The organism is Fredinandcohnia onubensis (assembly GCF_002734285.1).
GTDB classification, from domain to species: Bacteria; Bacillota; Bacilli; order Bacillales; family Bacillaceae_L; genus Ferdinandcohnia; species Ferdinandcohnia onubensis_A.
Genome location: NZ_NSEA01000021.1, coordinates 57672 through 147325 on the forward strand (window position 1 = coordinate 57672; position 89654 = coordinate 147325).

The following is an 89654-nucleotide window of genomic DNA, read 5'->3' on the forward strand; positions in this document are numbered from 1 at the left end:
GGGACTCTAGTAACAGATGAATCATTCGGAGTAGCCGCTAATAAGATTGCAAAAAGAGAAATGATTAATGCAAGTTGGATGAATGGGTTGAATCTAACAGCTTATATTTTCTGGATTTTGTCTTGTACATTAGGTGCCATTTTCGGAAAATGGATTTCCAATCCAGAAGTTTTAGGATTGGATTTTTCTTTAACGGCAATGTTTCTTGCATTACTTGTTTTGCAATTAGAAAGTATGGAACGTGGTAAATTGAAGTTTTACCTATCCCTAATTGCATATGTCATCCTATCGATGTTGATTCTATGTATGTTTGTTCCTTCATATATTGCGATTCTCTTATCAACCATGATTGTTGCAACGATTGGGGTGGTGAAAGACAAATGAGTTTGAATTTATCTATATTATTAATCATATTAGGGAGTGCTATTGTAACTTTTATTCCGAGAGTTATTCCATTTATTGTGATAAGAAAAATAGGGCTTCCGAAAATTGTAATTAAATGGCTTTCATTTATCCCCATTTGTATTTTTACCGCACTGATCGTTGATAGTTTTATCATACAAGATGAATCATTACTTTCAATAGACTGGAGAGTTCTTGCTGCTATTATTCCAACTCTTATTGTAGCCATTTGGACAAAGAGTTTGTCTGTTACAGTTATAGTAGGCATTGTCTGTATGGCTACTATTAGATTTTTGTTTTAATGAAGCTAAGAATTGTGAAATCAGGGTATTGCTGTAATAAATACAGCTTATTCTTAATTGTAGCTGCATTTTTTTATCCTTACTGAAAATAATAAGTTCGGAGGTGTTAAAATGGCGACTGCTAAAATCGGGGATAACATTTCATTTAAGCGTGATGGGGAAAACTATAAAGGAACAGTTACGGTTGTAAGAGAAAATTCTGTGATTGTTGAGTATGGATACAATAAAGAAAAAGACGAACCTATTTCAACTATAGTCAATCATAAAAATTATAAAATTACGAAAGCAACGTAGGTAACAATAATACTTAGGTAGCGATAGTCCAAGAGAAGGATTATCGCTTTTTTGTGTTCCAATTAGTACTCGATTATCTCAGATAGCGTATAAGTAATAGGTAATCACCTATGTTTACCTAGATGAATATCTTATTCGTAAAGCTTTTTTAGGGGGAATCGGTGTGGGTTACTACGTTACTGTTGAATCAGGTGTAAAATTATTAGTAGAAGATATTAATCCCGAGGGCAGTAAGACAATCGTATTTCTACATGGTTGGCCGTTAAGCCATAAACAGTTTGAGTATCAATTTGCTGTTCTGCCATTCATGGGTTACCGCTGTATCGGAATTGACTGGAGAGGATTCGGAAAGTCGGATAAGCCAATAAGTGGATACAATTTTGACAGATTGGCGGATGACATACGTGCAGTGGTTGATGTCCTTCAATTAGACAATTTCACTCTTGTGGGTCACTCTACAGGTGGAGCAATCGCGATTCGGTATATGTCCCGACATAATGGTAATGGTGTTTCTAAGCTTGTCCTAGTGGATGCTGCAGCTCCTGTAGGTTTTACCACAGAAACTGCGACTAGATTCCTTACTCAAGCATTAAATGACCGTCCTAAGATGATGAGAGAAGTGACTGAAAACTTTTTCTTTCAATATATAACAAGTCCATTCTCTGAGTGGTTTTTTCAAATGGGATTAGAAGCAGCAGGCTGGTCAACAGCAGCAATCATCATTACATTAAGAGACGAGAAACTTTATGCAGATTTGCAAAAGATACTTGTCCCTACCTTAATTGTTCATGGTGTTCACGACAAAGTGATTCCATTTGCACAAGCTCAGGAATTAAATCAAAAAATAAAAAACTCACAGCTGGTTCCGTTTCATTACAGTGGTCATGGTGCTTTTTGGGAAGAACGTGAAAAGTTTAATGAAGTATTAAGACAATTTATTGGTTGATTGTCCCTTAATTAACCGGAACAAATATTGAAGATCGAGCTGCCTTTTGGTGGCTTTTTTAATGGAAATAACTGAGAGTAGTGGAACAAGGAATAATTGATGTTGCAGTTGTTAAAGTGATAGGTACATGAGGAGCATTAATAGATAAGTAAAATGCCGGCTTTATTTGAATTAATTTTTTTCCAAATGGAAATCATAAGCCAAAGATTGGGAAAAGGAGATTGTTTATGACCACCGATAAAGATTTAAATCCAATGAATGTGTTGAAACCATTAAATATAGATCCAAAATCTTCAGATGAGACCAACCCTTTCACATCTTTTGAAATGGGTAAACTTTGGGCTACCTATATGGGAAACAGTATGTCTATACAAATCTTAAGTTATTTTCTTGAGCATTGTGAGGATGAAGATATTAAAAAGCTATTAGAAAATGGGTTAGCCCTATCAAGGGATTTTATAAAGAGAATAGAAGGGTTTTTTAAAATAGAAAATTTTCCTATCCCATGTGGATTTTCTAAGGATGATGTAAATCTAGGTGCCCCTCGTTTATACGAAGATGAATTTTATGTTCACTATTTAAAATATGCTGCTAAGGCAGGTATGAGTCTTTACGCCGTTGCAGTTCCATTGATGATGAGGGAGGATATAAGGGAGTTTTTTATTTATTGTAATCAATGTACCACTGTCTTTATAGGGCAAATTAATAATATTCTAGTGAAAAAAAGATTAATTGCAGATCCTCCCATGATCCCAACGCCAGAAAACGTTGAAAAAGTTAGTAAACAAAGTTACTTAAACGGTTTTTTTGGAGATCTCCGACCATTGCAGGCACTAGAGATTATACATCTATGGGACAATATTGAGAATAACGTAACAAGTAAGGCGTTATTATTAGGTTTTCACCAAAGCGTCCAAGATGAAAAGATAAAGTCATTGTTTAAACGTGGATTAGATATGACTGATAAAGCGGTAAAGCAGTATAAAGAAAAACTGCATGTTGAACATATTCAATCACCTGCGTACTTAGATCACCTGGTTAAACCATCAACATTTCCACCTTTTTCCGATAAGATAATGCTGTTTCATAAAGTGGACATGTTCGCAATGAAGATAAGGTCATTCGGAAACTCAATGGCAGTAACGGCTAGAAGAGATATAAATGCCTTATATGGAAGAACCCTTGTGAACATTGGTTTATTTGTTGACGACGGCATGAATATCTTAATTGATAAATCCTGGGTGGAATCACCACCAAAAGCGTATGACAGGGATTAAAATATTTGGGATTATGTGTAATCCGAGGAGTCGTTTCTGGATACCACTGAAAAAAATATAAAATATAATATTTAGGACTTTATTATTATCTGTTTTTCAAACTGGTGCGTTGATCCAAGCAGGATTAACGCACTATTTTGTTGAAGTTTTCGTCGGACATCTTGAACAAACCGGTGAGAGTTTAAAGAAGAAATATAAGCGATTTAGCAGGTGATTTATGGTATTAAGTGGAAATGTTGTTAATGGATAATACATCAAAAATAAATGGAGGAGTAATTATGAGCCAAGTTTGTGTTATTGGAATTTATGTACCAAATATTCAGGAGGCAATTGACTTTTATACCACAGTTTTAGGGTTCGAAGTAAATAAAAAATATGGTCCCAAAATTGTAACATTAGTCCACGGGGATGTACCTATCGTATTAGAAGAATCGGAAAATACATCATATATTGATACTACCAAAACTTCAGGAGTAGTCTTAGGATTAAAAACGGAAGACATTTATCACACAGTTGATCTATTAAAAGAACATAAAGTTGATTTCATTATTGAAGAACCAACAAAATGCCCTCCAGGAAAATTTATTAGCTTTAGAGACCCATTTGGTAATGTTTTAGAGTATCTGCAATTTGACTAATCGATTAAATGATAGAACATTCTTGACTGAGAAATATATAACATAAGGTCCTTGGAGGTGCAAAATGAAAATTTATAAGTTTAGTAAAGAAAGCGGTAAGCAGATCACAAAATTCAATTCAGATTTTGTGATGTCCCGTGTTATTCAAACTGAAAAGGAAACTCATATAGGTTGCATGTACTTAGAAGAAAACGGAATTATAGGTTTTCATCAAGCAGTAGTACCACAACTTTTATTAATCTTAAATGGAGAAGGTTATGTTCGAGGTGAAAAAGAAGAATATATCAGAGTTCAAGTGGGAGATGCTGTTTTTTGGGAGAAAGATGAATGGCATGAAACCAAAACGGATACAGGATTAACCGCTATTGTTATTGAAAGTGATGAATTAAATCCTTCGTCATTTATGCATTTTGAAAAATAAATGTTCTTATACTAATGGTTGCGATTGCTGAATAAGGCAATCGCTTTTTCTGTTACTTGCGCAGTAAGATTTTATATAGATTAAGAATATCAAGGTTAGGAGAGGTTTCAGAATATAGACGAGAAAATTCACCGTCCCTTTTTTGGCAATCCGACATGATTCCTATTGTCTTTGATTTTTTGATTTTTAAAGGAAAATCAGTTGACAAGTAAAATAAAATTATGATATTATTAAAAATTTGATAAAAAATATCAAGTGTGTTAAGGTTAAGAAGGTTACCATATATGGAGGTGGGTTATTTGTTTCAAATTGGCGATAACATTGTTTATCCAATGCACGGAGTAGGTATAATTAAAGCCATAGAAGAAAAAGAAATCTCAGGGGAAAAACAACAGTATTATGTCATAAAAATGTTAATCGGTAATATGCAAGTCATGATTCCTACAGGTAAAATATTGAATTTAAATATACGCCCTGTTACTGACATAATTGCATTAAAACACATCATACACATTTTTCAGCATGGAGAATCAGATAGATTTCTACTGTGGAAACAAAGGTATAAAGTGAACACGGACAAAATAAAAACGGGTAAAATACAAGAATGTGCCGAAGTTGTGCGTGATTTAATGCGTATGAAGAAAGAAAAAGAACTTAATACAAGCGAAAAAAAAATGTTAGTAAACGCACATGGATTTTTGATGAGTGAACTGGAGTTAATTAAAGGAATTACTGAAAACCAAATAAAAAGTTTCTGTTAATGATCATTTAAACTCATCTATTACATCTCCCGAAAATATCCTGTTTTTTTGGGAATATGTTTCTTTCTTAAAAATAAACCTTTTTAAAGACATTCAACTTCTCCAACTCACCTATAGAGCATTCACCTCTTTTGTTATTTCTACAATTTAATCCATTTTTATTATTTAAATTTCTTTTACGACATTGGAGTTTCAACAAATAAACTCGATAATACAGTCACTTGATTTTTTTGCGATCCTGATTCACACTGGCGCGGACAAGGAGCCGTAAGGATGAAAGAGAGGTAGGGCTTTCATTGTTTTAGGTATGTGAATAGTAATCGTTTCTCTTCTATCGTAAAAGAGAAAAACGAATTGGTAACACCGTATGGTCAACTACAAAAATGGTTTCCAGACTAGGAAACCATTTTTTTATTTTATTTACACCACAATTATGTATTTTATCTCCAAATTCATTATGAAGATTTTCAATTACACGAAGGGAGTTTTGACTTTTGAAGGATTACGGGTTTTTTTGTAGAAGTTATTAAATGAACAGCACGGTATTTCAAAAAACGATTAGAGCATTCATCCTTCATTAATACATAAACTAATATTTTTCCTGCAATGTCGAATAAAATAAATGAGGAGGGATTAAATGAGCAGCAAAGGTTATCTCAAGGCAATAAACTGGACGATTTTCATACTTGTTGTTTTGACAGCAATTATTACGGCATCTATCACTATGTATAATCTTCTAAATATACCGGCCTTTGGTGAGGATGCGCAGTCTCGTGCAGAGTTCCGATGGGGATCCATACAAATGTTCACCGCGATTGCTTTACTAATCAGTTCTGTTTTATTAGCAAGAGGGTGGAATCGTTTGTTTCCATTTAACGTTCCAATTGCAATCATCCTGGTTGGTTTTTGTTACGTATTATTTTTTCTGACATTTACAACTGGTTGGGTTGGTTTTCAAGGCATGTTTGGTTTCTTTATTGCTCTACTAATAGGGATGATTTTAAGTATTTCGTATTCGATTTTTAATCGGATTGAACGACGAAAGAGGTTAAATAAAAATTAAATGGTCTGTTTTCAGTAGTGGCGCGATAGTTCAAGAAGGATTATCGCTTATTTTTGTTCTAGAGATTAAAACGTAAACGATACCCTCATTATTGAGAGAACATAGGTAGCTTAAATTCAAACTGATCTCTTGCAGAGAAAAACAAATATTGAGTTCTATTATTTTTAAAAGCGGGGCAGTATCGTGTCCTAAGGTATTGGTTTTGCTATAATGAGCACGATGTAGTTTTCATTTTTATGAATAGAGGTGTCACAAATGGAACATAACGTTTTCGAAGAAATAGCAAAAAGATATGATACAGAGGAAAGAAAAGCATTAGCGAAGGTAATCGTGAAGGAAGTAAGAACGGCACTGGACAATAGCCAAGGAAAATCATTAATCGACTATGGGAGTGGCACGGGGTTAGTTAGTTTAGAACTATCAGACTTAGTGGATTCGATTTTGTTGGTTGATTCATCAAAACAAATGTTGGATGTGGCTGAAGCTAAAATTTTTCAACAAGGAATGTCCAATGCAAAAGTACAGTATGCTGATTTAACTCAAGAAACACTTGACCTGAAGGCAGACATCGTGTTAATGTCACTAGTCCTTCTTCATATTCCTGATACGAAAAAAATCTTACAAGAATTGTTCAACGTCCTAAACAAGGGTGGCAAGCTCATTATTATAGATTTTGACAAAAACGATCAAATCTCTCATCCGAAAGTACATAACGGCTTTTCACATGAAGAGCTGAATAGAATATTATCCGAGATTGGATTTACTTCAATTGAAATGAAGACATTCTATCACGGACAGGGTATTTTTATGAAACAAGATGCCTCCATGTTTATATCCAGTAGTATAAAGTGATTTCTTGAAACCACACGACTTTTAATATTCAAATTACACCCGTCAATTCCTATAGAGGATAACGGGTGTTTTCTATGTTTTTCGAAAATAAAAATGCATCATTTTATTAAAGGCGAGATGGAATAAACGACTATATATAGCAAAATACTATCAAAAAACAGGAGGCTTCTTTGTGAACAAAGACCAATTGGATTTGATAGAGAAAATAAGAAAAGCAGAAGTTCAACAAAGTGAAAGATGGCTCAATTATTGGAACGATTACTCCAATTTTCATACATGGCAGTTTTGGGTTGTTTTGGCAATGTTAATTATTCCACTCATTGCTTTACTTATTTTTATAGACCGAAGAAAAATCTTTCGTCTTGGTTTTTACGGATATGGGGTACATATCTTTTTTGCAATTTCGGATGTAATTGGAGTATCAAAAGGGTGGTGGATCTATCCATATAAATTACTACCGGGTCTTCCGTCTAACTTAGCGCTAGATTCATCTTTTGTTCCAGTAGCGTATATCCTTCTTTACCAATTTACCCTTAATCGAAATAAAAATTATTATCTTTGGTTACTTCTTCTTTGCCTTGTTTTTGCATTTTTCATTAAACCTCTATTGCTTGGGATTGGTTTGTTTCGTTTTGGAGGAAAGGAGAATTTTTTCCTTTTATTTATTTTTTACGTAATCGTGGGACTGATAGCAAAATGGTTAACAGATCTATTTACGTTCTTAAGTAAATCAAATAAGTGGAGTCTTTTTCATAAAAAATCAAATAGTTAATACCAAATCTTAGGGAAGATTGGTTTGAGGTTGAAGGTGCGTATGCTAGCTAAAATTAAGTGCTGAGATATTATTTAATCCTTTTAGCTATGAGTTCGGTTGCCTTTTTCGGATTAAGGCGATATAAAATGTCCATAATTTTCGAATCGTTTCCGGCTAAGACTCGATATTTTTTAGTTTCTATTCCTTCAATAATGATGGCAGCTGCAACGATGGGGCTAAGTAGCTTATAGGTAGAACTTTCAGCACCTTCTTTTTCCACTTTGGCTTTTTCCACGAGGTCTGTTTCGACCGCGCCAGGTATCACAAGGGTCACACCTACATTGGTTGTTCTAAGCTCGGAGTGAAGGGATTCGGTTAACATCTTAACAGCTGCTTTTGAAGCACAGTAGATTGTTTGTTTCGGTATCGGTAGGGACCCACCCATACTTGCTACATTTGCAATATGCGCTTCCTGTCTAGTTAACAGATGTGGTAAAAACGATTTACACATATAAAGCGTTCCATAGAAATTGACATCCATTACCCACTGAATTTGTTCGTACTCAAGATCATTTACACTTATAAAAGGTTGAATGATGCCTGCATTATTGATAATTCCGTCAACGCAACCGTGACTGACAATGACTTCATCAGGAAGCCTTTGCACATCCTCGTTGTTCGCGATATTTGCGGTGTGAATTGAAATTCTGTCGCCATAAACTTCTTTGAATGCCTGCATTTTATCGAGCCCATTTTTGTGAATGATTGCTGCGACTTTTGCTCCTTTTTCCAGCAGCTGTCGAACCAGCTCACGTCCAATCCCACCCCCTGCACCCGTAACAACAATGACCTTTTCGGATACTTTCATCAAATAACCCCCATCTAATAAAAATATGCACTCCACATCATATGTACGTAGCGATTCTTGATGACATAGTGAAAAAATAATAATTTATATAGTTTACTTGAGTTGTTAAGGAAATATTTGAAGAATGTTATAAAATATATAAAAGTAGGAATCTTCAATGGATTAGAGGGGAATTAGACAAGATGTTTACTATGAGGAATGTTCAGGCATCAGATTTAGATCAGTTGCTACATATTGAAAATGAAGGCTTTTCGGTTGAGGAGGCAGCAACTAAAGAAGCGTTTATAGAGAGAATTCAGTTGATAGCGGATAGCTTTATTGTGGCCGAAAAGGAAGGGGAGATACTTGGTTATATTAATGGACCTGTTATTAATCAACCGTACATAACCGATGATCTTTTTACGGAAATCAAGCCGAACCCAAAAAGAGGAGGATATCAGAGTGTTCTGGGATTAGCAGTATCCAAAAAGAATAGGAAGCAAGGGGTTGCAAGGAGTTTACTAGATAAAATGCAAGAGCTGGTAAAAGAAAATGAAAGAGAAGGAATCACCTTGACATGTAAACAGGAATTAGTTCCTTTCTATGAAAATCTAGGGTTTGTTAACCATGGCTTATCCGAATCAAAACATGGTGGAGTGAGCTGGTATAACATGGTGAAGTTAATATAGGGACGTTTAAGACTAGTCCTAGGTCTATTGTAAGCAACGATTCTTGAACATTTTGTGAAAACGATGAAATTATGATCTGCTTTTAGGACAAGGTATTATATTTGTAACTATTCATTTGAAACCCAGTCGTTACAATAAGCGTGAAGGATAACAATAATGACGAAATGGGGTATTCTTTTGAGTTTTCCACAATTAAAAATAGGTCATATGGCACCAAAGGTTCCAATCATGCAAGGAGGAATGGGAGTAGGTATTTCCTTAAGCGGACTTGCTTCCGCTGTGGCAAATGCTGGAGGTATCGGAATTATTTCAGGGACTGGAATTAGTTTTGATGAATTGCGATTTCACATCAGGAAGGCGAGAGAATCCATTCAGGATGGCAGCTATATAGGTGTTAATGTTCTTTTTGCGATGAATGATTTTGCTGAAAAAATGAAAGTAGCGATTGAGGAAAAAGTTGATTTCATTATTTCAGGGGCTGGCATTTCAAGAGATATGTATAGTTGGGGCAGAGAAGCTGGAATACCGGTGATTTCCATTGTGTCTTCAGCAAGGCTAGCAAAAATATCGGAACGTCTTGGTGCTTCTGCTGTTGTTGTAGAAGGAAATGAAGCCGGTGGGCACCTGGGTACCGAAAGACCATTGTTCGATATTTTGCCAGAAGTGGTGGAAGCGGTTAAGATTCCCGTAATTGCTGCTGGAGGGATTATGACTGGTGATGATCTCGCTCGTGCCATCCGAATAGGGGCTTCCGGAGTTCAGATGGGAACAAGATTTGTTGCAAGTAACGAATGTGACGCACCACTATCGTTTAAAGAAAAATATGTACAAGCGAAAAAGGAAGATACGGTTATGGTGAAAACAACCGTGGGATTAGAAGGTCGTGCAATAAAAAATCATTTTACTGAACTCATATCTGATGATAAAAAAGTAAAAATCAAAAAGTGTATTGATTGTTTGAAAGACTGCTCCTATCGCTTTTGTACAATGGATTCATTGATTACTTCAATGGAGGGCGATTGCGAGAATGGTCTTGTATTTGCGGGAGCAAGAGTGCATGAAATAAACGAAATCCTTCCCGTCCAAACAATCATTCATAATATTATGGATGAATACAAAGCTTGTATTTAATGATGTGTTTTTAGTAGTCGATCCATGCTTGATTTGAGAACGAAAAACAATCTTTGTTGCGCCCACAGATGGAATTTGATTTCCCACTGTGGGCTCTTTTTTGTATCAAAAAGAAGAAAAGTACTTAAAGGTCGGATTACGAATAGACTGGGACGCGGGACCTGTCCCTTCGTCCCTATTCTACGATAGTGATAATGGGTGGTTTGTGTAGGTAGTGGAAGAAGTTTGCACCGTCTTGTTCTGCTTGTTTTGCTTCCGGGCTATTAAAGGCCTCCATTAATTTTTCCATGTCTTCGAATTCTAGTATGGTAACCAGATAGAGGTTTAAGTCACTCCCTTGGGAATTCACTACACGATGAACAGAATCTTTAATGATATTTGGTATTTTCCGCCCGAGTGGAACATGAACTTTTAAATAATGCTGATCAAACTTTTCCTTATCCTTTGGTTCCTCATACATAATAATCATCTTCGCCATTAGCCATCACTCCTCCATCATTCTAGTAGACTATATTCTTTTTTATATTTTTATATGCCGATAGATTCATACACTTTCTTATGCTAACGGTGCAGGATAGTGGAAAGAAAACATCGAAGTAGGAGGAAAGAGCAAAATAAAAAAGGCTAAATCAATCCAGATAAGCCTAAAAGAGAGAATAAAGAAAAGGATCCCTGTTGAGACCCTATTCTTGTATTAGATATTAATAATAGCTCAATTTAAGCGTCAAAGGTGAAATGGATTATCTGTTATTTCCTTGGTTGTTGTCTTTTCTTCTTAATCCTAAAAGACCAGCTAACCCAAGTAATCCAATCCAGCCCCAATCCGTATCGTCGTCGTCATTATCAGCGTTAGCCGTGTCATTGCCATTTTGTGCAAAATGAGTGACTTCGCTACCAGCGTTATCGCTGAAATCTGTTGCTTGGACAGTTGACATACCTAACAGCATTGCGGTAATTAGAAAAGTACCAAATGAAAATAGAAATTTTTTAGACATGGTTTCCCTCCTTTCAAACTTATTTACAATAATGTTTGTAATCGCATGAATAATTATTCAAGAAGTATTTTATGTAATAAAATCTTGTGAAGCAGTGCACTTAGTAGGCAAAATTCAAACGTTTGTTATTTATGTAAGGAATACATACGATTAGTAATTTATGGGCAAGGTATTTTTTAGTATAACTTTTTTGGAGGTTACGTATGGAAGGAAAGGAAAGCCAGATCAGGCTAACAGCAGGCGAGATTGCTCAACTTTGGATGCAATACTTAAATGATAGCGCAAGTGTGTGTGTCCTTTCGTATTTTTTAGAAAAAGCTGAAGATGATGAGATTAAGCCAATCATTAAATTTGCTTTAGAGTTATCTCAATCACATATAAAAAAAATCACCGCCATTTTAACAGAGGAAAAAAATGTGGTTCCAAGTGGTTTTAGTCTAAAAGAAGATGTGGACGTAACCGCTCCTAGGCTTTATTCAGACAGTTTTGTACTAAATTTTATAAACCAAATGTCTAAGGTTGGACTTACATCCTATGCTGCTAGTGTGTCAGCTTCTGTTAGAGATGACATTAAAAACTATTACATGGAATGCCTTAGTGAAACCATGCAGTTATATAAAAAATCAACTGATTTATTATTGTCAAAAGGATTGTTTGTAAGGCCCCCAAGCTTGCCTAATTTGGAGAAAGTTGAATTCGTGAAAAAGCAATGGTTTATGTTAGATGTAGTTGGTGAGAAAAGACCATTAACCGCTGCCGAAGTAGCTAATTTATTCTCAAATCTCCAAAGAAACGCTTTGGGAGTCGCGACACTTACTGGATTTAGTCAGGTTGCACAGAATAAGGACGTAAAACAATTCTTCCTAAAAGGATTAGAAATTGGGAATAAGCATATTAAATTATTTAGAAGTAAGTTAGAGGAAAGTAAACTTCCTGCACCCATGGGGTGGGATTCTGAAATAACAAATAGTACAGCTCATACATTTTCTGATAAACTTATGATGTTTTTCACATCTGGGTTAATTACTTTGAGTGTAGGGTATTACGGTACAGCTGTAAGTCAAAGCCCTAGAGGTGATCTTAGTACCATGTATAACCGGCTTTCCTTAGAAGTTCAGATGTATGCTGAGGATGGAGCTAATATCATGATAAAAAAAGGGTGGTTAGAACAGCCCCCAATGGCTTACGATCGAGATGAATTAATTAGGAAAAAGAATCATTTATAAAAATACATGTAGCGTCCTTTTGCAAATAAGCATGAGGACTTTTTTATATCGTTGTACCAGTTGGTGGATAGGTTACATATGAAAGCATAGACATGTTTTTACCTAAGAAGGGCTATTTTTATCATAAGTCTCCGGAGGTAAAAGTCTAAGAAGGATTAAAAAAGGAACCAAGGAGGTTCCTGTAAAATTAATGATTATTTGGGTTTTTTAGTTTAGATTTACTTCCACGATTGGAGTTATATTCAGTACCTTTATTATTATCACCGCTAGCCATATCTTGGCCAAACTCTGTTTCTAATTTCCCGCCGTTTCTCGGTGAATTTTGATTTTGACTGCCTTTATTAACACGCTTTGTCATCATTTCCACCTCCATTTCAAATGCATTATTATCATGCCAAGCTTTGTATTTTTCATGTAATTATCGATAATATTTCTTAAAATTAAGTCTCTATACAAAAACGCTCAGATTTCTGAGCGTTTTGCTTTTCACTAAACAAGTGGATTACGACTACTTCCTAAACTCCTTTTGTAAGTTTTTTGGGGATACATTATATTCCTTTTTAAAAAGTCGATAAAAGCTAGAGTAGTCTTGAAAACCGCATTTGGTGGCAATTTCTTCGATTGAGAGCTGATTTTGTTTGATCAAGGCAACGGCCGTAGCAAGTCGTTTCAATAATACATAACGATAAAAGGGTACTTTCATGTTTTCTTTAAAATAATGAGAAAAATAATACTTGTTTAAATGAAAATGACTTGAGACGTTGTCTAAATTCATTTCTGAATCTGTCAAATGTTCTTCAATGTATTTGATAATGGCATGTAGACGTTGATCTGCCTCACTGTTTAGACTACTCATGGGCTCACTACTAGCAGGGTTTAAGATAATATCCATCGCGCGAAATAATAAATAATGGGATGCAAATGAATAAGGGGCAATATTCCCTTTTATACGATTACTGATTTCTTGGAATAGCGAGAGGATTTCCTTCAAATTTTTAGAGTGGAGATGGACAACATAAGAACCCTGCGTTTTATGATGGATGATGCTATCACTCATGAAGGGAGAAATCGATAAGAAATCAGCCAATAACGATTTGCTGATGGTCGATACGATTCTTTCATAATTGTCAAAATCACTTACTTCTGCTTTATGTACAGCATACGGGGGAATGATGACAACATCCCCTTTGGTAAGTGAGTAAATTTGCCCCTCACAAAAAAATTCACATTCACCCCCTAAAAATACGAGAATTTCCATTGCGTCATGACTATGCAAGCGGAATAAAGGCTCGATATCAGAATAATTTTCTAAAGATTTGTCAGGCTTTCTGCCCCAATCATGGGATTTATATTTATTACTCCAATAATAAACCTCAAAATTCTCATTTAAAACTGGCATAAATGTCGATTCTTTCATAATATGCTCCTTTTACAATAGCAAGATATACAATATTATCAGCAAAAATAACAATTTATTTCATGTAATTCCTTGTTATTATATCACTATAATCTAAGAAAAAAGAAGTCTTAGAGGAAATGAAAGCCTTATCTAGGCAGAATTTTTTTGTAAATGAAAGCCCTGTCTTTGGGAGATTTTAATAGAGGTATTATAAATCATGTTTAGTTAGTCTGAACTTATGTCTTTTTATTCCTCTATGATGAATTTGAAATAGTATTCAGCAAAGAAATCACAACTAGGAGGACATGACCTTGAAAAACAATGATACTACTGTAGAGAAAAAGGAAACAGTCGTAAATAAACTATTAGGCGCAATTAGTGGAAGTTTTGCACCCATTTTAGGAGTTCTTGCCGGATCTGGCTTAATCTCAGCTTTATTGTCCATCTTAAAGTCATTAGGTTGGGTTTCCGCTGAAAGCGGTACCTACGCGATTCTTTCTGCTGCTGGACATGCTGTTTTTTACTTTTTTCCTATCTTTCTCGGTTTTACCATGGCAAACAAACTTGGAGCCAATGGATTTGTAGGAGCAGCAATTGGGGCAGCATTATTAGAACCAAATTATGTGAGTTTAGTCACTTCACAGGCTCAGGATGTTTCATTCTTAGGAATTCCGGTTTTATTGGCAAGTTATTCATCGACCGTGTTTCCGATTTTAATCGCAGCATCGATTTATGCGTTTTTAGATAAGTTTTTGAAAAAAGTGATTTATAAAGAATTACAGATGTTTATCAATCCGATGATTTCTTTACTGATTATCGTACCATTGACAATCCTTATCTTTGGTCCATTTGGGACGTATGTGGGTCAAGGCTTAGCATTCATTATTCAGTTTTTAAGTAGTCAAAGTGGATTAGTTACTGGAGCTGTTTTAGGAGCGGCATGGTCTTTCCTTACGATATTAGGTCTTCATTGGGCAGTTATTCCAATCGCCATTGCTAATCTTGGTGCAACGGGACTTGATCCAATTATCGCGATGGCAGCCGCGGCACCATTTGCCCAAATCGGTATGGGGCTTGGCGTTTTCTTTAAAACGAAAGATAAAAAATTGAAAACACTTGCTGGGTCAGGGCTTCTACCAAGTGCCTTAGCAGGAACAACCGAAATTATCACATATGGTATTCTCGTCCGTTATAAACGAACTATGTTATACGTTGGGATCGCTGGAGCTGTTGGTGGAGCAATCAACGGAGCACTAGGAGTATCAGCAACCGCATTTGCACTCCCGAGTTTCTTGTCGATTCCTGTATTTTCACCAATCGGAATTTTCGCAATAGGTGTTTTCGCTTCCTTATTAATCGCAATGATGCTAACGATGGTATTTGGATATGAAGGCAAGCATGACCTAGCAGTTGTTGAAAAGACAAATAAAGTATTTGGGTTAAAAAATGTAAAAAAAGAAATCATTGCAAGTCCATTAACGGGTAAAATCGTTCCATTAAATCAATTAGCAGATCCACTTTTTTCAACAGAAGTTGTAGGAAAAGGGATTGCCATAGAACCAACAAAAGGGGCCATTATTTCTCCAGTGGATGGAGTCGTAACCACATTATTCGCAAGTAAACACGCGATTGGAATTACATCGAATGGTGGGGCTGAGATTTTAATCTATATTGGTGAAAATACGGTTCAGTTGAAAGGCAAATATTTCACTTCCCATGTAAAACAGTGGGATGAAGTGAAAAAAGGCGACATCCTTATTGAATTTGACATCGAAAAAATTAAAGCAGCTGGATATGATCTGAAAACACCAATCGTGATTACCAATACAGAAGAGTATGTAGAAGTGAAACCAACGAAATCGGGTAAGGTTGAGGCAAATGATGATGAAGTTATGAGACTTGATGCATAGCAAAAACCGATGGTTGAAACTTAATGAACCCTATGAGGAGGAAGTTACATGCAAAAGCAACCAGAATTACAAGTAAGAACGAAGAAACTGATTGAACATGAAGGTTTGAAATTTAAAGATTTAAATAATAATGGCAAGCTGGACCCTTATGAAGATTGGCGTTTAAGTCCGAAAGAACGTGCAGAAAATCTTGTTTCCTTGATGAATGTCGATGAAAAAATCGGTATGATGCTGATCAATTCCAGGAAAATGGGACTTGCACAGGAAGATAAAAGCAAGACAAGCCATGACGGTGTTCTAGATGAAAGTATTATCGAAAGAGGAGAAACGATTTTCGCTACAAGCAAGGTATACGGAACGACTCATACGATTGCAAACCGACATCTACGACACTTCATTTTAAGAGATAACTTTACTCCAGCTGAAATGGCGGAATGGGTTAATGCGATGAATGAAGTAGCGGAAGGAACACGCTTAGGGATTCCTGTACTTGTTGCGTCGAACTCGAGAAATGAGAATGGTGAAGCCGTATTCGGTATGAACGATGCAATCGGAATATTCTCTACTTGGCCAGGAACATTAGGGTTGGCGGCAGCCGCAAAGGGCGATATCCAAAATGGTGGCGATGCTTCTTTAATTAGTGAATTTGCGAGTATTGCCCGAAAAGAGTGGAATGCCACTGGCTTAAGAAAAGGCTATATGTATATGGCAGATGTGGTGACAGATCCAAGATGGCAGCGTACGTATGGAACGTTTGGAGAAGATCCAGAGTTTATCGCCGATGTAATCGGTCGTATCCTTGACGAGTTCCAAGGAGAAACATTAGGAAAAGATAGTATTGCGATGACAACGAAGCATTTCCCTGGTGGGGGAGCGAGAGAAAATGGCTTTGACCCTCACTATGAGGAAGGAAAATGGAATCTATACCCAACTCCGGGCAGCTTAGAAAAATACCATCTACCACCATTTAGAGCAGCTGCAGAACATGGAACATCATCTATCATGCCGTACTACTCAATTCCAAGTATCAAGAAGAGTGTGGTTCAGGAGTTTGAAGGGGAAGAAATCCCATTCGAAGAGGTTGGATTTACGTTTAATCGTTATTTCATCGACCATATCCTTCGTGGAAAGCTTGGATTTAAGGGCTATGTGAACAGTGATAGCGGCATTATTAATAACATGAGCTGGGGAATGGAAAAGAGCAGTGAAGGTGAACGCTTTGCAAAAGCGATCAATGCGGGTACCGATTTGATTGCGGATACGAATGATATTGAAAATCTGAAATTAGCGATTAGTAAAGGCTGGATCAGTGAAAAACGAATCAATGAGTCAAATGTACGTCTGTTAACAGAAATGTTCGCTTTAGGTCTATTTGATGACCGCACATACAATGACCCAGCAAATGCAACTGAGGTTGTTAGCACAAAGGCACATTGGGATGCTGCATACGAAGCACATAAAAAGTCAGTGACAGTATTGAAAAATACAAATGAAACCTTGCCACTTACAGCGGACAAGCTGGATGGCAAAAAAGTGTACATTGAAGTTTTCCATAAGGAACAAGAAAGAGCGACTTCTTTTACGGAAAAAGCAAGAAATGAAGCGAAAGAACTCGGCCTCTTTACGTTAACAGACAACCATGAGGAAGCTGATACAGCGATTCTGTTCCTACAACCAAAATCGGGTTCATACTTTAATGCAACACCAGGCTTACTTGAGCTTGATATTTGTGAGGATAAAGTAAACTCAGCGATCGATGGTACATTGTATCAAGAGACTACTTTAAGTGGCTTAGACCATCTAAAAGAAGTAGTGGACAGTGTGCATGGCCGCGGTGGTAAAGTTGTGATGAGTGTCAATATTATCCTTCCTTGGATTTTAGGGAATGTTGAACCAATGGCAGACGCATTAGTTGCAGGATACGATACATTCTACAATGCACAACTTGAAGTGATTGCAGGGAACCACAAGCCATCAGGTGTCTTACCATTAACCTTACCGGCTAGTGAAGAAGTCATTGCTGTTTACCAAAATGGCGATTGTGTATCTCCTAATGACGTACCAGGGTATGACAAAGACAAATACATGCCAGCCGGAATGACTTATGCGTATAAAGACAGTGACGGCAATGTTTATAAACTGGGGCACGGATTGAGATATTAAAAACTGTTAAAAAGCAAATTTGAAATTCAGGGTCTGTCCTTAATACGTAAAAATACATTTTGGACAGGCTCAATACTTGATAAAAATTAATAAGAGTAAAAAAAGTTCGTCATCAAATTATAGATGTGACTTGGAAAGAAAAGTTGATTTTTAATATATTATGAAAATGGAGTGGTACATAATGGCTAAATTAGATGGTAAAGTTGCAATCATTACAGGTGCAGCACAAGGTATGGGTGCTATGCATGCTCGTAAATTCGTGGAAGAAGGAGCAAAAGTAGCAATTACTGACCTTAACTTGGAGGGTGCTCAAAAACTTGCCGATGAATTAGGGGAAAACGCAATTGCTCTTAAACTAGATGTGGCAAGTGAAGAGAATTGGATTGAAGTTGTCGCAAAAACAGAAGAATCATTTGGTCCAATCAACGTGTTAGTAAACAACGCAGGTATTGGTATCTTCAAAACATTAGAAGAACTAACTGTAAAAGACTTTGAATTAACATTTAAAGTAGACGAGCTTGGTGTATTTTTAGGAATGCAAAAAGTTTTACCTTCAATGAAAAAAGCAGGCGTAGGTTCCATTGTTAATATTTCATCTGTCGATGGTTTAGTTAGTGCACCAACGGCTATTGCATATAGTGCTTCTAAACATGCTGTAACAGGTATGACAAAAGGTGCAGCTGCTGAGCTTGGCCAATATAACATCCGTGTAAATTCTGTACATCCAGGAATTATCAAAACACCTATGGCGGATCAACCAGATGTAGAAGAATATCTAAAGCAACTAGAACAAGATATTCCATTAAGACGAAGAGCAGAAGTAGTGGAAGTATCTAATTTAGTTGTATACCTTGCATCGGATGATTCCAGCTACTCAACAGGAGCTCAATTTGTAGTAGATGGTGGAATGATTTCTGACTTATAATTTGATTAGATTAGAGAAAAATCACAGGTGAGTGAGACCTGTGATTTTTTTTTGTGATTAGGAAATGGATGTGAGATTGCTTAATAAAACGCCTGGAGTATCATCAACCTCCTAAAAACAGGAAATCGACGTTACTCCAAAGCAGCTGGAGTATCATCAACCTCCTAAAAACAGGAAAGTGACGTTGTTCCAAAGCACCTGGAGTATCATCAACCTCCTAGAAACAGGAAAGTGATGTTATTCCAACGCATCTGGAGTACCACCAACCTCCTAAAAAGAGGAAGTGATGTTATTCCAAAGCATCTGGAGTATCATCAACCTACTAAAAACAGGAAAGTGACGTTATTCCAAAGCGTCTGGAGTATCACGAACCTCCTAATAACAGGAAAGTGACGTTATTCCAAAGCGTCTGGAGTATCACGAACCTCCTAATAACAGGAAAGTAGTAAGCTTTCGAGCCACCTGGACCACCATCACTTTCATTAGTTAGCACAGTTTCATTGAATAACAGTTTCATAAATCAGTATGAACTCGTTACTTCAATGCAGGAAGTAACGAGTTTTTATTGAATAAGTAAAATTAGAACAAATTGGAAATTAATTTGGGATAGGAGGGGCTAAGATGTCGTTTATGGTGGTTAAGAAAGAGTTTAAGCTTGTTGGATTAAAAGGTAGAGGGGAGTTTGCTAACTATGGTAATGAAGTACCCTTACTTGCAAAAAAACTATTGAGTCGATCAAACGAAATTCAAAATCGAACGGAGACAGAAATCGCATTATTTGAGCCTAAAAAGGATGAAGATCATAAGATAGGCCATTATTATGTAGGGTTAGTTGTGAGTGAGAAATCAAATGCCGTACCAACAAGAATGGATTATATAGAGACAACTAATCATTACATAACTACACGAGCGAATATCTCAAAATTGGGAGAACTTCATTTGAATTTATTAAATTGGGCAGCAGAACAAGGTTATCAAAGAGACCTCAATTCCTATATTATCGAGACATATCACCCTATGGGGGAAGGTGAAGAAGAAGTACAGATTTATTTACCAATTCATGTGTAAAAAGTACAATTCAAAAATCTACTAAAAAGACGGGCAAGTTTGTTGGTTTTATAAGGAATAAAAAAGTAATTTAAACGGAGGTAACAATGAGATTGGATAACGTTGAAGGTTTTACAATAAAAATTGCTACAAATGACGAAAGTAGTGAAATTATTAAAATGTTAAAGCAGATAGCTCAATGGATGAAAGAGAACGAAATAAACCAATGGAGGTATTTATTAGATGGTGGTGAAGATGAAGAGATTAAACAAGGTATTCATGATCAAGAAACATACATTGTATTGAAAAATAAGGAATTAGTGGCTACCTTCACACTATTATCTAAACAAAGCGAATGGGATAGGCATATCTGGGGAAGTGATAATTCTACAGAATCTCTTTATCTACATAGAATTGCAATTATACCTAATTATATGAAGAAAGGTGTAGGGAAAAGTATATTGACTTGGATACAAGACAGTGTAAACGATAAAAAATATCTTAAGTTAGACTGTGTTGCGGATAATAGTAAACTAAATAACTTTTATAAGAACAATGACTTTGAACTAGTTGGTATAACCGATGGACATAGTAAGTATCAAAAGATTCTAAAACAAAATTAAATATGCATTAACTACGGAGGAGAGAACAGTAAAAAATGAATAACTGTATAGGATTTTCTGGAAGTGTAATAATGACAGAAACCGAAAAATTCCCTATGTTATTTACGAATGAGAACGTAAGGCATATTGAGATTGGTGAGTTTCCGAGCGAAGAGTCTTTTCATCATTTCTTGGAACTTTTACATAAGAATAATGTTACATTTGGTCTACACTCCCCTTTGTATAGAAATCAAAGTAAATATGATTTGCTGGAAAAAGTTCATTATGAACCGGAACAGGCTTGGAAACAGTTTGAATCTGACGTTAAATATATGTCCCAATTAGAGGCTGAATATATTTTAGTTCACTTCCCTTATTTTAAAGAAGAAACAGACAAAGATACGACTGAAATGATCGAAAATGGATTAAAAAGATTACATATTCTTCAGGAAAGATATTCGATACCTATTGTTTGTGAACCGAAACTAGGTTTTAATAGATCAGCGTTTGGAATAAAAGCCCTTGATCATTTTCCGATTGAGGTTTGGGACAAATATGGAATCAAACTTTGCATAGATATAGGGGATTACTTACTAGCGACTGGTGATAAGGTGTTAGATTATATAGAGAAGTGGAGAAAGCATATAAAGGTCGTTCATTTACATAATGTAGAGTTTCATAATAATAAATACATATGGGTACCTGTTCACCCATCACATGAAACTGACAATACACATTTTAAGGTAGAGGATTTAATTTATAAGCTGTCGAAAAGTTCGGGTGTGTATTTTATATTTGAACATACACCACATACAAATCCTACAGAAGCATTTGTCAACGAGGGAATTATTTGGGTAAATGATATACTTAAAAAATCAATTTAAAAAGTAAATAAGGGGGCATAAGCCAATAGGTTAATTGAAGAGGTAACTTTTGATGGACCATTTCCGTCTACATAAAAAAGGGAGAGGTCATGAGTAAATCAGTTATATTTTTCTTATTTACGTTTGTGTCTTGCATTTTGCTTGTTAGTTGTAGTGCGGATGGTGGTAAAGTGACTTCTAGAGATGTTCTAAAACAGAATCATGATGCGGATGTCCTAAAATATAATGGTTTTATGTACAATAATATCACTGATCTTGAGTGGTTTAAGAAAGATAAGAGTAAATTTCAAAAAGGAAAAGAAATTGGGGAAATCAAAAAAGTAACAAATTTTTCGCTGTTCTTTACTAATTTCTCAGCAACCAAGTTACCTAAGGGAACAACCCTGTATGATTCGAATGACGGGGATACTGGAATTATAATAGTAGAAACGGAGAATGGTGAAATTTTATATTATATGCAATTACTTGAGGGCTAACTTCACTATAATCCTTACTTCGAAGCAGGAAGTAAGGATTATTTTTGCAGGTGGGTTAAATTTTCTAAAAAGAGTTTAATAGACATACCGTCTTACTTTGTTTTATTTTTATACGCTAAAGGCGTCATGTTCATCGCTTCTCTGAATTTCGTAATGAAATAACTTGTACTATTAAAACCAACTTGGTAAGCCACTTCGGTAATCGTAGAATCACCTTGATGGAGGAGATATAAGCTTTTATGAATACGATAATCGATCACATAATTTAAGGGGGTACATTTTAAATATCGCTTGAAAAATCGGCAGCATTCAGAACGGCTCAGCTGACCAGCTCTTGCAATATCCTCTAACAACATTTTTTCTACATAATGCTGATGAATCCAACTTAACATTTGCTTCATTCTTTGACTCTTTACGATTTCTGTCTGAACATATTCTAGACTAAAACCGCTATCAATTAGGTTTTTCCAAATGAATGCTAGTTGCGTGGTAATATCGATTTCATAGTATGGGGTCTTTTGCTCAATACTCTGATAGATTTTTAAAATGGCATCTAAAATGTTCTTCCCCCATTGCTTACTTGCACTTACGTATAAGTAATGTAAATTAGTCGCTTGAATATAAGGTTTTACATATGTCGTATAGAGTTCTTGTGATAAAACAAAAGAAGGAGAAACATTTAAGCAAATATAGACACAACCCGACTGATTTTTATCCTCTGCCATGTGCAGGCATCCGCTATTTATAAACAGTCCATCACCTTCTCGAACGACGATCAACTCTTCATTAATTTGAAAGTTTGCCTCTCCTTTTACAATCAACACAAATTGAATTTCATCATGCCAATGTAGTGGAATATAGCCATGTATATTTTGAGTAATGGTCGTTTGATAACATGCAATTGGCATAACGACTGTATGATGTTTGGTTAGTTCTTTTAAACTTTCATCAATCATGAAGTTTTTCACTTGCATACCGAACACCTCAATATAGTTATATTTTTTTATCCAATAATGGTATTTTTCTAGTAATTTTTTAATTATTATAACATTATACTTACATCTTTAAATGTGATTAGCCAAAAATCAACTGATTACTTTTATTCTACTAAACATATTGAAAGGGGAAATGAACATGATTACGAACATAAATCTGTCAATCAACACGGAACGCCTGCTTAACCAACTTCAAGAACTTAGCCAAATTGGTCTGGATAATGATAACAGACGAACAAGACTAGCTGCTTCAGATGCAGATAAGGCTGGACGTGATCAATTAGTGAATTGGATGAAGGAAGCAGGATTGGAAATTAAAATCGACAGAATCGGTAATATCTTTGGAATTTGGTGTGGTTCAGAAAATAGGGATGAAGCACCGATTTTGCTAGGGTCGCACATCGACACCGTTATTAATGTGGGTATGTACGACGGATGTTATGGAGTCCTATCAGGACTTGAAGTCATAAAAACGTTACAGGAGAATGGTTTTGTTCCGGCCCGTCCAATTGCAGTCGCAGCATTTACCAATGAGGAGGGAGTGCGCTATCAACCTGATATGATGGGATCCCTTGTCTATTCTGGTGGGCTGTCAATTGATGATGCGCTTAAATCGGTAGGTACGGATGGCACCCTTTTGGGAGAGGAGCTTGAACGTATTGGATATGCCGGTGCAGAGGAACCTGGCTTTTTGAAGCCGCACACATACATAGAGCTACATGTTGAACAAGGTCCAATTCTGGATAAAATGGGTATTCCAATTGGTGCGGTTGAGAATCTTCAAGGCATATCTTGGCAGCGAATTACGATTGAAGGTGTGGCAAATCACGCGGGTACTACACCAACAAATATGCGACGTGATGCAGGGCTTGCGGCAGCACGAGTAATAACCTATCTACGTGAGCGTGCGGACGCTTCTAATGGGCAAACGGTTGCCACTGTTGGAACCATTGAATTTAAGCCCAATGCTGTGAACGTTATTCCATCACTTGCGACATTCACTGTTGATTTACGTGATCCGAACAAACATAGACTGGAGGCGGAAGAGCAAGCACTTGCAAATTATCTTAAAGAACTAGCAGCATCTGAAGAAGTATCCATTACATCTGAACAACTAGTTCGTTTTCAGCCAGTTATTTTCGATGAAACAATTGTTAAACTGATTGAGGAGGCTTCGATAGGACGCGGACTCCAAGCAAAACGAATGACATCTGGAGCGGGGCACGATGCTCAAATGATGGCCAGTGTTTGTCCTGCTGCTATGATTTTCGTACCAAGTGTTGATGGTATTAGTCACAATCCAAATGAATATACAAAAGATACAGACTTGGCAGCGGGAGCCAATGTATTACTTGACGTAGTATGTAAACTTGCAACTAACAAGATAAAAGGAGATTAAAAATGGCCAATTTAACAGATCTAAAAACAGAAATTCAATATTTTTTAAATGACAATACAAGAAAGACAGATTCAGAGAAAGCATCTGCAGCATTTATGAACAGGGAAGTAGTTGAAAAGGTTAGAAATTTTCATAAAAGCTTTCCAGAATATAAAGTAACGCCACTTCACAGCTTAGCTGAGTTATCTAAACAATTTGGAGTTCGCAATATTTGGGTTAAAGATGAATCATATCGATTTGGACTGAATGCTTTTAAAGTATTGGGTGGTTCCTACGCTGTTGGTAAATATCTAGCAGAACGATTAAACGTCGATATTTCAGAACTATCTTTTGAACAATTAAGAAGTAAAGACGTAAAAGAGAAATTGGGCGATATTACTTTTGTTACAGCTACAGATGGAAATCATGGAAGAGGGATTGCATGGGCTGCAAACCAGCTAGGTCAAAAATCTGTTGTATATATGCCAAAAGGCTCTTCGGAAATCAGATTAACGAATATTCGCAAAGAAGGAGCAGAGGCTTCAATCACAGATTTAAACTATGATGATACGGTTAGGTTGGCAAGCCAAAGGGCTAAAGAAAATGGCTGGGTTTTGGTACAGGATACGGCCTGGGATGGATATGAAGAGATTCCTGCTTGGATTATGCAGGGTTATCTCACAATCATAGATGAAGCATTGGAGCAGATTACTGAAGTTGATGATCGACCGACACATGTATTTTTACAAGCTGGAGTAGGTTCTTTTGCAGGCAGTATGCTCGGATATCTAGTCGAGAAATTTGGAGAAGAACGTCCAATGACAATTATCGTAGAGCCAGATAAAGCGGATTGTTTATACCAATCTATGAGAGTTGGCGACGGGAAGCCACATGCCGTAACGGGTGCATTGGATACGATTATGGCAGGTTTAGCATGTGGAGAACCAAGTAAAACTTCTTGGGATATTTTAAAAGATTATGCTCAAGTTTTTGTTTCTTGCCCAGACTATGCGGCATCACGAGGTATGCGAATTCTTGCCAACCCATTAGGCTTTGACCCTCGTATTGTATCCGGAGAATCTGGTGCAGCAGTTGGTATAGGATTAGTAAGTTTAGTAGTTGAAAATAGTAGGCTTATTGACCTGAAAAATGCATTGAACCTTAATCAAGATTCGAAAATTCTTATTATCAGCACTGAAGGTGACACGGATCCCGATAATTATCGAAAAGTTGTATGGGACGGGGCCTATCCATCTGTCTAATAGATTTATAAAAGGAGTGCGATTACGATGAAAAGCGAGGATTTTGAAAAACAGCTTATGGAGTGGAGGCACTATCTTCATTCGCATCCAGAAAGTGCATTTGAAGAAAGAAATACTTCTGATTTTTTAGCTAAAGTCCTAACAGATATGGGATTAGAGGTTCACAGAAATATTGGTGGTACTGGAATCGTAGCTAATCTGACAGTGGGTGATGGGAAAGGAATCATTGGGATTCGATCAGACATAGATGCTATTAATCTAACAGAAGTGGGAGTACATCCATACGCCTCACAGAATCCAGGTAAAATGCATGCGTGTGGTCATGATGGACATATGGCTACAGTATTGGGGGCAGCAAAGCTATTAACGGAGCGCAAAAATTTTAATGGGACCGTTCGATTAATTTTTCAACCTGCAGAAGAAACAGGTAAAGGTGCTTTTGCCATGATGAAGGATGGACTATTCGATCGGTTTCCAGTAGATGAGATTTATGGCATGCATAATATGCCAGGAATGCCAGCGGGTTCCATCTCAACTCGAGCAGGAGGAATTATGGCATGTGAGGATAATTTTGTGATCCATATTAAGGGTCAAGGCTCACATGCATCAAGTCCTCATGTGGGGAAAGATCCCATTGTTATTGCATCTGAAATTGTTCTTGCTTTGCAAACGATTATATCCCGTAATATGAATCCAAATGTTCCGGCTGTCATTTCGTGTACTGAATTTATCACAGATGGGATACGCAATGCCATACCAACAAATGTAGTGATTAAAGGGGATACGAGAAGTTATACTCCAGAGGTACAAGAGTTACTAGAGGAACGAATGAGAACGATTAGTGAGGGAATTTGCAAAATAAATGGAGCGGAGTGTCAATTTGAATATACGCACGAATTCGCACCAACCGTGAACTGGGAAGAATGTGTTGAGATTGCAGTTCAAGTAGCCAAAAATGTCGTTGGCGAAAAGAATGTGGATGGAAATTGTCAACCGTGGATGGCTTCTGAAGACTTCGGAGCATTTTTAGAAAAGGTACCTGGTTGTTTTGTCTTTATTGGGAATGGTGATGATTCAGACGGAATCGGCAATATTCCACTTCATAATTCACGCTATGACTTTAATGATAAAATCCTAACCACTGGAGCGGAATATTTTGCCGAATTAATTAAGGTCCGTCTGCCAAAGGATTCCTCTGTTTTAGATGCTAAGCGGAAATGAAAGAGTGATTCCTGAAAAACATGTCATCGTAGCGATTTATGGCTGATAATGTAAAAATATGGCTGATAATCCAAAAATACGGCTAATAAATAAAATTTATGGCTAATAATTCGTGATTATGGCCGATAGCTAAAATTATTTCACACTTTGTCCACACAAATAGGAGAGGCAAATCCAAAAGTGTCTATACCCATAGCCGAAACTTAAGCCTAAGCACATAACTTGTTTAATATTGGATTGCAAAGACGCAATAAGAAAAAAATTAAATCAGTAAACCCGTTAACCCTTGTTGTTAACGGGTTTTTTAGGTACTGACAAGAAGTGGTTCGCTGTTCCGAGAAGGATTAATGCACCATTATGTTGAAGTTAATAAGCAAACGAAGGAGTTTAAAGAAGGGAGATAGTTTATATGATGATAAAGGGTTTCGGGGGAATCTTTTGGAGAACTAAAGATGTAGATGCAATCAAAAAATGGTACAGTGAGGTCTTGAATTTAGATTTTGAAGGTTGGAATGGGACAATTATAAAACCCCAATCAGGAAATGAAACGATTTTTTCTTTTTTTACTGAGGATGACCTTTACTTTCCAACAGAACAGCAAGTGATGTTAAATTTCCAAGTCGATAATATAGACGAGTCTATTAAGCATCTTGAACAAATGGGTGTCCCTCTTGAAAAGGATAAAGAGGCAAGTGATTATGGTACGTTTATTTGGATTAAAGATCCTGAAGGTAGATTGATTGAGCTATGGGAGAAATAGAGGGTTGTCATTATTATTGAACAAATGGAGTAGGTTAACGTAATTTAGTAACGTTTGTGAAAATTTCATTTAAGCATACCGGTGCGATGATCTAAGAAGGATTATCGCTTTTTTGGTTGCTGTTTTTTGATTAACGTTGCAAGTTAGTTGAACGAGAATGGAATCTCTAAAGGTATTTTTCTCCTTCATGTAGAACAAATAGTAAGTAACTTAAATAGAGGTGAACCAATGGGGAATTTGAATAAGTTAACCCATATAGATGCGGCACATAAATTTATCAATAAGCATTTTCCGAATTGTCAAGGAGCCTTATTAGCAGGGAGTGTGGTTAGAGGAGAGGCAACAGAAACATCTGACCTTGATATTGTTATTTTCGATAAAAACCTGAGTTCATCGTTCAGAGAATCTTTAATAGACAATGGCTGGGCTATTGAGGTGTTTGTACATAGCTTAACTTCTTATCAACACTTTTTTGAAATGGATTATATAAGAGCGAGACCCTCAATGCCAAGGATGGTTTCAGAAGGAATCGTCATAAAAGATGCTGGAATAATGGATTCTATAAAAAAAGAGGCTAATGATCTATTAAATAAAGGTCCAGAAGAATGGTCAGAAGAGACGATAAATACAAAGCGATATTTTATAACCGATGCACTAGATGATTTTATAGGTTGTTCGGATAGAGCAGAAGAGCTATTTATAGCCAATACACTTGCGGAATTAATAAGCGAATTCGTTCTGAGAACAAACCGTCAATGGATTGGTGCATCAAAATGGGTCATTCGTTCATTAAGAAACTATGATTCAGAGTTCGCCACTCATTTTGTAGAAGCTTTTGATATGTTTTATAAGGATGGTCAGAAAAATCAAGTGATCGAATTAGTTGATACTGTCTTGCAACCCTTTGGGGGTCGATTGTTCGATGGGTTTACTTTTGGGAAAAAGTGAAGAAACGGTGAATAGACTTATGATGCAGGTTTTGTTGATTACCTAAGGCCAAAAATAGATAGGGAGTTTTCTAGGTGAAAAGAAAAAGAAAAGTAACCACTTTTTTTATATCGATAACTCTGATCATTCTTCTACTTCTATTGTTTCCTACTTGGACACCTAAGATAGAGGGGGAAAACAGCATTGCTATATTAGAGAGCATAGAAATAAACGGAACAGAACTTGAAGTAATGATAAGAGGTGTAGACCGAAACAATCCAATTATCATTTTCGTACACGGTGGACCGGGGTGCTCTGAAATTCCTTATGTGAGAAAGTATCAAGATTTACTCGAAGAGCATTTTACGATTGTTCATTATGACCAAAGAGGGAGTGGAAAATCATATCGATTCTTTGAGGATTATTCTACTATTTCCTCGGATCAACATGTTGAAGATCTATTGGCTTTAACAGACTTTGTAAAAGATGAATTTTCTCAAGAAAAGGTTCTATTGATTGGTCATTCTTTCGGTACCTATATAGGGATGAAGGCTGTAGATAAAGCTCCTGATAAATATGCTGCTTATATCGGGATTGGTCAAGTTTCAAATTATATAAATAGCGAAGTAGATAGTTTCAACTATACAATGAGTGAAGCAAATAAAGCTGGAAATCATAAGGATGTAGATAAACTCAAGCTTCTTGAAGATTCTATTAAAAAAGGGGAAGCACATACCCCAAGAGATATCGTTCGGAAGTATGGAGGGGCATCGCGGTTAATTAACGATAATATGGATTATTACATCGGATTTCTAACGAATCCCGAATACAATTTACTAGATGTTATTCGTTATATAAAAGGGATCTCAGCCACGCAAGGGATATTACTTGCTGAAGAAAAGGAGAATGATATTACAGCAGTTGTTAATAGTCTAGATATCCCTATGTATTTTGTTATGGGAAAATATGATTATATGACATCTACGAAATCAGCAAAAGCATATTTTGATAACGTAAATGCTCCTTTTAAGGACTTTATCGTCTTTGAAAAATCTGCACATTATCCACAATTCGAAGAAAAAATCGTTTTTGAAGATTGGCTAGTTAAAACTTGGAAAAGCTTAGAGAAATAGTAAAGAAAATAGAAACAGAATGAATTAGTAAAAAGTCGAAAGGAAGATTGTTATGGTTTATATCGCACTTCTTCGTGGAATTAATGTGGGGGGAAACAATAAAATTGACATGAAGGTGCTTAAACAAACCTTTGAACGAGTCGGGATGAAGGATGTGGTGACCTACATCAATACAGGTAATATTATTTTTTCATCTAATGACCAATCAAAAACAGAGCTATCACGTATTTTGGAAGAAGCCATCCATGATGATTTCGGATTACGAATTAAAGTAGTCGTTCGAAGTATCGATGATGTCAGAGGAATCATTCAAGCAATTCCTGACACATGGAAAAATGACAAAGACATGAAAAGTGATGTCATGTTTTTATGGGATGAAATTGATGACGAAACTGTACTTGAGAATTTGGTCATGAAACCAACGATTGACACGGTGAAATATGTCCCAGGAGCGATTCTATGGTCCATTGAAAAGAAAAATGCAAACAAAAGTGGCATGTCAAAAATCATTGGAACAAAGATATACAAGCAAGTAACTGTAAGAAATGTCAACACTGCTCGTAAAATATATGAACTCATGGAAGCTCAAAACAGATAGACAGCCGATTTAAACGTACAATCGATTTTTATTGTTTTGGCAAGGAGAATCGAATCTATTAAAGACTACTACCGTGTAAAAAAACTTAATTTGTTAAACTAACAGGTGCGTTGATCCAAAAAGGATTAAGGCGCCTTTTTTTAGGCAGTTGTTTTATTTATAAGCATGAAAATCGTATGTTAATTTGGAATATTATGTTAATATGAACTATGAGCTGTGAAGAAAACAAATAATAAAAGGGGATCAATAGATGAATATTTTTGTTATGCTACCCGTAATTATTTCAATGATAGGTTTATATTTAATTACAATTGGCTTGTGGGAATTAAGAGAGGGTGTAAATAGAAAGAAATATGTGACTTATATGTTTACTGGTTTAGTTCTACTTTTGTTCGTTGCAACATTATTTCCCTCTCTTTTGATGATGTTTTTGAACTAACTAAACAGGTAAATTCTACTTGAGCCTCTTGATAGCAATCATACCCGATTGTCGACTGAGGCAGAGGAAAGGGAAACGCAAGTGTTCGAATCGTGCCCGATTGGCGGTAGGGGCAGGTAAAAGGGAAACGCGCAAGTGTTTGAATCATACCCGATTGGCGGTAGAGGCAGGTAAATGGGGAACGCAAGCGATCGAATCGTGCCCGATTGGCAGAAGAGGAAGGTAAAAAGGGAACGAAAGTAATCATAGAATTATACCTGATGTATGTTTTATAGAAAAGGAGGAATTAAACCATGAAAATTGGTCTGATAGGTGATAGTTTAACTGAAGGTCGACCTGGAGTATCTTTTGTGGAGATTTTAAAAGAAAACTATCCAAGTGTTTCATTTGATAATCTTGGCAAACCAGGTGAAACAGTTAAAAGTTTGCATGCCCGTTTAACCAAAACAAAATTAGAAACAAACTATGATCTTATTTTCCTTTGGATTGGAGTCAATGATGTTTATTCCAAATTGTTGAAAGTCCAAGCACAGCCTGTTGCAAAAGATATCGAGGAATTTAGGGAGTTTTATAACAAAGTATTAGAAATGGCTCTTTCATCTACTAAACAAGTAGTTACAGTTTCGCCAGCTTTAGTGGGTGAAACTACACAAAATGAAAATGAAATAAAAAACATATCTACCACCATCGAATCCCTCTCAAGAGACCATCCAAATGTAAGTTTCTTAGACTTGCATTCCGTATTCGCGAAACACCTTTCTAACGTCACTAGTTCAGATTACCTCAGTATCAACGTTATGAGAGTGATGGTGGATGTTCTCTTCTATAAAACTCCAACTAGTATTGACCGGTTATCAAAAAAACGAGGACTTCACTTAACATTAGACGGCATTCATTTAAATAGTACGGGTGCAGCACTCGTTGCGGCACAATATTCAACTATGTTAGATCAACTATTATTTAACGACGATAAGTCCATTAAGTAGTATTTACTTTTTATAGAATGGGAAGTAGTAATCGTTGGCCTTCTGTCCTTTAAAAAACTTAATTTTTTCAGAAGGTTATAAAAGTTGATTACTAGAATATATGAAAATAAACAAAATAACAAAATGTGACTTTAGTAGTAGGGTGGATGCCATTGCTTAATTTTAGGCTGTTATTTATACGCATTCGCCTTTTTTTATGGGAAAGAGATTAAATTGACTTAAGATAACAAGTTCTAACTAAATAGAACTATGGAGGTAATGTAGGTGAAAGCAGCTATATATAGTACTTTTGGCTCTCCTGAAGTTATAGGTATAAAAGAGGTCGAACAGCCATCTATCAAGGATCAAGATAGGGTGTTGATTCGTGTACACAGTGCTTCTGTTAATACTTTAGACTATCTATACCGAAAAGGTTATTATCCTACAAGGATAGATAATGGACTATCAAAACCAAAAAACCCGATACTCGGCATAGATGTTGCGGGTACGATTGAGGCAGTTGGTGATAGTGTTCGTAAATTTAAGGTGGGTGATCATGTTTTTGGGAGTTGCTTCGGTTCTCATTCTGAATATGTCTCTCCACGTGAAAGTTTCCTTAGTCATATGCCAAAAAACATAACTTTTGAAGAAGCAGCTGCTATACCGTGTGCTGCCCAAACTGCATTACAAGCGTTGCGGGATGTAGCAAAGGTAAAGCAAGGGCAAAGAGTCTTAATATATGGAGCATCTGGCGGAGTAGGGCATTTTGCAGTTCAACTTGCGAAATACTTTGGGGCTGAGGTCACAGCTGTTTGTAGTACATCCAATCTGGATTGGGTTAAAGATCTTGGGGCAGATTATGTTCTTGATTATACCAAGGAAGATTTCAAGAAAAATGGGATTCAGTACGATATTATTCTGGATGCAGTTGGTAAGCGATCTTATTTCAGTTGCATGAACTCTTTAACCGAGGATGGTATTTATATTACTGAACACTTATTTTCGCCTAGAACTCAACCTCTTCAATTGATGATTGGTTCAATATTATGTCGAAAGAAAGCAAAAACTCATTTTACGAAACCAAACGATAAAGATTTGGAATTCCTAAGTGGTCTTGTGGAAGAAGAAAAATTAAAACCTGTCATTGAGAAAAGTTTTTCTTTGGAACAGATTGTTGAGGCACACCGGCACATTGAAAGTGGACGTACAAAGGGGAAGATTGTTCTTAAGGTCAAATAGGATATTTGTTCGTATTATGTGGTGCATAGCAATCATTGCTTATTTATTTGAGGGCTTTGAGAAACTAAATGTTATTGAGTGTCATTTTTCAAGTAGGAAAAAGTAGCTTTGTTATAGATGGTAAACGCAGAAAGGGAGATTTTTATGTACAATGTATTATATTTTTATCCAGTCCTGAAACATAAAAAGGATAGATTTATAGAAATTAACAAACAGGCTGCACTTATTTATAAGGAATATGGTGCTATTGAAGATGAGACATTCCAGAGCACCTTTATTGATGCGATCTATGGTTGTAAAGGGATGGAGGCATCGGTAGAGTTGCATGAAAATGAAACGTTGATGTGCTCAGTTTCTACATTTAATAATAAACATCATCATGATATAGTAATGGAAAAAGTAGACTCGGATATGCGAATTGAAGAATTATATAATGAAATGATTCAAGTTATTGATATGAGCCGAGTGGTTCGTGGTGAATTTGAGAAGGTTTAATATAAATTACTTTTCTTATTTCATCAACGGGTGTTTTAACTTAACAACGGAAGGGAGCGGCACCTCCCTTATCAGACTCTGACAGAAAGGAATGACTTCGCAGGAAGAAACAGATACTATGATTAAATACATTTTTGTAAAAAGGGAGTGCTTTCCATGCGTGCGGTTATTATAAATGAATATGGTAGTAAAGATGTGCTAGTAGAGCAGGAGCTACCGAAACCAGAAATAAAAGCAAACCAGGTACTTGTTGAGGTTTATGCAACCTCCATTAATCCAATTGATTGGAAACTTCGTGCGGGGTATTTGAAGGGAATGCTTGATTGGACATTCCCTATAATCCTTGGCTGGGATGTGGCTGGTAAGATAGTTGAAGTTGGAGATGACGTGAACGATTTTCAGGTCGGGGATGAAGTTTTTGCGCGACCGGATACAACCCCTAGAGGTACATATGCGGAATTTACAGTTGTGGATGAAGAATTGCTTGCCAAAAAGCCTAGTAACCTAACCTTTGAAGAGGCTGCCTCTATTCCATTAGCAGGTCTAACCGCTTGGCAGTGTTTAGTGGATAAAACAAAAGTCAAGCAAGGAGATAAAGTACTCATACACGCTGGAGCGGGTGGTGTAGGTAGTTTGGCCATTCAAATGGCAAAACATCTTGGTGCCTATGTTGCTACAACAGCGAGTGAGAAAAATGAAGCATATGTAAAAAATCTAGGTGCGGATGAATTCATTAATTACCGTTCACAACAATTTGAAGAAGAATTAAGTGATTATGATGTGGTCATTGATACAATGGGTGGCGAAATATTAAATAAAAGCTTCAAAATATTAAAACCTGGTGGCAGACTAGTAACGATTGCCGGACAACCCGATCCAGCATTAATAGAAAAGCATCAAGTAACGGCAAGCTCCTATTGGTTAACGCCAAATGGTAAACAACTAGGTGAATTAGGGGAATTACTTGAGAATGGAATACTGAAGCCTCAAGTGGGGAGTGTATTTGGTTTTTCAGCAGAAGAGTTACAAAAAGCACATGAGTTAAGTGAAACAAATCATGCCAAAGGGAAAATTGTAATTAAAGTTAAATAATTGGTGGATAATTCGCACTCATTAAACAGATAAAAGTAAGAACGAAGAGAAAAAGTAAAGTGTTGCTGATGTTTAATGGAGGAACTATAAATAAAAAAGAAGATGAACACTACATGTTTGTAGTAGAGTTCATCTTCTTTTTCCTCTGAAGGGGTATAGTTTTTGTGTGTAACATCTTAAATCTTAATATCAATCTTTGCGTTTTTCTTTAACTCCTCAACATGCTGAGCGAGTTTTTCTTGCTGTTTTTGCTGTTGCAGAGATTTTTCGATTTGCGGTTTGACTTCTTCAAGCTTTGGAATTTCTTGTCCAGTAGTCTTTCCTTGTTCTGCATATTGATCATACGTTTTTTGAATTTCTTCATCGGTTATTTCACCAGCAGGAATTTCTTTCTCAACGTACTGGTTAAGTTTAAGTCCGTCGGCTATTTGAGTTTCAAGAGTTTTCATATCCATGCCTGATTTTTTAAGAGCAGATTCGAATTCTTTTTCTGTTTTAAACTGTTTTTTTACTTCGTCAAGCCGCTTCTGAATATCTGCCTCTGAAACTTTATAACTTTTTTTATCTGCCTCTTGAAGAAGAAGTGTTTGTCCGACTAAGCTGTCAATGGTTTGGTTTTTCACTTGATCTGCCGCTTCTTTAGAAGTCGGATCTTGTCCCATTTGCTGCATTTGTCCTTGTATAGATGATAAAATGCCATTATAGTCGCTTCCTAGAATTTTTGTATCATTAACGATGGCGACCGTTTTCTTTTCATCTATTTGTTGTGCTGCTAATTTCTTTTGCATTTCTTCCATTTGCTTCTGTTGTTCAGTTACCTCTGTCTTTGCTTTATCATTATTTTCATCAACTTTACTTTCTTCATTTCCTCCGCATGCTGCTAAAACAACAGCCATTAAACCGGTTACGAATGTAAACATCATTTTTTTCATTGTCAAACTCCTTCCTTAAGCAACAAGTATAATTTTTAACTAAAAAAATCATCTTGTCCGCCATTATAAAGTTAATCGTACGAAAAAGAAACCTATGTACTGTTTCTTAATTTTTATAACAAGATTGAAACATTTGGTAATAAATCCTTAAATCCTGTAATAAAGAATTTTGTGAAGGGAGTAAATGTAAAGCTTCTTAAAGGGGATTCCCGCATATAAGGTGTCATTTAAAGTTTTAATGGGATTCTTAATTATCATGTTGTAAAATGTAATTAATGGAAAATTTGTGAAATAAAAGGGTGTGACTTATGAGTAAAAAACGAATCATTTATTTTACTCTTGCTATTATTCTATTTTTTCTAATCTTTGTCTTCTCTGCTACTTAAATACCGATATTAAAAAGGGGGATAAACTTGAAAAAAACCAAGTCTTTTCTTGGGGTACTTACGTTATTAATGGTACTTTTAACAGGTTGTTCAAGCGATTTTGGAAAAGTGATTGTAAGTGAAAAGAACGAGCCTTCGGACATAAATGAGATTGGGAGCAGACCCAATGAATCCCCAAATATAAAATCTTTGGTTTATAGAGTCACTAATGAAACACAGTTAAAAAAGGCTTGGGATTACTTTAATATGGAAGAGAAACTCCCTAAAGTAGAATTCGATCGTTATGATTATTATTTTGTAAGTATATCAGAATCAGGAACCTGTCCTTTTAAATTAAAAGACACAACGGTAAATGATTATAAAAAAGAAATAAATTTTTATTTAAAAGAAAAGGGTGGTAACTGTACTGCTGATGCAACTCCCAAAACCTTTGTCATTGAAGTAGACAAAAACACCGCAAAAGGTTTAGAAAGTGCTTCAATTATCTATCTTACTGGAAACAGTGAGTTAAGAACCACAGAAAAAATAAGGGAATAACCCTACTTAAACAAACGGGGCAGATTCATTTAAGTTGAGAAGGGGGACTACATATGGAAATTAAAATACTCGAACCCAAAGATGCAGTAATTTATAGAGAAGTAAGATTAAACGCTTTAAAAGCAAACCCAGAAGCATTTAGTTCCAGTTATGAAGAGGAAAAGGAATATCCTCTTGAAAGTTTTATAAACCGATTGAATCAAGAACATATCTTTACGTTTGGAGCTTTTATCGAAAACAAACTTGTCGGGGTTGTCACTTTACTAGTAGAAACAAAAATCAAAACAAAACATAGAGCAAACATTGTCGCTATGTATGTGTATCCAGAGAATCGTAAATTTGGAATTGGGAAAAAATTAATGTCTGCAGCTATTACAAAAGCTCAAGAAATAAAAGAGGTTGAACAAATTTATTTAACCGTAACTTCAAGTAATGAACCTGCAAAAAATCTATATAAATCGTTAGGATTTAAAACCTATGGGATTGATAAAAACGGATTAAGAGTTGAAGATAAATACTTTGACGATGAACTAATGGTTTTAGTTTTATGAGGAGTTCGAAAACACTTTTGTCTTTAGACATGAGATGAATCGAACTGTTTTTTTTGTTTTCAAATCAGTACATATGTTCTATAATAAAGGTATATCTTTCCATGGGAGGTGCACTATCTTGAATCATCATAAAGCCTATCGATTTCGCATCTATCCAACCAAAGAGCAAGCTACGTTAATCAATAAAACGATTGGGTGTACCCGTTTTGTCTTTAACCATTTTTTAGGAAAGCAAAAGGACAAAGACAACTACTGGTATATCGTTGAGGAGATGGTTCAAAACGGACAGTTCCCTCATAATAAGTGGAAAGGTGAATTCTTTAATAAAAAAGAATCGGTTAAAGCTGTAAAGCAACTAAAACAATATTACCCCTTCTTGAAAGAAGTGGACAGTATTGCTTTACAAAAAGCTGTTGAAAATCTTAGCGATTCCTATACCCGCTATTATAAAAAGCAAAACAAGGTTCCACGTTTTAAAAGTAAAAAGAACCCTGTCCAATCGTATACAACGAAATACACCAATGGAAATATTGAAATCAAAGGAAATAAATTGAAATTGCCTAAGTTGGGTTTGGTTTCATTCGCAAAAAGTCGTGAGGTGGAGGGGCGTATTATCAATGCCACCATTAGAAGAAGCCCTTCAGGAAAATACTTCATCTCCATTGTGGCAAAGGTAGATATTCAGTCCCTCCCTAAAACCAATCAGGAAGTGGGTGTGGATCTTGGATTAAAGGACTTTGCGGTTTGCTCCGATGGGAAAATTTACGAGAATCCACATTTCTTACGAAAAATGGAAAGGAAACTCCATAAGGAACAACGCACCCTATCGAGAAGAATTGAGGGTTCTGCCAAGTGGAATAAGCAACGCATCAAAGTGGCTGGCATTCATGAGCGAATAGCCAATGCCAGAAAGGATTTCTTGCAAAAAGTCTCAACGGAATTAGTCAAAAACCACGACTTGATTTGTTTAGAAGATTTGCAAGTTTCCAATATGCTCAAAAATCATCATTTAGCAAAAGGGATCAGTGAGGTATCATGGGCAGAATTCCGCACGATGTTGGAGTACAAATGCAAATGGTACGGCAAGCAACTAGTTACGGTTGCGAAGAATTTCCCCAGTAGCCAACTATGTTCTTGTTGCGGATATCAACATAAAGAGGTCAAAAACCTCAACTTGCGTGAATGGATATGTCCATCGTGTTCCGCACATCATCAAAGGGACTTAAATGCGAGCTACAATCTTCTTACCGAAGGCAAAAGACTCTTTTCAGCATAACAACGCTAAACCGTAGGAACATACGGGGATAGCCTACTAATCCTTTCTCCGATAGGAGGAATAGCGTAGGAATCCTGCGACTTTAGTCGTGGGAGGTTCAAAATTCTATTCAACTTAGTAAGTGGGGTTATGTTCAGCCAGCACTTGCAAAAGGGCAAAGCCCCGTTTCACTTGTATTGATGTCTTACCCGAAGCCATTACAAGAACAATCATATCAATCCTTTAAGAACTGGGTATTTAAAAACGTCTATTCATAATAGGTTATTAAACTCTCGGTGCAGATTAATAGAATACGTTTTTGGGAAATTGGAAGTGAGGACGAATCTATGTTATTTATGCTTTTACTTGTCATACCGTTATTAGGAGTTTTGTGGTTTATTAATTTTACTACTTTTTTAAAGAATTTAAAGTATGGAAAAAGTACGCATAGACAAGATGTATTAGGACCAGTTTTAACATTTATTTTTATATTTACTCTGATGTACTGCTTTCTTGGAGCCCTCTAAAACATTGACCAAAAAGGAATTAGCTTAATGCATCGTGTTGATACAAAAGAGATAAAGAAATGGGTGGATGGCGGAGATGGAAGAACTTATCGTAGTCGGTGTGCTCATTATTATATTTGTAGTACTTTCTAAAAAGGGACTAATTCGTTTTACAATTAATACTTACGGCAAATATGTGATGAAGCGGTCACAAGACCATGTAGATGTATCTTATAAGAAGTTTGATGGGATCGAATATTATTACTTTGATTTGAGCGAAGGACATCGGTTCACTTTGACATATTCGGTCGTTGTAGAAAGAGGAACTTTAACAATCGAATTAAGAAGTATGAAGGGAGAATTTTTTTCGAAAAGCTTTACTTCCAGTGATACAGGTGAATTCAGTTTTGAAGCAGAAAGCAACAAGCATTCGGTTAAGCTGATAGGTGCAGATACTAAGGGTGGTTGTAAGATTACCTTAAAATAAGGTTCGCTCGTGTATGAGGGGAAACACTAACGGCTTTACTTTAGAGATTCAAACAATTACATATTTAAACAAAATCGCACGCGTTTTCAAATGAAATTCACCGTGCGATTTTGTTGTGATTTAGCAAGTGAAATGTATGATTATTATCAATATATTTGGATATTTATGTTAAAATATTTTCAAGACTATTGTAAATTTTATGAAATAATTTAGCTAACGAGTAGTAATCTTTAACAAGGGAGATTTACTTTATGTAATAAACATGAAGTCACTATATTGAAAAGGGAGGGGAAACAGAATTGAATAAAATTATGTTACACATTGAAGGGTTGGCAGTTTTCGTGTTAAGTGTATATCTTTATTCGTATAATGAGTACAGTTGGTGGATGTTTTTTATATTATTGTTAGCACCTGACATTTCAATGATAGGGTATTTGATTAACATTAATGTTGGAGCAAAATGCTATAATATTTTTCATACTTATAGTTTGTCGATTACTATTGTAATAGTAGGTTTACTCCTAACGAATCAATTTGTGTTGGCAGTAGGGTTAATTTGGTCAGCTCATATAGGGATGGATAGAGCAATTGGTTACGGGCTTAAATATTCAACTAATTTCAAAGATACACATTTAAATAGAGTTTAAGATGTATTACTAACGTGTAGCTTTTGGCACCGATAAGATAATATAAAAAAGGGTTTAGAGATGAAGTTCTCTCTAAGCCCTTTTCGCATTGTGAATAGTGTTGTGAAATCGGTGTGATTAATATGTGATTTTTGTCCGTATCAACGTGCTTCAACGGTATTAACGGATGTCTTGAATGACTTTTTCTAGGAATTCACCCATTCGTTTAACTGCCTGCTCTGAAAAATCAAAATTGACCCCAGTTTCTTTATAAATAGCTGCGATGGATTGATTGTAATCCGCACTTGCACCTTTTTTAAAGGCTTCGACAGCTTGCTCCGGGTTCTTCTGATAATTCTCAAGTAATTCTAAAGCACCTAACATCGAGATAGAGTATTCAATATTATAGAAAGGAACTTCGAAATAATGAAGTGTGCCTATCCAGCTCATTCCGATTTCTTCCTCTAGTCCAGAAGTATCGACAGGGTTTAAACCAAAACGTTTTGCGATTTCATAGTATTTTTCGTCACGTTCTTTGGCCGTGTGGGTAGGATTCGTATACATCCAATGCTGGAAGAGGTCCCCTGACAATGGTCCATATAACATGGTAAATGCTCGTCTTAACTCTTCTCGCTGTGCGCTATGAAAATTCTCTTCCTCTGGATAAAACTGATCTAATTTATCCAATAAAAGCAATTCCATTCCATGAGAATACAGTTCAGCTACTTCCATACGGTGCTGGTAGTCTTCTGTAGGTCCATGTTCAGAAAATTGGAGGTATCCATTCACCGCATGTCCCATTTCATGAATTAATGCAATCAGTGAGAAAAAGGATGGACTAAAGTTCGCAAAAACAAAGGTATCTCCTGAGACAGGTAGGGAGGTACAGAAACCACCTGGGCTTTTTCCTTTTCGATCTCCAAGATCTAATAACCCATTTTCTCTCATGTAATCGAAACGTTCTGAAAAATAGGGATCTGTCTTTCCTAACATTTCAGAAACACCATCCATAAGGGAAGACACCTCAGCGTATGGTGGCTTTTTCATCAATTTAGCAGTGTTGTCCCAAGGGCGATAGGTATCAACACCAAGCTTGGACTTAAATACATCTGCAAGTCGATTCCAAGCTGGGATAATATGTTTTTCTACATTTTCATGAAAGTCATAACAATCTTGGACACTATACTCACGATTTTTGGCTACAAACATATAATCACGATAATTTTCAAAACCGGCATTTAACGCGATTTGATGGCGTAATTGAATGAGCTCGTCCATGATGGCATCCATATCCGGCTTAATTTGACGAAACGCAGAACCTATCTTGTAATATGCTTTTTCTCGAACGCCTCTGTCGAGATTATCAAGTTGAGATTGGATAAACGGAAAAGGCTTTTCTTCTCCTTCCCATTCAACCGTTAACCCTCCCATAATTTCACTATACTTTGTACAAAGCTCTTGTTCTCTAACCATCAATGGGATGTTTTCTTCTCTGAACAGTTTCACTTTGGACTCGCGAACTTGTCGCATCAAGCCGTAGCGTTTTTCATCTAATTGATTAAAATAAGGAGACTCACAGCATTTCTCATTTAGTTTTGCTTCATATTTCATTAAAAGTGGTTGAATGACTTGCTGGTCGTGAAGATAGGTCGACTTAATTTCTGGATCCTCTGTATTCCGGTAGAAGTCGACTTGGTGACCTGTCATAGCCTCATCGATCTTAATCTTTAAATCCTTTTCCTCTTGTAACCACTTTTCAAGGTCAGAAACGGAATTGATTGAAACATCTAGTAAACTTTGAAATTGAGATTCTATCAATTCTACATCTTTTAAATCAATTAATTCTTTATAATAATTATGACCTAAATCTTTTGTCATGGATAATTCACCTTCCTAAATAATGGTCTCTATAAATATATTCTATAAATATAGTAACGAATCCTTGTTCTAAAATCTAGTTTTTTCCAAAAGAATGGGGCGGGGAGTGAATTCACATGTTGTTTTTCTATGAAATGTAAGACTATTGTTGGGTTTAACTACTGCAAAAGATGAAGATATAAATGAGAGTCAAATAAGTCTTCATGAAAAGGATTTTACTTTTGATTAATATTGATAAATGCATTTTACAATTTGTGGATAAAATAGTAATCAGAAAAATGTGGAGCTGATTACATGCATTTCATTTTTAACGGAATATTTCTTGGTGCGTCACTAAGATGGGGTGATTGGAGGAACTGGAGGGAGTACCATTCTACAATATTGTTTTTATGGTTTGGCGACTTACTTTACAACGTTCTTTGTCATGACTATAGAATGTGGGAGTATAAAGAGAGTATATTAGCTGAAAATCTCCTTTCAAACCATACCATTATTTCTTTATTAATCATGTTTGTTGCCTACCCAGCAACAGTGTTGATATACCTAAGTAAATTCCCAAAGGGGACTTATAAAAGTATTATTTGGATTCTATTCTGGGTAACTTTATATTCACTAATAGAATATATAAATTTACAATATTTAAATTTAGTTTCTCACCATAATGGTTGGACAATTGGGTGGTCAGTACTTTTTAATTTAATCCTTTTTCCAATGCTTTGGTTGCATTTCAAAAAACCAATCATAGCCTTACTCACTTCTATTCCCATAATATTATTTTTTGTTATTTATTTTAATGTTCCTATACTATAGATGAAGGGAGTAGTTAGGTGTCTCTCTGCCTTCTCTAGATGATAAGTAAGTGATATCATCATAATATAAGGAGGGCTATGAGATTGGATACGATAATTTTTGATGTCGATGATACACTATATGATCAAGCACAATCTTTTCATAAAACGGTGAGGAAGCTTTTTCAAGAGCCATTTTCTGACGAAGAAATCGATCAATTATATAAAGCTAGTCGTAAGTATAGCGAGATTTTATTTGATCAAAGTGAAGCAGGTGAAATATCTCAATTTGAATGGCAAACCGGACGAATCATAGCTGCCTGTAAAGATTTTAACATCCCTATAGATACGGAAAAAGCGACTATTTTTCATGAAACGTATGTGCACGAACAAAAAAACATTAACTTGTTTCCGGAAGTCGAAGAACTACTAAATGTACTTTACAAGGAAGGGAAACAGCTTGGGATTCTTACAAATGGTGAAGAAAAACATCAAGCGATGAAAATCAAACAACTCAACCTTAGTCGGTGGATTCCGGCGGAGATGACATTTATTTCTGGTACGATTGGTCATGCAAAACCGAAAAGAGAAGTATTTGATTTTATTGAACAGAAACTGGATCTTGACCAAACCAAAACCGCGTATATCGGAGATAATTTCGAAAAAGATATTATCGGAGCAAAACAAGCAGGCTGGCAAGCGATCTGGATGAATCATCGTAAGAAAGATTTACCGACTAATGCTACCTATAAACCAGATAATGAAGTACATAGTGCCAAGGAGTTATTAGAGTTATTTGTAAAATAGGCTTAGATCGTTATGGTAGGAATCAGCGATAGTCATCCTGGTTCCTATTAAAGTTTCATTGAAAACAACTTATTGGTTTAATGAATAGCATTGAGCAGGTTTTTAAACAAAACGGAAGCATTAGTTTTACAAGAACTGTCATATAAGAGTGATTGTCATTAGACTTATACTATTCATTTAAAAGGGTATTTAACAATCAAACAGGTGCTATGAAAATCTAAGTAAAAATGTTCATAAATTGTTTATTAAGCTATTCCTTTTGAGAATTATCCTTCTTCATAAAAAAAACCCCATTTATTGGATGGGGTTATAGGTTTAGCGCTGTTTCATCATTACCTCTCAAACGCTTAATATCTTCTTTTGGTGGCAAGCCAAACTTGCGCGAATATTCACGGCTGAATTGTGAAGGACTTTCATAACCTACCCGAAATGCAACATCTGCAGCATCTGCTGACTCAGATAATAACAAGCCACGAGCTTCTTGCAGTCTCAGTTGTTTCTGAAATTGAATGGGGCTCATTGCTGTTACTTCTTTAAAGTGCCGATGTAGGGAAGAAACACTCATATTTGCTATTTCCGCAAGTTCCTCAATCTTTAATGATTTATCATAGTTATTCATAATATGTTCGATTGCACCACTGATTTGATGGGTTGAACTTCCTTCTATTGCTATTTGTTTCAGCATACCTCCATGTTCTCCTTGCAAAACCCTATAGATGATTTCTTTCACAATAAGAGGAGCAATTACCTTTATGTCTTTCGGAGTATCTAGCAAACGAACTAATCTTGTTACCGCATCTAGCAAAGAGGCTTCTATTTTGCTGACATACATCCCACGTTTAGCATTTTCCTTCTTGTCAACTCCCATTTCGAATTCACGTAACACCTCCAATATTTCACTTGGTGTGAATTCCAGTTTGAGAGCCAGATAAGGCACTTCAGGAGAGGCTTCCGTAACTTGTCCAGTAATTGGGAGGTTAACCGATGCAACAAGGTAATCGGCAGGACTGTACACATAGCTCTCCTGTGCGAGCAATACCTCTTTCCTACCTTGAACAATTATGCATAATGAAGGTTTATAAACTCCGTAACTTGGTCCTATTAAATCAGAGAAACGAGTGAACGATAAAGAAGGAATAGTAGTCGGATGAATTCCGTCATTACCTGTGTGACTCTCAATGAGTTGGGTCAATTCAACTCGCTGTTTATCGATTTGTTTGGTCATAATATGCCTCCTTGTGTCCTTATTTTTAATTCCATACTAATACATATTTTCTCAGAATGTAAGCAATTTGAGATAATTAGGCAATGATTTAGTAGGATTAGGATAAGGGTTTCTTATTTTTTATTGCATAATAAGGGAGTCACAGTTTTTATTCTTACATCTCCACAAAAGGGTAAGGAGTTGAATCGTACATGAAAAAACGGAACTTAGGAAAAAGTGACTTGCAAGTTTCCTCCATCGGACTTGGCTGCATGGGGATGAGTTATGGTTACGGTCCTTCTTCGGAAAAGAAAGAGATGATTTCGCTTATACACGAGGCAATTGACCGTGGGGTTACTTTCTTCGATACTGCTGAGGTATATGGTCCATATGTCAATGAGGAATTACTTGGGGAAGCCCTTGCTCCATTCAAGGGGAAAGTGGCTATTGCTACTAAGTTTGGTATCCAAATACAAAATGGCAAACAGGTTCTCGACAGTAAGCCGGAGCGAATTAAACAATCCATTGAAGGTTCGCTTAAACGGCTTCAGGTTGACACTATTGATCTTTACTATCAGCATCGGGTGGATCTGAGTGTTCCGATTGAAGAGGTAGCCGGAGTAATACAAGACCTAATCAAGGAAGGTAAAATTAAACATTGGGGACTTTCTGAAGCAGGGGTGGAGACGATTCGCCGTGCACACTCGGTTCACCCACTTACTGCTATTCAAAGTGAATTTTCGATGATGTGGAGAAGTCCCGAGAATGAGCTGTTTCCTACCCTTGAAGAGTTGGGAATCGGGTTTGTTCCTTTCAGTCCATTGGGCAAGGGATTTCTTACTGGAACAATTAAAAAAGATGCAACGTTCAGTAGCTCCGATTTCCGTAGAGTTGTTCCTCGCTTTAAACCAGAGAATATAGAAGCGAATCAGGTATTGGTCGACATAGTAAGAAAGATGGCTGTAGAAAAAGACGCAACGCCTGCTCAAATTGCACTTGCATGGGTACTTGCCCAGAAGCCTTGGGTTGTTCCAATTCCAGGTACTCGGAAATTGAATCGTCTAGAAGAAAATCTTGAGGCAGTTGATATTGAACTGAGACCTGAGGAAATCATTGACTTGAATGCTGCCTTATCAAAAATTGAGATCTCGGGAGATCGATATCCAGCGGAATATGCAAATAGGGTAGGGAAATAAAAATTTAAAATGCAAACAGGAGGAACTTTTATGCAAAAAGTAACTTTAAATAATGGTGTTGAAATACCAATTCTAGGCTTTGGGGTTTTTCAAATTCAAGATGAAAGTGAATGTGAACAAGCTGTTTATGATGCGATTATGGCAGGGTATCGTCTAATCGATACTGCTGCCTCTTATCTAAATGAAGAAGCAGTCGGCCGAGCAATCAAGCGGAGTGGTGTTCCTAGAGAAGAATTGTTTATAACCACGAAACTTTGGGTTCAGGATACAGGTTATGAGAGCACAAAGAAGGCAGTTGCAAAGTCAATGGAAAGGCTTCAATTGGAATATTTGGATTTGTATTTAATTCATCAGCCTTTTGGAGATATACATGGTTCTTGGCGAGCAATGGAAGAACTGTACGCGCAAGGAAAAATTAAGGCTATAGGAGTGAGTAACTTCCATCCAGACCGCCTGATTGATTTAATCATTCATAATGATGTTGTTCCTGCGGTTAACCAAGTTGAAACACATGTTTTCAACCAACAAATAGAAAGTCATGCCTTCATGAAAGAGAACAATGTTCAGATAGAGTCATGGGGACCATTTGCTGAAGGGAAAAATAACATGTTCCAGAACGAAACGCTGATGTCCATAGCCGAAAAGTATAATAAATCCGTTGCTCAGGTGGTTTTACGTTGGCTTACACAAAGAGGAGTCGTTGCGATTCCAAAGTCTGTCCATAAGGAAAGAATCATCGAAAACTTCAATATCTTCGACTTTGAATTAAGCCAAGAGGACATGGCCCAAATCGCCATGTTAGATACGAAAGAGAGCTTATTCTTTTCACACAGGGATCCTGAAATGGTGAAGTGGATTGGTACACGTAAGCTTGAGATTTAGTACCGGTTTCCATATAAACAAGAAAAAGTCGATTTCCTACTTGGAACATCGACTTTTTTCTTAGAACTCATTTGCTATTTGTCCTATTTCTCGAGGGTGTTTTATTAAGCCAATTTACTTGTTATATAAGTGATTGTGATAAGATTAGGCAAACATTTGATACGATTGTGATACCAGACGTTATATATACTGTTGCATAATAATTGATAAGTTGTTTAATGGTATTTTTTTATTTATAAAAATATCAAATAAAGGTGTTGGTTGCAGACCATGATTAATACCTAGTTGTTGGTCTTGTAGTCGTATAGAACCTTGGGGGAGGAAAAGTGTGAAAAAAATACTATTTATGCTCTTTATCTTGATGGTGATGTCTATATCTCTTATTGCTTGCAGTAACAATAATGATAATGCAGTCCAACAGGAATCGACGGGTGATGATTCACAAAACGATAATGCCCAACAAGAGCCATCGGAGGACGGTTCCCAAGAAGATTCTACGGAAGACGGTTCTAGTCTTATCCAATTTCCTGAAGATTATCGAGAGGGAGTTCTTTATACTACAGTGACACGAGGAAACGCTTACGAGGAACTTTTCACGAGTCGGGAAACGATTGAGGCAGTGCAGAATGGTGAACCAATTCCAAATGGTACTGTAATTACCCTTGTCATTTACGAGGATGATGAACTTGACCGAATCTTTGTGATGAAAAAGGCCACAGACCTGGACCCACAACTGTTGGATGAACAGCATAATGGAGAATGGGCTTTTCAGAACTTCACTCCCAATGGAACTGTAAATGAACAGGAAGATCTTGGTCGCTGTATGTCTTGTCACGCAAATCAAGAGAGAGACGATTTTCTATATAAGCTGGAAGAAATGAAGAGTTTTGATCTTGAAGAGCTTGCCGGTTTAAATGAAGATAATAGAGAATCTCAAATCTCAAGTGTCCCTACAGATGAATGGGAGGTAAGAGAAGTAGCAGCTCACTTAGATAACTCGCCTTCCAACGATGTGAATAGTAAGGAGAATATTGTATTAGAAGGTCAGGAAAAAGGTGAAATAATACAAAATGTTCTTTTGACATTTCATCTTAATCAGTTGAAAAACGAATAGATTTGTAGAATAAGATTTTTATTTAATGAAAGCTAAACGACAACTCTTGTATCTAATAAAAATAAGCAAAGGATGAAACATTTGAATCAAAATATAGCAATTAGATTGGTTATTGATTTAACCATGACCATTCTGATGTTAGTGGCAATGGCTTATCATATTACTGGGAATACAATTCATGAAGTAGTTGGGGTTATCCTATTTCTTTTATTTGTTGTTCATAATATTTTGAATAGAAGATGGTATAAGGCAATCGCTAAAGGAAAGTACAATATCCGTCGTGTTTTAAGCATTACGGTCAATTTGCTTTTTCTTATGTCTATGGTAACCATAACGATAAGCTCCTTCCCAATTTCTAGTGATTTATTCCCTATTATTCCTGTCAATAACGACATGGTATGGAGAGAAATACATGTTTTGACATCCTATTGGGCATTTATCTTGATGGCAGTACATATAGGAATGTCGTGGACAACAATTATCAATGCAGTAGGAAAGATGGGTGGATTCACACACACTAATCCTATCCGCACCATTACCTTACGTTTTATCGCAGTTATGATTGTAATTTACGGTGTGCAGGCTTCTTTTGAAAGAGAGATGAGTTCCAAGTTAACGATCTATAATCCATTTGGTTGGGGTGCTGATGATTCCGCTCTTAGATTTTTAATAGATCATCTAGCCATAATGGGAATTTATATAAGTGGTACTCATTATGTGCTTAAATTTGTACAAAGGATGAAAAAGGAGAAGACTAGCAAGAAGTAATCAAAAGGTTAGAAAAGGGATACCGAAAAAGGAAGTGAGTATGATAAAGCAAGTAATCTTATCAGTTGGTTTAGCTTTTAGTTTCATTCTAGTTGGCTGTCAAAATAGTGGACCAAGTGAAACTCCATCAAGTTCAACAAATGACCATTCTGAAACTCGGTTATCCTTAGGAACTCAAGATTCCACATTACCAATTGAGGACACTGAGTATGGTCGTGGAGCACAATCAGATGGAGAGGACACGAATGCACAAGAAGAGCCCACACGAATGATTTCAGATGATGCTAATAGTATAATAATCTACTTTTCAAGGTCAGGTAACACCCAAAATCTTGCGAGAATGATCTACAACGAAGTCGGTGGAGATATGCTGGAATTAACAGTTGCAGATCCATATCCTTCAGATTATAGTCAAGCAGTAGAACGAGCTAACGAAGAAAGAGATAATCAAGAATATCCTGAGATTAATACAGACATTCCTGATTTATCCCAATACGATACTGTCTATTTAGGGTACCAAACCTGGGCAATGACTTTATCTAATCCTATGATCTCTTTTTTTATGGATCATGGTTCTGATTTGTCAGGAAAAACGATTTATCCCTTTTCAACCAATGCTGGGTATGGTGAAGGTGATACGATAGAACGTATTGAGGAACTCGCACCGGATGCAAGTGTTGCCACAAGTTTCAGTATTCAAGATGAAGATTTATTGGATAACCATGATCAAGTTACTAAATGGCTAAATGAGAATCAGTCACAAAGGGTAAATTAGATTTGAACGAAGCCTAGTAAATAATGAATTTACACTTCATAGAAGTTCAGGTATGTGGTAGCGGGTTAGTTTCTATTTTTGTTGATGAAGTTAAACGGTTTCTCACGTTACCCGAACCAAAAGTAAAAAGCGTACCATCTGCTGATGTAGATAGACTTGCGAATGCTTTGGGAGTCATTTCAAATAGTGTTAAAGCTAGTGCTACGATTGATGTAGGTGCAGTATGGATTACGATACAATTATCTAATGCAGACGAAGTACATCGGCTTTTCAACTCAAGGGCAGTTTAGTGAAAGAGTATCTTTCATCTTCTGAGTAATTGTTGTAAAATAAATATGAACTGGAAAATTTTAGCTAGGGTTCCACTATCTAAGTAGGTTTGTGACCGAGGGCTACATCTTTTACAATAGCGTAAAAGGCACCTATTGACATAAAAGGTCCGAGGGGAAAGGTTCAGCGTATTTGATATGCGTTGAAATCCTTTCTCCCTTGGACCTTTTTTTATTATTTTAAGGGAGGTTTATTAAATGAAAAATATTGATGAATTAAAGGCAGGAGTAGCAGTGATTATTTTTAATGAGGAAAAACAAGTTTTGTTACAGAAAAGAGCTGATGTAGAACTATGGGGTATTCCTTCAGGACATATAGAAATTGGGGAAACGGTTTCTGAAGCAGCTATCAGAGAAGTAAAAGAGGAAACCAATTTAGAGATAAAAATTAAAAAAATTATTGGTGTGTACTCTGAACCGAATTCACAGGTATTTGCTTATCCCAATGGTAAAGTAGTACATTTTATAACAACTTGTTTTCTTGCTGAAATTACAGGTGGGGAACTTAGGTGTAATTCTGATGAGTCACTCGAAATAGAATTTTTTTATCCAGAAGAACTACCTCAAGACTTATTGAAAATGCATCCTCAATGGCTAAAGGATGCTCTCGTTAATAGAGAATTGGCTTTCATTCGTTAGTGAATTCTTATTCAGGTAACGGGTTGTAATAATAGTTTAATGGAGCAATTAGTTGTTTAAACAAGTTGCTCCATTAATTTTGTTAGATATTTTTTTGATAAAACTCCTTCCTAAGACGACCACTTGGCTCAGCATATATTCGAGTAGTTTTATTTTGATATTCGTTTAATGATATATCTCTTTTGTGCTTTGCTCATGCGAATGTTTTACTAGACTTGGAGAGGTGAGCTTTAATTATTCTGTTTTGGTTGTTGGTGGAATTGGTGGTATAGCTATTTGTAGTATTTTTGAGGGGAATGAAGTATTTTCCGGCTATGCTGTAATGTTAGGAATAATAGTATCTTTATTAAGTGCGATTTTTTTTCAATTGAACTTAATGCACAGAGATAAAAAATAGTTGTTCAGCTCGGATTTCCAACAAAGAGTTTTCCTACTAGATAGGGGTAAAAATGGCATCTATTGTGTACACAGTTATATTAATTGTTAGTTTTATATTTTTAGTCTTAAAAAGGGACGAAGTAGAATCCAATTTTCCGTTAAAAATAATTGGGTACTTTATATTAGGGTCATTTACCTTTAATTTCAATCAAATTCCACTTCCTCTTGGGTTTATAGTGTACCTGTTATTTTTTCGACCAACGTTAAATGTAGATGTAAAACGAATGGCAGCTATCTTTGGTGTTTTTACATTTATACTGGTCCATTGGATTTTACCGTTTTCCACTCATGAATGGCAAAGCCGCTCAATATTAATCGAACGGGAACTTGGTTCAGTATATACGATGAACTTTCAATATGAATATGAACTAATTAAGGATGAATTAAAGCTAGAGAACCAAAATTTAAGGCTTGAGAATTTTAAAGTAGAATATGTTAAAGATGGTAGAATTACAGACTTAAGCTGGCAGCTACTTGGACAAAATGGCAATCGTTTTAATCTTTATCAAATTCGTTATGATATTGATGAGGGTAGGTATCGAGTTACGAATAGTCAGCTTGATACATGGCTCCAATACAATCGATTAGTAATAGCTGAACAATTCTTTGAACATCTTAATCTTCTTGGTATTAAAGATATTACTCATGCAAAGGGTGACTTTTCTTCCTATGTGATACGAAGTACAGGAGAACGAATGAATTATGCAGTAGAAAATGGAACTCATTTTTACTTGTCAAATGGAGAAATAAAAATATTAGATAATGAACAGTTACCAGTTGAAGCCTTTTATATTTCAACATACGCAATGAAGAAAACGGGAGAAAAAAGAAATGACCAAGGAAATATAACAGAAGAAAGCTTCGAAGGTACTGAACCATCTGATTATTTATTTGATGTAAAGTTTGGTGAGGAATGATAAAAATATAGATTGTATCTTTTTACCGTTTTTAATATCGGTCTAGGATAATCAGTTTGTAATGTGAATAAATACACTTATAGTTCGGTTGCTTTACTTCAATAGGGGTAAAGCATTTTATTTGTAATAATAGGTGAGTTTGAAGAGATATAATCATAGTAAATGGAAGTTGCTAATGATGAGAAGGAGGAGTTGTATGAATTTTAACATGAAAGAAGCTATAGAGGTGCTTGAGCGTACACCACAAACGCTGGAGTATTTCTTATCTGGTTTATCAGAAGGATGGCTTCACTGTAATGAAGGTGAAGGTACTTGGAATGCCGTTGAAGTAATGGAGCACCTCATTGAGGCTGAGAAAAATAATTGGATACCAAGATTAGAATTTATTCTTCAGGAAGGTTGCAATAAACCGTTTCCTCCATTTGAACGATATTCACACTTAAATAATAAATCTCAACTGTCAATAGACGAGAAATTGCAGGAATTTAAAGCAATAAGAATGCAAAATATAACTAAACTTAAGTCCCTTATTGAACCTGAACTTCATCTTGAGTTGAAAGGTTCACACCCTGCATTTGGTACAGTGAAGATGAGAGAGCTGCTTTCAACTTGGGTTGTTCATGATCTAACACACATTGCCCAAATAGTAAGGGTTATGGCTGAGAGATACAGGGCCGACGTGGGTCCTTGGAAAGAATATTTAGGTATTTTAAAAGAGCAGGGGAATAAACATTAAGGTGTTCTTCAACAAAGAGAGATTGAAAAATTTAATAGATACAAATATAAAATTCTTCTTATCTTCAAGGCTCTCTTTTCGTATAGTTTTGTAGTTTATAGATATAGAAGAGTAATTTGAAACTTTTTCCAGAAGTCCTCGTCTTATACTAAAAAGGGGGAGATGCCTTGAAGAAAATGATGAATGTAATAGCCCTTATAGGAATAATTTCAATGTTTATAGCAGGTTGTTCAAACCAAGAACAAAGCGTTGAAGTTCAGAAACGTATTGGTGATGAAAATAATTATGAAGACTTCAAATTAATTACGAATCATCAACAAGTTCAAAAGATCAGGGAGATAATCGATAATATTGATTGGGAAACAGCAAAGGTACAAATGGCACGTCCTGCTGATTACAGATTTGCATTTCAATTTAAAAATGAAGCAAAAGCCGTGTTGTATGAACTTTGGATAAGTCCAAATAAAGACAAGGTAGAACTCATAATAGACGCTGGTAATAAGTACGTTCAACTAGACAGGAATACGTCAGCAGAACTTTTTAAAGTTCTTATTGGCGAAAAATTATCTGACCAAAAATAGATTTGTGTAAGCACGAAGCAGTTTAGTTGAAGAAAAATGAAACTTTGTGTGAGCAATTTTCGTAAAATTAAGTTATGTAGAGTGAGCATATTAAATTTACGGGATGGTGCGTTAATTCAAAAAGGATTAATGCATATTTTGTGTGCCAGGCATGTTCATTAACTTGGCGGTGAGAGTCCGCTATGGGCGTTGGGATATGCGAACCATTAGCCAAAGGCAAGGGTGTCCGTGGCGACGCGGAATCTGAAGGAAGCCCTAGGCAAATCCTCGGTCTGAGGTACACGAATCACATTTGAGGTTTACGTTTCAGGACGAGTTTGCAAAACAAAACAAAGTCCAAAATATCCCCAGATGAACCGTAAATAAATGTGGCAGATATATGAGGAGAAAGTGAATGAACTTACCCTGGGAGGTCTCTTGATATCCTGGAAAGGAACCTACTTAGTGATGAGTAGCTGAATCAAGAGAAGTCAGCCGATGTCATAGTATCAACCTTCCGGTTGAGAAGGACGGAACGAAAGGAGAGACCATGTTAGACTACTTTACAAAGGAACGAAGACACAGCCAATCGTAAGACTACAATAGAGCTAGAAGGGCGGAAACCGACGAACTCTTTTGTAGAGTGGAGTTCTCTTTGTGCAAAATCAAGAACATGGGAACGATATGGAACATAATAACGAATTAATTGAGAGAATTATAAGTCGAGAGAACATGAATCTAGCCTTCCAGAAGGTAAGGAGAAACAAAGGAGCAGCAGGAGTCGATGAGAAAGATATAGAAGCTACTCGCCTTCATTTGAAAGAACACGGACAAGAAATCATTCGGCTTATACGGGATGGGCAATATAAACCTCGAGCAGTTAGAAGGGTAGAAATCCCAAAACCTAACGGTGGGAAGCGTAATTTAGGAATCCCTACAGTAACCGATCGAGTTATTCAGCAAGCAATTATTCAGGTATTAACCCCAATTTTTGAGAAGCAATTTAGTCCTCATAGCTATGGATTTAGGCCTAATAAAAGTGCTCATCAGGCTATTGAGCAGGCTAGATTATACATCGAAGATGGGTACCAATATGTTGTAGATATGGACCTAGAAAAATTCTTTGATAAAGTACAACACGATAAATTAATGTCTATCGTAGCTAAGACCATTACTGATAAACCGACATTAAAACTTATACGTCGGTATTTACAAGCAGGAGTCTTGGAAAATGGTGTTGTGTCTGTAAATAAAGAAGGTACTCCACAAGGAGGACCACTTAGTCCACTACTTAGCAATATTATCTTAAATGAGTTGGATAAAGAACTTGAAAAACGAGGGCATAAATTTGTCCGTTACGCCGACGACTGCAACATATACGTGAAAAGTCAAAAAGCTGGTGAACGAGTTAAAAGTGGAATAACCGACTTCATAGAAAAGAAGCTAAAACTCAAGGTGAATGAAGAGAAAAGTGCGGTGGGAAAGCCGATAGCACGTATATTCTTAGGGATGAGTTTCTACCGAAGTAAGGGAAAAGTCAGGGTGTACGTGCCAAAGAAATCTAAACAAAGGTTTGAAGGTAAGCTAAAGAAACTCACAAACCGCAATTGGGGAGTAAGTATGGAATATCGCATTCAAAAGATAAACCAACTAATTCAAGGGTGGGGGAACTATTTCAAAATCGCTGATATAAAGAGATATACATATTTACTAGACGCACATATCAGAAGAAGATTGAGAGCCTGCCGATGGAAAGAATGGAAGAAAACGAGAACAAAATACCGAAACCTAAAGAATCTTGGCATCTACTCAATTACTGCTTGGAAATGTGCAAACTCCCGAAAGGGATATTGGAGAACGTCTAATAATCCTGTCTTGGATTCAGCTATGAATAAAGAATACTGGCTGAAACAAGGACTAAAACAATTGATTCAAATTATTACATAAACTTTCGAACCGCCGTATACCGAACGGTACGTACGGTGGTGTGAGAGGTCGGCGCGGTAACGCGCCTCCTACTCGATTGTGAAGTAATTGTACTAATGGGGTAGGTTAGTGTATGAAAGGGTACAAGGGTTATAATTAAGGATGCAGCTTTATTAAAAGACTAGCAAGTTATTTTAGTAGGTTTGAGAAGAGGTTAACAATGAAAAATAGAGAGGAAGCTATCGGTTACTGTTTGGGGTTTGGTAATACATATGAAGATTATCCATTTCGCGATAAGAATTGGACGTTAATGCGACATATAGTTAACAAGAAAGTGTTTGCGTGGATCTTTGAAAAAGATGGCCTTATTTGGATTAATGTGAAATGTGAACCCGGTTTTTTGGATTATTGGCGTCAGATTTACAATTCGGTAGTTCCGGCATTTCACCTAAATAAGGACCATTGGAATTCGATAATTCTTGACGGAACTGTTCCAAAGGAAGAAATTTACGAAATGATAAAACAAAGCTATATATTAACTAAAAAAAATAATAGTAAAGTTAATTTCAAATAGTAAAGGCATTGATACAGGAAGGATTAATCCCGTAATCTATTTAAAGTAAAGGGTAGCGATGATCCAAGAAGGATTATCGCCTATTTTAGTTGAAGTTATTAAGTTAACGAGGCAGATTAATTCAATAAGAAATCACTAAAGTAATGAGCATTTACTTTAAAATAAGATTAAAGGGTGGTTGAGATGCAAAAAGTTTATCTAGATAGAACAGAATTAACTGGAGCCATAAATGTAAATTTAAAAGATATCGAGGTTATACCAGCAGGTACAACAATTTATCCAATGAGTTTTTACCATAAAAATGAGGAGTATCAAAAATATGCTAACGATTATGATATTCAATTTATCTTTGACGATGATATTCCACATTTAGAATTTTATACGGTTCCGTATGTAGATATTATGGCAAAAGATAGTAAAGGTGGATTTATCGGAACTGTTGGTCAACAATGTGATTTGAAAAGTGATGCACCAATTTGTTATATCAATAGGCATTTAGAGTGCTTGATAATTTCTGAAAACGGAGAAAATTTTCTGAGTAATATAGGATCATGGCAAGATAACTTGAAACCCTATGATAAAATTACTGTTTATCGTTCGAAAGCAGAAGCAGAAATGGAACTAGAATTTATCGATTTGTCTGTCTTGTAGTCCTCCATCATTATAAATTCATATTGAACTAACGGGGCAGGATACTTGAAGAACTAAAATAGTCTATGGGGGATTATATGGATAAAGCAAATTTAAAAAAGTATTTAAATAGATTTTTTATTTTGTTATTTGGAGTCTTTGTTATTTATAGTATTTATGTTCAGTTAGAGTATAAACACTATGTTAATCAAAGTATAGATAGAAATTATGACAATTTATCTATTATATCTGTTAAAGGAAGTAATTTGGCTAACAGGCTGGAGGAGTTTGTTCATTTAACTATCGAAAACGAAGGAAAAAGTGATGCGAAAAGCGATTTGTACAACAATTGGAGAATTGTTAACGTAGAGAGTAGAAGCATTCACTCCTATTTATTTGCTATTTCAACAATACATATGGGAGACGCATCATCTGATTGGGATTTACTACAATATAGCTTATTTCGTGTTGATGAATTTATATCTGGTATGACTAATAAGTTTCTTGAAAATCATTCGTATGCTATAAGTAGTGAAGAAAAAGAGAAAATGGAAGCCGTTATTAGAGTTTTTAATACCATTGGTGAAGAAAAAGACAATAAATTGGTTGACATAGAAGGCATCATACATTCTATAAAGGAACCAATGCTAATTATTGACAATAATTATTCAGATACACTTGAACAAATAGGTAGGTAAATAAAAAATATTGGATTGTTAAAGCTTACGGGTGCGTTTCCAGCAGGATTAAGCACCTTTTCTGTTGTATTCCTTATTGAACAAACGAAGCAGGATAGTAGAAGAAGAAAAAAACAGCTTTATAATTAAGTAGACAGAAAATGCAAAACAAAAAAGCAAAGTCAGAATGTCTCTTCCTTTGCAAGAATCTAAATAAACTTTTATTTTGAGATCCTATCTCCATATTTACTATTTGATAAAATCTCCTCCGCAGATAATATCGTCCAGTCATGAACCGAGACGGAAGGGTTATTTTCCAAAAAGGAATTCATGATTTGGTATCCAATTTTGTAGTTGGTCCAAGTGGGGATTCCTTTGCTAGGATTTCCATTATGATAATCGTGATATAATGATCGGTCAAGGTCAATTGACCATAAATCTTCTTCCAAATCCTCCCATACCTCTTTTTCTTTTTGGGCTGAAAGAGGTTCTATCCACGGTATAGTAATATCGGGGTACAGACTTTTGGCAAAAGTGTCCGCTTTACCTTCAAGAATAATTGAATCTAATAAAGTGTTATTCCAGTTTACATTTCCGCTCTCGCTCTCCATATAAATAGTATGATGATATTCATGCGCAACAGCATACTCCAACAAATCTTCTTTTAATGAAGATGGTTCAATCTGTATTATGATTACATCCTTACTAACTGCGTTCCCAGCAGTGCCACCCATTAGAACGAAACCATACATGTCATCCGGATTAGGAGGAAATAAATACACAGTCTTATTCCCGCCTGGAAGGGTATTAGATGATTTAATTAAGGCTTGTTCTATTGTTTTATTTATTTCATCTTGATTATTAATTAGAGAATATACAAATTCCTCCAAAGTTTTTATGTCTTTAGGAGTTGCAAAAGCCCAATGGTCCTTTATCCAATACCCCTCTCCTTTACCTAAAGTATCTAATTGAAATGGTTCGACAACTTTTTGATAGTAATGTTCTTCCATCTTCTCGTGTTGTTCAATTTCTGAAACGCTTTCTATGTAATCTAATACTTGAGTATAAAAGGGTATAATTCTAAATTCCTGATTGCCATTCTTCACAATGAAGGGGTTCTTAATATTTAGATCCTTAGGTGATTCAACTTCAATTGTTTTATTAGTACAACCGATAAGTAATACAACAATAACGGAAAATATGAAAAAAGGAATTAGTCTATTAATTTTAATCACCACCAAATTCAAAACTATTTTTAGTATACTCTAAATTTTCCTTTTCTTCCAATTATTTTACAAGTAGATTATTATTTTATCGCCTACTTACATGCCTGTTACTTTTAACTCATTAGACCACCTTTACTGAAGAAAAGTGTAGACGGGTGGATAAAATTAGCCCATCACTGCATAATTTTTTTCACTTTTAACCTTTCCTGTTTATATTTAACTCACTGGAAAAGCAAATAATGAAAAAACGTGTTAAAGTTTGTGAAATAATGTACTTAAACTATTGGGTGCAATAGTCCAAGAAGGATTATGGTTTTGAACCGGAACAACAACCAATTATCCTTCCAAACAAACCGCAAACTCACATAGCTTTATATTTTAATGATCCTGATGGAAACTCATTAGAATTTATTCCCCCTTTAAAATTAGATTAAGAAATGGATTTTAAAATGATGGAATTTAGAGATTGGCGTAATAGTAAAGGTGCGTTATCTAAGAAGGATTAACCACCTTTTTTTTGAATTCCTTATTGAACAAACGATCTAAGTTAGTGAAACAATAGTTTGAGAGAATATATGGTAAAATAACTCCTAAAAGGAGTGCTGAAAATATGAAATTAAAAGTTTTAGATTCAAATTTTTCAGTTGTGAAATTTTCTCCAACTGAAAAAATACCGGTGTGGGCATTAAACTCCGATGTATTTTCTATTACCCGAACAGATGAAGAACTTTCTATCGTCTGCACCTCTGAATGTTTACCTCTGAATGAAGGATTTAGTGACGTGGAAAACGATTGGAAGTGTATAAAAGTAGAGGGAGTTTTAGACTTTAGCTTAACAGGAATATTAGCTTCTTTAGCGAATCCATTAGCCGAAAATAATATCAGTATCTTTGCAATTTCAACCTTTAATACCGATTACCTACTTGTTAAAAGTCATTCAATTGAAAAGGCAAAAGTTGTATTAGAGAATGATGGTCACAATTTTAGCGACTTTTGAAAGGGGAAACAATGATGAATCACCAAGTTCCATTCCAACAAGTTGATGTATTTACAGAGATTCCATTCAAAGGGAATCCAGTTGCCGTAATACTTGATGGCAATGAACTCTCTACTGAAGAGATGCAGTCAATCGCAAACTGGACGAACCTTTCTGAAACTACTTTTGTATGCAAGCCAACGGACCCACAGGCTGATTATAGATTGCGTATTTTTACCCCTAATAGTGAACTTCCTTTCGCGGGACACCCAACGATAGGTTCTGCTTTTGCAGTGATTCAACATGGCATTAAACCAAAGACAGCAGGTCGCTTAGTTCAGCAATGTGGTAGCGGGTTAGTTACTATTTTTGTTGATGAAAATAAATAGTTTCTTACGTTACCTGAGCCAAAAATTAAAAGCGTACCATCTGCTGATGTAGATAGACTTGCAATTGCTTTGGGTGTCAGTTCAAATAGTGTTAAAGCTATTGCTACGATTGATGTTGGTGCAGTATGGATTACGCTACAATTATCTAGTGCAGATGAAGTGAGAAGCTTACGACCCGACATGGCCGAACTCGCCACATTAATTCCATCTGGGGTAACAGGTGTTACTGTATTTGGACTTACTTCCGGAAATACAGAACCTGATGTTGAAGTACGTTCATTTGCCCCTAACGAAGGAATAGATGAGGACCCAGTGTGCGGTAGTGGAAATGGATCCGTGGCAGCATTAGTTGAAAAACATGAACTTATAGGAAAACAAACTTATGTAGCAAGTCAGGGTTTTTGTGTAGGGAGAAACGGCAAGGTTGAAGTTCGATTTACCGAAAATGGTAAAATCTTAATCGGTGGTCATGCAGTAACTTGTATTGAAGGAAAACTTAATATCTAATGGAAAGACTGTGATAGATTGCGATGATCAGAGAAAGAAAGATCATCGCTTTTTTCTGTAAAAATTAGTCAACGGAATGGATGGCTTAGTGAAAGTTTAAATGGGATACTTAAATATCCTTGTATAATAAATGGATTTAAGTTAAAAGCCAATAAAATGACGTTTGTTAAATAAAGTTCTTTAAAATTGAACCTAATATGATTTGATAATCGTCTAATAGCATTGAAGAAGGTTGAATGGGAGGGTAGTAGAATTGGACAGAGAAGAAAAAGATATTATATTAGAAAAAATGATGATTGAATATGGTAATGAGTTAGTACGATTGGCATTTTCTTATGTGAAAGATCCAGAGATTGCTAAAGATATGGTGCAAAATACGTTTATAAAATGCTATAAAAACCTGGATTCGTTTCGATATGATGCACAAATAAAAACCTGGCTTTATCGCATAACAATTAATGAATGCAAAGACTATTTAAAAAGTTGGCATTACAAAATGGTACAAGTTAGAAGTTTTATTAACGAAACCACAAGGTCAATAATACCGTCAACAGAGAAAACAGTTATTGATAAATATGATAACGCAGAAATGAAAGAGAATATTTTTACTCTTCCGAAAGTGTATCGGGAAGTGATTTATCTGTATTACTATGAGTCTTTAAAAACAGATGAAATTTCTAACGTTTTGGATATTCCAGTTAATACAGTCAAATCTCGATTGAGAAGAGGGAAACAAAGATTAGAGTCAGTGATAAAGGAGGCAGAATTTTATGGAAGATAAACGAGTAAAAAATAGATTTATTACTAGGTTTGATCAAGAATTAAGATTTACGAAAGAAGACCGTAATGAAGTGTTTAAACAAATACATAAAATAGAGAATAATAACACACCAAAGAAAAATCTTGTTTCTATTTCAAAACAACTCGCCATTCCTACAGCTTCTTTATTAGTGATTGGCTTGTGTATATTATTGTTTATTCCATCGATTTTTCAAGGAAACGTTACGAATGAAAACAACGGAATACATGCAAGTGGAGTAGAATCTCAAGAAGACGAGTCTTTTACCACGCTATTTATGGTAAAAGATGAGAATAATAGAATACCAATTAACCTTTTACTTAGTTTTAATGAAGATAAAAAGATGATGAAAGTTCTATCCATCCCTCGTGATACTTACTCTCCGATAGTGGATAAGAAAAATGGAACTACTTTATATGATAAATTGACACATGCTTATATTTACGGTTCAGGAGGAGCTGAAAATGTAAGAACAACAGTTTCTAAACTATTTGATTTACCTATTGATTATTACGCTGTTATGGACATAGAAACCCTTTCAAAGTTGATTGATTCAGTAAACGGTATAGATTACGACTTGCAAGAAGATATTGAAGTAAGAGCTATATCTAGAGTGTCATTTGAATTCAAAAAGGGGAAGAATCGTTTGAATGGAGAAGAGGTTGTGGCATTAATGATGGCTGCTACAGTAGGAAGATTGGGTGAAGAAAACCAAGTAAACCTCATTCATGCAGTAATAAATCAAACGAAAAACGTAGTACCACAAACACTATTAAAACAATCTGCTATTAAAATAGAAGGTAATGCTCCTGTTGAGCAATTGTTAGAGATGGAACTTGACTCGATACATTCGGTATCATTAACCGATGGTATGATAAATGAAAGGATAAATGGGGCATTCTATATTAAATTTGAAAAAGATTTTTTACATTCTGTTTCAGAAGAGTTAACCACGTTTAACTAGTTAATTAAAGTTATAGAATGAAAAGAAGATTCACCTTAATAGGGAAGTTTTTTGTAATAAGAACTGATTCAAATATACAAAGGGAAATCCTTGGTCATGTAAAAAAATAACTTACGTGGAGTATGTTTAGATAATAGATTGGAGCTCTTAAAATGAGAAAAAACAAAATGTTTACTGTGGCAACTTTATTAATTGTTTTATTAGTCGGAATGTCTGCTTGTAGCAAATCATCAGATGATGCTGCGTCAATCAATAAAGTTTCGGAATCTGATAATCTATCAAAAAGTACAAATGATTTGTCTACTGACAGTACAGAGAAGTCTATTAATAATAGCATTAATAATTCGGAAAGTAGCGAATCTGGCGATAAAAGAGAAGAAGAGAAACAAACACATAAAATCAATAATCCTGATAATAATACATCAACCCAAGATCAGGCTAAACTAGCTAGTAATTCACTAAATACAGATGCTTCTCCATCAAATGATGTATCCGCCGAAAGCACACCAAAAACCGATAGCAGCGAAGGAAATCCTGTTATAGTCGTTTCAAGTGGGGAAAAAGCGATCCAATATCTAAAACAGCAACTTCCTGAGGGAAAAGATGAAGATGTTTCATTCGGTGTTGATGAAACCCTTGCGACTGATGATCACGGTTCATACTATACGGTACAACTCGTTTCCGTATCTACGCGTGTATCTGGCAAAACTGGAACCTTAGGTTATTATAAGGTTTATCAAGATGGTGTTTATAAGACCTTTTAAGATTGTACTAACGAACGGAGTGTTTTGATAAAGAAGATCCAGAATGGATACAAAGAAAACTCGGCAAATTTGAACTGGACCCCCATTGTTAGTTACAAAACTACCAATGGGGGTCCAGTTTTTTATATGTTTAATTTACATTTGAGGACAAGTTATGGGCAATAAAAGCGTAAGAAAATGGAAACCTTTCTTATAAGGTCACAAATTATAGAATGCGAGTTATTTATCTTGCTTTTGCAGTTTGGGAGACACGGGGACAGACGCAGGTCTCCCCTGTTAATTTCTTTCGGGGGGATTATAGGTGACATATGTGCCTGCTACGAAGTCATGAATTGCTCTTTTATCTTCTCGGACGGCAACCATTACTACACTTACAATGAATCCGATTCCTAAAGTCAAGGCGTATATTAGCCCTGCTACTACAATCCGAAGTAGCATATTCCCAATGTGTAACTTTTCGCCATCAACCCTCGCAATTCGAATTCCACATATTTTCTTTCCAACTGTATACCCGTACCATAAGACTGGTAGGCTAAGAGCATATAAGAGTTCAAGAAGGCCAGATTGCCAAGAATCATCATCTATCGGAAAGTTAAAAATGAGTGAAAATAGAAAAACAACAATAAAAATGACAAAACCATCAATAAGCGAAGCACCAAGACGAATCCAAAACCCAGCTGGTTCAAAAGTACTATGCATGTAAACACCTCCATTAGAATGTATTCATCTGAATGACTCTTGATTACCTTATTTTACCATCGTATAATACCGGTCATCACCTAGATGAATTAAAACAATATGTAGAAGAACTGAACTTTATTAGAGGTTTATGTTGAAGCTGTTAAATAACTGGCAGTTTAGATTTAGAAGGATTTTGTATTAACTATATAGAAGATATGATTAGCTTGAAGTTGGGGAGAGTGTCATCAAAAGTGATAAAAGCTGTTTTATTTGATTTAGATGGAACTTTATTAAATAGAGATGAGTCAGTGAAAATGTTCATTGAGAGGCAATATGATAGGTTATATAAACTAGTAGGTCATATTCCCAAAGAGAAGTATGTGTCACGATTTATAGAATTAGATAACCGAGGGTATGTTTGGAAAGATAAAGTATATCAGCAATTAGTTGATGAATTTAATATTGCTGATATAACTTGGGAAAATTTACTCGAAGATTATATTAGCGAATTTAAGAATAACTGTGTTCCTTTTCCCAATCTTATTGGTATGTTGGAAGAATTGAAAAGTAACCATCTTGTTTTAGGAATGATTACAAACGGATACGGACAGTTTCAAATGGATAATATTAAGGCATTGGGTATAGATAAATACTTTAATACGATTTTAGTATCGGAATGGGAAGGAATTAAAAAGCCGAATCCTCAAATATTTATCAGAGCACTAGAGAAACTTAAGATTTTACCTAATGAAAGCATATTTATGGGAGACCATCCAGTGAATGATGTAAAAGCTTCTCAAAATGTAGGAATGAAAGGAATTTGGAAACGAGATTTTCAATGGGATCATGTTGAAGCAGATTTCATAGTTAATGATTTGTCTGAGTTACCTTTAATCATTAAAAAATTAAGCTAACAAAATGTTGAGTCTATTTAAACTAAAGGGTGCGTTGATCCAAGGAGGATTAATGCACTTTTTTGTTGAAGTTATTCAACTAAAAGGTGCATAACTGTCTAACAGTGGAGGTTTATTATGTTCGTGTTTCATATCTTATTGGCAATAACGGGTATGGCAATGTTGATTTTAATTCTAATTTTCTTTGTGTACACAATACTACGTAACAAAAAGAACTATTACTCTTGGTTTATCTTAGCAGTAATCGTTTTCCTTTTAGGAGTTGCCCTTTGGCAAAGTTTAAGTCGTTTCAAATAAGACCTTAATTCTTATTCAAGTAACGGGGCAGATTTGTTCAATAAGAAATAACAAAAGGAAGAACATTTACTATAAAATAAGATTTGACGTATTAATGTTTAATAAAAAAGTAATGCAAAAGATTGAGATGATACACTTTAGTATTACGATAAATAAAAATATGGAGGTATAGCTATGTGGATAATATTTGGGGTTATTGCAATAGTAGTAACTTTTATAAATCTTTATATGTATGCAGCAGGAAAGGATTATAAGCTTGCTATGGCGTTGGGTTTATCATTTACAGCATTAACACTTTGTGCAGAATACAGTCTTGTATCGATGTGGGTAGAAGCGGAAGATTGGGCAGCTTTAATGGATGTAGTACCTGGTATGGAAAGAGCATTATGGTTTTTGACAATTGTTTCTATCTTGCTAAATATAGCACCTATACTTTTAGAACGAAAAAGAAAGAAATAATGACTTATTGTCAATCATTTATATAATATGCAATTAATGTATAAGTGTTTTATAACTAACGGGTGCGATAACTGAAGAAGGCACTTAGTATTAAGATGTGAATTTGGAGTGATACGATGAAAGAATATTATCTTGCAGTGACGTATGATGTTTGCGAACATAATAATCTATATGTAGATATGAATGAGTACCCATTAGATATGACTATTGATTTAGATGAGCAGATAAGCAAATTCGCTAAAATGGATGTTGCTCCCTTAGTAAAGGTTTATGAATCAGATACCAGTGATTTTAAGGAGTTAAGATTGTACAAAGAATATAAATTCAAGGAATATGAATGCGGATGTAATCAGTAGTGTTGTTCAACCAAAGGAGTGCGTTGATCTAAGTAAGGTAAAGAAGGAGATAAAATGGAGATTAGAAAACTTAATAAAACGGATAAACTTCCAATAGAATTGTTGTTATTGGCTGATCCCTCAAGAGAGATTGTTGAGGAATATGTTAATAGGGGCGAATGTTTTGTAGCTGAAAGTGAACAGCAAATTATTGGAGTCTATGTATTACTTCCAACAAGACCAGAGACAGTGGAACTTGTGAATGTTGCAGTGGTACAAGAGCAACATGGTAGAGGTATAGGCAAACGGTTGGTAATGGACGCAATTCAGGTAGCTAAGACAAAAGGCTATAAAACAATTGAAATTGGAACAGGAAATTCAAGCATAGGACAACTGGCTCTTTATCAAAAATGTGGCTTTAGAATAGTTGGGGTTGATATGGATTTTTTTGTAAGGTATTACCCAGATAAAATTTTTGAAAATGGTATTCAGTGCAGGGATATGGTCCGTTTATCTCAAGATTTATAGGTTGAAATAGTAAAAGTTATTGAACAAACGAGTAGTATAGTATAAGAAGCAGTAGTTTCATTTGGTGTATTAATAAAAGGGGGGGATGGATATGTTTTTCTTTAATAAAGAAGATGTTTATATAGGATTTTCAATGGAAGAATTATCTAAGGTGAGAGCAATTTTAGAAAGAGAAGGCATAAAATCTACCTATAAAACTATTGACCCTTCAGGAAAATGGTTAGGACCTGGTACATCAAGAGGAAACTTTGGAAGTTTCGGAATGAACAAGAATTACGAAAAACAATATGTTGTTTCTGTTCGAAAAAAAGACGCAGGGAATGCAAAGTATTTTATTAATAGTGTTTTGCATTCATAAGAAATTTCACTACGAAGCAAGTGTTAAATATCCACGTGCCATTACTGAGTAGTTTTTTCTTGTTTAGCTAACGAAGCAGGATTGGTTAATAAGGATTGTTAAAGAATGTATAAATTCACTTGTATTATGAGGGAAAAGAGGTCGATATTATGGAATTTGTTATAATGGTTGGAATTGTTGTCATTGCAATTTCTTGTTTATCAATTGATGGGAAGTTAAGAAAAGTAAGCGAACAAAACATAGAAATTATAGAACTATTAAAACAAGGTAAAGAAAAATAAACATTGTTGGTTATTGAAAACTAGAGAAAAACAAGAGAATAGCAATAAAAAAACGACGGAAGTCCGCCGCTTATAGGTTTGACAATATATCGTTCATTTGACTTTCGAATTTTTCCCGAACGTCTTCGCCTGCTTTCGTGAATGTAAGGTCATATGCAGTTCGTTGCCAATCGTCAAATGCTTTGGTCAAGCCTGTTGCTTCAATCGAAGATTCGAACCAATTCACGTTATGAAGAACGGAACTCGCAAGCGTCATTTCAGCCGATCTATCGTCTTGATAACTTCGAAATTCCGAACCGTCCGCCCAATTCTTCGCAATGTCCTTCACGAAAACTTTAAGCGTTGCATATTCGGGAGTTTCTAACGTAAATCTATCCAAATTGTTTCGTGCCTCAACGCTTCTTGGGTCGGATAATTCGCCGATTCTATCGCGAAATCCGTCCAACTTCGCCCATGCCTCGTAATATCCGTATGCGTCTCCGTTTGTCCGAGCCTCGGTTATGCCTTTGATGGTTTCGTTAATCAATGTGTTCAACGGCGTATTGTCCGACATAGCCTTCACGGATTCCAAGATTGGAACGTCTCGTTCGACCGATTCGTTAAGAAGTTCTTGTGGATAGAAGCCTTTTTCAAACGTGATGAAGTGTAGTAAATCACCGCCTGGAAGATTGAAGCGGATTTTCTTTTGAAGTGCTTCGTCTTCTTGTAGATAGACCTCAACCGCCCGGTTGACCATCGGGTTGTCCTTCATCGATTCATGACTTGGTACTTCGTTCATTTCAACCGTTTCACGATATGCCGTCACTTTTTCGGACATTTCTGGCGTGAATACTTGGTTTTGAGGATAATTTGCAATCATTTCATTGATCTCTTCCTTCGTGGGTGCGTCTGCCTTTGCTTTGATCGGTGCGTCAACATGCGTGAACCCCACGACAAAACTACCACCGACAAGGACCCCACTCAATACTATTAAAGCTTTCGGTTTCATTTTCTATTTATTCCCCTTCTTCCATAATTTTTCCTTTTTTAAGTCTAACATAATTATTTTTCAATTTGGAGAATCCGTTATTTATTTTTCAGATATTCATAGAAAATCATCATGTTTGTGTTGGTGAAACGTAGGACAAGAGTATGATTTACAAAAAGCAGTGACTCACACCTTTGTTAGCTTTTTTTTTGCGGCTAAATTACGGAGTAGGAAAACCCTGAACGAAATAGCGTTGTGAAGTATTGCACATAAAGGATATAATGGTTTTAAAGGGATAGTTGAGAAATATGGGTAGAATTGTTGGTTTAAAACATATGGTTGACTGGAAGTGTTTTATTAATTGAAATATGCTTGGTTAATAACCGCGTAAAATACTAAAACTAACAGATGGTTAACTCAAGCTAGAAGGACAACGGGGTGATGTTATGAGTAAAGCTAAAGGGAAAAGTGGAACAGGGAGAGGAACAGACAAGAAGGGGTGGAATCGTTGGCAAGCTAGTGCAAATAAAAAAAAGAGTGCAAAACCATATAAAAGTAAAGGTGTAAAAAAAGATTAAGAAAACCCTCGACAAATTGGGTGCTTAGATGTCAACTATATATTATTTGGGAAAATATTTGTAAAGAAGGATTATGATGAGTTACATACAATTAAACCAGGTAACTCCTTCTATGATTAAGCAAGCACTACAAGTAATAAGAAACCATTTCCTTGGTTAAAAAGCTTTTAGTGCAAGATTGGCTGCTGCCTTGCCTGTAATGATAGGATTAGAGCCTTTGGCAACTTGCAATAAGGTTTATTTGCAGGCTTAGGTGGTTTTTTAATCCCCATGGTTGAACCTGGAAGATCACGTGGGTAATGAAAGAAACGGACTGTACGTTTTAATAAAAGAGACACGGCAGGCGAGGAGGCATATCCGCCGCCGTGAAAACTGGATTAATCGTCTATTACAGCTTTTCCTTGTTCACGTAACTTTTTTAAAGATGAGATCATATGATTTATTTCTTCATCGGAATGTCTTTCCCATGAACCTAGTTCAGCTATAATTTTCAAAGGAGATTTAGACCTATAAGAACGTGTTGGGTTACCGGGAAATCTTTTGTCAGTTAAGTTCGGATCATTCTCAAATTCGCCTAATGGCTCTACGATATAAATTCTTTCTTTTGATTTAGCGGTTGCTAATTCAGCGCCCCATTTAGCAGCATCTAATGTTGCAGTAAAATAGATATAGGTAGATTTTTTATCTTGGTAATTTGATAGGTGCTGTGGTTCTAATAAATCACCTATTTTTAGTTCTGCTTTAGTACCGTGGAAAAAAGGACCATTATCTAAGACATCATTTATGTCATTCATATTGATACACTCCTCATATTAGCTTTGGATACCACTATAATATAGGAATTACAAAAAGAGTAGTCTACAAATACTTGATAAAGAGTAGTATAATGTAGATAGGGAGCAAGATATCGAACGACAGCACTTTTTGTTTGCTGGGTTTATGGTCTGTTTCAAAAAGTGATAATAAACAATGGAGAGCATTACTGTAAAAAAGCAGTAATGCTTTTTTTAGTGAAGGTACGTAGTGAAAGAATGGACATTCTTACAGGAAATTACACACGTATTCTAGAATGTAATAATGGTCAATAATGTAAACAGTATTTACTCAGAGAATAGGAGAGAGTATATATGTATGAACCGAAGATGAAAGAAACGGATGATAGTGTAATTGAATTTATTGAGAAGGTGGAAAATGAGAAAAAGAAGGCAGATGCCTATCAGTTATTAAAAATATTTGAAGAGGTAACTGGTTATGACGCAAAAATGTGGGGTCCTAGTATAATAGGATTTGGTAGCTATCACTATAAGTATGCATCAGGACATGAGGGTGATGCGCCTTTAGTGGGATTTTCACCAAGAAAGGCTAAAATTAGTCTATATTTGGCCTATGAAAGTGAGGAAAGGGAAAAATTATTAGAAGGCTTTGGTAAACATACGAAGAGTAAAGCTTGTATATATGTGAATAAATTAGCTGATATCGATACCGATGTTTTAAAGAATTTAATTATACATACAGTTGAAACATATCAGAATCTATATCCGGATGAATAAAGGTATTGCATTGTTTAAATCCATTGCCTACTGACTTATACGCGCCTTATCAGTTTCTGCAATTAATTTATGATACCCACTCGAACCGGTTATTGGAATTTTCATGCAATTCGCAAACCTATTGGTTTATAATAATATTGGAGCACATACTCCGAATAAAATAAGAGGAGCTGAGAACATGCAATTTATTCCTTACTTACAGTTAAACAACGGAAGTACAAGAGAAGCAATTGGATTTTACGAAAAGGTATTTCAAGCGGAAAATTTAGGGGTTATTACTTTTAGTGAAATGCCTTCTACCGAAGATTTTCCTCTCCCTGAGGATGCAAAAGACCTTGTTGCACATGCTACGGTAAGGGTTGGAGAGTCAGTAATTATGTTTTCAGATACATTCCCAGGTCAACCAGCTCAAGAAGGAAACCTAGTGACCATTTGTATCACGTTTGACAATGCAGATAAGGCTCGCGAAATTTTTGAAGCCTTACAGGATGGTGGACAAGTTGAAATGCCACTATCAGAAACAAGTTTTAGTCCTGCTTATGGAGTCATTAAAGATAAATTCGGTGTAACCTTCCAGATCTACACTGAAGGACGTCAAGGTTAATACATACGGTAATAGTAGAAAAACGGCTTTGTACGCATGACAAAGTCGTTTTTTAATGTAGGAGTCATTCATGTAAAATTACCCTCATAGTCTAGAAACCTGAATCTTCTTTTTGGTCTGTTTTCGATAACTTCTTACCTAGTTTTTTTAACCAAGAAGATACCTTCAACGCGTAATATAGAAACAAAAACGCACCAATTGTCATCATGGCATAACCCTGAACTGCTGGTTCAAAAGTGATTCGCTCGTCAGGCGAGAGCTGCAATCCAATGAAAATACCTATGTAAAGAATGAACATATCCCTTAGCGGCTCATACCATTTGACATGTCCCATCTTAACATAGATAAAAAACTGTACAAGAATGGTACAAAAAAGTGCGACGAATTCTCCTGAGCTGTCACTAAAGGACTCACCTACGATGTCCCAATGCGGAAACCAAAAACAAACCATTAGGAGTTGTAAAAAGGAGTGAAGAGAAGTAAATAAAAGACCGTTCTTCCGATTCTTTTTCTCATTTTTCTCCATGATTTTTTTCTGTTCTTCTGTTAGAAAGAGATTATCCAAACCATCAGCCTCTGAACCAATAATGAAGGAAAGTGTTCCATCAAAATGCTTCTTTGGAATCGATTCAATGATCTCAGGATTACTTGGGGTAGCTGTTAAAGCCTTATCCGTATGGTAAATGTCAACCCCATGCTTTTGAAATACGCCAATCCAATCAAATAGGGATTTCTCATCCGGATGAGGAAAGCTGGTAACCTTCACTTGATTTGTGGTATCAACACCATAGATAAAGACTTTTGCGGATCGTACGGGAACAAATTTTGTCCTCATATTATCATTTTCGCCACTTTGAATCTTTGACTTTGCTTTTAATCGATAGTCCATACCGATTAATACATATTTCATATTTTCATATGGAATGGATATGTGGTGTTCTTCATTCATTTTTTTGTCCTTCACGTAGGAATCATAGCCATTTTCACCGAGTTGTATGTTAATAACAACGTCATGGTATTTTCGTAAATTCTTATAGCTGAACCATGAAAACCCAAGAAAGACAAAACCTATCGCAAAAACTAGGATGGATAAACCGAATCCTATCTCGGAAACTTCTTTTGCAGCTAAGACAAACACACCGATTCCAATTATAAAAAAAATAGAGATAAACCCAATATGGCAAACAATGGCCCACTTAGGAAACTGATTCGTAAACTTTCGATTATCCTTTGTTTGTAATTCCATCAACCAATAGCCCCTTTCATTTCTTTATTTTACCAGAAAGAGGTTGGGAAAAAGGGCTTATATTGATTAGGTCTATAGTTGGGTTCTTTGGAAGGTCGAATGCGACAGTAACATTTATTGAACCTAGTTTCAAAGGTTGGAAGTGCCTCAACGCAAACTAATTCAATTAGCGTGTAAATTATAGCTAGTTTACAAGAATCATAATTACCTATATTATAAAGACGGAAGATTCCGAAAAAATATTACGATAAACAATTCTATAAATACATTTTAGGAGTGATCCAATGATAGTACTATTTAAAATGAAGGATTTGCATGAAGAACAAATAAAAAACTATTTAACTGGCTTAGGATACCAAACTGCTAGTTTTTATTCGATTAATTCAATATTAGAAAAAATAATGAATCCGATGGTGATTCTTTCACCAGCAATCTACTTAAATGAATTGGAGGATTTTGGATTGCCAATTATTCCGATTTCGTTAGGAATGGGAGATATTAAAAGCTCAATAAATGAGATATGTGAGAAAAGTGAAAATCTAAAATATACATATATAGCATCATCAAAAGAAATCATGTGGTTAAAAAGTGAATATGGTTTAAATGAAGATATCCGTCTTTCATTTTTGACGGACAAACAATCCTCCGAACTTAACCCCAATCAGATAATCCTTGCTCCAATATGGATGAAGGGATTTATTTCTTCACCAAGAATAAAAAATATACATTATATTAAACCGATTTTCACAACTCTTATACCTTTATTACAAATTGCGTGTTCCTTAGTAAATCTAACTCATGAAATGATAAAAGAAAGATATCAGATAGAGGCAATCGTTAATTCTACACATGACGGAGTGGTTGCAGTTGATAATACAGGTAACATTAGTTTGCTTAACGAACATGCAAAAAAAATACTCGGCATCGAAGGAAATATGAAAGGTCGGAATATTACTGAACTTATACCTCATTCGGATATGCTGCGTGTTTTGAAAACAGGTAAGATAGAAAGGGATGATATAGATACTATTGGTGGTCGACAAGTTGTCATCAACCGCTCACCTGTCATTGTTAGGGAGACAATTGTCGGAGCGGTATCTAACTTTAAAGAAATTACGGATATACAAAAAGTAGAATTACAACTACGAAAAAAACTTCATCAAAATGGATTAGAGGCGAAATATCGATTAAATGATATTGTGGGAGAAACACCAGAAATAACTGAAGTAAAAGACCTTGCAAGGAAATTTGCTAAAACGGAATCGACTGTTCTTATTACAGGGGAGTCTGGTACAGGTAAGGAGTTATTTGCTCAGGGAATTCATACAGCTAGCGATCGTTCACTTGGCCCTTTTGTTGCTGTTAATTGTGCAGCGTTTCCAGAAAACCTATTAGAAAGTGAAATTTTTGGCTACGAGGGAGGTACATTTACAGGTGCTTTAAAGGAGGGTAAACCAGGATTATTTGAGCTTGCTCATGGTGGCTCTTTATTTTTGGATGAAGTGGGAGAGGTAACACTACGAATACAAGCACTTTTATTAAGAGTACTTCAGGAAAAAACGATAAGACGAGTAGGCGGGGATCGAATTATCCCGGTGGATGTGAGGATAATTACGGCTACTAATCGGAACTTAGAAGAAGAGGTTGAAAAGAAACGATTTCGATCAGATTTATATTACCGTTTAAATATTCTTTCGATGGAGCTGCCACCTCTAAGGGATCGTTTAGCAGATATTCCGATATTGGTAAATGCTTTTCTAAAAGAGTTTAATGATAAACGAAAATCTAAAATAGAAATTGTTGAAAAAGAATTAATTGATTTGTTTCAGCAATACGATTGGCCTGGGAATATCCGTGAATTACGAAATGTAGTTGAAAGAATGGTGGTTCTTGAGGAAGGTAATAGTTTAGGACTTCATGGTGCTAAATTTTTATTGGGAAAAATAAAAAGAAGGAACATGTTGGGGGATTTGTCCAATGAGAAAAGCCTAAAAAATAAAGAAAAAGAGCTTATTTTTACTGCATTAGAAAAAAATGGGTTTAATAAAACGTTAGCTGCTAAGTCTCTTGGAATTGATCGTTCTACCCTTTGGAGGAAATTAAAAGAGTATGATTTAAAGGTATAAGTGTTTTAAAACACAACAATGGGTTGCAAATTAAAACAAACTTTTGATAAACAAGGTGATCGTGCCTTGTTTTTTTGTGTGTAATTATTAGATTTTTTTGAATTTTTGTTCCTTGGCATAGAAATTGCATATAAAATACTTGAAAGATATCCGGAAGGGAGTGTAGAATTTGCAACACTATTCTATTGCATTGATTCCTGGTGACGGAATTGGACCAGAAGTCGTTAATGAAGCAGTTAAAGTCTTAAAAAAAGTAGAGGAAATTCATGGCGGAATCAATTTTTCTTTTAAATCATTTGATTGGGGATGTGATTATTATCTCCAACAAGGAAGAATGATGCCAGAAAACGGATTAGATATCCTAAAGGATTTTGATGTAATTCTTTTTGGTGCTGTTGGAGCAAAATCTGTACCTGATCACATTTCCGTATGGGAATTAATTCTGCCTATTCGGCGAAACTTTCATCAGTATGTAAACTTGCGACCAATAAAACTCTTAAAAGGGTTGGAAAGCCCGCTTCGATATAAAAATCATGACGATCTCGACTTTATCGTAGTTAGGGAAAATTCGGAAGGAGAATATTCAAATATTGGTGGACGTCTCCATGAGGGAACTCCTTTCGAAATGGCTATGCAAAATAATATATTTACAAGATATGGTACTGAAAGAATATTAAACTATGCTTATTCGTTGGCGGATAAAAGAGTAAGGAAAAATCTTTCAGTTGCAACAAAATCTAATGCGATGAACTACACCATGCCTTTTTGGGATGAGGTTGTGAGAGAAATAGGTAGCAGTTATCCTGAGGTAAAAACAGAATTTTATCATGTTGATGCACTGGCAGCACAATTTATTTCTAGACCAGAGATGTTAGATGTTGTCGTCGGAAGTAATTTATTTGGTGATATTCTTACAGATTTGGGTGCGGCTATTGTTGGAGGATTAGGAATGGCTCCATCTGGGAACATCAATCCGGAACGAACCTATCCTTCTATGTTTGAACCGATTCATGGTTCTGCCCCTGATATTGCAGGCAAAGGAATTGCGAATCCAATTGCTACAATTTGGAGTGTTAGCCTCATGATGGACCATCTTGAAATTCCTAATGTTGGTAAGTTAATCCTTGAGGCCATTGAAGAAGTCTTACTTGAAGGGAATGTAAGAACACCAGATTTGAAGGGTACAAATACAACAATTGAAATGGGAGATGCAATTATTTCAAAAATGCTTCAATTAAGTCTAAGTCCCAAAGTATAACGAACGAGATAGAAACAGGAATATTCCAGGGGATGGTTAGTGGAATGGAAAAAGAAAATATGGTGATCTTACCAAGCATTAAGGGAAGTGGCAGTCATAACTGGAGCTGGAAGCGGAATTTGCAGGGCAACAGCTATTCTACTGGAAAAAAACGGAGCATCGCTTTTTCTAATGAGTCAAAATGTGGAAAAATTGAGGTAACACAGGATGATCATTTACTTTAAATATTACATATGTCCACTTCGATTATGATTTTGAAACGAATATAATAAATGTTTTACTCTGAAAGGAAGGGGAGAATTTGTTGACAGCGGAAAAAATACTTTCGGATTACATGGAAAAACACACTGAGCATTTTCTAACGTTGTTAAAAGAAGCAGTACTTTTGGAAAGTCCGACTGAGGGAGACAAGGAAGACCTTAAAAAATGTAGGAACTATTTTGAAAAGATATTTTCTGAAATAGGCTTTTCTTGCACCGTTGTCCCTAGCAATGACAAACGTTATGGCGATCATTTGCTTCTTGAGTTTGGGGAAGGTGAAGAGCAAATTTTATTTGTTGGACATTATGATACCGTTTATCCAAAAGGGTCTTTTGGTGACTTATGGAAACAAGAAGGTACAAAGATATGGGGACCAGGTGTCCTCGATATGAAGGGCGGAAATATCCAGGTATATATGGTTTCGAAAGCCCTTAAGGAGCTTAAGCTACTACCTGAAAATAAAAAGATTGTATTTTTCTTAAGCTCTGATGAAGAAGCTGGAAGCTATTCATCAAACATGCATTATAAAAAGCAAGCTAAAAAGAGTAAGGCCGCTTTTGTTATGGAAAGTACGAGAGGTGACTATGTAGGTGGTTTAAAAATAGGCCGCTTTGGAAGAGGGAACTATACGTTTTTTGCACAGGGAAAACCTGCACATTCTGGTCAGGAGCCGGAAAATGCTAAGAGCGGTTTACTGGAGCTTGCAAAGCAGGCTGTTTATTTGGAAGGTCTAACAGACATCAATAAAGGTTTGACGGTAGCGTGTACTTGTTTGAAGAGTGGGAATGCAGGATGGCCTACAGTACCTGGTGACGGTGAACTGACGATTGATGCAAGATTTGCCTCATCAGAAATGGCTATAGAATATGATAGGTTGTTTAAAAATCTTAAGCCATTTAATCCTGAAGTTAAAATTACTACAACTGGTGGAATTGAAAAACCACCTTTTGATGAAAATGAACTAAATCATAGAGCTCTCTATGAACTGGCTAAAGAGGTTGGAAGTAAGTTCGGTTTAAACATGCATGGTTATGTTACAAGAGGTGGAAGTGACGGAAACTTTACTGCATCAGTAGGTTGTCCAACACTTGACGGTCTTGGAATGAGTGGGGATTTTGTTCATCAACCTGGAAAAGAGTATATTAATACAGATCATATTAGCATAAGAAGTGCATTTGTGGCACAGATGGTTCTTGAGGTGTTTCGAAGATAGAAGGATCAGGGATGGCAAAGGCCATTAGAGAGGAAGTTATTCAATTAGTTTTTACTTAAATTTCCTAACTAAGAAATGACTATTATTAAATACTCAGCGATTCACCCTAAGTTGAGAAATAAAAGAACTTGAATCATAGTGTCATAAGATAAAACACTGTGATGGAATCTGAAACAACAACATGTGTAGTTAAATTAGTACAAATTTTTTATATAGCTTATATATTACAGGATTTGCTGAATTCAGATAAGTATATAAATTGCAAAAATCTAGATAAGAAAGCGAGGTGATAGATATTTAGTATACATGTTTGTTAATTACCAAGTTTTATTGAAGTAAGTATTCTTTTAAAAAAGGCGACTAGTTTAATTGTTTTATAAAAATATTATTGGGGGTAATTATTTTGCAATTAACAAATAAATTGAAACTTGTTTCTTTACTAATAATTCCTTTTATTTTATTTGTGTTAACTGGATGTGGAAACTCAAGCACATCAAATCAGGAAAGTTCAAATAATTCTAGTGGAAGCTATCCAGAGAAAGACATAACAATGATTTTACCATGGGCACCTGGCGGATCAGGTGATAACACTGCCAGGCCTACTATCGAAAAGTTAAGTGAATTACTAGGTACCTCAGTAGTTTTAATTAGCAAGGAAGGAGCAGGAGGTTCAATTGGTACAGGAGAGGTTGCAAGGGCGAAAGCGGATGGATATACACTTTTAAACGGTGGATCTCTTAGTACAGTGGTTACCACGCCTTTAACTACTGAGACAGGTTATTCATTAGATGATTTAATTCCGATTGCACAACTCACAGCGGTATCACTTGTTTTAGCGACTACACCGGAATCTCCATATCAAACATTAGAAGAACTAATATCTTATGCAAAAGAGCATCCTGGTGAAGTAAAAGTTTCTACTCCTGGTGCTTCTTCAACTCAGAGTATTGTTTTAAATGAATTCATGAATATAACTGGAACCGAACTCGAACTCATTCCTTACGATGGGTCCTCACCTGCTTATAATGCACTTTTAAATGGAGAAGTAGATTTGTGGATGGGTGTTGAAAGTGAAATGGTTGGAAAAAATTTAACTCTTTTAGGAACATCTTCACCTGAAAGATTGGAAGTAATTAAGGATACACCTACATTTAAAGAAATGGGATATGAAGACCTGGTATTTACTTCTGGATTTGGAGTCTTTGCCCCAAAGGGTACTCCGGAAGAAATTATTCAAAAAATAGAAGGAAATTTAAATAAAGTATACAACGATCCCGAGGTTCAAACTGTTTGGAAAAAAGCTGGGTTAACTCCACAGTATTTAGGTTCCGATGATTATTCGAAGGAGCTTAAGCGCCAGTATGATATTGCATATAACGTTTTAAAGGAATTAGATTTACTAAAAAAATAAGAGGCTTACTTTAGTTTTAATACATATGCCAAGATTTTAGTCGATAAGATTTTGGCATATGTCAGAACTAAATTAATAGTTTGGTGGTGAGAAAGATGAATAGCTATAACCTACCTGGATTTATTCTACTATTTTTTTCTTTATGTTTCATATTCTATATGAATCTTTATTCAAACCTTCCATTTGAGACAATTTTATTTCCAATGATATTGATGGGAATCTTGTGTATTTGTAGCATTAAATTAATAATTCAAGGATTTATAAAAAGAAGGCAATTAAAGATGCCTGAATTTAATTGGAATCGTGTTACATTATTAATTATTTTAGGATTGGTATATGTATATATCTTGGATTTCCTTGGTTTCATAATAACTACTATTTTATTTTTATTTACTTTGCTTTTAATAGCCGGAAATCGAAAACCTATCCAATTGATAAGCATTACGGTTGTGACAACAGTGGGTGTCTATCTGATCTTTGAGAAATTACTTAATGTTTACTTACCATAATTTGAACTTGAACTGACAGATGTTATAAAGTATTTTGGAAAGGAATGAAACGTATATATGGCGGAAGTTGTTAACGCCTTTGCAACTCTTCTAAGTCCCGAAAATTTGTTGTGGATTATCGCAGGAGTATTGGTAGGAACAGTATTTGGAGCTATTCCTGGTCTTACAGCAACTACTGGGATTGCATTATTTTTACCACTAACTTTTTCAATGGATTTTACACAATCTATGGCTTTTTTACTTGGAATTTATACTAGTGGCTTTTGGTCGGGTAGTATACCCGCGATCTTAGTAAACACTCCCGGAGCTCCGGGGAATGCAGCAACTGTCTTTGACGGTTATCCGATGGCAAAACAAGGTAGAGCAGGAGATGCTCTGGGTTTTTCAATATTAAGCTCATTTATAGGGGGAATTATCTCTGCAATTGCGCTATATTTCTTAGCTAGTTACATTTCAAAGATTGCTATAAACATTGCGTCCCCAGAATATTTTTCGCTAGGTGTGTTGGCCCTCGTATCAATTGGTGCTGTATCTGGGGAAAATTTCACAAAGGGGATTGCTGCCGGATCAATCGGGGTATTTTTGAGTACTATAGGTATTGATCCAATCCTTGGAACCCCAAGACTTACTTTTGATATCGTTCCATTATTAAGTGGAATAGCTATTATTCCAGCACTTGTTGGTTTATTTGCAGTCACCGAGGTATTTATAAGACTTGAGCACAATAACAAGGAAGAGAGCACCATCGCACTCCAAAAAACAAAAAATACTTTTATGTTACTAAAGGAAATGTTAGAACATAAATGGGTTTTATTCAAAAGTGTGTTAATTGGAATACTTATTGGTGCCTTGCCGGGAACAGGACCAGGTGTTGCTTCTTTTATCGCATATAACGAAGCGAAAAGATCATCAAAAAAACCTGAGACATATGGTAAAGGGAATGTTGGTGGGGTCATATCGGTAGAAAGTTCAAATAATGCAGTAACAGGTGGTGCTTTAATTCCATTATTAACATTAGGTATCCCAGGAGATACTGTTACAGCTATTCTTATTGGTGCACTTATCATTCAGGGCATTCAACCAGGGCCAAGCTTCATTGTAGAAAACTATGATTTATTTACCAATATCCTTGCTATTTTGGTAATCTCAAATATTCTTATGTTAGTAGTTGGATTATTTGGTTCTAAATTATTTCCATTAATCTTAAAGATACGGACTGAAATCTTAATGCCAGTCTTAATGGTTGTAATGGTTGCTGGCGGCTATGCTTATAATCACTCTTTATTTGATATTCAAATTTTGATGATTCTAGGAATCATAGGATATTTTATGTACAAATTTGGATTTCCTATACCACCCCTCGTTATAGGCTTAGTATTAGGTCCAATTGTGGAAACTAATTTTAGAAGGGCACTATTAGCTAACGATATGGATGTAACTATATTTTTTACAAGACCTATCAGTTTAACTATATTACTCTTAACAATTGTAATAACATTTTTCATTTTAAAAATGAATAAACAAAGTTATTAGGAAAGTGATAATGTTAAAGATAATGGTGTTCTTGAATATAGGCCCGATAGAATGATTTAAAATTATTTTATCGGGCCTATTCTTAAATATTCTGAAGGAAAAATAAAACGGTTCTAAATTTGATTGCCGAAATAAATGATATACTTGTTTTATATTTTTTAAATAACACTTTATTACACTTCTTTTCACTCTCAACTTGATTTATTTAACCATCGTAAAGAACCACTATTAGTATATGAGAAAATCATCTTTGAAGGACACAGACTGTAATGGTCCTAACAAAATAGTAATTATAAGTAAGGTATTTTTACGAAAAGAAAATTTACTAATAAAAAAACGAATCGTTGGTCGAAAAATAAAGCGCAGCTATATCAATTTAATGATTTTGATCCATATGTATCCATCTATAATGCCAAATATTAAATTTTTTTCTTTTTTGTAATTAACAATTTGTTAATTAATAATCATTAAAGGAGTGGAGGAAATGAAGGTTTTAAAAGACTGGACCTTGTTTGAAAAGCTATGGCTTGGGCACACGGGGTCAGGTCCCAAATATTGGATTTGACTCCGAAAAAGTCGGATAATTAGCTATTATCAATTTAGTCTAAGAAAGTACCTTTCGGCAATAGATAGTGAATTTAATGACTATGTAGAGAAGTTGGAGTATGAAGGTGTTTTACCGTTAAAAGAACAAGCATTTTATCATCCATTAAATGATGAGGTATTAAAAGCTTATAATAATTTTTCATTACTCCTAAGAGGCTCATCATAATAACTAAATAAGTTACTCTATAACGATTTTAAAACTAACGGTGTGATGATCCAAGAAGGATTACGCACATTTTTGTTGAAGTATATTACCTAACAAGCAGGTCCGGAAAAGAATTAAAATGAAGAAATTATCATAGTGTTACAAATTACTAGGCAGGGGTGATGGCTTATCGATAAAAGAAATCGTTTAGGTGACGAACCTTTTAATTTTCGAGTGACAAAAGATAATACAGTCTTTTTGCATTATCATGGTAGACAGGTAAAAATTTTAAGAGGAACACAAGCAGAGAAATTTCTAAAGAGAATTAGTGTTGCAGAGAATACGACCGAAGCACAATTAATAATGGCGAAAATCACTGGAAATTTCAAAAGGGGTAATGAACGAAAAACGGAAGAACAATAATTAATTGGGATTAGATTCTAGATACCATAACTTTCTGTTAATAAGAAAATAATATTAATGTTGTTTTATAATCAAAAATTGTTAATAATTGCCATCGTAGAATGAGAATCAATGGTGTAGGTAACTATGGGTGAGGCAAAATTGGTTAAAGTTTATTGGAAGGATTTATCTCCTGAAATCCAATATAGAAAGGCTGGGACAAGGGACCTGTCCCTCTGTCCCACAGGTGAGTGTATGAAGACAAGGTATCGAAATTTGAATGATGTGACTAATAAGAAATCGTTTCGGGATATGCGTAAGTGGCAGAAGGAAAGACGAAGGAAAGTGAAGGATTTAAGTGTAAATATACCGCAATGTACAGAAAAAAGGATCCAAGAAGTGAAGGGAAATAGAAGTCAAACTTCTTATACTTGGATTGGTCATTCTACCTTTTTGTTTCAGCTTGGTGGTCTTAATATTCTTACTGATCCGGTATGGGCGAAACGAATGGGTTTTGAGAAGCGGTTAACTGATCCTGGAATTCCGTTGGAAGATTTGCCGGAAATTGATGTTGTGGTTATATCACATGGTCATTATGACCATCTAGACTTTCCAACGTTGAAAAAACTAAAAGGAAATCCGACCTATTTTGTTCCCATTGGGTTGAAATCTCTTTTTATCAAAAAAGGGTATCAACATGTAAGAGAAATGAGTTGGTGGGAATCACTAGAATACAAAGGGATCAATATACATTTTGTCCCAGCTCAGCACTGGACAAGAAGGTCGCTTAACGATATGAATACGTCCCATTGGGGTGGATGGATATTTCAAACGACCGGTGAAACGTTTTACTTTGTCGGCGATACAGGCTATTTCTCCGGTTTTAAGGAAATAGCTGCACGTTTTATGATTGATATCGTTTTTATGCCAATTGGCGCATATGAACCGGAATGGTTTATGGCAGACTCGCATATTTCACCTGAAGATAGTGTGAAGGCATTTATCGAACTAGAAGCGAAGCAGTTTGTTCCCATGCACTATGGTGCTTATCGATTGGCAGATGATACAGGGCCCGAAGCCTTAGACCGATTACTACGAGAATGGGAAAAACGCCAACTGCCGAAGGAGCAATTGAAGGTTTTAGCAATAGGGGAAACCGTGATGTAATTAAAGTGAAGCCGATATGATTTATGTGTATGAAAATGGAAAACTTGTAGCGAAAACAGTTGCAACTACTGCAAAAGGTGGGTTTTATGATCAATTACATCACCTTGAAATCCATATGGAGAAAAAACAGATAAAGATTACGAGACCATAACTTCGTCCTTAAACGTAGAACAATCGGAGCGGGTCGTTGTGAAAAACCAATGATTACATTTAAAGAACCTATGACCAATGTAGAGAAAGCTTATCAACTATTGGTGGATCATTTCAATCACTTAGTTATGCTCTTTTCTTTCGTTTTTGTTTTTTTACTAGATGAACCATTCTAAAAGGGGGTAAATGATGGATAGTAAAAGTAAAAATGTGGAGTTTGAATGGGTTAAAGATACCATTTCCAGAAATTTTGGGAATGTACAAATCAATCACATTTTGGAACTTGGGGAAGGATTTCGGAGCAAGGCATTTTTAATAAATGATAAGATGGTTTTTCGTTTTCCAAAGGAAGAAGCTGGAGCCATTGATACAGAGAAGGAAATAAAGATGCTGCCATTCTTAAACAAACAGATTACCCTAAACATACCTGAATTTATTTATTGTGGAAAACAAAATAATGGATATCCTTTTGTCGGCTACCTACTAGTGCAAGGAGAGCCAATGAATGAGCGGCAGTTTCATTCGTTATCAATGGAAATAAAGACTAGGATCTGTGATCAGATTGCTGAATTTATCGACCAAATTAGTTCCTTCAATGTTAAGAGGGCAAGGGAGCTTACTGTACATGAAATAAACTTTTATCAAGAATATCTAGAAACCTTTCGAGAAGTTCAGGAAAAGTGCTTTCCAATAATTAATAAAGAATTGCAAGATTATATTTCCTCTAGATTTACATCCTACATAGAAAATAAAAATAACTTCGTATATACACCTAAGCTGCTTCATTCAGATTTATCACTAGACCATCTAATGTTTGATAGTAAGAAGGAGGAACTCACAGGAATCATCGATTTTGGTGATATGAGGATAGGCGATCCAGATTATGAATATGTATATTTGCTAGAAGAGTGCGGAGAAGAAATTACAAGGTATGTAATGGAAAGAAGAAACGAGGAAAACATTCAAGAGAAACTTTTGACAGCCAATAATGTTCAGCTATTCCTAGAAGGTCTAAAAAGTAACAATGACGAGTTGACAGAAGAGGCAATTACACTCATTGAGTATGAAATGGAAAATTACGAGACTGAAGACTAGAAGCAAGCAAAAGGTAGATCCTCAATCGGGCCCGAAACAGGAAGAAAAATGAGGTGTTTTTATTTTAGAAAAACTCAGGAAAATTAATATGAAAACTGCTGTATTTATGGGAATTGTTTTTTACTCTTTGACTATCTTAATCCACATTCTTATTATAAGCAAAAGTATTCCATTCATATGGGTTAATGGTGGAAGGTCTGAATCATTCGCTGAACAGCTACCAATATCTGTTATAAATATCGTTATTTCTATTATTGGAGTAGTTTTTACGTTGATTGTTTGTAGAATTAAACTATATAAATACAAAAGAGGAATAACCGTTATATGTTGGTTTTTTGTTGTACTTTGGTCTTTTGGATTTATACAACAATTGTTTGGAACACCTTTTGAAAAAATGGTTTGTTCGTTAGTATTGCTTATTGGAGTTATCTCGAACTTGCGTATGGCGATTGAAAAAAAATAGCTGTAACTATTTAATTAATAAGTTTGTGAACAATTACTTATAACGAAATTGAATTCTTCAAGTTATATTATGAACCAGTGCTTTAATAAAGGAGTTGTATAAAATGAATGAAAATAAAGGTACAGAAATAAAACGCTCTTCAAAAGCAGAAAACATTCTATCTCAGATCAATAGTAAAACTATGCTTGGCGACTTACGAAAAATCGCGAAGGACATTAAAAAGGATCATGAACTAGCTATGGAACTATGGTCAACTGAAGAGTTCTTGCCCAGACTATTAGCAATCTTAATTATGGACAAAAAACTTCTTTCGCTAGATGTGCTAAATAATCTTGATAAGGATATGCAGATTCACACTTTTAAAGAGCGAAATAACTTAATGGATTGGTTAATGGCTAATCAGCTCACAAAGGACAAAAAGAAAATTGCAATGATGGAGTCATGGGAAAATAGTCCTTCTGCGCTTCAAAGGAGAGCTTTCTGGTATTATCAAGGGCGATTGAGATGGACTGGACAAACACCGCCTGATAATACCGAATACTTGCTATCTGCATTAGAGGCTAATATTACGCATGAAGAACCGGAAGTTCAATGGGCTATGAATTTCACGGCAGGTTGGATAGGCGTATATGATGAAAAAAATCGTGCGCGTTGTATTAAACTTGGTGAGAAAACGGGTCTTTACAAAGATGAAAAAGTAGCAAAAGGATGTACTCCAAGCTATTTACCGGAGTTCATTAAGATTGAAGTTAACAAACGACATAATAAGTAGTTACCTCTGAAAGCTTCAATAGGGTGATGCAAAGAATAAAGGAATACAAAGCCTTATAATATAAATAGAAACAGTATATTTCATTAAAATTATCAAACTTTTTAATTGAGAATTATTATCACTTATTGTATAGTTGGTAGGAACGATACATATTCATCGAGAAGGAGATTATATAATGCAAATATACTGGACTAAAATAAATAAGATTATTGAGGAAACGCCTGAGGTCAAAACGTACCTACTGGACCGTCCGGAAGACTTTACTTGGGAGGAAGGTTCCCACACTCACTTTGCACTGAAAGGTTTCAACGCTGGAGATAAACCAAATAAGAGTCTGGTTCGTCATATGTCTATCTCTACTTTACCGTACGAAAATGCAATCGGTATCACAACACGCATCAGAGAGCAGTGTTCTGAGTTTAAATCGATTTTAAGAACTCTTGAAGTTGGCAATGAAGTTGCACTATTTAAAACACATTCGAATGTACCACTGAAAAGGGAAGATAAAAATATTTACCTGCTTTCATCAGGTGTCGGCCTAGCAACTTTTAGACCGCTTGTTCTTGAATATTTCGAACGTGCTTCCAACGTTAATCAAATCCATTCCTTGAACATCGATTCATCAAAAGAATTCCTATTTACCAATATTTTTAAATCAGTACCTGAAAAGAACTTCACGGCACACTTCGTCGATAACCGTAAAGACTATTATGAAGCAGTGCAAAATCTTGCTTCAGATAAAAATGGACTTTTCTATGTTGTTGGTAGCGAAGATTTCGTTGTCCAGAACATAGAAGTACTGCGTGAGCAGGACATAAAGCCAGAACAAATTATCCTCGATAAGCGCGAACAAGAATTGCCTAAATTTTTTTCAGTTAATTTATCAAGTTAAGAGGGCTTTATAGTAAGTTTGTTTTCGTAAAGTTTATTGTTTTAGGATATGGAGGTTTTAGGACTAACAAGAATATGTTAAAATTATAAAAAAATGGAAAGTGGGCATTGAGATATATGGAAGGTTTTAATGTAGCTTCGCTATTCTTTTTGGGTATAGTTATTATTCTTGTAGTCTTATTCGTAGTTTCTTTCACGCTTTTTATCCGGAAAATACTTATCAAGTCTTCTATAAAAAGGAATCAATCAGTTGAGATAGAAAAGAAACTTGATAAAATCATAGATTTACTCGAAAGGGATAAAAACTACTAAAGAAAATGAGGAAGACCTTCATATATCAACTGTATGGCGGTTGTTTTGGCAAATATAAATAAGAATATGTTCAACCGGTTTTCAAATGCTAAATTCTTTCCAAATTGAAGCACTTATACGTAAAGAAACGGGTTCGTTAGTTAAACAAGAATACATATATAAAACACCGATCTAATTTCGGTGTTTTTTGTAGTAAATTAATGAATATAGGAGAAGAAAAGATGGTTAAGGTAATAGAATTAGCAAGTAACGAAGTAATACAAAAAGTATCAGATCTCTATAAAGAAATATGGAATAGTGAGGATGATTCAATTAAAGAACGGATTTTAAAACATAGCTCATATAAGGGGTTTAGAGGGTTTGCAATCCTGTCTAAAGAAGATAGAGTAATAGGTTTCGCTTATGGTTATACTTCATTACCTGGACAGTTTTATCACGAATTACTTGCAAAGGAATTTAATTCTGAAGAATATCATGAATGGTTACAAGATTGTTTTGAATTTGTTGAGTTAGCCGTCCATCCATCCTATAGAAAACAGGGTCTTGGTAAATTGTTAATTACAAAGCTAGTAGAAGGCGTTGACAATAGCACCACAATATTAACAACTCAAATTAATAATAATTCCGCACGTTCACTATACGATTCATTGCAATGGAAGGTTCTAAAAGAACCTTTTTATCCAGGCAATTCTAAACAGCCCTATGTGATAATGGGTAAAAAACTAAGGTAGTCCTTTTTACAAGAAAACTATGTAATCACCCGAAACTATAAGAGATACTAATAAGAAATACAACGATTGGGTATTAGAATACGACAGAAATGAAATAAATCAGATTTTCAAATAAAGGTATGTTTCTTGTTTAACTTAACGGTGCGTTGATCTAAATAGGATTAATTCCTTTTATTATTCTAGTTTTTGAAAATTCTATAATTTTGTTATAATGTACTTTGTTAGTAAAGTAATTAGCGTATACAGAGGGAGTGCTTAAAATTATGGAATACATAACACTTAATAATGGGTTAAAAATGCCAATTATAGGTACAGGTACAAATACTTATGGAAAAGAAAATAAAGAGTATAACGGGGAGTTAACAAATGAAATTCCTGAACTAGTATCAGCACTTGAGTTGGGGTACCGTTCAATAGACGCAGCCATCATTTATCGAAACGAAGAACTTGTCGGAAGAGTTTTAGCAGAAAGCACAGTGCCTCGAGAAGAGTTATTCATTACGACAAAAGTTCCAGGCAACGAAGAATATATTTCTTCAAAGGAAGCTACTCGAGCAGCTATCGATAACAGTCTAAAAAACTTCCAAACAGACTATCTCGACCTTCTTCTTATTCACTTCCCTATCGAAGACAAAGTCCAACTTAAAAACACTTGGGAAGTCTTTGAAGAATATTACGAAGCGGGCAAACTAAAAGCAATCGGCGTTTCAAACTTTGGAAAAAATCATCTAGATGAATTGAAAGAATTTGCTAAAGTAAAGCCAGCTGTTAATCAAATACAAGTTAACTTAAAAGAACCTAACAAAGATCTCCTTGCCGTATTAAAAGACGAGGGCATTACCCCTGTTGCATGGGGACCTATGAAAACCGAACCCCATCAAAAAGAAGTTTTGGATGAAATCGGTAAATCCTATAAAAAATCTGGCGCACAAGTCTTATTAAAATACCAAATTCAACGCGGTGTGATCGTTATTCCTAAATCTCACAACCGTGAAAATCAAGCATCTAATATAGATCTTTTCGATTTCGTATTATCTGCAGAAGATATAGAAAAAATTGAAAGTTTATAATTAATTAGTCCTTCATCCTAGTGATATTAAAAATATCGCTAGGATTTTGATTTTTTTAAACAATGATTTTGGAGTAGTAACGTTTTGTATTGAACTAAAGGAGCGGGTTTGTTGATTAAGAAAGATAATACAGAGTTAAGAGTTTTTCAATTTTTTAGAGGTTTTTAAAGAAATGTGAGCGAATGTATCAGTAATTATTAAGTTTACTAATCACCACCTCTTAAATAAAGGAGAATTCTTTATAATGAAAACATTATTACTAACTCGTTCAGAAATACTGAACTTATTGGAACCTTTAGAGCTTTACCCAGAACTTAAAAAAGCATTTGTTTCATATTCGTTAAATCGTAAGATCCCAGCGCAAAGGGCTCGTTCCATCCTTCCTCAAGATAACACCAGTGTAATGCTCTTGTTCCCTGGGCTCATCTCAAATATTCCAGCATATACAGTAAAAGATCATGCGAAATTTCCAACTCAATCTCCTTCTATTAAAGGTGTAATAAACCTACATGATCTAGAAACTGGACATTTATTAGCGATAATGGACTCTACCTATATTACTGCTATTCGAACAGGCTTATCAGGTGCTATTGGTACTCACATATTAGCACGAAGGGGTGCTGAACATGTAGCAATTATTGGCGCAGGGGTTCAAGGCACACTTCAACTTCGCTCTCTTACCTATTTTAGAGAAATCACTAGAGTATTTGTTTATGACACATCATTTGAGAAGGCATGTGCTTTCGCGGAAAATATTACTGAGGAGTTAAAGATTCCGATAACTGTCTGTAATAGTGTTGAAGAAGCAACAAACGAAGCGGATATTATTATAACTGCTACATGGGCGAGAGAGGCTTTTGTGTTTTCTAGCATGGTTAAAAAAGGTGTTCATATTACGACTCTCGGTCCGGATGAGCCGGGTAAATGTGAAGTTAGCGCAGAGTTAATCGAGAAGTCCAAATTTATTTGTGATGATAAAGATTTAGCTGTGCAAATGGGAGCTATAGGTGGAGTAGGATTAACAGAGGATAACATTCATGCTGAAATTGGTGAGGTTATTAACGACCAAAGTTTAGGAAGAACAAATGACGACCAAATTACAGTATATGGATGCGTGGGGTTAGCTTTTCAAGATTTAGTAGGAGCATGGCATGTCTACCAGAAAGCTAAAGAATTAAAACAAGGCCGATATATTGATTTTTTAGGATAGGGAGATTTATTCTGATTCTTCTTCAACTAACGTGGCAGGTTAGTTGAATAAGAAAAGATAGGCTTAATGTCAAAGTGGTACCTAATTACGACATAAAAAACTAGAGAGAAAAATGTTTTCTCCCTAGCGAATTGGCAAAGGCTTCGTATCCTTCACCCATAATAATCATAACAATAAATTCATTGATAAGTGTTGGTAAATATATCAAATAGACTTACTCTTTATTAGATAGGTCAAAACTATTCCTTTGGTTGATGTAAAGTAATTTTTTCGAAGAATTTTTGAAATGCAAAATTAACATATGCATTCGTGATTAATAATAAGAAAAATTGAAATGAGCTAACTTTTAATTTGAAAAAATTTAATTTCCTTAATAACTTAATACCTGGATATGCATATATGAGATCTGCAATGATGTTATTAGAACCAACCCTTAAGTTTTCTCTAGTATGGATTAAAATTTATTGACCTTATACAGCTAGATTAATTATGTCGGGTTCCATGAAATTATGATACTATACACTTCATTTTTGATCTAACAGGGCAGGTTTGTTTATATAGCAGGTTTGCAAAATCAAGCTAATTCCTCAAATATTATAGAAAGAGGAAGGAGGGTTCCCCCATTAGTATAAACCGTTGATTCTTATAGAAAGAGGGGAAAAACATGCTGGATGTAAGAATTATTGAACCAGAAATGACATACAGTCTTAGGCATACGGTTTTGCGTCCTAACCAAAGCATTGAGGACTCTAAATATGATACAGACCATGAAAAGGATGCATTTCATGTCGGTGCTTTTTTTCAAGGGAAATTGATTAGTGTCGCATCCTTTATTAGAGAAAATAATCCTGATTTCGATATTGAAAGACAATATCGTTTAAGACAAATGGCTACACTTGAGGAATATCGAAAATTAGGAGCTGGAAGAGCAGTGGTAAGCTTTGCCGAGAATATTATAAAAGAACATGGTTTTGACTTTCTATGGTGTAAAGGAAGGACCACAGTTCAAAAGTATTATGAGAAATTGGGGTTCGAGCCACATGGAAATATTTTTGATTATCCACCTATTGGTTTACATATCGTGATGTGTAAAAAACTATCATAATGAACTGTATTCTACCGAAATGACAGGACGCTCTAGGGTGCGTTGATCCAAGAAGGATTAGCGCACTTTTTGTTGAAGTTATAAAACTAAAGATGCAGATTAGTGCAATAGGAACCTGGTAAAACCAATGTTATTGTTCTCTTGGAGATAAAAGGGGCTGTCCCATAAGTCCTAA

General features: G+C 35.5%; 101 protein-coding genes and 1 pseudogene (1 of these 102 only partly in view). 88 read left to right on the forward strand and 14 right to left on the reverse strand.

The window, feature by feature from the left end:
- From CKJ95_RS19255 to CKJ95_RS19305, 11 genes are all read left to right on the forward strand, one after another.
- On the forward strand, nucleotides 1-384 hold the 3' portion of the coding sequence (locus tag CKJ95_RS19255; RefSeq protein ID WP_099355070.1) for an AzlC family ABC transporter permease. It extends 342 nt beyond the left edge of the window; only the last 384 of its 726 coding nucleotides appear in the window; its start codon lies beyond the left edge, outside the window; the stop codon is at nucleotides 382-384.
- On the forward strand, nucleotides 381-704 hold the full coding sequence (locus CKJ95_RS19260; RefSeq protein ID WP_099355071.1) for an AzlD domain-containing protein: 324 nt from the start codon (nucleotides 381-383) through the stop codon (nucleotides 702-704). Before CKJ95_RS19255 ends, CKJ95_RS19260 begins: the two co-directional genes overlap by 4 nt.
- Before the next feature lie 111 nt (nucleotides 705-815).
- The gene (locus CKJ95_RS19265; RefSeq protein ID WP_099355072.1) at nucleotides 816-998 is read left to right on the forward strand and encodes a DUF2187 family protein; all 183 of its coding nucleotides are present in this window, start codon (nucleotides 816-818) and stop codon (nucleotides 996-998) included.
- Nucleotides 999-1161: 163 nt separating this feature from the next.
- On the forward strand, nucleotides 1162-1944 hold the full coding sequence (locus CKJ95_RS19270; protein ID WP_099355073.1) for an alpha/beta fold hydrolase: 783 nt from the start codon (nucleotides 1162-1164) through the stop codon (nucleotides 1942-1944).
- Nucleotides 1945-2171: 227 nt separating this feature from the next.
- Nucleotides 2172-3221: a DUF3231 family protein gene (locus CKJ95_RS19275; RefSeq protein ID WP_257215865.1), complete on the forward strand. Its 1050-nt coding sequence runs from the start codon at nucleotides 2172-2174 to the stop codon at nucleotides 3219-3221.
- Between the two features lie 278 nt (nucleotides 3222-3499).
- Entirely contained in the window at nucleotides 3500-3859 is a 360-nt protein-coding gene (locus tag CKJ95_RS19280; RefSeq protein WP_099355074.1) for a VOC family protein, read from the forward strand.
- 64 nt (nucleotides 3860-3923) lie between these two features.
- Nucleotides 3924-4280, forward strand: coding sequence for a cupin (locus CKJ95_RS19285; protein WP_099355075.1), 357 nt, complete (start codon nucleotides 3924-3926; stop codon nucleotides 4278-4280).
- Between the two features lie 284 nt (nucleotides 4281-4564).
- A complete protein-coding gene (locus tag CKJ95_RS19290; protein WP_099355076.1) occupies nucleotides 4565-5041 on the forward strand; it encodes a CarD family transcriptional regulator in 477 nt (158 codons plus the stop codon).
- A gap of 637 nt (nucleotides 5042-5678) precedes the next feature.
- On the forward strand, nucleotides 5679-6104 hold the full coding sequence (locus CKJ95_RS19295; RefSeq protein WP_099355077.1) for an RND transporter: 426 nt from the start codon (nucleotides 5679-5681) through the stop codon (nucleotides 6102-6104).
- 255 nt (nucleotides 6105-6359) lie between these two features.
- A complete protein-coding gene (locus CKJ95_RS19300; protein WP_099355078.1) occupies nucleotides 6360-6956 on the forward strand; it encodes a class I SAM-dependent methyltransferase in 597 nt (198 codons plus the stop codon).
- Nucleotides 6957-7128: 172 nt separating this feature from the next.
- The gene (locus CKJ95_RS19305) at nucleotides 7129-7728 is read left to right on the forward strand and encodes a CBO0543 family protein (protein WP_099355079.1); all 600 of its coding nucleotides are present in this window, start codon (nucleotides 7129-7131) and stop codon (nucleotides 7726-7728) included.
- Nucleotides 7729-7798: 70 nt separating this feature from the next.
- Here the strand turns inward: CKJ95_RS19305 and CKJ95_RS19310 are convergent, their stop codons facing one another.
- Nucleotides 7799-8578, reverse strand: a complete 780-nt coding sequence (locus CKJ95_RS19310) for an SDR family NAD(P)-dependent oxidoreductase (protein WP_099355080.1) — start codon at nucleotides 8576-8578, stop codon at nucleotides 7799-7801.
- Nucleotides 8579-8760: 182 nt separating this feature from the next.
- Between CKJ95_RS19310 and CKJ95_RS19315 the strand changes: the two genes are divergently transcribed.
- Together CKJ95_RS19315 and CKJ95_RS19320 are read left to right on the forward strand one after the other, a co-directional pair.
- Nucleotides 8761-9246, forward strand: a complete 486-nt coding sequence (locus tag CKJ95_RS19315) for a GNAT family N-acetyltransferase (protein ID WP_099355081.1) — start codon at nucleotides 8761-8763, stop codon at nucleotides 9244-9246.
- 156 nt (nucleotides 9247-9402) lie between these two features.
- Nucleotides 9403-10377: an NAD(P)H-dependent flavin oxidoreductase gene (locus CKJ95_RS19320; protein ID WP_180271593.1), complete on the forward strand. Its 975-nt coding sequence runs from the start codon at nucleotides 9403-9405 to the stop codon at nucleotides 10375-10377.
- A gap of 175 nt (nucleotides 10378-10552) precedes the next feature.
- Here the strand turns inward: CKJ95_RS19320 and CKJ95_RS19325 are convergent, their stop codons facing one another.
- Nucleotides 10553-10855 carry an EthD family reductase gene (locus tag CKJ95_RS19325; protein ID WP_099355082.1) on the reverse strand — a complete coding sequence of 101 codons (303 nt, stop codon included), beginning with the start codon at nucleotides 10853-10855 and terminating at the stop codon, nucleotides 10553-10555.
- 262 nt (nucleotides 10856-11117) lie between these two features.
- Nucleotides 11118-11372: a WGxxGxxG family protein gene (locus CKJ95_RS19330; RefSeq protein ID WP_099355083.1), complete on the reverse strand. Its 255-nt coding sequence runs from the start codon at nucleotides 11370-11372 to the stop codon at nucleotides 11118-11120.
- A gap of 203 nt (nucleotides 11373-11575) precedes the next feature.
- Here CKJ95_RS19330 and CKJ95_RS19335 point away from each other — a divergent pair, with 203 nt between their 5' ends.
- On the forward strand, nucleotides 11576-12598 hold the full coding sequence (locus tag CKJ95_RS19335; RefSeq protein WP_099355084.1) for a DUF3231 family protein: 1023 nt from the start codon (nucleotides 11576-11578) through the stop codon (nucleotides 12596-12598).
- Between the two features lie 187 nt (nucleotides 12599-12785).
- On the opposite strand, the gene CKJ95_RS23565 is transcribed toward CKJ95_RS19335, so the two are convergent.
- Entirely contained in the window at nucleotides 12786-12956 is a 171-nt protein-coding gene (locus tag CKJ95_RS23565; protein ID WP_180271595.1) for a hypothetical protein, read from the reverse strand.
- A 150-nt stretch (nucleotides 12957-13106) separates the two neighbouring features.
- On the reverse strand, nucleotides 13107-14015 hold the full coding sequence (locus tag CKJ95_RS19340; protein WP_099355085.1) for an AraC family transcriptional regulator: 909 nt from the start codon (nucleotides 14013-14015) through the stop codon (nucleotides 13107-13109).
- A gap of 293 nt (nucleotides 14016-14308) precedes the next feature.
- On the opposite strand from CKJ95_RS19340, the gene CKJ95_RS19345 reads away from it, so the two are divergent.
- The 7 genes from CKJ95_RS19345 to CKJ95_RS19375 all read left to right on the forward strand — a co-directional run bounded on the left by CKJ95_RS19345 (nucleotide 14309) and on the right by CKJ95_RS19375 (nucleotide 22004).
- The gene (locus CKJ95_RS19345) at nucleotides 14309-15907 is read left to right on the forward strand and encodes a glucose PTS transporter subunit IIA (RefSeq protein WP_257215866.1); all 1599 of its coding nucleotides are present in this window, start codon (nucleotides 14309-14311) and stop codon (nucleotides 15905-15907) included.
- A gap of 48 nt (nucleotides 15908-15955) precedes the next feature.
- Nucleotides 15956-18070: a glycoside hydrolase family 3 protein gene (locus tag CKJ95_RS19350; protein WP_099355087.1), complete on the forward strand. Its 2115-nt coding sequence runs from the start codon at nucleotides 15956-15958 to the stop codon at nucleotides 18068-18070.
- 181 nt (nucleotides 18071-18251) lie between these two features.
- Nucleotides 18252-18995, forward strand: coding sequence for an SDR family NAD(P)-dependent oxidoreductase (locus CKJ95_RS19355; RefSeq protein WP_099355088.1), 744 nt, complete (start codon nucleotides 18252-18254; stop codon nucleotides 18993-18995).
- Between the two features lie 621 nt (nucleotides 18996-19616).
- Nucleotides 19617-20063, forward strand: coding sequence for a GyrI-like domain-containing protein (locus tag CKJ95_RS19360; protein WP_099355089.1), 447 nt, complete (start codon nucleotides 19617-19619; stop codon nucleotides 20061-20063).
- Nucleotides 20064-20149: 86 nt separating this feature from the next.
- Nucleotides 20150-20665, forward strand: coding sequence for a GNAT family N-acetyltransferase (locus CKJ95_RS19365; protein WP_257215867.1), 516 nt, complete (start codon nucleotides 20150-20152; stop codon nucleotides 20663-20665).
- A gap of 71 nt (nucleotides 20666-20736) precedes the next feature.
- A complete protein-coding gene (locus CKJ95_RS19370; RefSeq protein ID WP_257215868.1) occupies nucleotides 20737-21528 on the forward strand; it encodes a sugar phosphate isomerase/epimerase in 792 nt (263 codons plus the stop codon).
- A gap of 89 nt (nucleotides 21529-21617) precedes the next feature.
- Entirely contained in the window at nucleotides 21618-22004 is a 387-nt protein-coding gene (locus CKJ95_RS19375) for a hypothetical protein (RefSeq protein ID WP_099355091.1), read from the forward strand.
- 92 nt (nucleotides 22005-22096) lie between these two features.
- Here CKJ95_RS19375 and CKJ95_RS19380 read toward each other — a convergent pair whose 3' ends face one another.
- On the reverse strand, nucleotides 22097-22978 hold the full coding sequence (locus CKJ95_RS19380; protein ID WP_099355092.1) for an AraC family transcriptional regulator: 882 nt from the start codon (nucleotides 22976-22978) through the stop codon (nucleotides 22097-22099).
- Between the two features lie 160 nt (nucleotides 22979-23138).
- On the opposite strand from CKJ95_RS19380, the gene CKJ95_RS19385 reads away from it, so the two are divergent.
- From CKJ95_RS19385 to CKJ95_RS19440, 12 genes are all read left to right on the forward strand, one after another.
- Nucleotides 23139-24398, forward strand: a complete 1260-nt coding sequence (locus CKJ95_RS19385) for a Zn-dependent hydrolase (RefSeq protein WP_218962763.1) — start codon at nucleotides 23139-23141, stop codon at nucleotides 24396-24398.
- 2 nt (nucleotides 24399-24400) lie between these two features.
- Nucleotides 24401-25639, forward strand: a complete 1239-nt coding sequence (gene dpaL / locus CKJ95_RS19390) for a diaminopropionate ammonia-lyase (protein WP_099355094.1) — start codon at nucleotides 24401-24403, stop codon at nucleotides 25637-25639.
- A 27-nt stretch (nucleotides 25640-25666) separates the two neighbouring features.
- Nucleotides 25667-26860 carry a M20 aminoacylase family protein gene (locus CKJ95_RS19395; protein WP_099355095.1) on the forward strand — a complete coding sequence of 398 codons (1194 nt, stop codon included), beginning with the start codon at nucleotides 25667-25669 and terminating at the stop codon, nucleotides 26858-26860.
- 412 nt (nucleotides 26861-27272) lie between these two features.
- Complete coding sequence (locus CKJ95_RS19400) at nucleotides 27273-27620, forward strand: VOC family protein (RefSeq protein ID WP_099355170.1); 348 nt, start codon at nucleotides 27273-27275, stop codon at nucleotides 27618-27620.
- Nucleotides 27621-27848: 228 nt separating this feature from the next.
- Nucleotides 27849-28568 carry a nucleotidyltransferase domain-containing protein gene (locus CKJ95_RS19405; RefSeq protein WP_099355096.1) on the forward strand — a complete coding sequence of 240 codons (720 nt, stop codon included), beginning with the start codon at nucleotides 27849-27851 and terminating at the stop codon, nucleotides 28566-28568.
- Nucleotides 28569-28642: 74 nt separating this feature from the next.
- Nucleotides 28643-29680, forward strand: a complete 1038-nt coding sequence (locus CKJ95_RS19410) for an alpha/beta fold hydrolase (protein WP_142353964.1) — start codon at nucleotides 28643-28645, stop codon at nucleotides 29678-29680.
- A gap of 52 nt (nucleotides 29681-29732) precedes the next feature.
- Nucleotides 29733-30278, forward strand: coding sequence for a DUF1697 domain-containing protein (locus CKJ95_RS19415; RefSeq protein ID WP_099355097.1), 546 nt, complete (start codon nucleotides 29733-29735; stop codon nucleotides 30276-30278).
- Nucleotides 30279-30528: 250 nt separating this feature from the next.
- On the forward strand, nucleotides 30529-30717 hold the full coding sequence (locus CKJ95_RS19420) for a hypothetical protein (RefSeq protein WP_099355098.1): 189 nt from the start codon (nucleotides 30529-30531) through the stop codon (nucleotides 30715-30717).
- Nucleotides 30718-31010: 293 nt separating this feature from the next.
- Nucleotides 31011-31703: an SGNH/GDSL hydrolase family protein gene (locus CKJ95_RS19425; protein WP_099355099.1), complete on the forward strand. Its 693-nt coding sequence runs from the start codon at nucleotides 31011-31013 to the stop codon at nucleotides 31701-31703.
- Between the two features lie 264 nt (nucleotides 31704-31967).
- Entirely contained in the window at nucleotides 31968-32921 is a 954-nt protein-coding gene (locus CKJ95_RS19430) for an NAD(P)-dependent alcohol dehydrogenase (RefSeq protein WP_099355100.1), read from the forward strand.
- A gap of 144 nt (nucleotides 32922-33065) precedes the next feature.
- Nucleotides 33066-33416 carry a DUF1428 family protein gene (locus tag CKJ95_RS19435; RefSeq protein WP_180271597.1) on the forward strand — a complete coding sequence of 117 codons (351 nt, stop codon included), beginning with the start codon at nucleotides 33066-33068 and terminating at the stop codon, nucleotides 33414-33416.
- 156 nt (nucleotides 33417-33572) lie between these two features.
- On the forward strand, nucleotides 33573-34508 hold the full coding sequence (locus CKJ95_RS19440) for an NADP-dependent oxidoreductase (RefSeq protein WP_099355102.1): 936 nt from the start codon (nucleotides 33573-33575) through the stop codon (nucleotides 34506-34508).
- Nucleotides 34509-34684: 176 nt separating this feature from the next.
- On the opposite strand, the gene CKJ95_RS19445 is transcribed toward CKJ95_RS19440, so the two are convergent.
- Complete coding sequence (locus tag CKJ95_RS19445; RefSeq protein ID WP_099355103.1) at nucleotides 34685-35440, reverse strand: SurA N-terminal domain-containing protein; 756 nt, start codon at nucleotides 35438-35440, stop codon at nucleotides 34685-34687.
- A gap of 413 nt (nucleotides 35441-35853) precedes the next feature.
- On the opposite strand from CKJ95_RS19445, the gene CKJ95_RS19450 reads away from it, so the two are divergent.
- The 5 genes from CKJ95_RS19450 (at nucleotide 35854) to CKJ95_RS19475 (ending at nucleotide 39809) form a co-directional block, all read left to right on the forward strand.
- Entirely contained in the window at nucleotides 35854-36363 is a 510-nt protein-coding gene (locus tag CKJ95_RS19450) for a hypothetical protein (protein ID WP_099355104.1), read from the forward strand.
- Between the two features lie 53 nt (nucleotides 36364-36416).
- Nucleotides 36417-36914 (forward strand): GNAT family N-acetyltransferase, encoded by a 498-nt coding sequence (locus CKJ95_RS19455; RefSeq protein WP_099355105.1) that lies wholly within the window; start codon nucleotides 36417-36419, stop codon nucleotides 36912-36914.
- 118 nt (nucleotides 36915-37032) lie between these two features.
- Nucleotides 37033-38190, forward strand: coding sequence for an IS200/IS605 family element RNA-guided endonuclease TnpB (tnpB, locus tag CKJ95_RS19460; protein WP_099355106.1), 1158 nt, complete (start codon nucleotides 37033-37035; stop codon nucleotides 38188-38190).
- 582 nt (nucleotides 38191-38772) lie between these two features.
- Complete coding sequence (locus CKJ95_RS19470; protein WP_099355108.1) at nucleotides 38773-39162, forward strand: hypothetical protein; 390 nt, start codon at nucleotides 38773-38775, stop codon at nucleotides 39160-39162.
- Nucleotides 39163-39461: 299 nt separating this feature from the next.
- Nucleotides 39462-39809 (forward strand): DUF4260 domain-containing protein, encoded by a 348-nt coding sequence (locus CKJ95_RS19475; RefSeq protein ID WP_099355109.1) that lies wholly within the window; start codon nucleotides 39462-39464, stop codon nucleotides 39807-39809.
- A gap of 159 nt (nucleotides 39810-39968) precedes the next feature.
- Here the strand turns inward: CKJ95_RS19475 and CKJ95_RS19480 are convergent, their stop codons facing one another.
- Nucleotides 39969-41666 (reverse strand): M3 family oligoendopeptidase, encoded by a 1698-nt coding sequence (locus CKJ95_RS19480; RefSeq protein WP_099355110.1) that lies wholly within the window; start codon nucleotides 41664-41666, stop codon nucleotides 39969-39971.
- 294 nt (nucleotides 41667-41960) lie between these two features.
- Between CKJ95_RS19480 and CKJ95_RS24045 the strand changes: the two genes are divergently transcribed.
- Together CKJ95_RS24045 and CKJ95_RS19490 are read left to right on the forward strand one after the other, a co-directional pair.
- Entirely contained in the window at nucleotides 41961-42476 is a 516-nt protein-coding gene (locus CKJ95_RS24045) for a CBO0543 family protein (protein ID WP_099355111.1), read from the forward strand.
- A gap of 83 nt (nucleotides 42477-42559) precedes the next feature.
- Nucleotides 42560-43261: an HAD family hydrolase gene (locus CKJ95_RS19490; RefSeq protein WP_099355112.1), complete on the forward strand. Its 702-nt coding sequence runs from the start codon at nucleotides 42560-42562 to the stop codon at nucleotides 43259-43261.
- Nucleotides 43262-43568: 307 nt separating this feature from the next.
- Here CKJ95_RS19490 and CKJ95_RS19495 read toward each other — a convergent pair whose 3' ends face one another.
- A complete protein-coding gene (locus CKJ95_RS19495; protein ID WP_099355113.1) occupies nucleotides 43569-44486 on the reverse strand; it encodes an AraC family transcriptional regulator in 918 nt (305 codons plus the stop codon).
- 191 nt (nucleotides 44487-44677) lie between these two features.
- Here CKJ95_RS19495 and CKJ95_RS19500 point away from each other — a divergent pair, with 191 nt between their 5' ends.
- The 14 genes from CKJ95_RS19500 (at nucleotide 44678) to CKJ95_RS19565 (ending at nucleotide 56647) form a co-directional block, all read left to right on the forward strand.
- Complete coding sequence (locus CKJ95_RS19500; RefSeq protein WP_099355114.1) at nucleotides 44678-45661, forward strand: aldo/keto reductase; 984 nt, start codon at nucleotides 44678-44680, stop codon at nucleotides 45659-45661.
- A 30-nt stretch (nucleotides 45662-45691) separates the two neighbouring features.
- The gene (locus CKJ95_RS19505) at nucleotides 45692-46543 is read left to right on the forward strand and encodes an aldo/keto reductase (RefSeq protein ID WP_099355115.1); all 852 of its coding nucleotides are present in this window, start codon (nucleotides 45692-45694) and stop codon (nucleotides 46541-46543) included.
- Nucleotides 46544-46871: 328 nt separating this feature from the next.
- Complete coding sequence (locus tag CKJ95_RS19510; RefSeq protein WP_099355116.1) at nucleotides 46872-47657, forward strand: cytochrome P460 family protein; 786 nt, start codon at nucleotides 46872-46874, stop codon at nucleotides 47655-47657.
- A gap of 81 nt (nucleotides 47658-47738) precedes the next feature.
- Nucleotides 47739-48425, forward strand: a complete 687-nt coding sequence (locus CKJ95_RS19515) for a DUF4405 domain-containing protein (protein WP_099355117.1) — start codon at nucleotides 47739-47741, stop codon at nucleotides 48423-48425.
- Between the two features lie 40 nt (nucleotides 48426-48465).
- The gene (locus tag CKJ95_RS19520) at nucleotides 48466-49200 is read left to right on the forward strand and encodes a flavodoxin (protein WP_099355118.1); all 735 of its coding nucleotides are present in this window, start codon (nucleotides 48466-48468) and stop codon (nucleotides 49198-49200) included.
- A gap of 23 nt (nucleotides 49201-49223) precedes the next feature.
- On the forward strand, nucleotides 49224-49490 hold the full coding sequence (locus CKJ95_RS19525) for a hypothetical protein (RefSeq protein WP_099355119.1): 267 nt from the start codon (nucleotides 49224-49226) through the stop codon (nucleotides 49488-49490).
- A 237-nt stretch (nucleotides 49491-49727) separates the two neighbouring features.
- Nucleotides 49728-50168, forward strand: coding sequence for an NUDIX domain-containing protein (locus CKJ95_RS19530; protein ID WP_099355120.1), 441 nt, complete (start codon nucleotides 49728-49730; stop codon nucleotides 50166-50168).
- A 449-nt stretch (nucleotides 50169-50617) separates the two neighbouring features.
- On the forward strand, nucleotides 50618-51523 hold the full coding sequence (locus CKJ95_RS19535) for a hypothetical protein (protein ID WP_099355121.1): 906 nt from the start codon (nucleotides 50618-50620) through the stop codon (nucleotides 51521-51523).
- A 196-nt stretch (nucleotides 51524-51719) separates the two neighbouring features.
- The gene (locus CKJ95_RS19540; RefSeq protein WP_099355122.1) at nucleotides 51720-52259 is read left to right on the forward strand and encodes a DinB family protein; all 540 of its coding nucleotides are present in this window, start codon (nucleotides 51720-51722) and stop codon (nucleotides 52257-52259) included.
- Between the two features lie 176 nt (nucleotides 52260-52435).
- The gene (locus tag CKJ95_RS19545) at nucleotides 52436-52840 is read left to right on the forward strand and encodes a hypothetical protein (RefSeq protein ID WP_099355172.1); all 405 of its coding nucleotides are present in this window, start codon (nucleotides 52436-52438) and stop codon (nucleotides 52838-52840) included.
- A 663-nt stretch (nucleotides 52841-53503) separates the two neighbouring features.
- Nucleotides 53504-54766, forward strand: a complete 1263-nt coding sequence (ltrA, locus tag CKJ95_RS19550; protein ID WP_099355173.1) for a group II intron reverse transcriptase/maturase — start codon at nucleotides 53504-53506, stop codon at nucleotides 54764-54766.
- A 199-nt stretch (nucleotides 54767-54965) separates the two neighbouring features.
- A complete protein-coding gene (locus tag CKJ95_RS19555) occupies nucleotides 54966-55319 on the forward strand; it encodes an MmcQ/YjbR family DNA-binding protein (protein ID WP_099355123.1) in 354 nt (117 codons plus the stop codon).
- A gap of 183 nt (nucleotides 55320-55502) precedes the next feature.
- Nucleotides 55503-55970 carry a hypothetical protein gene (locus CKJ95_RS19560; protein ID WP_099355124.1) on the forward strand — a complete coding sequence of 156 codons (468 nt, stop codon included), beginning with the start codon at nucleotides 55503-55505 and terminating at the stop codon, nucleotides 55968-55970.
- Nucleotides 55971-56047: 77 nt separating this feature from the next.
- Entirely contained in the window at nucleotides 56048-56647 is a 600-nt protein-coding gene (locus tag CKJ95_RS19565; protein ID WP_257215870.1) for a hypothetical protein, read from the forward strand.
- A gap of 200 nt (nucleotides 56648-56847) precedes the next feature.
- Here CKJ95_RS19565 and CKJ95_RS19570 read toward each other — a convergent pair whose 3' ends face one another.
- Complete coding sequence (locus CKJ95_RS19570; protein ID WP_142353965.1) at nucleotides 56848-57861, reverse strand: DUF2268 domain-containing protein; 1014 nt, start codon at nucleotides 57859-57861, stop codon at nucleotides 56848-56850.
- A gap of 601 nt (nucleotides 57862-58462) precedes the next feature.
- Here CKJ95_RS19570 and CKJ95_RS19575 point away from each other — a divergent pair.
- The 5 genes and pseudogenes from CKJ95_RS19575 to CKJ95_RS19595 all read left to right on the forward strand — a co-directional run bounded on the left by CKJ95_RS19575 (nucleotide 58463) and on the right by CKJ95_RS19595 (nucleotide 62251).
- Complete coding sequence (locus tag CKJ95_RS19575; RefSeq protein WP_099355127.1) at nucleotides 58463-58849, forward strand: ACT domain-containing protein; 387 nt, start codon at nucleotides 58463-58465, stop codon at nucleotides 58847-58849.
- Nucleotides 58850-58863: 14 nt separating this feature from the next.
- Nucleotides 58864-59724 (forward strand): annotated as a pseudogene (locus CKJ95_RS23925) (PhzF family phenazine biosynthesis protein).
- Nucleotides 59725-59977: 253 nt separating this feature from the next.
- Entirely contained in the window at nucleotides 59978-60505 is a 528-nt protein-coding gene (locus CKJ95_RS19585) for a sigma-70 family RNA polymerase sigma factor (RefSeq protein WP_099355128.1), read from the forward strand.
- Nucleotides 60495-61487, forward strand: coding sequence for an LCP family protein (locus tag CKJ95_RS19590; protein ID WP_099355129.1), 993 nt, complete (start codon nucleotides 60495-60497; stop codon nucleotides 61485-61487). Before CKJ95_RS19585 ends, CKJ95_RS19590 begins: the two co-directional genes overlap by 11 nt.
- A gap of 152 nt (nucleotides 61488-61639) precedes the next feature.
- Nucleotides 61640-62251 (forward strand): hypothetical protein, encoded by a 612-nt coding sequence (locus CKJ95_RS19595; RefSeq protein ID WP_099355130.1) that lies wholly within the window; start codon nucleotides 61640-61642, stop codon nucleotides 62249-62251.
- A 276-nt stretch (nucleotides 62252-62527) separates the two neighbouring features.
- On the opposite strand, the gene CKJ95_RS19600 is transcribed toward CKJ95_RS19595, so the two are convergent.
- Nucleotides 62528-62950, reverse strand: a complete 423-nt coding sequence (locus CKJ95_RS19600; protein WP_099355131.1) for an RDD family protein — start codon at nucleotides 62948-62950, stop codon at nucleotides 62528-62530.
- Between the two features lie 233 nt (nucleotides 62951-63183).
- On the opposite strand from CKJ95_RS19600, the gene CKJ95_RS19605 reads away from it, so the two are divergent.
- From CKJ95_RS19605 to CKJ95_RS23930, 7 genes are all read left to right on the forward strand, one after another.
- Complete coding sequence (locus CKJ95_RS19605; RefSeq protein WP_099355132.1) at nucleotides 63184-63846, forward strand: HAD family hydrolase; 663 nt, start codon at nucleotides 63184-63186, stop codon at nucleotides 63844-63846.
- 117 nt (nucleotides 63847-63963) lie between these two features.
- The gene (locus CKJ95_RS19610) at nucleotides 63964-64143 is read left to right on the forward strand and encodes a hypothetical protein (RefSeq protein ID WP_099355133.1); all 180 of its coding nucleotides are present in this window, start codon (nucleotides 63964-63966) and stop codon (nucleotides 64141-64143) included.
- A gap of 174 nt (nucleotides 64144-64317) precedes the next feature.
- Nucleotides 64318-64602 (forward strand): hypothetical protein, encoded by a 285-nt coding sequence (locus CKJ95_RS19615; protein WP_099355134.1) that lies wholly within the window; start codon nucleotides 64318-64320, stop codon nucleotides 64600-64602.
- Between the two features lie 116 nt (nucleotides 64603-64718).
- The gene (locus CKJ95_RS19620) at nucleotides 64719-64958 is read left to right on the forward strand and encodes a hypothetical protein (RefSeq protein WP_099355135.1); all 240 of its coding nucleotides are present in this window, start codon (nucleotides 64719-64721) and stop codon (nucleotides 64956-64958) included.
- 54 nt (nucleotides 64959-65012) lie between these two features.
- On the forward strand, nucleotides 65013-65465 hold the full coding sequence (locus tag CKJ95_RS19625) for a GNAT family N-acetyltransferase (RefSeq protein WP_099355136.1): 453 nt from the start codon (nucleotides 65013-65015) through the stop codon (nucleotides 65463-65465).
- 91 nt (nucleotides 65466-65556) lie between these two features.
- Nucleotides 65557-65823 carry a hypothetical protein gene (locus CKJ95_RS19630; protein ID WP_099355137.1) on the forward strand — a complete coding sequence of 89 codons (267 nt, stop codon included), beginning with the start codon at nucleotides 65557-65559 and terminating at the stop codon, nucleotides 65821-65823.
- A gap of 149 nt (nucleotides 65824-65972) precedes the next feature.
- Nucleotides 65973-66104, forward strand: coding sequence for a hypothetical protein (locus CKJ95_RS23930; RefSeq protein WP_257215871.1), 132 nt, complete (start codon nucleotides 65973-65975; stop codon nucleotides 66102-66104).
- Nucleotides 66105-66174: 70 nt separating this feature from the next.
- Here CKJ95_RS23930 and CKJ95_RS19635 read toward each other — a convergent pair whose 3' ends face one another.
- On the reverse strand, nucleotides 66175-67092 hold the full coding sequence (locus CKJ95_RS19635) for a hypothetical protein (RefSeq protein ID WP_099355138.1): 918 nt from the start codon (nucleotides 67090-67092) through the stop codon (nucleotides 66175-66177).
- Between the two features lie 425 nt (nucleotides 67093-67517).
- Between CKJ95_RS19635 and CKJ95_RS19640 the strand changes: the two genes are divergently transcribed.
- The gene (locus CKJ95_RS19640; protein ID WP_099355139.1) at nucleotides 67518-67649 is read left to right on the forward strand and encodes a DUF3934 domain-containing protein; all 132 of its coding nucleotides are present in this window, start codon (nucleotides 67518-67520) and stop codon (nucleotides 67647-67649) included.
- 377 nt (nucleotides 67650-68026) lie between these two features.
- Here the strand turns inward: CKJ95_RS19640 and arr are convergent, their stop codons facing one another.
- Nucleotides 68027-68443 carry an NAD(+)--rifampin ADP-ribosyltransferase gene (arr, locus tag CKJ95_RS19645; RefSeq protein ID WP_099355140.1) on the reverse strand — a complete coding sequence of 139 codons (417 nt, stop codon included), beginning with the start codon at nucleotides 68441-68443 and terminating at the stop codon, nucleotides 68027-68029.
- A gap of 333 nt (nucleotides 68444-68776) precedes the next feature.
- Here arr and CKJ95_RS19650 point away from each other — a divergent pair, with 333 nt between their 5' ends.
- Both CKJ95_RS19650 and CKJ95_RS19655 read left to right on the forward strand, forming a co-directional pair.
- Nucleotides 68777-69199 carry a DUF1801 domain-containing protein gene (locus CKJ95_RS19650; protein WP_099355141.1) on the forward strand — a complete coding sequence of 141 codons (423 nt, stop codon included), beginning with the start codon at nucleotides 68777-68779 and terminating at the stop codon, nucleotides 69197-69199.
- Between the two features lie 178 nt (nucleotides 69200-69377).
- Nucleotides 69378-69803 (forward strand): VOC family protein, encoded by a 426-nt coding sequence (locus CKJ95_RS19655; RefSeq protein WP_099355142.1) that lies wholly within the window; start codon nucleotides 69378-69380, stop codon nucleotides 69801-69803.
- Nucleotides 69804-69894: 91 nt separating this feature from the next.
- Here CKJ95_RS19655 and CKJ95_RS19660 read toward each other — a convergent pair whose 3' ends face one another.
- A complete protein-coding gene (locus tag CKJ95_RS19660; RefSeq protein ID WP_099355143.1) occupies nucleotides 69895-71049 on the reverse strand; it encodes a hypothetical protein in 1155 nt (384 codons plus the stop codon).
- 284 nt (nucleotides 71050-71333) lie between these two features.
- Between CKJ95_RS19660 and CKJ95_RS19665 the strand changes: the two genes are divergently transcribed.
- From CKJ95_RS19665 to CKJ95_RS19760, 19 genes are all read left to right on the forward strand, one after another.
- On the forward strand, nucleotides 71334-73175 hold the full coding sequence (locus CKJ95_RS19665; protein WP_257215872.1) for a sigma-54 interaction domain-containing protein: 1842 nt from the start codon (nucleotides 71334-71336) through the stop codon (nucleotides 73173-73175).
- A 169-nt stretch (nucleotides 73176-73344) separates the two neighbouring features.
- The gene (locus CKJ95_RS19670; RefSeq protein ID WP_099355144.1) at nucleotides 73345-74433 is read left to right on the forward strand and encodes a tartrate dehydrogenase; all 1089 of its coding nucleotides are present in this window, start codon (nucleotides 73345-73347) and stop codon (nucleotides 74431-74433) included.
- A gap of 44 nt (nucleotides 74434-74477) precedes the next feature.
- Nucleotides 74478-74657 (forward strand): hypothetical protein, encoded by a 180-nt coding sequence (locus tag CKJ95_RS24120; protein ID WP_099355145.1) that lies wholly within the window; start codon nucleotides 74478-74480, stop codon nucleotides 74655-74657.
- Nucleotides 74658-74737: 80 nt separating this feature from the next.
- Complete coding sequence (locus tag CKJ95_RS19680) at nucleotides 74738-75907, forward strand: M20/M25/M40 family metallo-hydrolase (RefSeq protein ID WP_099355146.1); 1170 nt, start codon at nucleotides 74738-74740, stop codon at nucleotides 75905-75907.
- A gap of 403 nt (nucleotides 75908-76310) precedes the next feature.
- Nucleotides 76311-77318 (forward strand): tripartite tricarboxylate transporter substrate binding protein, encoded by a 1008-nt coding sequence (locus CKJ95_RS19685; protein ID WP_099355147.1) that lies wholly within the window; start codon nucleotides 76311-76313, stop codon nucleotides 77316-77318.
- A 95-nt stretch (nucleotides 77319-77413) separates the two neighbouring features.
- Complete coding sequence (locus CKJ95_RS24090; protein ID WP_099355148.1) at nucleotides 77414-77827, forward strand: tripartite tricarboxylate transporter TctB family protein; 414 nt, start codon at nucleotides 77414-77416, stop codon at nucleotides 77825-77827.
- Between the two features lie 57 nt (nucleotides 77828-77884).
- A complete protein-coding gene (locus CKJ95_RS19695; RefSeq protein WP_099355149.1) occupies nucleotides 77885-79360 on the forward strand; it encodes a tripartite tricarboxylate transporter permease in 1476 nt (491 codons plus the stop codon).
- Between the two features lie 940 nt (nucleotides 79361-80300).
- The gene (locus tag CKJ95_RS23940; RefSeq protein ID WP_099355150.1) at nucleotides 80301-80534 is read left to right on the forward strand and encodes a hypothetical protein; all 234 of its coding nucleotides are present in this window, start codon (nucleotides 80301-80303) and stop codon (nucleotides 80532-80534) included.
- A gap of 234 nt (nucleotides 80535-80768) precedes the next feature.
- Nucleotides 80769-81680 carry an MBL fold metallo-hydrolase gene (locus CKJ95_RS19710; RefSeq protein WP_099355175.1) on the forward strand — a complete coding sequence of 304 codons (912 nt, stop codon included), beginning with the start codon at nucleotides 80769-80771 and terminating at the stop codon, nucleotides 81678-81680.
- A 16-nt stretch (nucleotides 81681-81696) separates the two neighbouring features.
- Nucleotides 81697-81831: a hypothetical protein gene (locus tag CKJ95_RS23945; RefSeq protein WP_257215873.1), complete on the forward strand. Its 135-nt coding sequence runs from the start codon at nucleotides 81697-81699 to the stop codon at nucleotides 81829-81831.
- Nucleotides 81832-82019: 188 nt separating this feature from the next.
- Entirely contained in the window at nucleotides 82020-82925 is a 906-nt protein-coding gene (locus tag CKJ95_RS19715; protein WP_099355151.1) for an aminoglycoside phosphotransferase family protein, read from the forward strand.
- Between the two features lie 88 nt (nucleotides 82926-83013).
- Nucleotides 83014-83388 (forward strand): hypothetical protein, encoded by a 375-nt coding sequence (locus tag CKJ95_RS19720; RefSeq protein WP_099355152.1) that lies wholly within the window; start codon nucleotides 83014-83016, stop codon nucleotides 83386-83388.
- Between the two features lie 103 nt (nucleotides 83389-83491).
- Nucleotides 83492-84160 carry a DNA alkylation repair protein gene (locus CKJ95_RS19725; RefSeq protein WP_099355153.1) on the forward strand — a complete coding sequence of 223 codons (669 nt, stop codon included), beginning with the start codon at nucleotides 83492-83494 and terminating at the stop codon, nucleotides 84158-84160.
- A 175-nt stretch (nucleotides 84161-84335) separates the two neighbouring features.
- The gene (locus CKJ95_RS19730) at nucleotides 84336-85052 is read left to right on the forward strand and encodes a dihydropteridine reductase (protein ID WP_099355154.1); all 717 of its coding nucleotides are present in this window, start codon (nucleotides 84336-84338) and stop codon (nucleotides 85050-85052) included.
- A gap of 116 nt (nucleotides 85053-85168) precedes the next feature.
- Nucleotides 85169-85363: a DUF4083 family protein gene (locus CKJ95_RS19735; RefSeq protein ID WP_099355155.1), complete on the forward strand. Its 195-nt coding sequence runs from the start codon at nucleotides 85169-85171 to the stop codon at nucleotides 85361-85363.
- Nucleotides 85364-85584: 221 nt separating this feature from the next.
- Nucleotides 85585-86094: a GNAT family N-acetyltransferase gene (locus CKJ95_RS19740; RefSeq protein ID WP_099355156.1), complete on the forward strand. Its 510-nt coding sequence runs from the start codon at nucleotides 85585-85587 to the stop codon at nucleotides 86092-86094.
- A 263-nt stretch (nucleotides 86095-86357) separates the two neighbouring features.
- Nucleotides 86358-87164, forward strand: coding sequence for an aldo/keto reductase (locus CKJ95_RS19750; RefSeq protein ID WP_099355157.1), 807 nt, complete (start codon nucleotides 86358-86360; stop codon nucleotides 87162-87164).
- 244 nt (nucleotides 87165-87408) lie between these two features.
- Nucleotides 87409-88374, forward strand: coding sequence for an ornithine cyclodeaminase family protein (locus tag CKJ95_RS19755; RefSeq protein WP_099355158.1), 966 nt, complete (start codon nucleotides 87409-87411; stop codon nucleotides 88372-88374).
- Between the two features lie 664 nt (nucleotides 88375-89038).
- The gene (locus CKJ95_RS19760) at nucleotides 89039-89479 is read left to right on the forward strand and encodes a GNAT family N-acetyltransferase (RefSeq protein ID WP_099355159.1); all 441 of its coding nucleotides are present in this window, start codon (nucleotides 89039-89041) and stop codon (nucleotides 89477-89479) included.
- The last annotated feature ends 175 nt before the right edge of the window (nucleotides 89480-89654 follow it).

Coding starts and splice junctions, on each gene's coding strand:
- CKJ95_RS19260 (WP_099355071.1), top strand. CDS start 381: ATGAGTTTGAATTTATCTATATTATTAATCATATTAGGGAGTGCTATT.
- CKJ95_RS19265 (WP_099355072.1), top strand. CDS start 816: ATGGCGACTGCTAAAATCGGGGATAACATTTCATTTAAGCGTGATGGG.
- CKJ95_RS19275 (WP_257215865.1), top strand. CDS start 2,172: ATGACCACCGATAAAGATTTAAATCCAATGAATGTGTTGAAACCATTA.
- CKJ95_RS19280 (WP_099355074.1), top strand. CDS start 3,500: ATGAGCCAAGTTTGTGTTATTGGAATTTATGTACCAAATATTCAGGAG.
- CKJ95_RS19285 (WP_099355075.1), top strand. CDS start 3,924: ATGAAAATTTATAAGTTTAGTAAAGAAAGCGGTAAGCAGATCACAAAA.
- CKJ95_RS19290 (WP_099355076.1), top strand. CDS start 4,565: ATGGAGGTGGGTTATTTGTTTCAAATTGGCGATAACATTGTTTATCCA.
- CKJ95_RS19295 (WP_099355077.1), top strand. CDS start 5,679: ATGAGCAGCAAAGGTTATCTCAAGGCAATAAACTGGACGATTTTCATA.
- CKJ95_RS19300 (WP_099355078.1), top strand. CDS start 6,360: ATGGAACATAACGTTTTCGAAGAAATAGCAAAAAGATATGATACAGAG.
- CKJ95_RS19310 (WP_099355080.1), bottom strand. CDS start 8,578: ATGAAAGTATCCGAAAAGGTCATTGTTGTTACGGGTGCAGGGGGTGGG.
- CKJ95_RS19315 (WP_099355081.1), top strand. CDS start 8,761: ATGTTTACTATGAGGAATGTTCAGGCATCAGATTTAGATCAGTTGCTA.
- CKJ95_RS19320 (WP_180271593.1), top strand. CDS start 9,403: ATGACGAAATGGGGTATTCTTTTGAGTTTTCCACAATTAAAAATAGGT.
- CKJ95_RS19325 (WP_099355082.1), bottom strand. CDS start 10,855: ATGGCGAAGATGATTATTATGTATGAGGAACCAAAGGATAAGGAAAAG.
- CKJ95_RS19330 (WP_099355083.1), bottom strand. CDS start 11,372: ATGTCTAAAAAATTTCTATTTTCATTTGGTACTTTTCTAATTACCGCA.
- CKJ95_RS19335 (WP_099355084.1), top strand. CDS start 11,576: ATGGAAGGAAAGGAAAGCCAGATCAGGCTAACAGCAGGCGAGATTGCT.
- CKJ95_RS23565 (WP_180271595.1), bottom strand. CDS start 12,956: ATGACAAAGCGTGTTAATAAAGGCAGTCAAAATCAAAATTCACCGAGA.
- CKJ95_RS19340 (WP_099355085.1), bottom strand. CDS start 14,015: ATGAAAGAATCGACATTTATGCCAGTTTTAAATGAGAATTTTGAGGTT.
- CKJ95_RS19350 (WP_099355087.1), top strand. CDS start 15,956: ATGCAAAAGCAACCAGAATTACAAGTAAGAACGAAGAAACTGATTGAA.
- CKJ95_RS19355 (WP_099355088.1), top strand. CDS start 18,252: ATGGCTAAATTAGATGGTAAAGTTGCAATCATTACAGGTGCAGCACAA.
- CKJ95_RS19360 (WP_099355089.1), top strand. CDS start 19,617: ATGTCGTTTATGGTGGTTAAGAAAGAGTTTAAGCTTGTTGGATTAAAA.
- CKJ95_RS19365 (WP_257215867.1), top strand. CDS start 20,150: ATGAGATTGGATAACGTTGAAGGTTTTACAATAAAAATTGCTACAAAT.
- CKJ95_RS19370 (WP_257215868.1), top strand. CDS start 20,737: ATGACAGAAACCGAAAAATTCCCTATGTTATTTACGAATGAGAACGTA.
- CKJ95_RS19375 (WP_099355091.1), top strand. CDS start 21,618: ATGAGTAAATCAGTTATATTTTTCTTATTTACGTTTGTGTCTTGCATT.
- CKJ95_RS19380 (WP_099355092.1), bottom strand. CDS start 22,978: ATGCAAGTGAAAAACTTCATGATTGATGAAAGTTTAAAAGAACTAACC.
- CKJ95_RS19385 (WP_218962763.1), top strand. CDS start 23,139: ATGATTACGAACATAAATCTGTCAATCAACACGGAACGCCTGCTTAAC.
- dpaL (WP_099355094.1), top strand. CDS start 24,401: ATGGCCAATTTAACAGATCTAAAAACAGAAATTCAATATTTTTTAAAT.
- CKJ95_RS19395 (WP_099355095.1), top strand. CDS start 25,667: ATGAAAAGCGAGGATTTTGAAAAACAGCTTATGGAGTGGAGGCACTAT.
- CKJ95_RS19400 (WP_099355170.1), top strand. CDS start 27,273: ATGATAAAGGGTTTCGGGGGAATCTTTTGGAGAACTAAAGATGTAGAT.
- CKJ95_RS19405 (WP_099355096.1), top strand. CDS start 27,849: ATGGGGAATTTGAATAAGTTAACCCATATAGATGCGGCACATAAATTT.
- CKJ95_RS19415 (WP_099355097.1), top strand. CDS start 29,733: ATGGTTTATATCGCACTTCTTCGTGGAATTAATGTGGGGGGAAACAAT.
- CKJ95_RS19420 (WP_099355098.1), top strand. CDS start 30,529: ATGAATATTTTTGTTATGCTACCCGTAATTATTTCAATGATAGGTTTA.
- CKJ95_RS19425 (WP_099355099.1), top strand. CDS start 31,011: ATGAAAATTGGTCTGATAGGTGATAGTTTAACTGAAGGTCGACCTGGA.
- CKJ95_RS19435 (WP_180271597.1), top strand. CDS start 33,066: ATGTACAATGTATTATATTTTTATCCAGTCCTGAAACATAAAAAGGAT.
- CKJ95_RS19440 (WP_099355102.1), top strand. CDS start 33,573: ATGCGTGCGGTTATTATAAATGAATATGGTAGTAAAGATGTGCTAGTA.
- CKJ95_RS19445 (WP_099355103.1), bottom strand. CDS start 35,440: ATGAAAAAAATGATGTTTACATTCGTAACCGGTTTAATGGCTGTTGTT.
- CKJ95_RS19455 (WP_099355105.1), top strand. CDS start 36,417: ATGGAAATTAAAATACTCGAACCCAAAGATGCAGTAATTTATAGAGAA.
- CKJ95_RS19470 (WP_099355108.1), top strand. CDS start 38,773: ATGGAAGAACTTATCGTAGTCGGTGTGCTCATTATTATATTTGTAGTA.
- CKJ95_RS19480 (WP_099355110.1), bottom strand. CDS start 41,666: ATGACAAAAGATTTAGGTCATAATTATTATAAAGAATTAATTGATTTA.
- CKJ95_RS24045 (WP_099355111.1), top strand. CDS start 41,961: ATGCATTTCATTTTTAACGGAATATTTCTTGGTGCGTCACTAAGATGG.
- CKJ95_RS19495 (WP_099355113.1), bottom strand. CDS start 44,486: ATGACCAAACAAATCGATAAACAGCGAGTTGAATTGACCCAACTCATT.
- CKJ95_RS19500 (WP_099355114.1), top strand. CDS start 44,678: ATGAAAAAACGGAACTTAGGAAAAAGTGACTTGCAAGTTTCCTCCATC.
- CKJ95_RS19505 (WP_099355115.1), top strand. CDS start 45,692: ATGCAAAAAGTAACTTTAAATAATGGTGTTGAAATACCAATTCTAGGC.
- CKJ95_RS19520 (WP_099355118.1), top strand. CDS start 48,466: ATGATAAAGCAAGTAATCTTATCAGTTGGTTTAGCTTTTAGTTTCATT.
- CKJ95_RS19525 (WP_099355119.1), top strand. CDS start 49,224: ATGAATTTACACTTCATAGAAGTTCAGGTATGTGGTAGCGGGTTAGTT.
- CKJ95_RS19530 (WP_099355120.1), top strand. CDS start 49,728: ATGAAAAATATTGATGAATTAAAGGCAGGAGTAGCAGTGATTATTTTT.
- CKJ95_RS19535 (WP_099355121.1), top strand. CDS start 50,618: ATGGCATCTATTGTGTACACAGTTATATTAATTGTTAGTTTTATATTT.
- CKJ95_RS19540 (WP_099355122.1), top strand. CDS start 51,720: ATGAATTTTAACATGAAAGAAGCTATAGAGGTGCTTGAGCGTACACCA.
- CKJ95_RS19545 (WP_099355172.1), top strand. CDS start 52,436: ATGATGAATGTAATAGCCCTTATAGGAATAATTTCAATGTTTATAGCA.
- ltrA (WP_099355173.1), top strand. CDS start 53,504: ATGGAACATAATAACGAATTAATTGAGAGAATTATAAGTCGAGAGAAC.
- CKJ95_RS19555 (WP_099355123.1), top strand. CDS start 54,966: ATGAAAAATAGAGAGGAAGCTATCGGTTACTGTTTGGGGTTTGGTAAT.
- CKJ95_RS19560 (WP_099355124.1), top strand. CDS start 55,503: ATGCAAAAAGTTTATCTAGATAGAACAGAATTAACTGGAGCCATAAAT.
- CKJ95_RS19565 (WP_257215870.1), top strand. CDS start 56,048: ATGGATAAAGCAAATTTAAAAAAGTATTTAAATAGATTTTTTATTTTG.
- CKJ95_RS19575 (WP_099355127.1), top strand. CDS start 58,463: ATGAAATTAAAAGTTTTAGATTCAAATTTTTCAGTTGTGAAATTTTCT.
- CKJ95_RS19590 (WP_099355129.1), top strand. CDS start 60,495: ATGGAAGATAAACGAGTAAAAAATAGATTTATTACTAGGTTTGATCAA.
- CKJ95_RS19595 (WP_099355130.1), top strand. CDS start 61,640: ATGAGAAAAAACAAAATGTTTACTGTGGCAACTTTATTAATTGTTTTA.
- CKJ95_RS19600 (WP_099355131.1), bottom strand. CDS start 62,950: ATGCATAGTACTTTTGAACCAGCTGGGTTTTGGATTCGTCTTGGTGCT.
- CKJ95_RS19610 (WP_099355133.1), top strand. CDS start 63,964: ATGTTCGTGTTTCATATCTTATTGGCAATAACGGGTATGGCAATGTTG.
- CKJ95_RS19615 (WP_099355134.1), top strand. CDS start 64,318: ATGTGGATAATATTTGGGGTTATTGCAATAGTAGTAACTTTTATAAAT.
- CKJ95_RS19620 (WP_099355135.1), top strand. CDS start 64,719: ATGAAAGAATATTATCTTGCAGTGACGTATGATGTTTGCGAACATAAT.
- CKJ95_RS19625 (WP_099355136.1), top strand. CDS start 65,013: ATGGAGATTAGAAAACTTAATAAAACGGATAAACTTCCAATAGAATTG.
- CKJ95_RS19630 (WP_099355137.1), top strand. CDS start 65,557: ATGTTTTTCTTTAATAAAGAAGATGTTTATATAGGATTTTCAATGGAA.
- CKJ95_RS23930 (WP_257215871.1), top strand. CDS start 65,973: ATGGAATTTGTTATAATGGTTGGAATTGTTGTCATTGCAATTTCTTGT.
- CKJ95_RS19635 (WP_099355138.1), bottom strand. CDS start 67,092: ATGAAACCGAAAGCTTTAATAGTATTGAGTGGGGTCCTTGTCGGTGGT.
- CKJ95_RS19640 (WP_099355139.1), top strand. CDS start 67,518: ATGAGTAAAGCTAAAGGGAAAAGTGGAACAGGGAGAGGAACAGACAAG.
- arr (WP_099355140.1), bottom strand. CDS start 68,443: ATGAATGACATAAATGATGTCTTAGATAATGGTCCTTTTTTCCACGGT.
- CKJ95_RS19650 (WP_099355141.1), top strand. CDS start 68,777: ATGTATGAACCGAAGATGAAAGAAACGGATGATAGTGTAATTGAATTT.
- CKJ95_RS19655 (WP_099355142.1), top strand. CDS start 69,378: ATGCAATTTATTCCTTACTTACAGTTAAACAACGGAAGTACAAGAGAA.
- CKJ95_RS19660 (WP_099355143.1), bottom strand. CDS start 71,049: ATGGAATTACAAACAAAGGATAATCGAAAGTTTACGAATCAGTTTCCT.
- CKJ95_RS19665 (WP_257215872.1), top strand. CDS start 71,334: ATGATAGTACTATTTAAAATGAAGGATTTGCATGAAGAACAAATAAAA.
- CKJ95_RS24120 (WP_099355145.1), top strand. CDS start 74,478: ATGGAAAAAGAAAATATGGTGATCTTACCAAGCATTAAGGGAAGTGGC.
- CKJ95_RS24090 (WP_099355148.1), top strand. CDS start 77,414: ATGAATAGCTATAACCTACCTGGATTTATTCTACTATTTTTTTCTTTA.
- CKJ95_RS19695 (WP_099355149.1), top strand. CDS start 77,885: ATGGCGGAAGTTGTTAACGCCTTTGCAACTCTTCTAAGTCCCGAAAAT.
- CKJ95_RS19710 (WP_099355175.1), top strand. CDS start 80,769: ATGAAGACAAGGTATCGAAATTTGAATGATGTGACTAATAAGAAATCG.
- CKJ95_RS23945 (WP_257215873.1), top strand. CDS start 81,697: ATGATTTATGTGTATGAAAATGGAAAACTTGTAGCGAAAACAGTTGCA.
- CKJ95_RS19715 (WP_099355151.1), top strand. CDS start 82,020: ATGGATAGTAAAAGTAAAAATGTGGAGTTTGAATGGGTTAAAGATACC.
- CKJ95_RS19720 (WP_099355152.1), top strand. CDS start 83,014: ATGAAAACTGCTGTATTTATGGGAATTGTTTTTTACTCTTTGACTATC.
- CKJ95_RS19725 (WP_099355153.1), top strand. CDS start 83,492: ATGAATGAAAATAAAGGTACAGAAATAAAACGCTCTTCAAAAGCAGAA.
- CKJ95_RS19730 (WP_099355154.1), top strand. CDS start 84,336: ATGCAAATATACTGGACTAAAATAAATAAGATTATTGAGGAAACGCCT.
- CKJ95_RS19735 (WP_099355155.1), top strand. CDS start 85,169: ATGGAAGGTTTTAATGTAGCTTCGCTATTCTTTTTGGGTATAGTTATT.
- CKJ95_RS19740 (WP_099355156.1), top strand. CDS start 85,585: ATGGTTAAGGTAATAGAATTAGCAAGTAACGAAGTAATACAAAAAGTA.
- CKJ95_RS19750 (WP_099355157.1), top strand. CDS start 86,358: ATGGAATACATAACACTTAATAATGGGTTAAAAATGCCAATTATAGGT.
- CKJ95_RS19755 (WP_099355158.1), top strand. CDS start 87,409: ATGAAAACATTATTACTAACTCGTTCAGAAATACTGAACTTATTGGAA.
- CKJ95_RS19760 (WP_099355159.1), top strand. CDS start 89,039: ATGCTGGATGTAAGAATTATTGAACCAGAAATGACATACAGTCTTAGG.